Origin of the sequence: Streptomyces sp. NPDC006140 (assembly GCF_040628815.1) — a bacterium.
In the GTDB taxonomy this organism is placed as follows: domain Bacteria; phylum Actinomycetota; class Actinomycetes; order Streptomycetales; family Streptomycetaceae; genus Streptomyces.
The window spans coordinates 288,022-402,796 of sequence record NZ_JBEXTS010000002.1; the positions used below are offsets into that span (position 1 = coordinate 288,022).

Consider the following 114,775-nt stretch of genomic DNA (forward strand, 5'->3'; position numbering starts at 1 on the left):
GGTCTGCCGGCGTCCCGGTCCGGGGAGCCCGAAGCCGCCGACGTCGGCGCCGGCAGGCCGGTGGTCCGGGCCGGGGGCTGTCGTGTGGACGTCCGCGGTCTCACCTTCGCCTACGCCCAGTCCGCGGACCCGGTGATCCGCGACCTGAACCTTCTCCTGCGGCCCGGTGAGCACCTCGCCGTGGTCGGCCCGAGCGGCGCGGGGAAGTCCACCCTGGCGGCCCTGATCGCCGGGGTGCTCGAACCGCGGGCCGGGCAGGTACACCTCGATGACCTGCCCGTCCGTGCTCTGGTCGGCCGCGGCGAGGGTCTGGCCCGGCACCGCGTCCTGATCCCCCAGGAGGCGTACGTCTTCGCCGGCACACTGGCGGAGAACCTCACCTACCTGGCTCCCGGGGCGCCCCGGGCGGACGTGGAGTGGGCGGTGCGCGCCGTGGGCGCCGCGCCCCTCGTCGAGCGCCTCGGCGGCTATGACGCGCCCCTGGATCCCAGGCGCCTCTCGGCCGGTGAGCGGCAGCTCGTCGCCCTGGCCCGAGCCCTGCTCCCGGCGCCCCGGCTGACGCTGCTGGACGAGGCGACCTGCCACCTCGACCCGCTCGCCGAGGCCGTCGCCGAGGACGCCTTCGCCCGCGCCCCGGGCACCCTGATCGTCGTCGCCCACCGCATCAGCTCCGCGCTGCGGGCCGACCGCGTCCTGGTCATGGACGGCACGCGGGTCGCCCTCGGCACCCACGAGCAGCTGATGGCCGCGTCCCCGCTCTACCGCGACCTGGTCGGCCACTGGGGCGCGGCCGGCGCTTCCCCGGGCGGCGGTGCCCGGCCGGCGCGGCCGACCGCCGGGGCGATGGCACGGGCCGGGATGGCCGCGGTCCTGCGGACGACCGCGGAGCGCATCTCGGGGCGCACGCGAACGCCCAGGAAGCCCCGCCCGAAGCCAGGAAGGCCCGTACGAAGCCCGGACGGCCCGCTCGAGCCCTCACACCCAGCCCGACTCCCGGGCGATCCGGATCGCGTCGATCCGATTGCGTCCCCCCGTCTTCCGCGTGATGGCGGTCAGGTGATTACGCACCGTCGCCACGGACAGTGACAGCCGCTCGGCGATCTCCCGCGTCGGCGTGCCGTCGGCGGCCAGCCGCAGCACCTCCACCTCGCGCGGCGTCAGCGGGTTCTCTCCCGCGTCCAGCGCGACCAGCGCGAACTCCGGGTCGATGAACCGCTGCCCCCTGACCAGCTTGCGGACACCGTGGACCAGACGGTCCGCCGGGGCGTTGGTGCAGATGACGCCGGCGGCGTGCAGACCGAGCACGCGGCGCAACCGCTCGGGTGTCGTCGACGCCATCAGCAGCAGCATCCGGCAGTCCGGGAGCCGGGCCCTCAGCTCGCCCCGTGCGGCGAGTTCCTCGCCCTCCCTGGAGTCCACGTCGATCACGACCACGTCCGGGCGGCACGACAGGGCGCGGGCTAGGACCTCACCGTTGCCCTCGGCTTCGGCGACGACCTCGATGTCGTCCTCGCGTGACAGGAGAGCGGCGAACGCTCCCCGCACCAGGCGGGTGTTCTCGACGAGAAGAACGCGGATCAATGTCGCTCCCACTCGGCTGTGCGGCCCCCGTACCCGCTCCGGCGTGCTCCGGTCCTCTGCACCTCCTAGAACGGATTATCACCTCCCATGTCGGGAATTTCAGTTCGGTCCCGAGCGCGGTCCGGGCCTCGGCGAAGGGCTGCCGCGCAGGCCGACGTTGATCGAGTGGTGAGGTCGGGAACGCGGGCATACCGTCGAACGGTGGACACCGCAGGCAGCAGCCCGCAGCCGGCCGCACCACAGACGACCGCCACCAGGGAACCCGGTGGTGGCGGAAGCGCGATGGCACTCTTCGTCATCGCCTCGTGCCAGCTGATGGTGGTCCTCGACATCACCATCGTGAACATCGCGCTGCCGCACATCCAGAGCTCGCTGGACTTCTCCACCACGAGCCTGTCGTGGGTGGTGAACGCCTACACCCTGACCTTCGGCGGCCTGCTGCTGCTCGGCGGCCGGGCCGGCGACATCCTGGGCCGGCGGCGCGTCTTCATCTTCGGCGTGCTGCTGTTCGTGCTGGCCTCCCTGCTCGGCGGGTTCGCCCAGAACTCCGGCCAACTCCTCGGCGCCCGCGCCCTGCAGGGCGTCGGCGGCGCCATCGCGTCCCCCACCTCCCTCGCCCTGATCAGCACGACCTTCCGCGAGGGGCCGGAACGCAACCGCGCCTTCGGGGTGTTCGCCGCGGTCTCGGCCGGCGGCGGCGCGATCGGCCTGCTCGCGGGCGGGATGCTGGTGGAGTGGCTGAACTGGCGGTGGGTGCTGTTCGTCAACGTGCCCATCGGCCTGCTCATCGTGCTCGCCACGCCCAAGTGGATCAGGGAGTCCGAACGCCACCCCGGGCGCTTCGACATCACCGGCGCGCTCACCTCCACCGCGGGCATGGTGCTGCTCGTCTACGGGTTCATCAGGGCCGCGCAGGACGGCTGGCGGGACGCGCTCACCCTGGCCTCGTTCGCCGGGGCGGTCGTGGTGCTCGCGGCGTTCATCCTGATCGAGCGGCGCTCCAGACAGCCCATCACGCCCCTGCACATGTTCGCCGACCGCAACCGCGCGGGCACCTACGGCATCATGCTGTGCCTGGCCGCCGCGATCTTCGGCATGTTCTTCTTCCTGACGCTCTTCGTGCAGAACGTGCTGGAGTTCAGCCCCCTGCAGGCCGGCCTCGCCTTCCTGCCGGTCAGCGCGGTCATCGCCATCGGCGCCGGACTGGCCTCGCGGTTCCTGCCCGTCTACGGGCCCAAGCCGTTCATGGTGCTGGGCGCGATCCTGGCGGCGGCCGGACTGGCCTGGCTCACCCTGACCGACGTGCACTCGACCTACGCGGGCAGTGTCCTCGGCCCGATGCTCGTCTTCAGCCTGGGCATGGGCATGGAGTTCGTGTCGCTGACCCTGATGGCGCTGTCCAACGTGCCCACCCCCGAGACCGGCGCGGCCTCCGGGCTCCTCAACGCCACCCAGCAGGTCGGCGGCTCCCTCGGCCTGTCCATCCTGGTCACGATGTACGGCACGGCCAGCACCAACGAGGCGGACAAGCAGGTTCCGGACTTCCTCCGGCAGGCCACACCGGCCGAACGCCTGCGGTTCGAACGCACCGGGCAACTGCCCAAGCCCTGGTCCGACGAGATCCTCACCTCCGGCGTCTCGGCCGCGTTCATCATGGCGGCGATCTTCACCGCCGTCGCCGCCCTGATCGCCCTGATCGTCATCCAGGTCCGCCCCTCCGACCTGGAGCGCCTGAAGGGCGGGGCGGGCCCCGGCCCGATGTGAGGCCCGCCCCGGCGGCTGCCTAGCCCCCGATCCTCGCCGCGATGACCGGAGCCAGCCGGTCGGCGATGACCCGGTGCCCCCGGTCGTTGGGATGCACCGAGTCCGTCAGGTCGCCCGACCCCAGCCAGCCGGTCGTGTCGACGAAGGAGACCCGGGCGTCACCACCGGCGACGGCGGCCCGCACGGCGGCCTCGGTCTGCGGGACGAACCGCCCGCGGAACGTCTCCAGCGCGAAGATCCACGCCTGCGGGTAGGCGGCCCGGACCTTGCGCAGCAGACTGCTGTACGCCGACTGGAACTGTGTGGAACTCACCCCGTGCCCCACGTCATTGGTGCCGAGGTTGATGACGACCGCGTCGGCCCGGTAGCGGGAGAAGTTCCAGTCGGGCGTCGCCGCGTTCGGGTTGAGCTTGGTGAACTGCCGCTCCAGGCCCACACAGCCGTCCGCCGCGGCGACCAGGCAGGCGCCGCCCTGCGCGATCTGCGTGTGCTCGGCACCCAGCCGCTCCCCGATCAGCCAGCCGTACGCGGTACGGGCGTTCTGCGAGGTCGTGGTGCCCACGGTGATCGAGTCACCGACGAACTCGATCAGCTTGGCCGGGGCGGGCGGGGCGAAGGTCGTCGCGCCGCTGTCGAGGACCAGCCCCTGGAAGACGGCGTCGCCCTTGTACGACCCCGCCACCACCTGGTAGTTGACCTGGAGCGTGTGGTTGCCGGCGGCCAGCGGCGTCGGGGTCAGGTTCACCGTCCCCTTGACGTCGTCGTAGAACTTCACCGGCCCGTTGTCGATCCGCGCCCACAGGTCGATCGTGCCCCGCTGCTTCAGCTTGACCGTCCGTCCGGTGAAGCCGGCCCGGTAGTAGGCGCCGGCCCAGTACGGGGTGTACGCGGTGGCGGAGCTGGTGGTGTCCCAGCGGCCGACGAACTTGATGTTCGGGTCGCCGGGCTGCCCGGGAGCGGCGGCCTTCACCGCGGCGCCGCTGCCCAGCCGGGCGGCGACGACCGGGGCCAGGCGCTCGGCGAACCTGGTGTGGCCCGCCTCGTTGGGATGCCCGTTGCCGTCCTCGTAGTGGGTGCCGTCGGTGAGCCAGCCGGTGGTGTCGACGTAGTGCACCCGGGCGTCCCCCGCGGCGTTGCGGGCGCTGACGGCGGCCCTGGTCTCCGTGACGTAACGCTTCTTCAGCGTCTGCACCGCGAACAGGTGCGCGGTGGGGTACTTGGCGCGCACGTCCCGCAGGAACGCGGTGTACGCCGACTGGAAGGCCGCGCCGGACACGCCGTGCCCGATGTCGTTGGTGCCGAGGTTGATGACGACCGCGTCGGCGCGGTAGCGGGAGAAGTCCCAGGCGGTGTCGCCGGTGCTGCCCGTCCGGAAGAACTGCCCGCTCAGTCCGGTGCAACCCGACCGGGCGACCAGGCAGTACCCGGACCGGGCGATCTGCGTGTGCCGCATCCCCAGCCGTTCGCCGGTCTTCCAGGCGTACGAGTCCAGCGCCAGCCGGTCGGTGAGGGCGCCCGCGGTGATGGAGTCGCCGACGAACTCCACCAGCCCGGACGGTGCGCCGACGGCGACGGTCCGCGCCCCGGAGTCCAGGACGAGGCCCTGGAAGACGGTGTCGCCGGAGCGGTACGACAGGCGCAGGGTGTGCGTGCCGGGGGACAGCGGCCGCGGGGTGAGGTTCACCGTGCCGCGCACGCCCGCGTGGAAGACGTCGGGGCCGCCGTCGATGCTCGCGTAGAAGTTGACCGCGTTCCTGGCCTTGACCTTCACGGTGGTGCCGGTGAAGCCGGTCTGGAGGTAGGCGCCGGTCCAGTGGGGCACGGCCGCGGTGCCCGAGGAGACGTCCCAGCGTCCGACGTACGTGATGTTCGGGTCGGACACCGAGCCGTCCCCGGCCGCGGCGTGCGCGGGCGAGCCGCCCGTCCACGACAGCAGACAGGCCAGGAGCACGGCCGTGAGGAGAGCGGGCAGGACGCGTCTGGGGGAGGGGAGGGGGGAGGTCTGCACGGGCTTCCCTTCACGTGGGGGGTGGCTGGGAGCGCTCCCATGAGCAGCCTTTCGAGAGAAGCAGTGAAACGGTTCAACGTCAAGTGATCCGACAGAGACGGGAGTTGAGCCGGTGTGGTGACGGCCTGCGCTACGGCGTACCGCCGGGTGGCGGGTGCCCGACGAGCTTCCGTCGGGTGAATCCGGGCCGCGTCGGTGCCCGGAGGCCCGCCCGCGCGGAACCCTCACAGGGTGAACGGTGGTACGAGTGCTCCCCAGACCCCCGCCCCGCCGCGCGAAGGAGGACTGTCCCGGCTGCTCCGGCGAGCCGTGCTCGACGGGCTCGGCGTCCGCCGCGCGCTGCACCGCCGCCGCCTGATGCGGCAGGGCTACGACCGGACCAGGATCTGGCGGGTCCGCAAGAGCGGCGGGTACGTGGCGCTGCTGGTCCTGACGTTCCTCGGCGCGCTGCTGCTGCTGTTCCTGGTCGTCACGGCCGTGATCACCCTGCCGCAGGAGAAGAGCTTCCAATCACCCGTCAGATGGGTCGATCGACAGTGCCAGGGGGATGACGGGTTCAGCTGCACCGTCCTTCAGTCCCTCTTCATGCCGTTCCTCACCCTCGCGCTGGCCACCGTCGCCTATCTGTTCTTCCGGTTCAGCCATGTGCGCCGGGCCTACCTGAGGAAGGCCCGTCTGGACCCCCACGAACTCGTGGAGACGGCGGGCGGCATCTTCGGCCGGGTGGTCGGCCGCGACCAGCTCTGCTCCGTCCTCATGGAGGACCTGCGCGACCGCCGCTTCCGCCGGACGCACGTCGTCGTCGGCGGCATCGGCACCGGCAAGACGGCGCTGGTCGTGCTGCTGACCCAGCGGCTCGCCGAGCGCGGGGCGGTGCCCGTGCCGCTGCGGCTTCGCGCAGCCGAGCAGGACCTGGACTTCCGCGAGCTGGCCTTCAAACGCTTCTGCCGGGAGGTGCAGGGCCAGATCCGCTCCGCCGCCGAGGCGGAGAAGGTGTGGCGGCGGCTCTGCCAGCAGGGGCGGATCGTGGTGCTCGCCGACGGACTTGAGGAGGCGCTGACCGCCGAGGGCCTGACGGAGGAACGCGACACCATCATCCGGCTGGCCATCCGCCGCGCCAACGAGGAGGGCCTGCCGCTGATCATCACCTCCCGGCCGCACGACTCGCTGCGCGGCATGGAGGCCTCCCTCACCGAACTGGAACCGCTCAGCGAGGAGGCGGCCCTCACCTACATCTCGTCCGGGGGCGCCGGGGAGGACCGGCAACGACTGGACTGGATCGTCGAACGGGCCGGCATCGCGGAGGCCCCCACCTACCTGGAGATCGCCGCCGAACTGCACGAACAGGGACTGCTGGAGCGCGCCCTGGCCGGCTCGGCGGACGAGGAGGCCGTGGAGACGCGGGGCGGCGACCGGGCGTCCCTGCGGTTCCACCTGTTCGAGACCTGGCTCAGCGCCCTCATCAGCGGCCGCTTCCGGCCCGACCTGCCGCTCTCCGCGGAGGACCGCCGCTCCACCGTCCACTACCTGTCCGCGCTGGCCTGCGTGGGCCTCGCCCTCGACACCTCCGAGGTGCGGTTCGCGGACGTCGTCGACGAGCAGGACCCGGCCCGCTCCCGCTTCCCCGAGATCGTCCGGGAACTGGCCCGCAGGGTCGGCGACAGCGGCATCGACCTCAGGCTCGCCGCGCACTGGGGCGCCCGGATGGAGCTGGTCGAACTCGGCGGCGACCGCGTCCGCTTCCAGCACAGCGTCATCCAGGCCCAACTGGGCGCCCGCTTCCTGAACGCGGTGATCCACCCGGACGTCCCGGCCCAGCCGACGGAGGGCCGCTACTTCCCGGCGGCACTGCTCAGTCCCGGCCGGGAACTGCTGATCGCCATGGTGCTGCACTCCCGGCTCCCGGACGGCGCCTGCATCCACGAGGAGCCGGGCGCCACCGGCCCGGACGGCACGCGATGGTGCCCGGTCAGCGCCGCCAGGGACCTCCTGATGGAAGCCGCCTGCCAGGCGCAGACGGTCCGGAACACCTGCCCCGACAACAACGACAAGCAGGAGACGCGCCCCCTCTTCGGCCGCACCCTGCACAGCAAGGCCCTGGAGCTCTACGCCGCCGCCCTGGAGATCGACAGCGTCGACGCCCAGCCGGAGCAGCACCTCATCGCCATGCGGCTGTGCACGGCCTGGCCGGACCTGCGGGCCCGTGACCCGCACACCCTGCGCACCGCGAAGGCCCTGCTCGTGAGCCGCTTCGGCGAGGCCATGCGCTCGGTCGCCCAGCGGCAGACGCTGCGCCCCGCCTACCTGGAACTGTTCGAGATCGCCCGCCTGGAGCCCTCGTACCCGGTCCGGCTGGCCATCGCCCAGGAGATCGGCGCCGGCGGCGATCTGGCCTTCGCCGCGCTCCAGCCCCGGCTGCGCGGGCCGCAGGTCGTCGAGGGCCAGCGCGTCGAGCGGGAGCCCGACTGGCGGGAGAAACTGTGGGGCGGACAGCAGCCCGAACTGGTGGGGGAGCGGGAGACCAGGCAGCGCCGGCGCGGCGAAGGCCAGGTCGCCCGGCTCAAGCGGGAGCTGAAGGAGCGTGAGGAGCAGCGGCGCCAGGAGCGCCGGCGGGAGCGGGAGGACCGCGAGGCCGAGGAACGGCAGTGGCGGGACAACACCCTGTGCGCCTGGCTGATCCCCCTGCTCGTCGGCTCCGTCACCACCCACCGGCACCAGGACACGCCGTACGCCTTCCTGGAGAGCTGGGTGCGGCGCGTGGGCATTCCCGAGGACAGCCCCGACGCGCACGCGGGACTCGACCTCAACGTGGAGGTCGCGCTCGCCCAGGGCTTCAAGTACGCCGCGAACCGCCGGCACCGGCATCCGCACGCCCGGCCCGAGGCCCGCGAGTACCTGAGCGAGCAGGCCTGGGACATGCTCAAGCGCACCCGGTTCTGGTTCACCCGCCTCACCCTGCTGCACGCGCTGACCCTGTGGGACCTGCCCGACGGCGCCACGGCCGGGTTCCCCTCCCGGGGCCACGGCTCCGACCCCGCGCAGCAGGTCCGCCAGTGGCTCGCCCGGCCCGACGGCGAACCCGAGCACCCGTTCGTGACCGCGGCCGGGAAACTGTGCGCCTGGGCCCTGGAGACCCGGCAGCCCGAACGGTTCCTGTGGATCGACGAATCGGGCGTCGCCGCCCACGTCGGCTCCCAGACCTCCCGGGGCGAGGCACGCAAGCACAACCTGTGGATCCCGCCGTCCACCGGCTGGAGCGCCCTGCACCCGAGCGCGCAGCAACTCCTCGCCGACGTCCTGCTGCTGCTGAACCTGGCCGAACGGGGCGACTGGCCCACCGACCGCATCCGACGCCTCCAGCACACCGCCCGGCCCGACCTGCCGCCCTGCCTCACCCAGGACCGCACGCCCCTCGACCCCGGCCGCACCGCCGTCCGCACGGCCTCCTCCCAGGCGGGCTCCAACTGCCGCGACGACTGCGCCTTCGAACTGTGCCCCTACCCGCCCAGGGGCCTCGACGGCCAGCGCGCGGAACTGGGCGAGGCCTTCTGCCGCGCCCAGTCCACCCTCCTGTCCCGCTCCCGCTCCCCCCTACGCCCCAAGGCCTCCTGGCAACGCCGCACACACCTCGGCGAGCTGCGGAGATTCTGGGAGGCGATGGGGCATCGGGCTCAGCACAACTCCAGGACGCGGTGAGTCAGGGCCGCGGCCGGGGGAACGTCTTCAGCGCCTCGGCAAGGCCCCCCGCGTCCGTACCGATCTTGCGGTACACGGAGGAGAGCAAGTGCCGCACGCCCTGCTCGGTCAGGTGCAGTTCCTTCGCGACCACCGCCACGGGGTGGCCCTGCGCCGCCCTCTCGGCCGCCTTGCGCTCCTGGGCGGTGAGCGTGTCCGTCTGCGGGTAGCGCAGGGGCAGCGGCCGCAGGCCGGCGGCGGACAGTTCCCGCCGGGCCCGGGCCGCCAGCCCCTCCGCACCGCAGTGCACCGCGCCTTCCAGGCCCTGGTACAAGCGGTCGGCGGCGTCGTGCAGCCGGCCGTTGCGGGCCAGCGCGGCACCGTGGCCGACCAGGGCGCGGGCCAGTTCGTACGCCGCCGGTGACCGTTGCAGATGGTCGACGGCCTCCGTGTGCAGATCGAGAGCCGCCTCGCCGCCCGTCACCTCCGCCTGGGCGTGCAGCGCCTGGCCGATCACCGATGCCGCGCCGAAGTCCCGGGCCCGCTTCACGGCGTCCTGCGCGTGCCGCACGGCCCGGTCGGGAGCGCTGCGGGACAGCGCGGAGGCCAGGCCCAACTGCCAGCTGCACCAGGCCGGATTGCGCCACTCCCGGCTCTCCAGCCACTCACCGACCTCCGACAGCAGGTCGGCGGCCTCGTCGGACCGGCCCTCCGCCAGGAGCAGCTCGGCGTACACGGTGCGCGGGTCGGGATAGATCACGGCGTTCGGGATGACGTCCCCGTAGCCGTACCTGTCGGCGAGCCGGCGTGCCGCCAGGGGGCGACCGCGGGCCAGCAGGGTCTGGATCAGGATGCCCACGGCGAACCACTGCGCGGGTACCGCGCCCTCCACCCGGTCGGCGATGCTCAGGCCCTCCCGCACCAGGCTCTCCGCCTCGGCCAGGCAGCCACGGCGGTACCGGATGTACCCGGAGAGCGTCTGCCCCAGAGCCAGATGGGAACCGCGCCAGCCCTTCGACTCGCACTCCGCCATGCCCCGCGCGAACAGTTCCTCGGACCGCCGCGGCTGGTCGCAGTACATGAACACCAGGGCGACCGAGACGGGCACCTCGAAACCCTGGTTCTCGTGGGTCCAGCTCAGTCCGCCGCGCAGCGCCTCCTCGGCGTACGCGAGGACCTTCTCCCGGGGCTCGCCGCACATCATGGCGTCCCAGGCCCGGATCCCGAGGATGTAACGCTCCTCCAGACCACGGCCGGGCAGACGGTCGGCCAGCCGGGCGAGCGCCCGCGAACGGCCGGACGAGTCCGGCTCGTCGGTGCGGAACGCGCTCCAGCTGAAGTGGTCGGCCTGGAGCCGCAGCCGGATCCTGGGGTGGGCGGTCCGCTGCGCCTCCTCGGCCGCCACCGTCGCGGCCTCCGCCATCCGGTCGGTGTGGGCCAGCGCCTGGGCCAGCCGGTACACCATCGAGGCGCGCAGCTCGGGTTCGATGCCGGGCTCGGCCAGCGCCTCGCGCAGATGGGCGACGGTGGCGGTGGGCTTGATGAGGAAGGTCGCGGAGGCCAGTTCATGGAGCAGCACGGCGCGTTCCTCCGGCAGCGGCGGCTCCTGCAGGGCCCTGGTCAGCAGGCGCCGGGCCGCTTCCGGGGCACCGGAGTGCAGTGCCTCACGGGCGGCCTCCCGCAGACAGGCGACGGCCTCGGCGTTGCCCTCGCAGGGGACCTCCAGCAGATGCCGCGCCGCGGCGGCGGGGCCGAGCCCGGCGGCCCGCACGGCCTCCGCGGCCGAGTTGTGCATCCCTTCCCGCAGGCTGGGCGTGATGGACCGGTAGATCGTGGTGGCGATCAGCGGGTGGACGAACTCCAGACTGTCCCGGCCCCCGTCGCCGTCGGCCAGGATGCGGGCGGCCCGCAGCTTCTCCGTCGCCTCGGCCGCGGCCGTGCTGCCGATCGCCGCGATCGTGGACGCCAGTTCCGGCGAGATGGCCTGACCGAGGACGGCCGCCGCGTAGGCGAAGCGGACCGTGGTCGTGCCGAGTTTCTGCAGACGCTCGATCAGCCCGGGCCCCTTCACCGCGGCGGCCAGGTCACGCATGGCGGGCAGGTCCTCGCTGGTGCCCTTCAGCTTGCGCTCGCCGAGCCTGATGGCGAGTTCGACGGCCTCGAACGGGCTCCCTCCGGTGACCGCCCGGCATTCCTCGCAGAACGCGTCCTCGGCCTCCTCACCCACCTCGTCCCGGATGATCCGTGCGACGGCCTCGGTGCTGAGCGGCGCCAGGGTGAAGGGACGGCTCCCCAGATCGGCGGCGGGCGCCTGGAGGGAGGCCGCCTCGCGCGGCAGCTCGTCGGGCCGGTACGCCACGACGATCAGCATCGACAGGTCCACGGCCCGGGGAGCGAAGGAGGCGAGCCAGCTCAACGACTGGACGTCCGCCCAGTGCAGGTCGTCCAGGAGCAGGACCACCGGCGCCTTCTTCACCGCGAGGCGCGTCATCACCCAGTCGAGACCGTCACGAACCCCGGTCGGGTCCGGCACATGGCCGCTCGGCGTGGCGACCAGACCCAGCGCGGCGGCGACGATGTCGTACCAGCCGCCCAGGAACGTACGGAGTTCGGTCTCGTCCAGCGGTGCCAGAGCGGGCTGGACGAGCTGGCGCACCACGTGGAGCGCCAGCTCCTGTTCCTTCTCACCGCCCCGGCCCGACAGCACGGTGAACCCCTCGGCCGTGGCGCGGGCCCGGGCCTCGGTCAGCAGGGCGGTCTTGCCCATGCCGGCCGGACCGGTGAAGGCGAGCAGCCCGCCGCGCGGCGCCTGGGGCACGCCGTCGACGGTTTCACGCAAGCGGGCCAGGGCCGAGTCGAGCGCCCGGAGCTCCTTGCGACGCTCGAGCAACGGCCTGGACTCGGGCGTGGGTTGCCGCAGCTCATTCGCCATGTGCCGTACCGCTTCCTGTCGTCGGCCATCGGGAGGCAGCGCGAGCGTACGCCTCCCGAGAGGTGCCTTGACCGGATTCTGGGACGGGCACGACAAAGAAGGGTGAATGACCTGCTATTGCGGTGTGGAGCGCGGATCCGACGGGTACCGTGGCTCGAATGGGCGCCGTCAGCCCGGCCCCATGGGCGTCGTCGGCCCGGCCTGAGGCCGGGATCGCCGGGACCCCTCACCGCAGGGCCGGGGCCCTCCCCGCGTCCGCGTAGCGCGGCACGGTGCGGGACCAGTAGTAGCAGCCGCGGATCCAGCCGGCCATGCCTTCCACATAGCCGACGCCCGAAGGGCTCAACTCCGGTTTGATCTCGTCGAAGAGCCTCTCGAACTCGCGGATCGTGTGGTTGATCTGCCGGATGGCCAGGGTGACGGCGACCGGCAGGGGGCACTGGTGGGCCCGCTGGTAGGCGAGGGCCAGGTTGATCATTTCGCCGGACCGCTGCTCCTTGACCGCGGAGAAGAGGTCGGGGATCCACACCGCCGCGTCGGCCGACAGCCGGCTCAGGCGCCGCATGAGCGGATGATGGAGCTCCGCGGAGGTCAGCTCGTGGGGCTGCGCGGCCTCGCACAGCGGGTAGAAGGGCTCGACGCCCGCGGTGAGGGAGCGTATCGACGTGCAGAGCCCGGACCGTATGGGCGAGGGGTGGGTCTGCGCCACCGACTCGTACAGCAGCCCGTGCACGTACTCACGGCTCTTCCACGCCCAGCGCGCGGCCTGTGCGGGCGTACACCGTTCGCGGATCTGCCGGTAGAGGTCGGACAGGGCCGCTCCCAGCGGGGTGCTGGGGAGCGCGCCGTCCCGCAGGATCGCGATGCTCTCGCACAGCATGGGCAGCAACTGGCCCGGCCGGTGCCGGCCGACCTCCTCGGCGCGGTCGTCGAACACGAATTGGTAAGCGATCTGATGGGCGACGAGCTGGAGTATCTCCGCATCGGCGTCCGGGCTGTTGTAGGACGCGAGTTCGGCGGGGCGCGTGTGGGCGATCATCGCCGGCACCCCGGGTTCGTCGCTCAGGCCGGTCGTGCGCAGCCAGGTGTCGACGCCTGCGGCGGCCGCGGCCTCGTGGGGATTGCGCCGGAACGGGAAGGGCATGTGGAGATGAGCGTCGATCAGCTCCACCAGGTTGGATGCCGGAATTCCGCTCTGCGTGATGGTCGCGATTTCCTCATGCGTGGTGGACACCGTTGTCACCGTCCCTTCCGGCTTTCTCCGCTCCGGACGCGCCGGCCGCGGCTTCGGGTACCTGGGCGACGGCACGCGGCACCGCGCCGTCCGGTGCGTCCGCTCGTCGTGCGCAGATCATCGTCAGGGACCGGGGTCCCAAGGTCGCTCCGGGGCGCAGGGGTGCGATGCGCCCGGAGGGGTGACGCAGCCGCCAGCGGCCGGCGATGGTCGCGAGGGCCACCGTCATCTCGGCCAGGGAGAACAGGTCACCGATGCACTTGCGGCTGCCCGCCGCGAACGGGATCAGCGCCCCGTTCGGACCGGCGGCGGCCTCGTCCTCCAGCCAGCGCTCGGGCCGGAACCGGTCGGGCTCGGGGAACGACGCCGGGTCGTGGTGCAGGAGGTACGGGCTGTACAGGACGGTGGCTCCCCGCGGCAGCCGGCGTCCGGCGAACTCCGTCTCCCGGGTCGTGACCCGCGTGAAGAGCCAGCCGGGCGGGGAGTGGCGCAGCGTCTCGGTGATGACGGAGCGCGTGTAGACCAGGCGGGGCAGATCGTCGACGTTCGGCAACCGGCCCGCGAGGACGGTGTCGACCTCGGCGTGCAGCCGCCGCTCGACCTCCGGGTGCCGGGCCAGGAGGCTGAAGGTGGAGGCCAGACACATCGACGGGCTCTCGGAACCGGTGAGCAGGAGCGACACGAGCTGGTCGTGGACCTCTCGGTCGGTGACCGGGGGCTCGCCGCCCTCGGTGTCCGCGGCCGCCAGCAGGAGCCCCAGCAGATCGTCGCGGGGCGTGCCCCGCCGGCGCTCGGCGATCGCGGCGTCGATGAGCTCGCGAACCCGCTCCACCGCACGCCGGTAGCGGCGGTTCGCCGGGGTGGGAAGCCGGAACAGGGCGTCGACCGGCACGATCGTGCGCACGAACAGGCCGCGCACGATGGCGGCGAGGCAGTGCCGCACCTCGTCGGTCGCGGCGGGGCCGAGCGAGTCGGACAGCAGGACCCGGCTGATCAGCCGGGTCGTCAGCCCCAGCATGGCCGCACTGACGTCGACCTGCTGGCCGTCGCGCCACTCACGGCACAGGGACGCCGCCTCCTCGGTCATCAGATCTGTGTGCCCGGAGACGGCGGAGGGGCGGAAGGTGGGTTGCAGCAGCCTGCGCTGACGCCGGTGCTCCGCGTGCGGGCACGTGACGACACCGTCGCCCATCAGCGCCCGGAGCCTCTCGTACTGCGGTCCGCCCTTGTCGAACGTGCGGGAGTCCCTGAGCATGCGGTGGACCAGCTCGGGGTGACACACCATCCAGGCGCGCTGGGGGCCGAGGCGTATCTCGACCAGATCGCCCTGCGCGGGCAGGGATTTCAGAAACTCGAGCGGCCGACGGAACAAGGCGATACCGTGGCCGACGGATGGGAATATGCCTGGAGCAGTACCAACGGTCCATTGCTGTTCCGTTTCGTGAACGCGGCCGTTCATCGAATACCACCTGCCTCAGTCGACCAGGGAATACGGTGATGTTTCACCGACGTGGCACCTGCACCATGTCCTGCCCAGTCCAAGCTGGCCGCTGACGTGACGAACCCTTTCTCCAGGGGGGCGCACGGGTGCACGGGGAAGCGCTGGGTGAATCACCTCCGGTGCACGCAAGGCGACAGACGGCTTTCTTCCGCCACTCCGGCTTCTTCGATTCTCCTTACGTATTTTCCGTATACACGGATCCGGGCAGGGTGCCGCGAGGACCGGGTGGAGCCGGCCGTCGCCCACGGCCGACTCCACCCGGTCCGTGGTCAGGGGCGGTGGTAACTCTCCGGCGGCGCCAGATAAGAGGCCGCCAGGCCGCCCGTGTCGATCACGATCTGGTCGAGCACCATCGCCGCGTCCACCATGAACACCCGCAGCACATGCTCACCCGGCCTGGACACCGTCACCCGGGCCGTCAGCTTCTCGACGCCCTCCTCCACGTTGCGGGCCCAGGCGTCCCCGCGGTTGCCGGTGGCGATCGCCTGGCCCGACAGGACCGTCGGCGGCTGGTCGTCGAGGGCGACCGCCAGCCGCCGGGCGCCCCGCTCGTCGAGGGAGGGCAGCCGGAAGACCGTCACCGGGAAGGTGCCGGCCGTGGTGAAGCGCACCCGGTAGCGCAGTTCCGGTGACCGGGTGGCGACGTCGTCGGTGATCGCCGGCGCGGTCGTCGGGACCGCCTCGACGGCGGCCGTACGGCGGCCCAGCCCGCGGACGACCCGCCAGTGTGCTCCGCCGCGGGCCACCCGGCTCTCGAAGTGCGCCGCGTCGATCGAGACGTAGCCGTGGGCCTCGACGAAGCCGCGGACCCGCCGCCGGGCCCGCTCCCCGTCGTTGACCACCCGCAGCGGCACCTCGAGGGTCGTGCCGGCGCCGGTGAAGGCCAGCTTCGGGTGGTGCGTGCCTTCCGGGACCCGGGCCCAGTCGACCTCCACCCACACCCTCGTCTGGTCGGTGAGTTCACCGCCCGCGGTGCTCAGCCGCAGCCACGGGTGGCTCGGCTCGGCCCGCCACTCCAGGGGGAGGAAGCCGGTGTTGAAGACGTCCACGAAGCGGCGGTCGCGGGTGTAGGAGGAGAAGGAGAGCGGGCGGTCCGCTCCCGTCTCGTTGCCCTCGGCGGCCAGCCCCAGGCCCGAGGTCTCCTGCCGGGGCACCCGCGTGACGGAGGGGCGGCCCGGTGCCTTCGGGATCTGGGACGGGTAGGGGTTGACGATGCCGTCCCACTTGCCGCCCGCGATCTCGGTGTTGTACCGCCGGGTGATCGCCTGCTCCTCGGTGTGCGCGGCCTCGGCCAGGTCCGCGAAGCGGTTCGTCCCCGCGCCACGCCCCTGCCGGACGGCGAGCGCGTTGCGGTCCGCCCAGTAGTACTTCAGGTTCATCAAGTAGGCGCCGTGGACCGGGTACTCGACCAGCTCGTAGTAGGCGTCCCGGTAGGCCTCGGGGAGCTTCGCCCCCAGCCGGCGGACCCGTTCCAGCAACTCCTCGTAGGCGGTCATGCGGCGGCCCGCCTCGTCGCCGTGGTGGACCGTCGAGAAGATGGCCCGGTCGATGAACTCCGGGCGGCGTTCCGCCGCCAGGCGGTAGTACTCCGTGCGGATGGCGGCGATCTCCGCGCCGTACCGCCGGCCGAACTGGCGCCCGGCCCACTCCACGAGGAAGTCCTCGACGTTCCCCGGGCCCCAGCGGTCCACGTCCCACGCCATGTCCAGGCAGAAGGACAGGCCCGTCTCGATCGACTTGATGTCACCGACGTTGAAGATCCACATCCGGTCGGCCTGATGGTCGTGGACCCGGCGCAGCTCCTGCCACACCTTGGCCAACTGCGTGGTGTCCAGCCACAGATAGCTCCGGGGCCGGCCCCAGTAGGAGAGGTGGTAGTAGATGCCGTTGCCGCCGGCGCGGCGGCGCTCCGCGTCGTTCGGGAGCTGGCGCATGTTGCCGTGGTTGTCGTCCGGCCAGATCAGCGTGACGTCGTCGGGCACCTGGACGCCCGCGTTGTACAGCTCCAGGACCTCCTTGTACGGGATGAAGATCTGCGGCTCGGCCGCCTCGCCCACCTCCTCGGCCAGGATGCGGCGCTGGTCGGCGATGATGTCGTTCATCACCGCCACCTTCTCCGGGATCGTCGTGGCGTACTTCGTCTCCAGCGCGGAGTCGTGCAGGCCCCGCATGCCGATCGTCCAACTGCTCTCGTAGGAGGCGTTCTCGCGGGCCCGGGCCCGCCAGTAGTCGGAGATGACGGCCGGGTTCACCGTGTAGTCGTAGAGCGGCAGGGTGCCGTCGGGGTTGCGGTGCTCCTCGGCCCAGGGCTGCCACTCGTGCACGCCGTTGCGGAGCATGGCCTCGGGGTGGCTGGAGCCGACCACGATGCCGTAGCGCTCGGCCAGTTCGGGGTTCTCGCGGTGCTTGTTGAAGAAGTCGGAGTACGGGTGCATCGCCGGCCAGAGGTAGTTGGCCTTGAGGCGGAGCAGCAGCTCGAAGACCCGCTCGTAGGTCCGTGGGCCGATGTTCTTGTCCGGCTCCTGGGTGCGGTGGGACCAAGTGGTCAGGTTCTGCTCGTCGTTGATGAAGATGCCCCGGTAGCGGACGGCGGGTTCGAGGCGCTTGAGCGGGCCGGCCGGGACCGTCACGGTGTCGCGGCGGACGACGGGGACGTCGGCCCACCAGTACCAGGGGGAGACGCCGATGCGCTCCGAGGTGTCGTAGACGCCGTAGACCGTGCCGCGCCGGTCGCTGCCCGCGATGACCAGGGCGCGGTCCACGCCGGGCAGCGGACGGTCCACGACCTGGGTGACGGACGCCTCCCAGCGGCCCTCGACCCGGGAGACGTCCAGGCGTCCGCGGCGGACGAGCCGGTCGATCACCGGGCTCGCGCCGATCGTCCCCACCAGGACGAGGAGCGCGGCCCGTTCGGGCACGGAGTGCAGCAGGCGCGGCCGTACGCCGCCCACCCGCTCCACGTCCGCCTGGAGGTCGCCGGCCGCGCGGATGACGGCGGGGTCGTCGGCCGCGTCCACGAAGACGTCCACCGCGGTGCCGCCCCGGACCAGGGGGAAGTCGGGGCGGGTCGAGGGAGCGGCCTCGGCGGTGGCGACGGGGAGCAGGGGAGCGGCGCCCACGGCCGCCATGCCCCGTAAGAACGACTTGCGGCTCACCGAGGGGAGAGACGGTCTCTGCTGCACGGGCACTGCCTTTCCGCGCCGGACCCGCGGCGGTTCCTCGTCCGGGCCGTCGGCGGGGCTGCGCACAGGGGAGGTTGGCATGGGCAGGCTAGAAAGCGCTTGCCGTCGCACCCTAGGGGAGGGTGCGCGAGGGCGTCCAGATGTGGGGCATGGTGCCGTTGTGGGCGGGGCGGTTGTGGGGGAGCGGTGCCGTTGTGCGCGCGGCGGTTTGTGGGGGAGCGGTGCGTTGCGGGGTGGCGGGGTGAGGGGTCGTGGTGTGTTACGTGGCGGGTGGTCTGCCGGGGGGCCTCGGCGCGCCATGTGGTAGGCGGTGTCGGTAAGTTGGGACTTGCCCCCCCATGGAAGGACACCTCCTGTGCGCCCTGAACGACTGCGGTCGGCCCTCACCCTGCTCGCCGCCGCGACCACCCTGGCCGTCGGGAGTGCCGCCCCGGCGGCCGCCGCCGTCGAGCGGCCCGCTCCCGCGACGCACACGGCCGCCGCCGCGCACGGCCTGACCACCGTCACCGAACTGGTCGCGGAGCGGCTGCTGCTGGCCGACAAGGTCGCCGCCGCCAAGTACGGCACGGACACGCCGATCGACGACCCGGTGCGTGAGGCGCAGATCCTGGACGACGTCCGCGCCCGGGCCGTCGGCCTCGGCCTCGACCCGGATGCCGTGGCCGCCGTGTTCCGGGACCAGATCGAGGCGAACAAGCTGGTGCAGCGCGGTCTGTACGCCCGCTGGGACGCGCACCCCGACGAGCGCCCCACCGAACGGCCCGACCTGGCGAAGGAGGTCCGCCCGGCCCTGGACCGCATCACCACGCAGCTGCTGGCCGCGCTGGCGGAGACGGAGCAGGCCCGCGCCCTGCCGTCCTGCGGTCCGCGCCTGGTCATCGCGGCCGGCTGGTCCGCCTACGACCATCGGCTCGACGCCCTGCACTTGAAGGGGCTCGGGCGGGCGCTGCCGTCGGTGTGTGCCGCCGCTTAGCTTCGAGGAGCATGTCTATTCATCGACAGGCCGCGTCTTCATGACACGCGCATGGATCCTGCCGCTGCTGCTCGTGCTCTGCGGCTCCGTCGTTGCGACCGGGCTGGTCCTCGGCGGGAGCCCGGGCGCGGCCGCCGTATTCCTGCTGGTGTCTGTGCTGCTCGCGGGCGTGAACTCCCGCCTGGTTTTCCCGAAGTCGATCGCTGCGGCGGAGGCACGACGCCGCAGCGCGGTCGACGGCCGGCCCATCGTCTTCTGGCGGCCGGGCTGCAAGTACTGCCTGCGACTGCGCATCCGGTTGGGCCGTAGCGCCCGCCGGTTGCACTGGGTGGACATCTGGCGTGACCCGGCGGGAGCGGCAGCGGTGAGGGCGGCCAATGACGGCGATGAGACCGTGCCGACCGTCCTCGTGGCGGGCCGGCCGCACACCAACCCCGAGCCTGACTGGGTGCGCGAACAGCTCTCCTCTCCGTGAGGTGCCGGGCGCCATCTGGAGGGCCTACAACTGGTCCCCTATGACGGCTGGTTCCGGAGGATGCTGACCGCCGCCGTCCTTGACGTCCTGCTCGCAGGTTCGTCTGTCGTAGGACTGGTCATTGGGGATCAACAGCACTCCGGCCACCCGCTCGGGGTGCTCGACGTCGAGCCAGTCGTCGCCGGTGAGGTCACCGTCCGGCCCGAACGCTTCGGACGCATGGACCCTCTGGCACCCCAACGCCACGCGCTCCTTGTCGACCGCGCAGGCGTCCACCGCAGGGCCGGAACTCTCGTCGGCGCCGTCGAAGCGGTAGCGGAAGTGGACCCGGTCGCCCTCGGACGGCACCTGCGGGTGAGGCTCGAGGCGCCAGCCGACGACCTCGGCGGTGACGCCGAGAGGCCGCCCGGACGTGTCCACGACCTGCACCCTGACCCCGGCCGCACCACGCTCCGCGGTCGTGTCGGTGCAGCCCCAGGGGGAGGAGCAGCCGGACAGGGCGAGAACCACCAGAGCCGACGGGGCGCCGGCCAGTAGCCGTGGGCGTAACACTCAGGTGACCTCCGGTCAGGGTGGAGCGGAGGAGTGTATCCCGGGGCGGGGCAACTGCGGGGCGTGGCGCGTCGGCATGGCCGCCAGACCCGCGTCGTCAGGGACTTCGCTGCTGCTCACCGGTCTTCGACGGGATGCGCCCCGGTCGGCAGCGGTGGTTCTGTTTCGATGCGGCGCAGTTCCTCGTCGGTGAGGAGGCGGGAGCGGAGCAGGAAGCGGACGCCTTCCGGGGCCTCCAGGGAGAAGCCGCTGCCGCGCCCGGGGACCACGTCCACGGTGAGGTGGGTGTGCGACCAGTACGTGTACTGGTCCCCGCTCATCCAGAACGGCGTGTCCCCGGCCACGCGTCCCAGCAGGACGTCCGAGGCGCCGACCCGGAACTCGCCGCGCGGGTAGCACATGGGGGCGCTGCCGTCGCAGCAGCCGCCGGACTGGTGGAACATCACCGGCCCGTGCGTGCCGGTCAGCCGCCGCAGCAGTTCCTCGGCGGCGGGCGTCAGTTCGACCCGGGCTGTGCGCGTGGTCATGCGTTGCCTCCTGACTGAACCGGTGTCCCGCCCGGACGAACGTACCTCCTCGCGGAGCGGAACGGGCCGGTGCGGACGGGGCGGGGTGGATCGGACCGGAACGGACCGGATCGGACCGGTGCAGGCGCGGGTGGAGCTGGCCGGTGCGGGCGGGGCGGGGCGGACGTATCACGCGGCCGTCGTGCCGTCGGCCTCCACCGCCTCCCGCCTGGTCGCCCCGCCCGCCACGGCCTGCCGCCAGGTCCGCACGGCCTTGGGCGGCACGCCGACCGCCCGGGCGCCCGCCAGCCGTTCGCCCGGCGGGCCACCGCGGCGGCCTCGGCGCAGCTCCGTCGCCGACGAGGGTGAGTGTGCCGTCCCAGCCCTCCCGGCGCAGCGTTTCGGCCGCCGCGAGACCGGCGGCCGAGGCGCCGACGACCACGACGCGCCTCATCCCTCCACCGACCGGATCGCCGAGGCCGGGCACGGGGCCGCCCTCGGCAGCGGCCCGGCGGTGTCGGTGGCGGGGCAGGGCCGGACGCCGGACTTGGCATCACCTCGGTGATGTGACGTGACGTGAGGAAGCCGGGCCACCGGTACGGAACCGGAGCGGGCTGACAGCTTCCGGTGAGACGCCGTCGGACGGTCTAGAGCAGGTCGCGCGGGACCTGTTCGTTCCAGGTGCGTGAGAAGACCCGGCGGTCGGCCTCGTACGCGTCGAGGGTCGCGTCCACGAAGAAGTCCGTCTCGTCGCAGGTGAGCCGGGTGTGGGTCACCACCCGGACGTCCCAGTCGTCGCGCCGGAAGCTCATGGTCCAGGTGGTCTCGCCGCCGGCCGAGGTGAAGTCGTCGGCGACCGCCGTGTAGCGCTCGTGGGCGCGGCGGCCGGCCTCCAGGCCGATGTCCTCGAAGCGGACCGTGCCCCGGTCCTTCACGATGTCCAGCTCGGCGTGGTAGCCGACCAGGTCGCGCTTGACCTCCCAGCGCTCCTCGGGTGGCGCCAGCTGCGTCGTGGCGATCGGGGGAGTGCCCTCGGGCTCGCCGAACGGGGACGACGGCACCTCGTCGGGTTCGTCGACCGGTCGCACCGGCAGGGTGAGCGTGCTGGAGTGCTCGTGGACGCTGAGCAGGGCCGGCTTGGGCGGCGGCCAGGCCAGCGGCCAGTAGGACGTGGACAGGGAGAGCCGGATGCGGTGCCCCGGCGGGAACGCCTGCGCCACGCCGTTCAGCGGGATGGTGGCCCGGTAGCGGCGGCCCGGCTCCAGCGGCTCGGGGGACTCCGTGCTGTCCAGGCGCGTGAGGTTGAGGATGCCGTAGGAGACACGGGTCGCGGCGCCGTCGGGGCTCACGTCGGACAGCCGCGCGGCCACCAGGGCGACCGGCTCGCTGACCGACAGGTCGAGTTCCACGCTCGGCGAGCCGAGGATCTCCAGCGGCTCGGTCAGCGGCTCGCTGTCGAAGACGAGGGAGCCGCCGTCCTCCTCGCGCTGGTCGTACGGCAGGTCCGGCGGGGCGTTGTAGGAGGCCCACTTGCCCGCGAACTGGCCGACGGACAGGGGCGACTTCACGGTCATCGCCGCCCCGCCGTCCGGCACCTCCTGGCCCGCCGCATCCCGCGGGGGCTCGATCCGGTGGCGGGTGAGCGGGTGGGCGGTGGGCCGGATGTGCGGGGAGGGCCAGTCCGGCTCGCCGACCCAGCGTCCCGGCCGCTCCTCGTACGAGGTGGAGGGCGGCACGCTGTCCTGCATCCACGCCTGGAGCATCGGCCCGTCCATGACGCCGTTGTCGACGCCCTTGAGCCAGTGGTCCCACCACCGGACGAGTTCCTGGAGGTAGCCGATCGCGGGCCCCGGCTCCCCGAGGTGGGGGAACTTGTGCGACCAGGGGCCGATCAGCCCCTTGCGCGGCACGTCGAGGTGGCCGAGCAGCCGGGTCACGGCGTTGGAGTAGCCGTCCGCCCAGCCGCTGGACGCCAGCACCGGGCACTGCACGCTCTGGTAGTCCTCGCACACCGAGGCGTGCCGCCAGTAGTCGTCGCGGCGCTGGTGGCGCAGCCACTCCAGCACCCAGGGCTCGGTGTTCTCCAGCCGCTCGTGCCACATCTCGCGCCAGCGGTCGCCGACCACGGCCGGGTCGGGCGGGCAGGTGCCGTAGGCGAACATGGTGCCCGCCTCGGCCAGGTTGTCCGACAGCAGGGCGCCGCCCATGTAGTGCATGTCGTCGGCGTGCCGGTCGTCGGTGAAGGAGGCGATGGCGATGGCCTTCAGGCTCGGCGGCCGGCGGGCCGCGACCTGGAGCGCCGCGAACGCGCCCCAGGAGATGCCCATCATGCCCGTCGCGCCGTCGCACCAGGGCTGCTCGGCCAGCCAGGCCAGCACCTCCTGGGCGTCCGCCTGCTCCCGCTCCAGGTACTCGTCGCGCAGCACGCCCTCCGAGTCGCCGGTGCCGCGCAGGTCGACGCGGACACAGGCGTAGCCGTGCCCGGCGAGGTACGGGTGGTGGACCGAGTCGCGGACGGCCGTCAGATCGCGCTTGCGGTACGGGATGTACTCCAGCACCGCCGGCACCGGCTCGTCGTCCGAGGAGGTGGGGCGCCAGATGTGCGCGGAGAGCCGGACCCCGTCCGACATCGGGATCGTGACGTGCTCCTCTTCCTTCGTCGCGTACGGCAGGTTGGTCACGTAACGCATGGAACCCACGTGCTCCTCACTCTCGCGGGGTTTCGGCCTCGGGCGGGGCGTCGTCGAAGACGAGACCCAGGGCGGCCACGCAGTGGTCGAACTTCTCGCGCAGCTCCTTCTCGTCCGCCCCGCCGGTGTAGATGTGCGCCAGCTCGAAGCTGTAACTGTCCTGCCCGGGCAGCTCCGAGAGCCTGGTGCCCTCCTCGGGGATCACCTCGATGCGCACGCCCGGGGTCTCCCGCTCGATGCGGTCGATCTCCTCGCGGCTCGGCACCCGGCGCACCACGCCGTCGGTGAACCAGCGGTGGTACCACTTCGCGGCCATCGCGTACGGGCCCTCGCGGTGCGGCATGCGCGGGTTGTCGCCGAGGGCGAGGCTGATCATGCAGTGGTGGTTGGGCACGCCGTCGACGTACTGGAACAACTCGGCGTGCGACTGGGAGTGCCGGGGGTTGATCTCCAGCAGGTTGATCTCCTGCGTGTGCGGGTCGTAGAAGTACTCGATGCTGAAGGTGGCCGAGTCCATGCCGATCTGCCGCATCACGCGCTCGCTGACGTCGTGGAGCTGCGCGATGACCGGTGCCGGCAGCGTCGAGGGGTACTGGTGGCGCTGGAAGCAGGGGGAGTCCGGGTAGTTGATGGAGTCCAGGACGCCGTAGACCGTCACCTCGCCCTGATGGACGTAGCCCTCGACGGCGACCTGCACGCCGGACATCGACTCCTCGGCCAGGCAGACCCGGCCGCCCACGCCGTCCATCTCCGGCGGCAGGTCGACGCGTTCGAGGATGTGCTCGAAGGGGCGGCCGATGCGGGAGATGCCGTCGCGGATCTCGGCGACCGCCTTGTGGAACTCCTCCTCGTCAGCGACGCCGAAGGCGAGTTCGGAGGAGTACGACAGCGCGGGCTTGACCCACATCGGGAACCGCACGCCGTCGGGCGGGCGGGGTGGTTCGGCCGACAGGTCGACCCGGCCGAAGCGCGGGTGCCGGTCGGTGGCCTTCCGCTGTTCCAGCCGGCTCCAGTACTTGTGCTCGCACTTGACCACGGACGCCAGGCTCGTGCTGCGGGTGCCGTAGCGCTCGCTCAGGATCGGGACGAGGGTGCTGACCGGGAAGTCCCAGTAGCCGACGATCGCGTCGACGCTGCCGTCGAAGCCGTCCAGCACGCTCTGCGCCTTGTCCAGCAGCGTGGGCAGGTGCACCTCGCCGACCTGGAGTTCCTCGACGGTCAACAGCTGGTGAAAACGCAGCCGTTCGGCTCCGGGGACCTGCCGGAGCGTGGGCAGATTGGCCTCGTCGAGCCCGATCACGAAGACGTTCTTGACCGTCTCGTCAGACACGGCTCTCCTTCCGCTGTCCGGCTCGAACGGCCGGGGTTTGCAAGATCGTCGGAGTACCCCTCGTGCCCGACGGCAATCCGGTCCGGCCCCTCGCCCGTCCTTTGCGACCGCTCTCCGAGACGGTGAACATGGCCGCCGCTGTGGTGGGAACGCGGTGCGGGGAAGTACGGCGCGGACCGGGACGAGCCGGCCCGCGCCGTGGACGACACCGGAGAAAGGGAAGCCGTGCATCACGAGGAGGAACAGTCCGCACCGCAGGTCGTGTCCGAACCGGCGCCGCCCTACGACTCCGACAAGCAGCCGCGGCCCGGCATCGAGGCCGACATGCGCACCGCGCCGCGCTACCGGGCGAGCCGCTACCGGGCCAGCGGGAAGCTGGAGGGCAAGGCCGCGCTGATCACCGGCGGCGACTCGGGCATCGGACGGGCCGTGGCCCTGCTGTACGCGCGGGAGGGCGCCGACGTCGCCCTCGTGCACCTGCCCGAGGAGCAGGTGGACGCGGAGCGGGTACGGCGCGAGGTGGAGGAGCAGGGCCGACGCTGTCTGCTGCTGCCCGGCGACCTCACCGACCCGGAGTTCTGCGGCCGGGCCGTCGAGCGGACCGTCGCGGAGCTGGGCGGGCTGAACATCCTGGTGAGCAACGCGGCGTACCTCAACAGCAAGCTGGAACTGGAGCAGTTGACCGCGGAGGACTTCGACCGGACGTTCAAGACGAACGTCTACGCGTACTTCCATCTGCTCATGGCGGCACTGCCCCACCTGGAGCCCGGTGACGCCGTCATCGCCACCGCGACCGAAGAGGCCCTCAAGGGCAGCACGACGATGATCGACTACGCGGCGTCCAAGGCCGCGCTGATCACGCTGACCAAGTCCGTCGCCGTGCACCTGGCCAAGCGGGGCGTCCGCGCGAACGTCGTGGCGCCCGGCCCGACCTGGACGCCGCTGAACGAGGCCGACCCGCACATGCCGCCGGACGGGCTCGCGCAGATCGGCAGCGAGGCCCCGCTGGAGCGCGCCGCCCAGCCGGAGGAGATCGCACCCACGTACGTCTACCTCGCCTCCGACGCCGACTCCAGCTACACGGTCGGCGAGGTCATCGCGGTGACCGGCGGCATCGTGGACACGCGGTAGCCGGGGCCGGCGAGAGCCCGGCGACGAGGCCCGCAGAGGGTTCGCGGGAGGTTCCGCGGAGGGCCCGGCGGAGGGCCACGCGTAGGGCCCGGTGAAGGGCTGCGCGGAGGGCCCGGGGGAGTGGGCGGGGCGACGTCGGCGGTACGGACCGCCGGGGCGGCGAGGGCGGGTGGGCCGTCGGGCCGACCTGGTCGGGCGGACTACCGGGGCGACGTCGGCAGCGGGGACCGCCGGGGCGACGCGGACCGCCGGGCCGACGTGGGCGGGCGGACCGCCGGGTGCCCGAGCCCCGCGGGTGAACCCGGTGCACACGGGTACTCGCCGGGCATGATCAGGCGCGCGCTGTGGCAGGGTCTCCTCGCCGGCACCGCCGGCGGCGTCGTGATGACCCTCGGTGAGAAGGCCGAGCAGGCGGTCACCGGCCGGCCCGGCTCCCATGTGCCCGCGCGGGTGCTGCAGCGTCTGACCGGGATGCCCGAGCACCCCGGCACCCAGCCGCTGTCGCTCAACTGGGCCATGCACTACGGCCAGGCAGCCCTCCTCGGCGTGCTGCGCTCGGTGATGTCCCAGGCGGGGCTGCGCGGACCGGTCGCCTCCGCCCAGTTCACCGTCGTCCGCCTCACCAACGACCAGATCCTGGAGAACGCGACCGGAGTCGGCGCCCCGCCCCCCACCTGGCCCCGCGGGGAACTCGTCGTCGACGTCCTGCACAAGGCCGTCTACGCCTTCGTCACCGGAGCCGTCGCCGACGCCCTCGCGGCCCGCACCGGTCCCGGTCCCGGGCAGCGCCACGCCGCGCTCCGCCCGGGCCGCCACTCCGACGTCGGCCCCCTGCCCCGCCGGGACGCCTACGGGCGGTGACCCGCGCGAGCAGCGGCTGCTCGGCCCGGACGTTCGAGCCGTGGCGGCGCGGTCTCAGATGGCCGCGCGGACGGCCCGTTCGAAGCCCTCGACGTGACTCCGGGCGAGCCGCGCCGCCCGCTCCGGCTCGCCCGCGACGATCGCCTCGATCAGCGGCCCGTGCTCCTCCACATGCCCGGCCATGTCGGAGAGCCGGTCGAGGAACAGGCACCAGATGCGGGTGGCCAGGTTGTCGTGGCGGACGAGGGTGTCCTCCAGGTACGGGTTGTGCGCGGCGGCGTAGACCGCGCGGTGCACCCGGAGGTCCAGGTGCATGAGCGCGGTGGCGTCCTGCCGCCGGGAGTCCGCGCCCCGCAGCTGCTGCCGCAGAGCCGTCAGGGCGGCCCGGTCCGCTGCCGTGGCCCGCCGCGCGGCCTGGGCGGCGGCCAGCGGTTCCAGCTCCTGGCGCACCTCGGAGATGTGGGCCAGGTCCGTGATGTTGACCTCCGTGGCGAAGGTGCCGCGCCGGGGGTAGGTCGTGATCAGCCGCTCGTACTGGAGGCGCTTGAGCGCCTCGCGCACCGGCGTCCGTCCGACGCCGAGGGACTGGGCCAGTTGCTCCTCGTGGATCGGCGCGCCCGGGCGGATCTCGAGCATGACGAGGCGGTCGCGGATGGCGCGGTAGGCGCGCTCGGCGAGGGACAGCTCCTCGCCCGCCCGCTCACCCTGCCCGGGCTCGGTCGTCAGCTGCTGCATCAATGCCCCCTTGACCTGTCCGGCGAGCTCCCATACCGTACCGCACAGTCTGATATATCAGTTGCGCATTAGTCGGCTACCAGGATGGTGCACAGATGGCAACCAGCCCGTCGACCCGCACAGCCGCCTCCCCCCTCGCCCTCCCGCTCGGCGAACTCGACCCGGAGATCGCCGCCGCCCTCCACGCCGAGCTGGACCGCCAGCAGTCGACCCTCGAGATGATCGCCTCGGAGAACTTCGCCCCGGCCGCCGTCATGGAGGCCCAAGGCTCGGTGCTGACCAACAAGTACGCCGAGGGCTACCCGGGCCGCCGCTACTACGGCGGCTGCGAGCACGTCGACGTCGTCGAGCAGATCGCCATCGACCGGGTGAAGGAGCTGTTCGGCGCCGAGCACGCCAACGTGCAGCCGCACTCGGGCGCCCAGGCCAACGCCGCCGCGATGTCCGCGCTGCTCAAGCCCGGCGACACGATCCTCGGCCTCGACCTGGCGCACGGCGGTCATCTGACCCACGGCATGCGCCTCAACTACTCCGGCAAGCTGTACGACGTCGTGCCGTACCACGTGCGCGAGTCCGACCTGCGCGTCGACATGGACGAGGTCGAGCGGCTCGCCCGCGCGCACCGGCCGAAGATGATCGTCGCCGGCTGGTCGGCCTACCCCCGCCGGCTCGACTTCGCCGCGTTCCGGCGGATCGCCGACCAGGTGGGCGCGTATCTGCTGGTGGACATGGCGCACTTCGCCGGTCTGGTCGCCGCGGGTCTGCACCCGAACCCGGTCCCGTACGCCGACGTCGTCACGACCACCACCCACAAGACCCTCGGCGGCCCCCGCGGCGGTGTCGTCCTCAGCCGGGCCGACCTCGCCAAGAAGATCGACTCGGCGGTGTTCCCGGGGCAGCAGGGCGGTCCGCTGGAGCATGTCGTCGCGGCGAAGGCGGTCGCCTTCAAGGTCGCGGCGGGGGAGGAGTTCCGGGAGCGCCAGCAGCGCACCCTGCACGGCGCCCGCATCCTGGCCGGACGGCTGCTGGCGGACGACGTGGCCGAGGCCGGGATCACCGTGCTGACCGGCGGCACCGAAGTCCACCTGGTCCTCGTCGACCTGCGCGGTTCCGCACTCGACGGGCGCCAGGCCGAGGACCGGCTGCACCGCGTCGGCATCACCGTCAACCGCAACGCGGTGCCGTTCGACCCGCGCCCGCCGATGGTGTCGTCGGGGCTGCGGATCGGCACCCCGGCGCTGGCCACCCGGGGCTTCGGCGAGACGGAGTTCCGCGAGGTCGCCGACATCATCGCCGAGGCCCTGAAGGGGGACCGGGCCGAGGACGAACTGCGCGCCCGCGTCGGGAAGCTCGCCGCCGCCTTCCCCCTCTACGACCACCTGAAGGGAGCCGCGGCATGACCGCCGAACCGCTGCCGGAGCACCCGGACTTCCTCTGGCGCACCCCCGAGCCGCGCTCCTCGTACGACGTCGTCATCGTCGGCGCGGGCGGCCACGGCCTGGCCACCGCCTACTACCTCGCCAAGAACCACGGCATCACCCGCGTCGCCGTCCTGGAGAAGGGCTGGCTGGCCGGCGGCAACATGGCCCGCAACACCACGATCATCCGCTCCAACTACCTGTGGGACGAGAGCGCCGCCATCTACGAGCACGCCCTCAAGCTGTGGGAGCGGCTCCCGGAGGAGCTGGACTACGACTTCCTGTTCAGCCAGCGCGGCGTCCTCAACCTCGCCCACACCCTCCAGGACGTCCGCGAGGGCGTGCGCCGCGTGGGCGCCAACCGGCTCAACGGAGTCGACGCCGAGTGGCTCGAACCGGACGAGGTCGCCAAGGTCTGCCCCATCCTCAACGTCTCCCCGCGCACCCGCTACCCGGTCCTCGGCGCCACCTTCCAGCCCCGGGCCGGCATCGCCAAGCACGACCACGTCGCCTGGGCGCTGGCCCGCCGCGCCGACGAGCTGGGCGTCGACCTGATCCAGGGCTGCGAGGTCACCGGCTTCCTCAAGGACGGCGACCGGGTCGTGGGCGTCGAGACCAGCCTCGGCCGCATCCACGCGGGCCGGGTCGGTCTCGCGGCGGCCGGGCACAGCAGCGTGCTGGCCGAGCGGGCGGGCGTCCGGCTGCCGGTGCAGTCCCATCCGCTCCAGGCGCTGGTCTCCGAGCTGCACGAGCCGGTGCACCCGACGGTCGTCATGTCCAACCACGTGCACGTCTACGTCTCCCAGGCCCACAAGGGCGAGCTGGTGATGGGCGCGGGCGTCGACTCCTACAACGGCTACGGGCAGCGCGGCTCCTTCCATGTGATCGAGCAGCAGATGGCCGCCGCCGTCGAGCTGTTCCCCGTCTTCGCCCGCGCGCACGTGCTGCGCACCTGGGGCGGCATCGTCGACGTCACCCCGGACGCCTCCCCGATCATCGGCGCCACCCCCGTCGAGAACCTCTACGTCAACTGCGGCTGGGGCACCGGCGGGTTCAAGGCCACCCCGGCCGCCGGCTGGACCTTCGCGCACACCCTCGCGACCGGCGAGCCGCATCCGCTGAACGCCCCCTTCGCCCTCGAACGCTTCACGACGGGCGCCCTGATCGACGAACACGGCGCGGCGGCCGTGGCCCATTGAGGAGACCGATCGTGCTGCTGATCACCTGCCCGTGGTGCGGTCCACGGGACGAGACCGAGTACCACTACGGCGGACAGGCCCACGTCCCCTACCCGGAGGCCCCCGCGGACCTCACCGACGAGCAGTGGGCCGCGTACGTCTTCTACCGCGACAACCCCAAGGGCCCCTTCGCCGAACGGTGGATGCACGGCACCGGCTGCCGCCGCTGGTTCAACGTCCTGCGCGACACCGCCACCCACGAGGTGCTCGCCTCCTATCGGCTCGACGAGCCCCGCCCCGGAGGGAACCGATGACCGACCAGCACTTCCGGCTCCGGCAGGGTGGCCGTATCGACCGCGGCACCGTGCTGCGGTTCACCGTCGACGGACGCGAACTGACCGGCCACCCCGGCGACACCGTCGCCTCGGCCATGCTGGCGAACGGCCTCGTCGAGGTCGCCCCGTCCCTCTACCGGGGCCGCCCGCGCGGCATCGTCGCCGCGGGTGCCGAGGAGCCCAACGCGCTGCTGCGCGTCGACGGCCCCTGTTCGGAGAGCATGCTCCCGGCGACGACCGTGGAGCTCTACGACGGCCTGTCCGCCACCACGCTCTCCGGGACGGGCCGGCTCGACCCGGCCCCCGACCCGGCCGTCTACGACAAGAAGTACGTCCACACGGACGTCCTCGTCGTCGGCGCCGGACCGGCCGGGCTGTCGGCCGCCGCCGCTGCCGCCGCCTCCGGTGCCCGCGTGCTCCTCGTCGACGAACAGCCCGGAACGGGTGACTGGGACGGCGCCGCCGAGGCGCGCGCGGTCCTCGACGCCGCTCCCGAGACCGTCGTACTGCACCGCACCACGGCCTTCGGGTCGTACGACGACAACTATGTGCTCGCCCTCCAGCGGCGCACCGACCACCTCGGACCCGCCGCCCCCGAAGGCGTCTCGCGGCAGCGCCTGTGGCACATCCGCGCCCGCCAGGTGATCCTGGCGACGGGCGCGCACGAGCGTCCGCTGGTCTTCGCCGGCAACGACCGGCCCGGGGTGATGCTCGCCGGTGCCGTGCGCACGTACCTCGACCGGTACGCCGTGGCTCCCGGTTCGCGGGCCGTGGTGAGCACCACCAACGACAGCGCCTACGACACGGTCGCCGCCCTGCACGCCGCCGGGATCGCCGTCGCCGCCGTCGTGGACGCACGCCCCGGACTGTCCCGGCGGGCCGCCGAGATCGCGGCGGCGACCGGGGTGCGCGTGCTGACGGGCAGCGCGGTGGTCGACACGTCGGGGGACCGCCGGCTCACGGGTGTCACCGTCCGGCCCCTCGACGAGGACGGGCCCGAGGCCGGATTCGACTGCGATCTGCTCGCCGTCTCCGGCGGCTGGAGCCCCGTCGTGCACCTGCACAGCCAACGCCAGGGGCGGCTGCGCTGGGACGAGGAGCTGGTCGCGTTCGTCCCCGAGGGGAGCGTCCGGAACCAGCAGGTGGTGGGTGCGGCGCGCGGGACGTTCGACCACGACCGCTGCCGTGCGGAGGGGACGCGCGCGGGTGCGGTGGCCGCCACGCAGGCCGGGTTCCCGGTGCCCGTGCCGTCGCCCGCCGACCCGCGGCCGGCCGGTCCGACCCGCGCCCTGTGGCTGGTGCCGGGCCCCGACGACGGCTGGGACACCCACTTCGTCGACCTCCAGCGCGATGTCACCGTCGCCGACGTACGGCGCTCCACCGGCGCCGGTATGCGCGGCGTCGAGCACGTCAAGCGCTACACCTCCCTCGGCACGGCCAACGACCAGGGCAAGACGTCCGGCGTCAACGCGATCGGCGTGATCGCCGAACTCCTCGGCGGCGCACCGGGGGAGATCGGCACCACGGCCTACCGGGCGCCGTACACCCCGGTCGCCTTCGCCGCCCTGGCCGGGCGGGAACGCGGCGAGCTGTTCGACCCCGAGCGGACCACCTCCCTCCACAGCTGGCATGTCGCGCAGGGGGCGCTGTTCGAGGACGTCGGGCAGTGGAAGCGCCCCCGGTACTACCCCCGGCCCGGCGAGGACATGGACGCGGCCGTCGCGCGCGAGTGCCGGGCGGCCCGCGAGGGCGTGGCGTTCATGGACGCCTCCACCCTCGGCAAGATCGAGCTCCGGGGCGCGGACGCGGGCGAGTTCCTCGACCGGATCTACACCAACGCCTTCAAGAAGCTGAAGCCCGGCACGGCCCGCTACGGCGTGATGTGCAGGCCCGACGGCATGATCTTCGACGACGGCGTGACCCTGCGCCTCGACGACGACCGCTACTTCATGACCACCACGACCGGCAACGCCGCCGCCGTCCTGGACTGGCTGGAGGAGTGGCTGCAGACCGAGTGGCCCGAACTCGACGTGACCTGCACGTCGGTGACCGAGCAGTGGGCGACCGTCGCCGTCGTCGGCCCCCGCTCGCGCGACGTGGTCGCCCACCTCGCCCCCGACGTCGACTTCTCCAACGAGGCCTTCCCGTTCATGGCCTTCCGCGAGACCACCCTGGCCTCCGGCGTCCCCGCCCGCATCTGCCGGATCTCCTTCTCCGGCGAACTCGCCTACGAGATCAACGTCTCCGCCTGGTACGGCCTGGCGGTGTGGGAGGAGGTGTACGCGATCGGGCGGCCGTACGGCATCACCCCGTACGGCACCGAGACCATGCACGTCCTGCGCGCCGAGAAGGGCTACATCATCGTCGGCCAGGACACCGACGGCACGGTCACCCCGCAGGACGCGGGCATGTCCTGGGTGGTCTCCCCGCGGAAGGACTTCATCGGGAAACGGTCCTTCTCCCGCGCCGACACCGCCCGCACCGACCGCAAGCAACTGGTCGGTCTCCTGCCGAGCGACCGCACGACCCGGCTGCCCGAGGGCACCCAGCTCGTCGCGCCGGACGTCTCCTTCGAGACGGTGCCCGTGCCGATGCTCGGGCACGTCACCTCCAGCTACCGCAGCCCGGCCCTCGGCCGCCCCTTCGCCCTGGCGCTCGTCGCCGACGGGCGGGCCAGGATCGGCGAGACCCTGCTCGCCCCGGTGGGCGAGGACCTCGTGCCCGTCGAGGTGACGGACTGCGTCCTCTACGACCCGGAAGGGACCAAGCGCGATGGCTGAGCCGACGATCGAGGCGGGCCCGGTGGCCCTGCGCAGGAGCCCGCTGGAGCATCTGGAGGAGCGGATGCGTGCCGCCGCCGTCCCCGGCACCCGGGGCGTCACGCTGGCGGAGCGGCCCTTCGCGACCATGGTGAACCTGCGTGTCGGCCCCGGCTCCGAAGCGGCGGACCGGATCGAGCGGACGCTGGGGGCGCGGCTCCCTCGCCGGTGCGGCGACACCACCTCGTCCGGGCCCCACACGGTCGTCTGGCTGGGCCCCGACGAGTGGCTGGTCCTCTCCCGGGCCGAAGGGGCCGCCCTGACCGCCGAGTTGCGCACGGCGCTCGGGCCGGGCCGGGGCTCGGCCGTCGACGTCTCCGCCAACCGCACGACGCTGGAGCTGAGCGGCCCGTCGTCCCGTCAGGTATTGGAGAAGGGCTGCCCGCTCGACCTGCATCCCCGGGCCTTCGGCCCCGGGCGGGCGGTGTCGACCACCGTGGGCCCCGTGGCGGTGCTGCTCTGGCAGGTCGACGAGGCGCCGACGTACCGCCTCCTCCCGCGCTCCTCGTTCGCCGACTACCTGGCGCGGTGGCTCATCGACGCGATGGGGGAGTTCCGGGGGCCCGAGGTGCCGTGACCGGGGTGCCGGACGGTGGCCCTCCGCCGCAGGCCCGCCCTCGGGCCCGGTGCACGCGGATCGCAGGGCGCCGCGTTCGTCAGCCCGTCAGGCGTTCCGCCAGCAGGAACAGGCCGATGACGATCATCAGCGCGCCGGAGGCGCGGGTGACCGTCCGGGCCGCGGCGGGCCTGGTCCTCAGGACCGTGCGGGCCAGGACGCCGACGGCGAGGTAGACGACGGCGCAGACGGTCATGTGCAGCGAGCCGAGCAGGCCGGTCTGCGTGGCGACCGGCCAGCCGCCCGCCGGGTCGATGAACTGCGGGAACAGCGAGAAGTACAGCAGCAGCGCCTTCGGGTTCAACCCGCTGGTGCCGACACCCTTGAGCATGATCCGCCCCGGGGACGGGCCGGCGGGGCCGGCCCCCTCCGCCGATGCCGTCAGAGCGGCCGGCCGCCTCAGCACGCCCCAGCCGAGCCACACCAGATAGCCGGCCCCGGCCAGGGTCAGCGCGGTGAGCAGGGTGCCCGAACTCGCCACGACCACCACCAGGCCCCCGACCGCGAGCAGCGTGTACCCCGCGTATCCGGCGACCAGCCCGGCGACCGCCGGAACGACCGACCGGTCCCTGAGGCCCGCGGTGATCGCGTAGGCCCAGTCCGCTCCCGGGGTGAACACCAGCAGGAGATCCACCGCGAGGAATGCCGCCAGCGTCGTCGTGTCCATGGACCGGTCCCTCTCACGTGCCTTGTCGCGAGAGGAAGGCTAGGCCGGATCTGCCCGAAGGTGCTTTCTTCTTTCCCCCTTGATCGCGGGTTCTGGGGCAGAATCTTCTCCATGGACGCCCTGGACCGGAAAATTCTTACCGAGCTGCAGCTGGACGGCCGGCTCACCGTGACCGAGCTGGCCGCGCGCGTGAAGCTGAGCGTCTCGCCCTGCCACCGCCGGCTGCGCGACCTCGAACGCGAGGGAGCGATCCGCGGCTACCGGGCGGTCGTGGACCCGGCCGCCGTGGGCCTCGACTTCGAAGCCCTCGTCTTCGTCACCCTGCGCTGGGAGGACGCCGACACCGTCACCGCGTTCGAGGAGGCGGTGGCCGCCGTCCCCCATGTGCTCCAGGCCCAGCGCCTGTTCGGCGAGCCCGACTACCTCCTGCGCGTCGCCACCGCCGACCTGGCCGCCTTCCAGCAGCTCTACGACCAGCGCCTCGCCCGGCTGCCCGGCGTGCAGCGCCTGACCTCCACCCTCGTGATGAAACACGTCGTGGACGACCGGCCGCTGCCCGAATAGGCGCCCCCTGAGCGGTACTCAGCCGCCGAGGCCGCCCGCGAACGGCATCGTCCGCCACTGCTCCACGGCCGGCTTCAACGCGTCCACGAGCAGGGGCAACTGCGGCGCCAGCGCGAGACACGCCACCGCCCGGGACATGCCCACGGCGTTGACGACCCGCAGCACGCCCTCGTCCAGCCGCCGCAGACCCCGGCGCTCGGCGGCGGCGTCGTACGCGGCCTCGCACTCCGGGCCGAGAGCCGCCAGGTCCCACTCGACCGGGCCGAGCGTGGTCAGCTCGAAGTCGGAGTACAGGTCGCCGTGCGGGGCGGAGACGATGTTGGCCGCGGGGGAGTCGCCGTGGATCGGCTGGAACTCGATCCCGGGGAACGCCGCCTCGAAACCGGCGCGCGAGCTGACGACGGGCTCCAGGACCTCCCACTCACGCCGCGCGCGGTCCAGGTCGGCCGGGTCCAGGAGGTCCGGACGCCCTTCGAGCGCGGCGAGCCCGTCCGTGACGAACCGCGGCTCGGCCGCCGACAGGAACGGCAGCTCGCCCGGGTACCCGCGCAGCGCGGCGTGCAGATCGGCGACCAGGCCGGCCTGGCGCACGTAGTCCGGTTCGACGCTCTGGTCCAGCTCGACGAACTGCCAGAACGTCATGGAGAAACCGTCGCGCCGCACCGGCTCGCGCGGCACCAGCGGACTCGGCGGAATCACCGGGTGGCCCTGTTCCGCCAGCCACGCCACCACATCGAGCTCCAGCCGCTGCCGCGCCGACTGGTAGGCGGCATCGGCGTACGGCGGCAGGACGGTGGGCACCCGCACCACCACGGGCGACGGAGCGAGGTGCACCACGACCGAGAAGACGTCGTAGAGCACCCGCGCCTCGGTCACCGCGAGCCCCAGATCACGCCCGGCGGCGACGGCCGCGGAGAAAGCGCGGGACGAGCGGGCGGCCAACTGATCCGGCGTCATGAACCCCTGCATGGCGGCGATGGTGTCACGCCGGATCCGGCGGCGCGACGGGTTAAAACCGGCGCCGCCCGGCTCCGGCCGCGGTGCACCCCCGGCGCAGACCCTCGAACTGCGGGACGCCGTCCTTCGGTCCGCTACCTGCACAAGCTGTTCGAGCCGGAGGGCGGCACGGCCTGGGCGGCGAAGCACACGAGGAGACGGCAGGGCGGGAACGTACCGGCAGGCCGGCGCGTTGCCCATGAGTTCGCCCACGCCGTCGACCCGAGGGAGCATCGTGCCCGACACCTCGCCCGCCACCTCCACCGCACTCCCCGCACTCCCGGCCCTGAGCGCGCAGGCCGAGCGGCTGATCGAACTGGGAGTGCACGAGATCGCCGGGCTGTCCGCCGAGGAGATCCGTACGTTCGCCGCCGAGACCGACGGCGGCGACGCCCTGCTGGTCGTGCACCCGGACCGGGCCCCGGCCTCCGCCCTCGCACCGCTGCTCCACCGCGACGGCAAACCCGGCTTCGTCGTCGTCGACATGCCCGACGTCGACGAGTTCACCCCGTACGGGCTCGACCTGCCCGACGCCCCGCTCTACCTCGTCACCGGCGTCGACCGCGGCGACTACATGGGCAACTGGTCGCCGGACGAGGCACTGCCCGCCCTCACCGAGGAGGAGCGCACCCCGCTGGTGCTCACCGAAGGCATCCACTGGGTGCTCCAGCAGCCCGAGGCCCTGGAGCGCAACCGCTGCTTCATGACCATCGGCTCCCGGCTGCGCAAGGCCGACGGCACGCTGGACGCCCGCACCCCGGCGATCTGGATCAGCAACGGCACCGGGCGGGACGGCGTCGAGCGCCGCAACGCCCCGAAGGTCGGCTGGTGCTGGTGGAACAACCGGCACACCTGGCTGGGCTTCGCCTCCGCCACGGGACGCGGGAAGTAACACCGGGGCGCCGACGCGGGCCGCGTCACCGCTCGAACCGGAGGGCCGGCACCGGCCGGCCCTCGGTCACGGCGGCGCGGCCCGCCCGGGCGTCGCCGTGCACATCCGCCGGGACGTCGCCTTCCAGCGCGAGCGCGGTGTGGTGCCGGAGGGGTTCCGGGGAGGAGGAGGGCTCAGAACCTGGGGCGTGGGGACTGGGACTGGACGAGTTCCGCCGCCTCCGCCTCCGTCTCGACGGACGGCGGGGAGCCTGCCAGGGGCTTGTTGGCGGTCTCCCGCATGCACAGCACGGCGATCACACCGACGGCCGCGGCGGCCGTGGCGTAGTAGGCCGGCATGAGGGTCGAGTCGAAGGCGCTGATCAGGGCGGTGATCACCAGCGGTGTCGTGCCGCCGAAGACCGAGGTGGCCAGGTTGTAGGCGACCGACAGGGACCCGTAGCGGACATGCGTCGGAAAGATCGCCGGGAGCGCCGCCGACATCGTGCCGAGCATCGTCACCAGCGACAGCCCCATCAGCAGCAGCCCCAGGGCGATGAGGACGACACTGCCCTGCCGGATGAGCAGGAAGGACGGCAGGGAGAGGAACAAAAAGCCCAGCATCCCCGTCATCAGCAGCGGCCGGCGCCCGAAGCGGTCCGAGAGCCGCCCGACCTGGTTGATCAGGCACATCTGCAGGACCATCACGATGAGCAGGATCAGCAGCCCGTGGTTGGTCCCGTAGCCCAGTTCGTCGGACAGGTACGTCGGCATGTACGAGAGCAGCATGTAGTCGGTGATGTTGTACGCCGCGACGAGCGCGAGGCACAGCAGCAGCGGCCGCCAGTAGCGCGTGAAGATCTTGCCGAGGTCGGCGGCGGCCGAGGTCTCCACGGCCTCCGCGGCCTCGCTCGCCTTCACCTGGCCGCCCTCCAGCTTCTGGAAGGCGGGCGTCTCGTCCAGCTTCAGCCGCAGGTAGAGGCCGATGAAGCCGAGCGGCGCCGCGATCAGGAAGGGGACGCGCCAGCCCCACGCCAGCATCTGCTCGTCACTGAGGAGGCTCTGCAGGACGACGACGAGGCCGGACGCCCCGACGTACCCGGCGAGGGTGCCCAGCTCCAGGAAGGAGCCGAAGAAACCGCGCCGCTTGTCGGGCGCGTACTCCGCGATGAAGGTCGAGGCGCCGCCGTACTCCCCGCCGGTCGAGAAGCCCTGCACCAGCCGGAAGAAGATCAGCAGGGCCGGGGCCCAGAGGCCGATGACGGCGTGCGAGGGGATGAGCCCGATGGCGAACGTCCCCACGGCCATCATGATCATGGTGAGGGAGAGGATGCGCTTGCGGCCGACCTTGTCGCCGAGCGGCCCGAAGACCATGCCGCCGAGGGGGCGGACCAGGAAGGCCACCGCGAACGTCGCGAAGGAACTCAGCAACTGGGCGGTGTCGTTCCCCGAGGGGAAGAAGACCTTCCCGATGGTCGAGGCCAGATAGCTGTAGATGCCGAAGTCGTACCACTCCATCGCGTTGCCGAGGGCGGCGGCCTTGGTGGCGCGCTTGACCGCCGCCTCGTCGGTCACGGTGATGTCGCTGCGGCGCAGCTTCGGGTGGCGTCGCTTCTCGATCGCCCGGAACAGCACGCGGTGCCGTCTCACAGCCGCCGGGTCCACCGACTCGTCGTTGTCGGGCGCCGCCATTACGTCGTTCCTTTCGCCGGTCGTCTTTCCAAGCACAACGCCTGCACAGATCTCGCGCGCTCAAACGAACCCCTTCGCGCGGCGTCCGCTCGACTACCGTGCGTAGTGCACGGGTGCTCAGGGTGAGAGCCGGGTCCCGTCCGGCCCGGCCGGTGTGTGCCGGTGCCCCGGCCGGGGAACCTGGTTCGCCCGAGTGCGGCTGATGAGAGCTGATGAGAGGAGCCCATGTGACCGCATCAGCGCCGGGCGGGCGGGACCAGGGCGCGTGGACGGGCGGCGAGGAGCCGGACCCGCGCCGCTGGCGGGCCCTGTGGGTCACCCTGGTGGCCGGCTTCATGAGCCTGCTGGACGTGTCGATCGTGGCGGTGGCCCTGCCCACCGTCCAGCGGGAACTGCACGCCTCCGCCGCGCAGGTGCAGTGGGTGGTGTCCGGATACGCCCTGACTTTCGGCCTGGCCCTCGTCACCGCCGGCCGCCTCGGCGACGCGCTGGACCGGCGCCGCATCTTCCTGCTCGCCCTCAGCGGCTTCGTGCTGTTCAGCGCGGCCTGCGGAGCGGCACCCACCATCACCTCGCTGGTGGCGGCCCGTCTCGCCCAGGGCCTGGCGGCCGGCTTCATGGCCCCGCAGAACTCCGCGCTCATCCAGCAGATGTTCCGCGGCGCCGAACGCGGCCGCGCCTTCGGTTTCTTCGGCGCCACCGTCGGCGTCTCCTCCGCGGTGGGCCCCCTCGCCGGCGGTCTGATCCTCGCGCTGGCCGACGGCCCCCAGGGCTGGCGCTGGATCTTCTACATCAACGTCCCCATCGGCATCCTCGCCGTGCTGCTGGGCCGCCGCCTGCTGCCCCGCACCCGGCGCTCCGGCCGGGGGCACGTGGACCTGCCGGGCGTGCTGCTCCTCGGCCTCGGCGTCCTCGCGCTCATGTACCCGCTGGTGCAGGCCGAGGCCGGCGGCCTCACCCGCCTGTGGTGGCTGTTCCCCGTCGGCGCCGTCCTGCTCGTCGTCTTCATCCGGTGGCAGCGCCGCCTCGTCGCCCGGGACACCCAGCCGCTGCTCGACCCGCGCCTGTTCACCACCGTGCGCGGCTACGCCGTCGGCGCCGGCGTCGGCACGCTCTACTTCATCGGCTTCAGCGGTGTCTGGCTGGTCTTCGCCCTCTTCTACCAGCAGGGGCTCGGCTACTCTCCGCTCCGGTCCGCCCTCGCCGTGACCCCCTTCGCGGTCGGCTCGGCCTGCGCGGCCGCGGTCTCCGGCCGGCTGGTGGACCGGCTCGGCCGGCTGCTGACCGTGGGCGGGCTCACGGGAGTGATCCTCGGACTCGGCGGCACCGCGCTGCTGCTGCGCCTCGCGCCCCTCGGCATCGCGCCCTGGCTGGCCGCCCCGGCCCTGTTCCTCGGTGGCCTCGGCGGCGGCTGCGTGATCTCCCCCAACATCACCATGACCCTGCGGGACGTCCCCGTGCGCATGGCCGGCGCGGCGGGCGGGGCCCTGCAGACCGGCCAGCGGCTCGGCGCCGCCGTGGGCACCGCCGCGCTGCCCGGGCTCTTCTACCTGGTGCTGAGCGGGACCGACGACTACCGGGGCGCCCTCGTCGCCGCGATGGGCGCCGGCCTCGTCGGCATGGCGGCGTCCCTGGCCCTCGCGACGTACGACTGGAGGCGCGACCGACGGACGGACCGACCGCACCCGAAGTGCCCGGACGACGTCGCCCACAGCCCCGTGCACGCCCGGCAGACATAGGGGGTGTGCGAATCCCGCCTGCCGCACGGCGCCGGGCACGGCCCGACCTCCGGTCGCACGACGGACGGCAGGCCCTGGCCCTCAGCCGGCCTGTGGCCGAGGTGTCCGCGGGACGGGCGGCGCGTCGCCCGTCAGGCTTTGACCCTCAGCCCGCCTGCGGCTGAGGCGTCTGCGGGACGGCGGGCGCGTCGTCCGTCAGCTCGCCGCGGAGGGCGGCCAGGGTGAAGGCCGTCACGGACGCCAGGCCGAGCAGGGCGAGCGGCCCCCAGATCGCCGGTATCGACCAGAGCGGCCAGTCGTTGGCCGACTGCGCCCACAGCGTCAGGATCGCCGTGATGCCCAGGACGACGCCGTGCCACCGCACCACGGTCGCGGCTGCCGCATGGCGCCGACGGCCCCGGGCGAGGAGCGCCCACGCCCCTCCCACCAGGGCCGGCAGCCCGAACGAGACACAGGAGAGCGCGCCGCCCAGCCGGTCCTCGGGCCAGCCGACGGGGCCGGAGGAGGTCGGCTGCCGCCGCCCCTCGGCGTCCCGGACCTCGACGACCTCCCCGTGCCAGACCAGACCGACGACCTTCTCGCCCGGCTCCATCTCGGACAGGACGGGCTCGGTGTCCCGGAACGTCACCCGCCACGGCTCACCGGACGGCGGCACCAACTCCGCCTCCGGCGACTCGCGCCGCTCGTTGCGGTGCAGGTCGGCGGTCCGCACGGTGAAGCCCTGCTCCCACACGCAGCCCGACGCCCGCACCGGAACCGAGGCGCAGGCCGGCGCGGCCCGGAACTCCCGCTCCCGCTCCAGCGCGCCACGCACCTGGAAGGCCGACACCACTCCGACGACGACAGCCAGCACACCGAACAGCAGCCACGCGACGGACCGCGGCCAGGCGACGGACCGCTGCGACACGCGCGTCGACGACCCCACCGCGTCACACCCCCCTCGGCCGAACCCCGCGGACAGAGCCCGCCGCACCACGTCAGGGCCGGCGGCCCTCCGACCGGGAGAGTGTGCCAGCGGCCCGCGTGTCCGTCGAGCCGGGGGCCCGCCCACTCCCCGGCCCCGCCAGGTCCAGCCGGAGCAGCAGCCGGTCCTCGCCCGGCCCGTAGTAGTCCCTGCGCACGTCTCCCTCGGCGACGAAACCCAGCGACTTGTACAGCCCCAGGGCCGCTTCGTTGGCGGGGTGGACCGCCAGGCGGGCCTCGACGGCACCGTCGGTCCCCAAGCGGTGCAGCGCCTCGGTCATCAGCCGCCGGCCGAGCCCGCGTCCGCGCCGGGCCCGCGCGACCCCGAGGCTCAGGATCCAGCCGAAGCCGTCCACCGCTCTGCTCACCAGGACGTATCCGTCGAGGCCCGCACGCCCTTCGAGGACGAGCAGACCCTCGCGGTACGCGTCGATGAACTGCCGGAGCACCAGATGCCGGTACGGGTTCGCCGGGAAGGCCTCCTTGTCGAGGCGTACGAGCTGGGCCAGGTCCTCGGCCCGGACCGTCCGGATCCGCGCGTCACCGTGCGACACCGGGGAGTGGGGCGACTCGGCGGACGGCGAAGGACGATCTCCCGGCAGAGCTGGCATCCGCCCAGCATCGCGTGGCGCGACCGGGCCGTTCAAGAGGACGGACGGTGCTTTTCCCCCGGCTGCTGCAATGCGCCCCGCTTGCCACCGCCGCCGCGGTGGATGGCGCGAAGAGGGGCCCCAGGGCGCGACCCCGTTGATACCTTGGGGCATGGAATCGAGATCACCAGGAGAACTCCCGCGACGGAACGCGGACGCGCCCTGGGACCATTTCGACACCCGGGCCTACATCGAGCACAACTACCGGAGCGTTTCCGATGTGGACGCGGAGATCATATCGATAGTCCGTGACCATTTCGCCGATCACTTCTCCCGGAATGCCGATCATTTCTCCCGGAATCCTGAACGCCCGGCCCGCGGTATCGACGTGGGAGCCGGCGCGAACCTGTATCCGGCTCTCGCGATGCTGCCCTGGTGCGAGCAGATCACCCTGCTCGACCGCTCCCGGAACAACTACCGTTATCTCAGGGAACAGCGAGACGGCTACGACCCGGCCTGGGACCAGTTCTGGGACATCCTGAGCCGGGACCGGGCCTACGCCGCGCTCACCCATGAACGGAGGGAGAAATTCCGGCAGGTGGTGCGCGTCGAGCAGAACGATCTCTTCAATCTGACCGACCGGCAGGGGAGCTGGTCCCTCGGGACCATGTTCTTCGTCGCCGAATCCCTCTCCACCTCCTACGAGGAGTTCCAGCACGGAGTGGAGTGCTTCCTGCGCGCACTCGCCCCCGGCGCGCCCTTCGCGGCCGCGTTCATGGAACATTCGAAGGGCTATGAGGTGGGCGGACAGTGGTTTCCCGCCTGTGACGTGAGCGAATCACAGGTCTACGACTGCATGGCGGGATGGTCGGGAAAGCTGGAGACCCGTCATGTCGGCCGGCCGAACGAAGTGCGCGCGGGATACACCGGAATGATCGTTGCTTGCGGATTCCGCGATCCGGGTATCTCCTGAATCCCCCGCCCGGGAGGTGTGACCCGTGCTCGTCATCGCCGCCTCCGACAAGGGAGGCACCGGCCGCTCCGTCACCAGCGCGAACCTCGCCTACCAGCGGGCGCTGCGCGGTGACGACGTGTGCTACGTGGACTTCGACTTCGGCTCGGCGACCTCGGCCGCCGTCTTCGACGTGCCGGAAGCCGCTCACGGCGTGGCGGAAGGCGGCCTGCACACCTACCTGGAGGGCGGCAGCGGCGAGCCGCTCCGGCTCGACGTCTGGCAGCGGACCGAGCATCCGGTGCTGCTCGGCAGGCCCCACGGCTCCGGCCGGCTCGTCCTGTTACCGGGGGACGTGCACGGCGGCGAGTTCGCCACGGACGAGGAGAACCTCAACCTGTGCGTCGACCTCCTGCTCAGGCTGAACAGCGAGTTCGACCTCGTGATCGTCGACCTGAGCGCGGGACGCAGCTACGCGATGGACATGGTGCTGGAGGCCACCGCCCGGTACACCATGCGCGCCATCGAGACCCGCTGGCTGGTCTTCCACCGCTGGACCCGCCAGCACGTGAACGCCGTGCACGGCCTGGTCTTCGACCGGCACGGCATCCTGCACGCCGGGGCGGACCGGGGACACGACCGGGACAGACTCGGCGCGTCCGTCCGCTTCGTCCGCACCGCCGTCCCCGACCTGGAGGCGGTGCTGTGGTCCCAGGTGCCGCCCGCCCAGGCCGCGTGGATGCGCTGGTGCGACAACCAACTGACCAGACTCGCCACGCAACTGGGGGTGGGGGACAGCAGGGTCCTCGGCACCGTCCCCCTGGAACCCGTCCTCCAGTGGCGCGAGCAACTGATCACCGAGGAGGACGTGCTCTCCCTCCAGATCGCCGGCAAGGACACCCTCGAGGCACTGGAGGAACTCGCCCGGCGGCTGACCGACGACACGTACTGGGAGCTGCCGTGACGGAAGCCGTATTCCAGGAGACCACCGCGGAGCCCCGGACCCAGTCCGTGCCGCTGTCCCATCTGTCGCTGGAGCTCGGGCACCTGTACATGGAGGACTTCGAGGGCGGCCCCGAGCGGCTGCGCCGGCACTTCGAACGGGTCCGGCCGTGGGTGGACGCGGTCCACGCGGACGCCGCCGCCCAGGCGGGCGGCAGACGCCCGCGGATCAGCACCTGCTTCCTCGTCGACGACTACTTCACCCGCTTCTCCACGCCCGCCGACGTCGTACCGGCCCTCGTCGCGGAGGCCGGGCGGGCCGGACTCGTCATCGACTACCTGGCCAGGGAGTCCGGGTGCGCCGTCGCGGACAGGGTCCCGCTCGCCGAGTCCGTGGTCGCCCGACTCGTCGAGTCACCCCCGCCGGGCAGCCACGGCCTGCGCCCGCCGGTGAGCGAGACGGGCTGGCTCGCCAACGGCGAGCGGACCCCCGCACCCCGCACGGCACAGGCGATGCGCAGAGCCGGCACCTGGCGCCCGCCCCGGGAGACCTCGGCCCGCCGGCACTCCGTCTTCCTGGACGTCGAGCTGTGGAGCGACGGCGAGGACGGACGGCGGCTCTGGTCCTGCCCCCTCCTCGCGGCGGTCTGGCAGCTGGCCCGCCTCGGCCTGCTGCGGAACGCGGGCGAGGCCGTCCTCACCCCGCGCCCCGGGGACACCGGGCGGCTGCCGGACGACTGGGACGAACTCCCGCCGCTGCTCCGGCTCAACGCCTCCGCCGCCCCCTTCAGCGCCTACCGCACCTGCTCCGTGCTGCCGCACCGCTTCCTGCCGGTCGAGCACGCCGTACGGGTCGTCCTCGACCAGACCGAGGTGGACGCCGGCGCGCTCAGGCAGGTCGCCGAGCGGTCCGCCCGCGAAGGCGCCCCGGTGCCCGAGGCCGTCGCCGACCGCGTCTCCTACGTCTTCCACGCGGGGCCCTGACCATGAGGGCCCCGGCCGATACGACGGACGCGGTGCTGGCCTGCGGTGAAGTGCGCACCTGCCTGCTGCCCTGCCTCCAGCCCCTGGACATCCGGGCCGCGACGCACCTGCTGCGGCTGCGCCCCGACGAACGGGTCCGCACATCCGAACGCCCGAACCTCCACGCCCTCTCGCCCGACCTCCTCACCGGCGTCGACTGCCGGCTGCCCACCTCCAGCGGCGCGAAGACCCGCGTGGTCGGCACGGTCGCCGCCCGCGCGGCGCTCACCGAGGGCCGGGTCCTGCAGACCACCGCCTCCTTCCGCGCCCCGGCCGCCGGACCGGACCAGCGGCAGCCGTGGGGGCACTACCTCGTGCGGCCCGGGGTCGTGGAGCCGCTCGGGAGGCTGCCTGCCAGGGCCGTCGCCCAAGGGACCCTGGCCGGCGCCCGGCACGGCGAGCTGGACCCCGGCCTGATCGCCGACGGCCTGCTCACCCGGATCCTCCGCCACCCCCTGCTCGACCAGAAGGTCCCCTTCACCTCACGCCACACCCGGCTGCGCTGGGCGGCGCTGCGGGCACCCGAGGGCGAGGCCCCCTCGCTGGTGCGCTTCGTGCTCGCCGAGGAGGACCTGCGGACCGTCGAACTGCGCGTCCCGGGCACCGTACGGCCGTCCGCCGTCGTCGGCCTCTGCGAGGATCTGGCGCTCCACGACTGGCTCCTGACCACGGTCGTCCGGATGCTCGACGGCAGCCGGCTCGGATCGCTGGAAGGCCCGGCCGCCGTGCTCGCCCTGCGCCCGGCCGTCGACCACCTGTTGCACCTGTGGATGCCCGGGGCACGGGTGGACCCGGCCCTCGCCTCCCTGTGGGAGGTGCTCGAACAGCACCCCGGATTCAGCCTGCAGTGGCAGACGCTGGTCCAGCGCATCCGGGACCAGCTCGCCGTGCAGGCGATCCCACTGCTGCGTGAGGCGCTGACCCCGCGTTGAGCGGATCAGCCGAGGAACGATCCCGACGGGGAGGGGCACGACATGGACGGAGCGCCAGGAGCACCGACACCCAGTACCACGGGGGGCCTGCGAGTCCCCCCGCTCCTGTTGAAGACACTGGTCACGGTCGTGGTGGCCACCATCGCCTACGTCATCACCAATCTGATCGACCAGGACCAGGACGAGTTGTGGAAGCTCGCCGTCTCCATCGTCATCGGCGGCGCGGCCCTGATCGTCCAGTACCTCATCGACTTCGAGCGTCGCCTGGGGCTGGTGCAGTCCGGCCAGGACGGCCAACGCCGCGAGGTCCAGGAGGCCCTGACCACCCATCACCAGGACATGAGCCACCTGGTGGAGCTGAGCTTCTCGCGGATCAGCGACGCGACCGAGCTCTTCGGCGAGGTGGAGCGGTCACGGCTGCGCTCCGACGGCGTGGCACGGCTGGCCCGCTTCGCCACGCGGGTGGGCGCGGTCGGCCCGGACATCCTGCGGGACTTCGCGCTGGAGGAGATCAGCCGTCTCGCGTCGCTGCTGGAGAGCCTCACCACGATGACCCACGAGTGCCCGGGCGAGAACCACGACTGGCTCATGGACCTCACCAAGTGCGCCCAGCGGAGCATCTACGCCACCAGCAGTTACGTGGACCAGGCCTTCTGGCGCAGCGACCCCGCCGACCGCTATCTCCAGGCCCAGGAGGACGCGATCAAGGAACGCGGGGTGGAGGTCAGGCGTCTGTTCATCGTGGAGAGGGCGGATGACATCGACGAGCTGACCGGGATCTGCGAACGCCAGCGGGAGCTGGGCATCGACGCGCGGGTCGTCGCCCTCTCGGACCTGCCCCCCAACGCCCGCGGGGAGATACGCGACGTCGTCCTCTTCGACGAGGCGCTGTGCTACGAAGTCCACACGGACATCCGGCAGGAGAACCCCTGGACCTCGCTGAACGCGCGCACGTCCCACATCCGGGACCAGCAGAAGCGCTTCAACAAGCTGTGGGGTTACACCGAGTAGCGCCGATGGCGGATGCTGTCGGTATGCGTTTCTCCGTGAACATCCCCAACTTCGGTGACTTCGCCGACCCCCGCAACGTCGCGACCGTGGCGGCCGCCGCCGAACAGGCCGGGTGGGACGGGCTGTTCGTCTGGGACCACGTCCTGCACCGGCAGCACCAGGGGCGTCCCTTCGCGGACCCCTGGATGCTGCTGACCGCTGCCGCGCTGGCGACCTCACGGATCCGGCTGGGCACCCTGCTGACGCCGGTTCCCCGCTACCGCCCGCAGCAACTCGCCCGCCAGGTGGCCACCCTGGACCGGCTCAGCGGCGGCCGGGTGATCTTCGCGGCCGGCCTCGGCGGTCCCGTCGAGGACGAGTACCGCAGCTTCGGCGACACCGCCGGGCCCCGCGTCCTGGCCGAGCGACTGGACGAGGGGCTGGAACTGCTGAGGCGCTTCTGGTCCGGCGAACCCGTGCACCACCACGGCCGTCACTACGAGGTCCGGGACGTGACGCTGCTGCCCGCGACGGTGCAGCGGCCGGGTCCGCCGGTGTGGATCGGCGGGTTCTGGCCGCGGCGTCCGCCCATGCGGCGGGCGGCGCGCTGGGACGGCGCGGTGCCCCTGTTCGAGACGGCCCGGCACGGGCACGTCCCCGACCCGGCCGAGGTACGGGACCTGGTCGCCTATGTGCGCGAGCACCGCACGGCCGGGGCCGAGCGGCCCTTCGAGTTCGTGCTCGGCGGTGCCACGCCCACGGACGCGGCCAGGGCGAAGGACGTGATCGGTCCGCTGCGCGACGCCGGCGGCACCTGGTGGGACGAGCGGCAGGTGCAGACCGGCCCCGACCTGGACCGCCTGGCGCCGGTGCTGCGCCGCGTCGAGGCGGGACCGCCGCTCCTCTAGCCGCCCGGCGTCCGGCATCCTCCCGCGGACATGAGGGAACCCCAGGCCCGGGGGCCTGGGGTTGATCCGGAGGGCAGCCGGTGGATCACACGAAGGCGCTCTGGCCGGTGATCGACTTGCCGACGATCAGGGTGTTCATCTCACGCGTGCCCTCGAAGGAGTAGATGGCCTCGGCGTCGGCGAAGAACCGGGCGATGTCGTGGTCCAGGAGGATGCCGTTGCCGCCGAAGATCTCCCGGCTCCAGGCCACGACCTCCCGCATCCGGGAGGTGACGAACGCCTTGGCCAGGGCGGAGTGCTCGTCGCGGAAGACGCCGGCGTCCTGGAGCCGGGCGAGCTGCACCAGCATCCCCCAGGACGCGGTGATGTTGCCCAGGCTCTTCACGAGCAGGTCCTGCACCAGCTGGAAGCCGCCGATCGGGCGGCCGAACTGGCGGCGCTCCCGGGCGTAGTCCAGGGCCAGTTCGTAGGCGCCGACCATCACGCCCAGCGCCTGCCAGGCCACGCCGCTGCGCGTGGCGCGCAGGATCTCGGCGACGTCCCGGAAGGAGTTGATGTTCTGCAGGCGGTTCGCCTCCGGCACCCGGACGTCGGTGAGGGTGATCTCGGCGTTCTCCACGATCCGGAAGGCGATCTTGCCCTCGATCTTCGCCGGTTCGAAGCCGGGCGTGCCCTTCTCGACGACGAAGCCCTTGACGTGGTTGTCGTCGACGTCCCGCGCCCACACCACGACGTAGTCGGCGAAGGTCGCGTTGCCGATCCACTTCTTGGCGCCGTTCAGCACCCAGGTGTCGCCCTCGCGCCGGGCGGTGGTGCGCATGCCGCCGGCGACGTCGGAGCCGCCGAGGGGCTCGGTCATGGCGAACGCGCCGATCCGGTCCATCGCGGCCATCGCCGGGAGCCAGCGGTCGCGCTGCTCCTGGTCGCCGCCGGAGTGGATGGAGTACATCGCCAGGCCGTTGTGGACGCCGAAGAAGGTCGACACGGAGGCGTCGGTGCGGGTCATCTCCAGGGCGAGCAGGCCGCTCAGCAGGTTGCTGACGGCGGGGCGGTGCTCGCCGTAGCCCTCGTAGGGGAGACCGGCGAGGCCGCTGTCGCGGAAGAGGGCGATGAGTTCCTTCGGGAACTCGCCCTTGGCCCAGTGGTCGTTGACCAGCGGCTTGACCTGGTCGCGCATGAGGGCACGGGCCTTGAGGAGGATCTTGCGCTCCTCGTCCGGCAGCAGCGACTCGTAGTGGTAGAAGTCCGCGGTGAGTTCATCGGTGAGCGGGGCGACGGTGGGGGTGGTCATCTCAGTTCTCCTCCTTCGGGGTGGTCGTGCCGGCGGTGCCGGACAGGGCGTCCAGGACCGCCAGTTGCCTGCGGTCGCGCGTCTCGGCGAGGTCCGCGTACGGGACGGAGCCGTAGGCCTTCTCCACGGCTGCGATGAGCCGTTCCTGTGCGTCGGCGTCCCGCGCCGGGCCGTCCGTGAGGTGCTGCATCGAGGCGCCGATGTGCTCGACGAGGTGCCGGTAGCCGCCGGGTCCGCCGCCGAGGTGCGCGCCGAGGAACGGCCCGACCGTGGCCCAGCGCAGCCCCAGCGAGTTCGTCATGACCTTGTCGAGGTCCTCGGGGGTGACCACGCCCTGCTCGACGAGGTGGACCGCCTCGCGGCTGAGGGCGTTCTGCAGGCGGTTGCCGACGAAGCCGGGGATCTCCTTGCGCTCGACGACCGGGGTGCGGCCGACGGAGGTGTAGAAGTCGAGGGCGGCCTGCACGGCGTCCTCGCCGGTGCGCTCGCCGGGGACGACCTCGACCAGCGGGACCACGTGCGGCGGGTTGAAGGGGTGGCCGATGAGGACGCGGGCGGCGTCCTCGTCCGCCAGGTCCCCGGCGAACGCGGTCGACGGGATCGCCGACGAGGAGCTGAGCAGCAGCGCGTGCCCGGGTGCCTCGCGGGCGAGGGTGGCGAACAGGTCCCGCTTGAACGCGACGCGTTCGGGGCCGTTCTCCTGGACGACGTCCGCGTCCCGGACCGCTTCGGCGACACCGGGCGCGAGGTGCACCCGGTCGGCGAGGCCGGTCACGTCCAGGCCGCGGGCGGCCAGGTGCGGGGCGTACCGGTCCAGGGCGTCCGCGACGGACTCGGCGAGGTCCTCGCGCGGGTCGCTCACCCGGACGGTCAGCCCGTGCGCGGCGAACAGCGCCGTCCAGGACAGTCCGATGGTCCCGGCGCCGATCACGGCCGCCGTACGGAAGGTGCGGGGCATCAGGCGGCTCCCTTCAGGTAGTCGTGGACCGGCTCGACGCCGGACAGCGTCAGGTCGGTGAGGATGTGGCTCGCGGAGACGACCTGAAGCACCGGCAGGTCGGCCAGCGGCGCCAGCACGTGCTGGAACAACTGGAGCCGGGCGGGTCCGGTCCAGGCCCCCTTGACGGTGACGTCGGTGATGCGGGTGCGCACCAGCTCCTGCACGCGCGGCAGCCCGTCATAGCCGGGGACGGTCTTGAGCATGAAGGTCGGCACGGTGATCTGTGCCTCGGCCTCGCGCCGGTCCAGCTCGTGGTGCTTGTAGCCCATGGTCGCGGTGGCGACGCGCAGGGTGCCGTGGTCGAGGGCGCCGACGAGCGCGCCGGAGTCGACGTACAGCGACGGCGAGCCGATGACCTTCGGGTAGGCGGAGACCTCGCGGCCGGAGGCGGTCGCCGGGAAGTTGTCGAGGTACATCGCGTGCAGGTACTCGCCCCGCTCGCCCTCGAAGCGGACGGGGACCGCCTGGCCGGCCTCGGTGTAGGGGCCGTAGCCGCTGACGTCGCCCATCTTCATGACCTCGAACCGGACCAGCGGCTCGTCGATCCGCAGGGGCTCGGGGACGACGGCCCGCAGCGCGTCGGGGTCGGTGCGGTAGACGACGTTGAGGTACTCGCGGTCGGTGAACCGCGGGACCATCGGCGCGTACGCCGGGCTGGTGAGCGGGGTGGTGAGGTGCTGTCGTACGTCCTCTGCCCTCATGTCGGCCTCACCGCCCCGTCCACCGCGCCGGGCGGCGCTCGGCGAAGGCGGTCATGCCCTCGCGGACGTCGTCCGAGGCCATCAGGGTCTTCATCTCGCCGCGCTGGAAGGCGAAGGCCTCGGCGTCGGGGGCGCCGTCGGCGGCGCGGGCGACGCGCTTGACGGCCGCCAGCGCGAGCGGGGCGTTCTCCGCGAGCCGTTCGGCCAGCCGGAGCGCCTCGGCGACGGCCTGGCCCTTGCTCGTGACCCGGTTGGCCAGGCCCAGTTCGCCGGCGCGGCGGCCGTCGACGGGGTCGCCGGTCAGCAGGAGTTCCATGGCCAGGTGGTGCGGGATCCGCTTGGGCAGCCGGATCACACCGCCGCCCGCGGCGATCAGGCCGCGCTTGACCTCGGGCAGGCCGAACCGGGCGTCCTCGGCCGCGACGATCAGGTCGCAGGCCAGGGCCAGTTCGAAGCCGCCGCCCATGGCGTAGCCCTCCACGGCGGCGATGAGAGGCTTGTCCGGTCGGGCCTCGGTCAGGCCGCCGAAGCCGCGGCCCTCGACCTCGGGCGACTCGCCGCGCAGCGCGGCCTTGAGGTCCATGCCGGCGCTGAACGTCCCGCCCTCGCCGGTCAGGACGCCGGCCCGCAGCGTGGGGTCGGCCTCCAGTTCGTCGAGTGCGGCGGCCAGGGCGGTGGCGGTCGCCGCGTTCACGGCGTTGCGGGCCTCGGGACGGTCCAGGGTGATCAGCAGGGTGGAGCCGATGCGTTCGGTGCGCACGGGAGGCGTGGGGGTGCTCATGACTGTCGTCCTCCTGGGGATCAGCGGGCGGTGGCGTCGAGTTCGGCGAGGACGTCCTCGGTGTCCTGGCCGGCGACCGGGGCCAGGCGGCGGATCGAGCCGGGCGTGGCGGAGAAGCGCAGCGGGATGCCGATGGTGCGGACGGCGCCCTCGGTCGGGTGCTCGACGGTGTCGAGCAGGTGCCCGTCGCGGACGTAGGGGTCCTCGTGGGCGCGGTCGAGTTCCAGCACCGGGGCCATCGGGATGCTGTGCTTGGCGCACACCTCCGCCCACTCCTCGGTGGTCAGCGCGGGGGCGCAGGCCTCGACCAGCGCGGCCAGGTCCTCGTGGTCGGCGCTGTCGACGGCGTCCGCGTTGACCCGCGGGTCCTCGGCGAGGTCCGGGCGTCCGGCGGCCGTGAAGAAGTCCCGGTAGTTGCCCGGGTTGTAGGGGATGACGCAGGCCAGGCCGTCCTTGGTGCGCACCGCCTTGTGGCCCTTCAGCATCGACAGGGGGAAGCCGGTGGGACCCGTCTCGGGCACGTGCGTGTGCCCCGCGAGGTGCTCGACCAGGTTGAACGCGATCAGCGTGTCCGTCATCGGGATCTCGACGAGCTGGCCCTGGCCGGTCCGGTCCCGGTGCAGCAGGGCGGCGAGCACGCTGTAGGCGATGGTCAGCGAGGAGACCTTGTCGCCGATGATGGTCGGCAGGTAGACGGGCTCGCCCAGCGCCCGGTCGGCGATGTCCACCAGCCCGGACGCGGCCTGCACGGTCTCGTCGTACGCGGCGTTGCCGGCCCGGTCCGAGTCGCCGCGGAAGCCCTGGGCGTGCGCGTAGACGAGCCCGGGGTTGCGCTCGGCGATGTCGTCGTAGGACAGGCCCAGGCGGTGCAGCGCGCCGGGCCGCATGTTGGTGATGAGCACGTCCGCGGTGTCGATCAGCTTCAGCGCCCGCTCGCGGTCGGTGTCGTCCTTGAGGTTGAGGGCGACGCTGCGCTTGTTGCGGTTGACGTTGAGGTTCAGCGGGGTCATGCCCGGCGTGGTGCGGTAGTGGCCCACCCGGACGGTGTCGGAGGGCGACTCGATCTTGATCACGTCGGCGCCCAGATCACCGAGGATCTGCGCCGCGTAGGGGCCCATCACGACGGTCGAGAGGTCGATCACCCGCACACCGTCCAGGGGGCCGGCGATGGTGTTCGTCATATCCGTCATCTTTCTTTCTCACTCCCGCTTCGCCAGGTGTGTGTATCTGGCAACTAAGTTAGCAAGAGGGGACCGGAGACGGAATGACCATATTGCGAAAAGCGGTATGACCGCAGAGGTCATACCGCTTTGTCGCGTGCTGCCGGGGTCAGACCTGGAGCGGCTCGGCGAAGACCTCACGGGCCACGGCGACGACTTCTTCCAGGTCACCGCCGTCGGCACGGTCCTTGCGCCAGAGCAGCCCGGTTTCGAGGCAGGGCTGGAAATCGGAGAACGGAAGGACGGTCACATTCTCGAGGCGGTAATTCTGCATGGGGCTTCTCGGGTCCAGCATGGAAACAGAGAAGGCCAGTCCACCGGCGACTATCTCGGAAACTCCGTCGAAAGTGACGCTGCTCAGATTGATGCGTTTTTTGATACCGAGATCGGACAGCTGCTGGTCGAGTCCCCGGAAATACGCGGTGGTCGCGGCGGCGGGCGAACCCGCGTAGGCGAGATCGGTCAGCTCGGCCAGCGCGACCGACTCCCGCTCGGCGAACCGGTCCCGGGGGACGACCGCGCCGAGCCGCTCCGACATCACCGGCAGCTGTTCCAGCGCCGGGTCGCCGCCGACCGGGAGCCGGGCCAGGGTCAGCGCCAGTCTGCCGTCGCACACCGCTTCCACCAGACGCTCGCTGGCGCCCGGCCAGCGCTTGATCTCGAACCGGTCGCGCACCCGCTCGGTGAGGGCCTCGATCCGCTCGCGCAGATCCGGATGGATGCCGCCGGGAATGCCGAGCAGCACCGTGGTCCGCCGCGGCCGGGCCGTCTCGTCCAGCCGCCACTGGATGGAGTCCACCTGCTCCAGGACGCCGCGCGCGATCGGCAGCAGCGCACCGCCGGCCGGGGTGAGCCGCACGTGGTGGGTGTCGCGGTCGAACAGCCGGTGTCCGAGTTCGTTCTCGAGGTCCTTGATCCGCCGGCTCAGCGGGGAGGCCGCCATGTGCAATTTGCGGGCCGCGGTGGAGAAGTTGAGTTCCTGGGCGACGGCGACGAAATAACGCAGGTGTAGGAGCTCCACGGCGCCCACCCTAAGGGGTGCGGCGGAAGGCATCGGGCGCGCCCCGAGGGTGGCGCCCGGGCCCCGGACCGGCTGGGCGGTGGGCGCCCCGGGCCCTGTGGCAGTATCGGCGCAGGGGCGGGGCCGCGTGCCGGGGTCGAGGCAGAGGAACGAGTGGGATGAACCGGCCACCAGGAATGATGGACGTGGCACGGGAGGCCGGCGTCTCGCACATCACCGTCTCCCGGGTCGTCAACGGCCACCCCTCGGTACGGCCGGAGACCCGCGCCCGCGTCGAGGCCGCGATCAGCAAGCTGGGTTACCGCCGCAACAGCGTGGCCAGGGCCCTCAAGAGCCGCCGCTCCTCGACGATCGGCGTGATGGTCGTCGGGTCGGACCTGTTCGAACTGCCCCGCATCCTGCTGGGCGTGGAGACGGCCGCCAAGCAGGCCGGTTACTGGGTGAGCCTGGCGAGCCGGCAGGGCGAGAGCACCACCGGTGACCTCGTGGAGACCCTGCGGCGGCTCACCGACCAGTCGGTGGAGGCGATCGCGGTCGTCACCGACCGGCCCGACGCCGTGGAGGCGCTGTCCGGCCTCGCCTTCGGGGTGCCGGTGGCGGTGGTGATGTCCGGCAGCGCGCCCCACCCCGACCTGAGTTCCGTCCAGGTCGACCAGGAACTCGGCGCCCGGCTGGCGGTGCGTCACCTGCTCGGTCTCGGGCACCGGCGCATCGCCCATCTGACGGGCGCCCTGCGGACCTTCGACGCCCGGGCCCGCGTCGAGGGCTGGCGCGCCGAACTCGCCACCGCGGGAGCGGAAGGAGCCGTGCTGGAAGGCGACTTCAGCGCGGAGAGCGGATACCGCCTCGCCCACCGGCTCTGCGCGGACGACGCCGGCCTGCCCACCGCGGTCTTCGCGGGGAACGACCAGATGGCGATGGGAGTGCTGGCGGCCTTCGCCGAACGGGGCGTGCGGGTGCCGCAGGACGTGTCACTCGTCGGGTTCGACGACATGAAGGGCGCCGGATACCTCGTGCCCGCCCTGACCACGGTCCGGCAGGACTTCGTCCACCTCGGCAGCAGCGCCATCGAGTTGCTGGTGCGGATGCTGGGCGGGGAGCGGGCGCTCCGGCAGCAGCTCGCGCCGGAACTCGTCGTACGGCGCAGCACCGCCGCACCCCGGGCGGATGCCTGAGCCCTGCGGACGGGATCTCGGAGACGGCCGGTCCGGTGCGTCCGAGTTCGGCGGGACACGGCCTTGACAGCTTGTTAACGTTAACATCACCGTGGTTCCGGGCAAGCCCGAAGCGGCCCCTCACGACTCACAGAGAGAAGCGGTGCATGCCGAAAGCCCGGAAGGAACCCGTCGAGCCCATGACCTTCCCCGCGCACTTCGTCCTCGGTTCCGCGACCGCCGCCTACCAGATCGAAGGCGCCGCCGACGAGGACGGCCGCGGCCCCTCCATCTGGGACACGTTCTCCCACACCCCCGGCCGGACCTGGAACGGGGACACCGGCGACGTCGCCGCCGACCACTACCACCGCCTCGACGAAGACCTCGACCTCATGGCCTCGCTGGGCCTGCGGGCGTACCGGTTCTCGATCGCCTGGCCGCGCGTCCAGCCCACCGGCCGGGGCCCGGCCAACCCCAAGGGCCTGGACTTCTACGGCCGCTTGGTCGACGGCCTGCTCGACCGGGGCATCACCCCCGTGGCCACCCTCTACCACTGGGACCTGCCCCAGGCCCTCGAGGACGAGGGCGGCTGGACCAACCGCGCCACCGCCTTCGCCTTCGCCGACTACGCCCAGGTCGTCGGCGAGGCCCTCGGCGACCGCGTCGCCGTCTGGACCACCCTCAACGAGCCGTGGTGCTCCGCCTACCTCGGCTACGGATCCGGCGCGCACGCCCCCGGCCGCACCGACGGCGCCGCGGCGCTGACGGCGGTGCACCACCTCAACCTCGCCCACGGACTGGCGGTCGAGCGGCTCAGGGCGGTCACCACCAACGACCCGCAGTACTCCATCACCCTCAACTTCCATGTCCTCAGGGGCAGGGGCGACGGCGCGGAGGAGGCCGTGCGGCGCATCGACGCGCTGGCCAACCGCTCCTTCACCGACCCGCTGCTGCGCGGCCGCTACCCCGAGGACCTCATCGAGGACACCGCCGCCGTCACCGACTGGGCGTTCGTCCAGGACGGCGACCTGGCCCGGATCCACCAGCCCCTGGACCTGCTCGGCGTCAACTACTACGCCACCACCGCCGTCGGGCTGTGGGACGGCACGACCGCGCGTCAGCAGCACGACGGCCACAAGGACGTGGGCGGCTCCCCCTGGCCCGGCTCGCCCCAGGTCGAGTTCCTCGAACAGCCGGGCCCGCACACGGCCATGGGCTGGAACATCGACCCCGACGGCCTGGAAGAACTCCTCCTCGACCTCCACCGGCGGTTCCCGGACCAGCCGTTGGTCATCACCGAGAACGGCGCGGCCTTCGACGACCGGGTCTCCGTCCGCCCCGACGGCACCCTCGCCGTCCACGACCCCGAGCGCGTCGACTACCTCCGCCGCCACCTCCTCGCCGCCCACCGGGCCCTCACCGCCGGCGTCGACCTGCGCGGGTACTTCGTGTGGTCGCTGATGGACAACTTCGAATGGGGCTACGGGTACGCCAAGCGCTTCGGCATCGTCCACGTCGACTACGAGACCCAGCGCCGCACACCGAAGGACAGCGCCCTGTGGTTCCGGGACCTGGCCCGGACGGGCACCATCCCGCCGCCGACACATGGATGACGTATCAACTGCGCTTGGGCTGACGGACGCCCCGGAAAACGATGTTTCCGTGAGCGTTGGCCGGAATTCGTAGGCGCTTTGGCGGAATATTCCGCGGCGCATGCTCGGAATGTGGCCTGAATTGTGCCGTGCGGCAAATCAGTTCGCATTTTAGCGAGATCCGGATACCTGGGCCTGGCACGCTTGGGTCGGCTCGGACGGCCGGTGGGGGCAGTCCGCGCCAAAGCTGTCACCGTCGACCGAAAGAGGAAGCGATGCGATCTTCACTGACCAGGGCATTGGTTGCCGCGACTGCCGTCGTCGGCATTGCCGCCGGTGGTCTCGTGGGCGCGAGCGCGAGCGTGGCGGCCCCTCAGCAGGCCGCCCGGACCGCGGCCGGCAGCGGGCAGTTCGCCCCCCTCGCGGTGAACAACCTCGGCCTGGACACGGCCCGCGCCAAGAACTGGCAGAGCTGCCTCAACGCCTGGGGCTTCAACGCCGGCGCCGAGGACGGACAGCTGGGCACCAACAGCTGGAAGGCGGCCCAGCGGATGCTCAACGCCTGGGGCCACAACGCCGGCACCGAGGACGGGATCGTCGGGCCCAACACGATCAGGGCGCTGCAGAAGTTCTTGAACAGCGTCGGCGAAAACGCGGGAACCCCCGACGGCATCGCCGGACCGCAGACCAGGGCCGCATTCTGGAGTTACAACGCCACGGGCTGCTGACTTCCGAACCATGAGTGTCGCTGCCGGGTAATTTCTTGTTGCTGGTACTGACCCGGCAGCCCGCCCCCCGGAACTCATCGGCCGATCAGCGAGCAAGGTACTGAGAGGTCGCGTACCGGGCGGCCATCGCGGTGGCGCGGTCGCGCAGGGACGTGCGTAACGACTCCGGGGACAGGGCCTCCGCGTCCGCGCCGAGCTGCCACAGGGCCCACTCGGCGTGGCGCAGGTCCTGGAACGTGGCCTCCAGCCGCAGCCGGCCGTCCGCGTCGGGTTCCGCGGTGCGGACGGCCACGGCGGTGCTCAGCAGCTCCTCCCGCCGCTCCGGGGCCACCCGCACCAGCACGGCGACATGGCCGCTGGACAGGAACCGCGCGCAGCGTTCCCGCCAGATCCGGTCCAGGTCGACCTGGTCCGGTCGCTGTGCCGGTTCGGGGAGTTCTTCCGCCGCCGATATCCGCGACAGCCGGTACGTGCGGTCCGCCCCGGACCGCGTGGCCAGCAAGTAGCCCCGGTCGCGCACGGTGACCAGGCCGATCGGGTCCACCGTGCGCCACCGCGGTTCCTGGTCCGCGGCCGCGTAGTGAATGCGCAGTCGGTGCCCGGCGAGCACCGCGCGCCGGATCTCGGTCATCGTCGCGGCGGGCACTTCCTCGGTGGCCACCCGGCGGGAGAGCAGGTCGGTCTCCGGCTCGACGAGGAATCGCCGGGCCGCGTCGCTCGCGGTGGTCCGATGGCTTTCGGGCAGTGCGTCGACCACCTTGCGCATGGCCGAGGCGAGCGCCGAGCCCAGGCCGAACGCCTGCTCGCCGCGCCCCGATCCGGCGGTCAGCAGGGCGAGCGCCTCTTCGTGGTTCAGCCCGGTGAGTTCCGTCCGGAAACCGGGCAGCAGGGAGAACCCGCCGTGCCGGCCGCGTTCGGCGTAGACCGGGACGCCGGCCGCGGACAGCGCCTCGATGTCGCGCAGCACGGTCCGGGTGGACACCTCCAGCTCGCGGGCGAGCGTGTCCGCGGTCATCCGGCCGCGCTGACGCAGCAGCAGCACCAGCGAGACCAGCCGATCGGCGCGCATGCGGGGACCTTATCGAATACGTGACCGAGGGTGTCGTGATTCGTTGGAAGGCTGCTCGCGAGCGTCGACGTCGACGACGGCGGCTGCCGTGCCGATGGACGTACGCGATCCCGACGCAACCCGTGGAGTTGTAGTGGCAGTGGAACGAACGGCGGTCAACCCGGTGCCGTGGTCGGTGGAGCTGGGGTTCAACCAGGGCGAGCTCGTCTCCGGGCACACCCGGACCCTGTACTGCTCCGGCCAGACCGCGATGAGCGCCGACGGCAAGCCGCAGCACGACGGCGACATGGCCGCACAGCTGGCGCTGAGCCTGGACAACCTGGAGGCCGTGCTCGGCGAGGCGGGCATGTCCCTCGCGAACCTCGTCCGGCTCAACGTCTACACCACCGACGTCGATCTGCTGTTCCCGCACTACGGCGTGCTGGCGTCGCGGCTGGGTGCCGCCGGGGTGGCACCGGCCACCACGATGCTCGGGGTGACCCGGCTCGCGATCCCCGGCCAGCTGGTCGAGCTCGAGGGGACCGCCGTCGCGTGAGGTGATCCGGGCACCGGCCGGGACCGCACCTGCCGGACCCGGGGACGACCGGCTCCGCCGGTCACGTCCTCGGGCCGGCATGGCTGCCCCGAAGCGCCTGTTGCGGCTACGCCGGCGGGGATCACCTGCTGGGTCTTTTCCCGAGACCTGCCCCTATCCTGGGCCGTATGAGGCGTACGTCCTTCGCGAACTGGCCGTGCTCGATCGCCCGCACCATGGACCTGCTGGGCGACTGGTGGACGCCGCTGGTGCTCCGGGAGGCCGGCTACGGAATCAAGCGCTTCGACGGGTTCCAGGAGTCGCTCGGGATCGCGCGCAACACCCTGGCCGACCGGTTGCGGCGGCTCGTCGACGAAGGGCTGATGGAGAAGCGGCCCTACCAGACCGAGCCGGTGCGGTACGACTACGTCCTCACGGAGAAGGGGCGTGACTTCCACCAGGTGCTGCTGGCGATGAACCGCTGGGGGGACCGCTGGCTGGCCGGTGAGGAGGGCCCGCCGGTGGTGATGTACCACGAAACCTGCGGGCAGGAGAGCCACGCCGAGGTGGTGTGCGCCGCCTGCGGTGAGCCGATGACCGCCGGCAACACCCACGCCCGGCTGGGTCCGGGCTATCCGCCGCGCCTGGCCGAACGGCCGGATGTGCGGGAGCGGTTCGCCCGCTGAGCCGACCGCCCCAGGGGGTGCCGCCTCTTCTTGACAAGTGAGTCCAAATGAACAACTTTGATGGTCAGGGCTGCATTTCCCTGGAGGTCTGCCGTACTGTCGAGGAGGGCCGGGTCTTGGAGTGGACGGGCGCGCGCTATGCGGACAAGCCGACGGTCGAGGTGCCGATCTGGATCGCCGCCCCGCCGGAACGAGTGTGGGAGCTGGTCTCCGACATCGGACTCATGCCGAGCCTGAGCGCCGAACTCCAGTCGGTGGACTGGCTGGACGGTGCCTCGTGTCCCGCGGTCGGCGCCCGCTTCGTCGGCAAGAGCAGGCACGAGGCGCTGGGGGAGTGGGCCACCACGTCCCACGTCATCGAGTACGAGCCCCTGCGGGTCTTCGCCTGGGCGGTCGAGGACCCCGGCCATCCCACGGCCGTCTGGCGTTTCACGCTCGAACCGCAGGACGGCGGCACGCTGCTGCGGGAGTGGATGCAGATGGGTCCGGCCCGCTCGGGCCTCTCCTTCGCCATCGACCGGATGCCGGAGAAGGAACAGAAGATCGTCTTCGTGCGCATGCGTGAGTTCGAGAGGAACATCAGCGCCACTCTCGAGGCGATCAGGGAGCTGGCCGAGGGCCGCGGAAGGGCACGGGTGTGATGCGCACGTCGACCACGATCGAGGCGTCCACGGCCTGGCCGGAGACGGTGGAGTTCGTCACCGAGGCGGAGAAGCTCGGCATGGACATCTGCTGGGTGGCCGAGGCCTGGGGCGCCGAGGCGCCGTCGCCGCTCGGGTACCTGGCCGCGCGCACGGAGCGCATGCTCCTCGGCTCCGCGATCATCCAGCTCGCCACCCGCACCCCGATGGCCATCGCCAGGACGGCGATCACCCTGTCCAACATCTCCGAGGGGCGCTTCCTGCTGGGCCTCGGCCCGTCCGGGCCGCAGGTGATCGAAGGCCTGCACGGGGTGCCGTTCGCCCGGCCCCTGTCGCGCATGCGGGAGACGGTGGAGGTCGTGCGGCAGGCCGCCACGGGCGAGAAGGTCTCCTACTCCGGGCGGGAGTTCCAGATCCCGCTGCCGGGCGGTGAGGGCAGGCCGATGCGGCTGTCGACGCGCGCCGAACACGACATACCGATCCACCTGGCGACCCTCTCGCCGAAGATGCTGCGCCTGACCGGAGAGATCGCCGACGGCTGGCTCGGCACCAGCTTCGTGCCCGAAGGCGCCAAGGAGGCGTACTTCGACCACCTGGACGCCGGGCTCGCCGCATCAGGGCGTTCGCGCGCCGACCTCGACATCTGCCAGGGCGCCGAGGTGGCCTTCGCCGAGGACGAGGACGCGCTGCGCGCGATGGTGGCCGGCCGCAAGAAGGAACTGGCCTTCAGCCTCGGCGGCATGGGCTCCGGCACCACGAACTTCTACAACGACGCCTACAGCCGCCAGGGCTGGGCCGGGACGGCGGCGGAGGTCCGGGAGCGCTGGCAGGCCGGAGACCGCGACGGCGCGGCCGGTCTCGTCACCGACGACATGGTGCTCGCCACCACGCTGATCGGCACCGAGGACATGGTGCGGGCCCGGCTGCGGGTGTGGCGCGACGCCGGGGTCGACACCGTCCGCCTCTACCCCGCCGGCGACACCCTGGACGCGCGCCTCACCACCCTCGGCCGGGCCATCGACCTGGTCCGTGACCTGGAGCGCGACACGGGGCGTTAGCCGACCGCGGACGCCCGTGGGCACGAGGCTCAGGGATGCGCGGCGGCTCGGTCGGACTCGCTGCGGAGGACGCAGAATTCGTTGCCCTCGGGGTCGGCGAGGACCGCCCAGCCGGAGCCGTCGGGATTCCGGCGATCGGCGACGAGGGTGGCGCCGATCCCCAGCAGCCGTTCCACCTCCTGCTCACGCGAGGTCTCGGGGCGCAGGCACAGATGGATCCGGTTCTTGACGGTCTTGGGCTCGGGCACCTGGTTGAAGTAGAGCGCGGGGCCCTCGGCCATCAGCACCTGAGTCTCCCGGTCACCCGGTCCGGCCTCCGGATCCAGCGGCCGGCCGGTCACCCTGCTCCAGAACCGGGCCAGTTCATAGGCATCCGCACAGTCGATCGCAACGTTCTGCACCACCGAAACCATGTGGACCAGCCTTCCCGACTTCCACGCCGGCCGCCACCGGGTTGCGCCGGGCCGCCGGTCCGGCCGGCCCGCCCCGCGCACCCGACCCGATCGGGCACAGGATGTCGGGTCCGGCATGGTGGGTGCCGCATAGCGTGGTGACCGCCGAAGGAAGGAGACCGGGCGTGCTGGAGCGGCTGAACCAGGCCATGGAGCACATCGAGCACCATCTCGACCAGGACCTCGACATTGCCGAGCTGGCACGCGTCGCGGCCACCTCCGAGTACCACCTGCGGCGGATGTTCTCCGCGCTCGCGGGCATGCCGCTGTCGGAGTACGTCCGGCGCCGCCGGCTCACCCTGGCGGGCGCCGAGGTACTCGCCGGGCGCGAGACCCTGCTGGAGATCGCCGTGCGCTACGGCTACGGCTCCGGCGAGGCGTTCGCGCGGGCGTTCCGCGCCATGCACGGCATCGGACCGGGCGAGGCCCGCCGGACCGGCGCCGCGCTCAGCTCCCAGTCCCGGATGGCCTTCCGCCTCACCATCGAAGGGAGCAGCGACATGCGGTACCGCGTCGTGGACAAGGCGGACTTCACCGTCGTCGGACCCAAGGCCCGGGTACCGCTGGTGCACTCGGGCCCGAACCAGGCGATCGTCGACTTCGTCCGGGGGATCGACCCGCGGACCCGGGAGCGCCTGGAGAAGCTGTCGGACCAGGAGCCGCACGGCATCGTCGCGGTCTGCGACGACCTGGACCCCAGCCGCGCCGAGGGCACCGAACTCGACTACTACCACGGCGTGATCACCTCCGCGGCCCCTCCCGAGGGCATGACCGCGCTGGCCGTCCCGGCCGGTACCTGGGCGGTGTTCACGACCTCCGGGCCGGCGCCGCAGGCCATCCAGGAGCTGTGGCGGGACGTCTTCACCGAGTGGTTCCCGTCGAACCCGTACCGCAGCCGCACCGGCCCCGAGATCCTGCGCACCCGCCTCTCGCCGGACACGGCCGAGGCCGACGCCGAACTGTGGCTCCCCGTGGAGCCCGAGCACGGCTGAACGCGACGGCACGGTGTGGGGGAAGTCTCGCTCCCCGGAAGACCACCAGGTCAACGCCGGTCTGCCGGCCCCGTGTCACGGCCGGACGGCTCATCCGGAGCGGCGTACCGAAGCGCCCAAATCCCCCGCGTACTAAGATTTCCGGTTTGTTGAGGAGCTGGAGCCGGACAACCCCAGGCACACCTGCGGACCCGCCAGCGCCCCGGAGGCATCCGGGATCGAGACGCGAGGACCGGATGGCAGCCATAGACGAGAGCAGTGCTCTCGGCCTGCTCGACGAAGAGATCCGCGCCAAGTTCGGCGACACGGCACGCTTCTCCGGAGGCCCGGCGGCCTCCCCGCGCACGCTCGTCGACGTCTTCGAGGCGTCCGTACGCGCCCACCCGGACGAGCCCGCCCTGGACGACGGCACCGCCGGCCTCACCTACCGTCAGCTCGCCGTCGAGGTGGAGCGGCTGCGGCGCCGACTCGGCGCGGCCGGGGTCGGGCTCGGGGACCGGGTGGGCGTACGCGTCCCGTCCGGCACCAACGAGCTGTACATCGCGATCCTCGCCGTCCTCGCGGCCGGAGCCGCCTACGTCCCCGTCGACGCCGAGGACCCGGACGAGCGCGCCGAGTTGGTGTTCGGGGAGGCGGACGTACGGGCCGTCATCGGGGCCGGGCACGAGATCGTCGCCCACGGCACCTCCGACGTAGCCGCCGCGCGTCCCGGCGTCGAGCACGACGCGTGGATCATCTTCACGTCCGGCTCCACCGGCAAACCCAAGGGCGTCGCCGTCTCGCACCGCAGCGCCGCCGCGTTCGTGGACGCCGAGGCCGCCCTGTTCCTCACCGAGGAGCCGATCGGGCCCGGCGACCGGGTCATGGCGGGGCTGTCCGTGGCGTTCGACGCCTCCTGCGAGGAGATGTGGCTGGCCTGGCGGTACGGGGCCTGTCTGGTGCCCGTGCCGCGTGCGCAGGTCAGGAGCGGCGCCGATCTCGGGCCCTGGCTGGTCGAGCAGGAGATCACGGTCGTGTCCACCGTGCCGACCCTGGCCGCGCTGTGGGAGCCCGAGACCCTCAACGACGTACGGCTGCTGATCTTCGGCGGCGAGGCCTGCCCGCCCGAGCTGGCCCAGCGGCTGGTGACCGAGGGCCGCGAGGTCTGGAACACCTACGGGCCGACCGAGGCGACCGTGGTGGCCTGCGCCTCGCTGATGACCGGCGAGGAGCCGATCCGGATCGGCCTGCCCCTGGACGGCTGGGAACTGGCCGTCGTCGACGAGGCCGGGGAGCCCGTACCGATGGGCGGCAGCGGCCAGTTGGTGATCGGCGGAGTCGGGCTCGCCCGGTACCTCGACGCCGAGAAGGACGCGGAGAAGTACGCGCCCCTGGAGTCCCTCGGGTGGAAGCGGGCGTACCGCAGCGGCGACCTCGTCAAGGCGGAGCCCGAGGGACTGGTCTTCCTCGGCCGGGCCGACGAGCAGATCAAGCTCGGCGGGCGGCGCATCGAACTCGGCGAGGTGGACGCGGCCCTGCAGGCGCTGCCCAAAGTCGCCGGAGCCGCGGCCGCCGTACGGACCGCCCGCAGCGGCAACCAGCTGCTCGTCGGGTACGTCGTCACCCAGGACGGCTGGGACCACACGGCGGCCGTAGAGAAGCTGCGGGCCGAACTGCCCGCCGCGCTCGTGCCGTTGCTCGCGCCGGTCGGCGAACTGCCGACCCGCACCAGCGGCAAGGTGGACCGCGCCGCCCTGCCCTGGCCGCTGGAGGGACTGGAGAGCGCCGGCCCGGCCGAGGAGCTGTACGGCACCGAGGCCTGGCTCGCCGAGCAGTGGAGCGAAGTGCTCGGCATTCCCGTGACCAGCGCGCGGGACGACTTCTTCGCGATCGGCGGTGGCAGCCTCGCCGCCGCCCAGCTCACCACCCGGCTGCGCACCCGCTACCCGAGCGCCGCCGTCCTGGACATCTACCAGCAGCCCGTGCTGCGCAAACTGGCCCGGCGGCTGGAGGAGTCGGCACAGGACGACGGGGCCGCACGGGCCGTCGCCCCGGTTCCGGTCCGCGCCCAGGCGATCCAGCTCCTCGCCCTGATCCCCCTGTTCACCCTGCTCGGACTGCGCTGGACCGTGGCGCTCGCCGCCCTCGGGAACCTGCTGCCCGCGTACTCCTGGCTGCCGACCGCCCCTTGGTGGCTCGTCGCGGCCGGGGCCGTGCTGCTCTTCAGCCCGCCGGGACGGCTCGCCCTCGCGGCGGGCGGGGCGCGGCTGCTGCTCCGCAACGTGCGGCCGGGACGGTACCCGCGCGGCGGCAGCGTGCACCTGCGGCTGTGGGCCGCCGAACGGCTCGCCGAGTTCAGCGGGGCGACCTCGCTGACCGGGTCCTGGCTGGAGCGGTACGCGCGGGCGCTGGGCGCCAAGGTCGCCCCGGACGTGGACCTGCACTCGCTGCCCCCGGTCACCGGCATGCTCAAACTGGGCCGGGGCGCGGCCGTCGAGTCCGAGGTGGACCTGTCCGGGTACTGGCTGGACGGCGACCGGCTGGAGATCGGCCCGGTCAAGGTCGGCGCGCACGCCGTCGTCGGCACCCGCAGCACGCTCTTCCCCGGCGCCCGGGTCGGCAAGCGGGCCGAGGTGGCGCCCGGTTCGGCGGTCACCGGCCAGATCCCCACCGGGCAGCGGTGGGCGGGCGCGCCCGCGGTGAAGCTCGGCCGGGCCAAGCGCGACCGGCCGAAGGAACGGCCGGGGCGGGGCACGTCCTGGCGTGCGATGTACGGCGTGACGGGCTTCGCGCTGAGCGCCCTGCCGGTGCTCGCGGGCGGCGCGGCGCTCCTCGTGGCCCACGCGTTCATCGCGCCGGACGTGACCGTGCGCGGCGTCGCGCTCGCCCTCGTGCCGGCGACGCTCGCCTACGGGCTGGCGTACGCCCTGCTGATCCTGACCGCCGTACGGCTGCTGAGCCTGGGGCTGCGCGAGGGCACGCACCCCACGCACAGCCGGATCGCCTGGCAGGCCTGGACGGTCACCCAGCTCATGGACCGCTCGCGGGAGACGCTGTTCCCGCTGTACGCCGGGCTGGCCACGCCGGTGTGGCTCAGGCTGCTCGGGATGCGGATCGGGCGGGGCGCCGAGGTGTCCACCGTGCTCGCCCTGCCCAGCCTGACCACGGTCGGCGAGGGCGCGTTCCTCGCCGACGACACGCTGACCGCGCCCTACGAACTCGGCGGTGGCTGGATGCGGATCGGGCGGGCCGAGATCGGGCGGCGGGCCTTCCTCGGGAACTCGGGGATGACCGCGCCGGGCCGGTCCGTGCCGGACGGCGGACTGGTCGGGGTGCTGTCGGCGACGCCGAAGAAGGCCAAGAAGGGCAGCTCCTACCTGGGGCTGCCGCCGGTGAAGCTGCCGCGCGCCGCGGCCGACGGCGACCGGAGCCGCACCTACGAACCGCCGGCCCGGCTGCTGTGGGCGCGCGCCCTCGTGGAACTGTGCCGGATCGTGCCGGTGTTCTGCTCGGCGGGGCTGGCGGTGCTGACCGTGGCGGCGCTGTGCGCGCTGGGAACCTGGGCGCCCCTGCTGTCCGGGCTCGTGCTCCTCGCGGCGGGAGCGGTCGCGGCCCTCGTGTCGATCGTCGCCAAGTGGGCGCTCGTGGGCCGGCACCGCAGCGGCGAGCATCCCCTGTGGTCCTCCTTCGTGTGGCGCAACGAGCTGGCGGACACCTTCGTCGAGGTGCTCGCCGTGCCGTGGCTGGCCGGTGCGGTGCCGGGCACGCCGGTGATGACGGCGTGGCTGCGCGGGCTCGGGGCGCGGATCGGCAGGGGCGTGTGGGTGGAGAGTTACTGGCTGCCGGAGACGGACCTGGTGACGCTCGGGGACGCGGCGACCGTGAACCGGGGCTGCGTGCTCCAGACGCACCTCTTCCACGACCGGATCTTGCGGACGGATACTGTGGTCCTCCGTGAGGGCGCGACGCTGGGTCCTGGCGGGATCGTCCTGCCCGGCAGCACGATCGGGGCCCGTACGACCCTGGGTCCCGCGTCGCTCGTCATGGCCGCGGAGTCCGTCCCCGACGACACCCGCTGGCTCGGCAACCCGATCGAGGCATGGCGCCCCTGAGCGCCGGCCACTCGGAGCCGGAGGACGACGGACCGGCGGACAGTGGCAGCGGCACAGCGCAGGGAGCACAGACGGCAGTGGCAGTCCAGCAGGCGGCGGGCGCGGACCCGTACTTCCCGGAGCACGGCGACCCCCGGTACCGCGTGCACCGGTACGAGCTCGCGCTGGACTACCGCCCGGCCCCCAACCGGCTGTCCGGGACGGCCCGCATCAACGCCATAGCGGGCCGGGCACCGCTCAGCGAGTTCGTGCTGAACCTGGCCGACTACCGGATCGGGCGGGTGCGGGTCGACGGACGGCAGCCGCACTACACGCACCGCGGCGGCCGGCTGCGCGTCCGCCCCGCCAAGCCGGTCCGCGCCGGGGCGGCCTTCACGGTCGAGGTGCACTGGTCGGGCAACCCCGAGCCGGTGAGCAGCCCCTGGGGCGGGCTCGGCTGGGAGGAGCTGGAGGACGGGGCGCTGGTGGCCAGCCAGCCGATCGGGGCGCCGTCGTGGTACCCGTGCAACGACCGGCCCGCCGACAAGGCGTCGTACCAGATCTCGATCACCACGCCGTCGGCGTACGCGGTGGTGGCGGGCGGGCGGCTGCTGACCCGGACGACGAAGGCGAGCACGACCACCTGGGTGTACGAGCAGTCGGCGCCGACGTCCAGTTACCTCGTCGGGCTGGCGATCGGCAAGTACCAGACGGTGCTGCTGGGCGACCCGGGGCCGGGCGGGGTCCCGCAGCACGGGCACATCCCGGCCCGGCTGCTGGGCGACTTCTCACGCGACTTCGCGCGCCAGCCGCAGATGATGGACGTGTTCCAGGAGCTGTTCGGGCCGTACCCGTTCGACGAGTACGCGGTCGTGGTGACCGAGGAGGAACTCGACGTGCCCGTCGAGGCGCAGGGCCTGTCGCTGTTCGGCGCCAACCACGTGGACGGGGCGCGGGGTTCGGAGCGGCTCGTGGCGCACGAGCTGGCGCACCAGTGGTTCGGCAACAGCGTGACCATCGCGGACTGGCAGCACATCTGGCTGAACGAGGGGTTCGCGAAGTACGCGGAGTGGCTCTGGTCGGAGCGCTCGGGCGGGCGCACGGCGCAGCAACACGCGGCTGCCGCGCACCGGTTGCTGTCGTCGCTGCCGCAGGACCTGCGGCTGGCGGACCCGGGGCGCAAGTCCATGTTCGACGACCGGCTCTACGAACGCGGCGGGCTGGTGCTGCACGCGGTGCGCTGCGCGCTGGGCGACATCGCCTTCTTCCGCATGCTGCGCGACTGGGGGCGGCTGCACCGGGGCGGCACGGTGACGACCGCGGCCTTCACCTCCCACGTGGCCCGCTTCGCGCCCGAGCCGGTGGACGAACTGCTGCGCGCGTGGGTGCAGGAGGCGGCCCTGCCGCCACTGCCGTGACTGAATCTCTGCCGAGAACTGAAATCCGCCGGCACTCCTCCGATAACATGATCGAACAAATGATCAAACTAAAAAACTAACAAAACGGCTGAAAACTTGATATCTAAATCATCGCGGATATCTTCGCGCACAAGGGGCAGACTCACGCTTGCCGTCCGGAACCCGCCCCGGGCGGTGCTGTGGAGTGCCGCGGGGCTGGTGACGCTCGGATTCCTCGTCGCACTGGAGATCACGGCCCGCCACCTCGGCCTGCCGGGGCCGATGGTGCAGCAGGCGCGAGAAGTGATCGCCGCGCCCAAGTCGGGCTTCCTGCTGTACGCCAGCATGGCGTTGATGATGGTGGTGCTCAACTGGCGGCAGCGCTGCATCGCGGCCGGTGCCGCCATCGCCATCGACGTGGTGTTCCTGCTGGTGCGCTGGGCGGTCGGTGCCGACCTGAACGGCGGACACCCCTTCGGCAACGGCGCGCTGTGGGTCATCCTGGGTGTCGCGGTCCTCGCCGTCACGCGCCGCACCGGCCCGGAACGCCTCCTGCTGCTGAAGGGCGTCGGCCTGGGCCTGCTGCTGGTGACCGGCCGCAAGACCGGCGACACCTGGCTGCTCATCACCTCGGAGACCCGGGCGACGGTGCTCGACCAGTACCTGGCCAACGCCGACCACGCGCTGGGCAACCCGTCCTGGCTGGTGGGCCGGATGGTCGAGGCCACCGGCCCGGTCGGCGCGACTCTCCTCGACTACGTCTACGCCCAGCTCGCGGTGGCCGCGGTCGTCGTCGCGCTGTACCAGCTGCGGCACGTGACGGTCGAGCGCCGCTTCCCGGGGCATCACATCGTGCGCACCTTCCTGGTGATCGGCCTCCTCGGGCCGGGCATCTACATGATCTTCCCGGTGGTCGGGCCGATCTTCGCCTTCGGCGCCGACGGCGGGCACTGGGCGCTGGCCGACCTGTGGCCGGACACGCCCCCGCCGATCGCCACCCCGCACGCGATGCCGTTCGACGGGATCACCCCCCGCAACTGCATGCCCAGCCTGCACACGGCATGGGCCACCGCCATCTTCATCCACTCCCGCAAGGGCCCGCGGGCGCTGCGCTTCGCCGGCACGTTCTGGCTGATCGCCACGCTCACCGCGACGCTGGGATTCGGCTACCACTACGGCGTGGACCTCGTCGCCGGCGTGGTGTTCGCGTACACCATCGAGGCGGCCGTGCGCATGCTCGACCGCGGCTGGGACCGGCCCGGAATCCAACTGGTCGTCTACGGCACGACGGTCTTCGCGGCGCTCCTGCTCTGCTACCGCTTCGCGTCGCTGGAGATGGCCACGTACCCGTGGCTGTTCGGACCGCTCCTCATCCTGGTGATGGCCTCGGTCGTCTACGGCTACACGCGGACCACCCGGCAGTGGGAGCCGGAGGCCGCGGCGCCGCGGCGCCCCGAGTCGCAGCCCGAACTGACAGCCGTCTCGTAGCCGATCCGGGCGGGCCACCCGGCCGCACCTCCCCGAAAGGGGCGCCCGACCCGCATCCCGCAGGTCAGGCGCCCCTTGTGCAGTGGTGCGCGCCCGATTACCGGTCCTTGGCCAGCGCGACGAGTTCGGCGAACAGACCGCCGGCGTCGACCAACTCCTCGTACGTCCCGTGCTCGATGACCCGGCCCCGGTCCATGACGAGGACGCGGTCGGCGAGCCGGGTGTTCTCCAGCTGGTGGGTGACGACGATCGTCATGCGCTCGGCGGCGATCCTCCTGATCTCCAGGAAGATCGCGTGCTCACCGCGTGCGTCCATCTGCGAGGTCGGCTCGTCCAGGATCAGCAGCGGCGTCCGGCGGTACAGGGCCCGTCCGCACACGAGGCGCTGCCACTGCCCGCCGGAGAGTTCCGCGCCGCCCCACAACTCCTTGGCGAGGAGGGTGTCGAGCTGCTGGGGCAGCTTCTCGATCGCCTCCCGCATGCCGACGGCGTCGACGACGTCCCACACCGGCCCGTCGTCGAAGGACTTCGGCTGCCCCAGCGTGATGTTCTCCCGGGTGCGCAGGGGCCAGCAGGCGAAGTTCTGCGGGACGAGCGCCGTCCGCTTCCACACGGCGTCCGGGTCGGCGTGGGCGAGGTCGACGCCGTCCCACAGCACACGCCCCTTGTCGGCGAGGAGGATGCCGGTGATGAGCTTGGCGAGGGTGGACTTGCCCGAGCCGTTCTCGCCGACGATCGCCAGGATCTCGCCCCGGCGCAGGGTCAGCGACACCCCCGCGACGGCCGGCTCCTCCTTGCCCGGGTACTGGTACACGACCTCGTCCAGACGGATCTCGTCCACGCGTTCCGGAATGGTCAGCTCCCCACGCCTGGGAGCGCGTTCGGCGGCCATGTCGAGGAACGCCCGCATGTCCGCCAGGTAGAGCGAGGTGTGGAACATCGCCGCGCCATGGATGACGAACTGGCCGAGCGCGCCGAGCGTGGTCTGCACGGCGACGACGGCGGTGGCGGCGACCGGCAGGGCGACCCGGCCGCCGGCCGCCAGCCAGGCGAGGGTGGCCCAGGTGCCCAGCAGGAAGACCCCGCCCAGGGCACTGGTCGTCAGCACGATACGCAGCCGGCGCGGCGCGGCGGTGAGCGTGCGCCGGTCGATGCGGTCGGACAGCGCGCGGTACCAGTAGACGAGGTAACCGGTCATGCCGTTGGCGCGGACCTCGTCGCCGAAGCGGGAGTAGGTGGCCCACCAGCGCATCATCGAACGCACGTTGCGGTCACCGACGTTGAGGTAGTGCGTCTCGTAGTCGACCCGCGCGGACAGCACGGCCCCGGCACCGGCCGGCAGGACGGCCAGGAGGAGCAGGGGCAGCATCAGCGGGTGCAGGGCGGTGATGACCCCGCTCGCGGCGATCATGCGGATCAGGGCGGACATGAACCGCTGGGCGTCCTGGACCATCAGCCGGGTGCGCGTGACACCCACCTCGGCGGCTTCCTGCCGGTCGGCGAAGCCGTCCTCGCCGTAGGCGGAGGTCTCCACCCGGCAGACGGCGGCGACCAGGGCGATGTCCGCCTCGGTCGTCAGCAGCGGGGTGATCCGCCCGTCGGCATAGGAGGACAGGGCACCGCTGACCCGGCCGACGGCCGCGGCCGCCGTCACCACGATCAGGGCGGGCAGCGCGCCGCGCAGGCGTTCGGAGACGGAGCCGCTGCCGAGGACGTGCGTCATGGCCTCGGCGGTGAACGCGAGGACGACGGCGGCCGCGATGCCGGTGAGCAGCTGGCACGCCAGAAGCAGCAGCACCCCGCGCCGGTCGACGGCCCACGCCATCCGCGCGGTGTGCCCGAGCACCGAGGGCAGACGCCGGCACATGGCGCCGAAACTGGCGCCCGCCAGCGGGTTCTCGCCGTGCTTCCCCCCGAAGGCGAGGGTCGCGGGCGGGGGAGGGGGTGGCGTCTTCTCGTCAGCGGTCGAGGCGTCGGTCACAGTCACCTGCGTCCCTCCTGGAGGTCGTGCCGCGCCTGGACGGCGCGGCGGTGCACGGCCTAACGACACGGCGCCGGAATCGAACGCGGTCGATTCCGGACGCGCTCAGCCCCTTGCCGCGCAAGGGACCGGCGGACGCGGCGCGCCGCTGAGGCCGGTCCCCGGGCGCGCCGGGTTGGCCGAATCGCGGACGCTCGAAACCGGTGTGGCGGATGAGGTTTCCGGTGATCGACAGGGTTCTCCCGGGGCGCGGCTCTCGGGCGCCGACGTGGCCCGCCGCCCCGCCCCGTGCCGTTTGCCGTCTGCCCTGGTGGGGACCCGGGCGGGCATGAACGTGATGTCACGCCGCCGCCCGCTGCGGCAGAACCGGGTCCTGTGGCTGCTGGACCGCCTGGAGCGCGAGCCCGCGGCCGACGCGGTGATCGACACGCTCCGCAGGGGCGTGCGCGCCCTGCCGCTCGGGCGCGGCCGGGACCTGCTGCACGGCCGGTGGCTGGGGCACCCCGTGCACCCGCTGATGGTGCAGGTGCCGATCGGCAGCTGGCTGTCCGCGGCGGTCCTCGACCTGCGGCCCGGCCGCTCCCGCGAGTCACGGCTGCTGGTCGGCGTCGGGCTGGCCGCCGTCGCTCCCACGGCCCTGGCGGGCTGGGTCGACTGGGCCGAGCTGCACCGCCAGCAGCAGCGCGTGGGGCTGGTGCACGCCCTGTCCAACACGGCGGCCGTCGGCCTGTACGCCGCCTCGCTCGCCTGCCGCGTCAGGGGCCGCGAGGCCGCCGGCCGGACCTACGGCTTCCTGGGGCTCACGGCGGTGGGTATCGGCGGCATGCTCGGCGGCCACCTGGCCTACCGGCAGGCCTCCGGCGCCAACCACGCCGAGGAGGTCCCGCACGTCGTCTCGGAGGGCTGGCACCGGATCGGAACCGTGGACGAGTTCCCGGCCGGACAGCCGGTGCGGCGCAGCGTGGACGACGTGCCGGTGCTGGTCGTGCGCGAGACCGGCGGGGAGATCCACGCCCTGGCCGAGCGGTGCAGCCACCTCGCGGGACCGCTCGCCGAGGGCACCGTCGCCGACGGATGCGTCCAGTGCCCCTGGCACGGCAGCGTCTTCCGCCTCTCCGACGGCTGGAACGTACGCGGCCCCGCCACCGCCCCGCAGCCCTCCTTCGAGACCCGGATCACCGGCGGCGAGGTCGAGGTGCGCCTGCGCCACCAGGACGGGGGACAGCCCGCGGAGAAGGACAGGGACCTGGCCGGGCTCGGGAGCGGAACGGGATCGGGGGCTGCTCATGGACATGACGCCCGTGGCTGACAGCCCCGCGGCACGGCGGCTGCGCGGACTTCTCCGGCACACCGAGCGGCGCTACTCGGCCGGCCACGACCGGCCGCTGGGCGGCTATGTCGCGGCCCTGGCGGGCTTCGCGACGTTCACGGCGGCCTGGAGCACGGCGGTACGGCTGCGCGGGCGCCCGCTGCCGGAGCGGCCCGAGCCGTGGGACGTCGTGCTGACCTCGGTGGCCACCTTCCGGCTCAGCCGGCTGCTGAGCAAGGCCTCGGTGACCAGCCCGCTGCGCGCCCCCTTCACGCGGTACGTCGGGCCCCAGGGCCCCGCCGAACTCCACGAGGAGGCCCGGCCCGAGCCGGGCAGGCACACCGCCGGCGAACTCGCGACCTGCCCGTTCTGCATGAGCGTCTGGGTGGCCTCGGCCCTGACCGCAGGCCAGCTGCTGTGGCCCCGCGCGACCCGCACCGCGATGGGCACGCTCACCGCCCTCGCCGGTGCGGACGCACTGCAACTGGCGTACGGCACGCTGCTGAACAGGACGACGGGCGACACGACGGGCGACTGACCGCAGACCCGCCCGCTTCGGCGCAGGTCAGGGGCCGGTCACGCTCGCCCGGGCGCGCGGCGCAGCCACGCCGCGATCCAGCCCGTCTGCATCGCGGCGTCGAGGAGGTACGTCGGCCGGATCCGCCCCTTGGGCACATAGACCAGATCGACGGCCAGCAGGGTGACGGCGGTACCCAGGCCGATACGGCGGGCATGGGCCGCGCCCCGCGGGTCGGCGGCCGCGGTGAGCTGGGCGAGGCCGGCGGAGGCCAGCAGCCCGCCCGTCGTCATCTGGAGCCAGACATCGGTCTTCGGCCCGAAGACCCACTCGAAACTGCGCAGGTGCAGCAGCGGCCACAACCCGCCCACGACGTTGAAGGCGCCGTGCGCGAGGGCGATCGCGTCGGCCGGCTGCGGATCTCTGTTCCTGCCCAAGGCGGCCTCCCCTCATGGGACCGCCCGGGTACCCCTCGCCGACCGCGCCCAAGCAGCTCACAGGACGTCGGCGGTCCCGTCCGGCGTTTCCGTCACCGCCCGTCGGGGACCCGCCACCTGTGGTGGCGTACCGAGCGGAGCAACGCGTGCGGCTCCCCGCCGTACGGGCGGGCTGGCTGACGCAGACGTTCGTGCACTGGGCGTATCCGCCGGAAACGGTGCGGGCGCTGCTGCCCCAGGGACTGACCGTGGACGAGTACGACGGGGCGGCCTGGGTGGGGCTGACGCCCTTCGTCATGGCGGACCTGCGCCCGCACGGCCTGCCCGCCGCGCTGCCGGGGCTCCCCACGTTCGCCGAGACCAACCTGCGGACCTACGTCCGGCACCCGGACGGGCAGGACGGACTGTGGTTCCTGTCCATCGAGGTCGCCTTCCCGCCGATGCTGGCGGCCCGCGCGATCGGCGCGCCCTACCACCAGGGCACCCTGAGCATCTCCCGGGAGGGCGGCACGGTCGCGTACGCCGGTTCGAGAGGGACCGGAGGGCCCTCCTACCGCCTCGTCGTCCGGCCCGGCGATCCGATCGAGCCGACGGAGCGGGACGTGTGGCTGACCTCGCGCTGGCGGGCCTACACCCGCAGCCTCGGCCTGCTCTGGGAGACGCCCGTCGAGCACGAGCCATGGCCGCTGGCCCGGGCCGCGGCCGGCGTACTGGAGGAGACGCTGACCACCGCCGCGGGCCTGCCCGCGCCCGAGGGGAAGCCGGTGGTGCACTTCTCACCCGGCGTCACGGACGTGCGGCTCGGCCCCACCAGGCCGTGCGCCCCGCGCGGCCGCGCCGGGAACGGGAGCGCCGGTGGGAACGGGAGCACGTCTTCCGCCCCGTAGCAGCCGGGAGGGGGCAGTCCTCCTCAGCCCCGGGTGGGCCTGCCGTCGGCCGACGTGACCGTGACGGCGGTGGTGCGGCCGTCCGGAGCGATGCGGAGGATTGGGATCGCCTTGTCCCTGGGGGCGCCGTCGTCGCCGAGGGCGATCCAGCCGCTCGCGCCCGGCAGCGGCCCCTTCTCCCGCAGCCGGGCGAGGGTCCGGTGGACGTCGGTGACCGACGGACGCGGCACCGCTGGAGTCTCCCGGACCGCCCGGGTCGCGGTCAGCAGGGCGTCGTACATCATGACGGCCCGGCCGTCCTCCAGGTCGCTGTGCCCGAACGTGTCGGTGAACGTGCCGTCGCGGAAGGGCGCGGCGAGCTTCAGGTCGAAGGCCTCCGGTGTCACCTCCCACGCCCGGGGGTGGGCCAGGCCGGTGTGGAGCAGGTCGATGCGCCCCTTGCCGAGCACGTCGGCCAGATCCCGCGCGCCGAAGCCGTTCGTGTGCCGGATCATCATGGTGTCGTCGCCCGACATCACGGTGATCCGGTGGTCCTTGCACGGGCGGGCGGCGAGGACGGTCAGGAGCCGCGGCAGCGTCGTGCCGCGGCCCGCGAAGTAGACGACGTCCGGCCGCACCGCGCACACGTCCGCGAGCCGGGCGCGGAAGTCGCCCGCGCCGGACCGTGAGGAGTCGAACAGGGTGGGTTCCGCCCGGACGAGCCGCTCCGCCGGGATCCGGGCCCGGAACTGCTGGGCGAGGGTGCTCGTGTACTGGTCGCCGGGGGCCACGTCCTGCACGAACAGGATCCGCGCCCGGGCGAGCGCGCCGGCCGACAGATGCTGTACGGCGGCCGCCGCCTGGTCGGCGTTGGTGGGCGCGACGCGGGCCAGGCCGGGAACGGCGGCCCAGGAGTCGGCCGTGAGGACCGAACCGAACGCGGGGAGGCCGCCGGCCGTCAGCTCCTCCACCATGTCCTGACTGGCGGCGGTGCTGCCGCCCAGGCCGAGCGCCGCCACGATCCGCTGGGCGCGCCGGGCCGCGAGCACCTGCCCGACCGCGTGGTTGCGCTGCTCGGCGGTGCCTCCGGTGTGGCCGAACAGCAGCCGGACCGCGGGGCCGTCCTGCCGGGCACCGAGTCTGCCGTTGGTCCTGAGCTGGGCGAGGTGCGCGCCCTCCAGATCGCGCCGGACCGCCTCCATCGCGCCGCTGCCGTCGAACTCCTGGGTGATGGGCGTCAGATACACCATCGACACGAACGGCCGCCCGCCCGGCTCGGCGGCGGCCGCGACGACCCGCCGGTTCTCCGCGGCGATCCGCTCCAGCACCGGTGCGACGGCCCGGCTCGACGAGGAGCGCAGCCGCGCGGGCGACGCGTCCGCGTCCAGCAGACCGACGCATCTGCGCATCCGGCCCTCACCCAGGGCGGTCAGACCCTCGGCGCACGGCAGGACCGCCGACGGCGTCGTCGGTGGCACGTCACCCGCGAGGAACAGGGCGGTCAGGGCGGCCAGCGCGGCGATCGCCGCCCTCCCGGGCCGCCGGCGCGGCCGTACCCGCACGCCGTCGACCTCGCCGAGGCCCTGCTCGGGCCCGGTCGCCAGGCGGAGCACCTCCTCCAGGCCGGGCCGCCGGGCGGGGTCCTTGGCCAGACAGCGCGACACCAGTGCGCGCAGCGGGGCGGGGACGCCGGTCAGGTCCGGTTCCTGGTGCACCACCGCGAAGGCGACCGCGATCGGCTCCAGGCCCGCCGCCTCGGGGTCCTCGAAGGGGCTCCGGCCCGACGCGGCGAACGCCAGCACGCCACCGAGCGCGAACACGTCCGTCGCCGGGGAGACCGCCCGCGCCGCGACCAGCTGCTCGGGGGCCATGAAGGCCGGGGTGCCCACCATCGCGCCGCTGCGGGTCAGCGCACGGCTCTGGACGACGGACCGGGCGATGCCGAAGTCGATGACCCGGACGCCGTCGTCGGCGAGCAGGACGTTGCCCGGTTTCAGGTCCCGGTGCACGATCCCCTGCCGGTGGATGTCGCGCAGCGCCTCCGCCAGCTGTCCCGCCAGCCGGGCGACCTCGGCCACCGGCAGCGGCCCGCCGGACCGTACGCGGGCCTCCAGGGAGTCCCCGGCGACGTACTGGGTGGCCAGCCAGGGCGGATCGCCGTCCGGGTCGGCGTCCACCACGGGCGCCGTGAAGGCCCCGCTCACCTTGCGGGCCGCCGCCACCTCGCGCCGGAACCGGGCACGGAAGTGCGGCTCGTCTGCGTACTCGGGCCGGATCACCTTCAGCGCCACCTGCCGCCCGGCGGCGGTGCGCGCGAGGTACACCACCCCCATTCCGCCGGCGCCGAGGCGCCGTTCCACGGTGAACTCCCCGATCCGCCGCACCCCGCCAACGTAGCGGCGCCGACGGCCCCCGGTTTCCGGCTTCCCGGCGTCCGGTCCCGAGCAGCACACCTTCAGGTGAAGCGGCCCCGGTCGACCGGTGCGGGCCGCGCGGCGCGTGTACACCGCCCCGCCGCACCGCGTACGGCCGAGGAGACAACCGCTGCCGCGCCGTCCAGACTCGAAGGAGGAGCAAGCGTCTTCCGGTCGACCGGGTCTGTGAGGGCCGGACTGTGCATGATGTGCCGCTGTGGCTGTGGCTGGTGTTCGTCGCCACCGTGCTGGTGTCGCTGGCGGTCGATCTGCTGGCGCACCGGCAGGCCCACGTCATCGGCTTCCGGGAGGCCGCCGCCTGGAGCGGGGTGTGGGTGGGGCTGGCGATCCTCTTCGGCGCCGTCGTCTTCCTCGTGGTGGGCACCACCGCCGGTGTCGAGTACACCACCGCGTGGCTGCTGGAGAAGAGCCTGTCGGTGGACAACCTCTTCGTCTTCGCGCTGATCTTCGGCTACTTCCGGGTGCCACGCGCCTACCAGCACCGCGTGCTCTTCCTCGGGGTCCTCGGCGCCCTCGTCTTCCGGGGGCTCTTCCTCGCCGCCGGGGTGGCGGTGGTCAGCCGCTTCACCGCCGTCCTGTTCGTCTTCGCCGCGATCCTCTTCTGGAGCACGTACAAGATCCTCAAGGAGGAGGACGACAGCTTCGACCCCGGCAAGAGCGTCGCCGTACGCCTGCTGCGCAAGGTCATCCCCGTACGGGACGAGTACGCCGGCACCCACTTCTTCGTACGGGAGGCCGGCCGGCGCGTCGCCACCCCGCTGCTCGCCGTGGTCGCCGCGATCGAGGCCGCCGACCTCGTCTTCGCCGTCGACAGCGTGCCCGCGGTGCTGGCCGTCAGCAGTGACGCCTTCATCGTCTACACCAGCAACGCCTTCGCCATCCTGGGCCTGCGCGCCCTGTACTTCATGCTCGCCGGCCTGCTGGACCGCTTCCACTACCTCAGCAAGGGACTCGCGCTGATCCTCGCCTTCATCGGCGTCAAGCTCATCCTCCAGGCGTCCCACAAGATCATCAGCCCCGACGTGCCCGAGATCCCCTCCCTGATCAGCCTCGCCGTCATCGCCACGGTCCTGGCCGTCTCCGTCGCGCTCAGCATGATGCGCCCCCCTCCAAAGGACTCCAAAATCCCCCTAAAGCAGGATTAAAATAGTGGCCATGAGCAGCGACCATGAGCGAAGAGCGGCCTCCCGTTCCCGGTACGTGTGCCGCTCGTGCAAGCAGCCGGTGGACGCCGTGATGGAACGGCACAAGACCATGGGTGTCTTCGTCCCCGTCTGGGTCGCGGGCCCCTGCCACAACCAGCGGTGCGAGCACTACGTACCGGAACTGGTACCGGTCACGTCGGTGCGCGGTGCGACCTGGCAGCACCTCACCGGCTGGAAGCACGACTGAACCTGGCCGGTGGTGGCACCGGCCAGGGGCCTTGACCTGATCAGCCGCGCGTCAGCCGTCGGACTCCGACGACGGGATGTAGGCGCCCGGCACGTTCTGCGGGGCGTAGAGCCTGGACTCGCCCGGGTACGGCTTCGCCCAGTTGTGCGTCTGGTACCAGGTGTAGTGGTTCATCTGCGCGGGGTTGGCGAAGTCGGGCACGGCGTTCGGGCCGGTCAGCCGCTGCTTGGACTTCCAGGTCTCCCACTGCGCCGCCAGCGACCGCTCGCCGGCCGGCACCTTCGCCGCCGGTACGGGCGCCGCCCCGGGATCCTGCGGAGCCGGGGTGTCCACACCGCAGGACGGCGGGGTCTTCAGGCCGTCCGTGAGCGGCGTCCGGTTGGGCAGCGCCTTGAACGGCGTGTAGTCCGCGTGCCGGGTGAACGCCCCGCGCATCGGGGTGGCCGCGCTGTCCTTCTGGTTCATCGGCTGGATCCCGAGGATCTGCTCGATGGTGCGGATCATCGTGATCTGCGAGTAGTAGTGGCTGTCGACGGTGCCGTGCCGGGCCCAGGGGCTGATGATCTGGATCGGGGCCCGGTGACCGTCGACGTGGTCGAGGCCGGCCTGGGAGTCGTCCTCGACGACGAAGATCGCCGAGTCCTTCCAGAACTTGCTGTGCGAGACCTCGTCGACGATCCTGCCGGTCGCGAGGTCGTTGTCCGCGACCTGGGCGGCGGCGCTCGCCGGGCCACCGGTGTGGTCGCTGGAGAGCCAGAACATGTTCAGGTCCGCCGGGCCGTGCTTCTCGAAGTCCTGCTTCCAGATCTCGTACCGGTAGAGGTCCGGGACGCTGGTGTCGAACTTCGGGAAGCCGTGCACCGACACACTGTTGAGCGACGGGATCGGCGAGGACGAGTCCAGGGTGTAGGCGGTGCCCCGCCCGGTCGCGTCCATGGTTTTGGCGTCGCAGTACAGGTTCTGCCAGCTCGCGTCCGCCGGCTTGGTCAGGAACTGCTGGAACTCGCCGAAGTCCCGCACGGACTTCCCGGCCGCCTGCGCACCGGTCCACAGGAACCCGCTGCGCTGGTGGCCGAGCGCGTCGTCCTCGGTGTCGTAACTGCGGGCGTACTCACCGGCCGAGGACTCGGTGTACTCCGGGTCGTCGGCCTGCATCAGCCAGTTGTGGCCCTCGGCGGAGTTCGTGCCGATGTCGTAGGTGTTGTCGTACAGCCCGAACTGCCGGGCCAGCGCGTGCTGGTTCGGCGTCACGTTCTCGCCGAACTCCGTCAGCGCCGGGTCGCCGTTGCCCTGCGGCATGTCGCCGAGGACCTGGTCGTAGGTCCGGTTCTCCTTGACGAGCAGGAACACGTGCTTGATCGTCGAGGGGTCGCCGAGCCGCAGCGGGACCGGCACCGGCTTCGCGGTGCTCCTGCCCCGGCTCCGCGCGACCGAGCCCGCGGTCCAGCCGTTCTGCCGGAAGACCTTGGCGGTCTCGGAGCGGATGACACTGTCCTCCGGCAGCGTGAAGTGCTGCACGCTCGACGTCGTGTCATGCGTGCCGTGCCCGGCGCTGTCGGTGGGGCGGCGGGCGTCGACGCCACGGGTGTTGGAGACGACGACCTGCTTGCCGACGGTGGTGATCTCCGCGGGAAAGTAGTCCGTCGGGAGCAGCCCGACATAACTGACGGGCTCCTGGGGGGTGGTGTACCGGTAGACGGCGACGGCATTCGCGCGGCCCAGCGTCACCAGCAGGTGGCCGTCGTCGGTGAGGGTCACCGCGTCGGGCTCGTAGCCGACCGACGCCTGAGGCCACGGCTGGGTGGCGATGGTCTGCACGACCTTGTCGCGTGCCGTGTCGATGACCGACACGTCGTTGCCGGCCGTGTCGGTGACGAACAGCGCGCCCTTCCTGGCGTACAGCGCGGTCGGGTGCAGACCGACGGTGATGATGCCGACGGGGGCATCCGGCTTCGCCAGGTCGATGACGCTGACCGTGCCGGTGGTGGTGGCGGCGGTCACCGGGCTGGCCGGCACCTGCGTGCCGTACGAGTTGGCGGTCGTGTCGCCGGGCCTCGCCGGGCGGCCGCCCTCGTTGCTGACGTACAACCGGTCGCCGACCTCGACCATGTCGCGCGGCGCGTTGCCCACGGCCCAGCTCCGCTCGATCGCCCCGGTCGCCGCGTCGAGGGCGACGACCCGGTTCTGGCCGTTGACCGCCGAGTAGACGGTGGAGCCGTCGGGGGAGAACACCGCCGCGCCGACCAGCGCGTGCTTGGCCCCGTCCGCCGGGATCCCGATGAACGTCGGACTGGTGACGCTGCCGTCCGGGTGCACGGTGAACCTGGTGTAGCCGTCGGTCTGGCCCAGCCACAGCTGCTTGCCGTCGGGGGAGTAGGTCGGGCCTTCCTGGCCCACGTCGTCACCGCTGATGCGCGGGCTCGACGACGCGGAGCTGCCGACGAGTTGCTGCACCTTCCAGTTCTTCAGGTCCACGATCGCCAGGGCGCTCCCGCCGTCGGTGACCGAGGCCGCGAGGTGGGTGCCGTCCGGGCTGGGCGAGGACGACATGATCTTGCCGTCGTTCACGACGAGACGGTCGCCGTACGGGGCGATGTACTGGTCGCTGGGGAGGACCTGGCCCTGACCGGTGATCTGGCCGACGTGCTGGGTGCCGAACTGGTGCGTCTGCGCGAAGGCGGTCCCGGCGGCGGCCACGGCGACGGCGGTGATGCCCGCCGTGACCATGGTCCGGCGCCCGATCCGTCTGCCGGGAACGCCGGAACTGCCATTCCCGGCACGCCGACGGCGGCGTGTTACCTGCATTGCGTTATCCCTTCGAGGGGGCGAGAAGCTCGACGTCGCCGTCGAACTGCCACAGGGGGTTCGGTGCGTCCCCGGCCGGGGTGCGGACCAGGAAGTAGCCGTTGACTTCCTTCGGTCCGTCGCCGTCGGCCACGAAACGACCGTCTGGGGTGACATCGAGCTGGTAGACCGCCGACCCGGCGGCCTCGACGCCAGGGAGATGCCAGGAGACGACGCACCGCCAGTCGTTGCCCGGCCCTTCGGCGGCGACCCGGTCGCTGCCCTTGTCGCACGCCGCCGTGGCCTGCAGCCGCGCCTCGGTGACGGCGGGGCGGTTCAGCTGCGCGGTCTGCATCCGGTAGAGGTGGGCGAACGCGGTGGCCAGCGAGCGCTGCACCTTGTCCTGGGTGATCCCCGAGCCCGTGGCCGAGGTCGTCGCCGTGACGACCACGGTGGTCACGGCGATCAGCCCCGCGAGCGGCAGCACACCGGCCACGACCGCGCGGCGCGCCGAGCCGTCGTCGGCCGGGTTGGTGAAGTCGCGCCGCAGGAACAGCAGATACGCCAGCGCCTTCGCGGTCACCGCCCACACCAGGCTGACGGCGATGCCGGTGAGCAGCGGCGCGAGCTGGACCGGGCTGGTGAACAGACCGTTCCAGGACAGGAAGGCGGAGCCGGGCAGGGAGAGGCGGACGGCGACGGGCAGCGGCATCATCTGGGCGAGCTGCATCGCGAGCGCGACGACCGCGGGCAGCAGCAGCCCCACGGGGGACCGCCCGAGCGCGACCGACCCGAGCAGTCCGATGCCGGCGAGGGCCAGGGTCGGGGCGAGGACGCAGACCCAGGCGAGCAGGACCCTCGCCGCGGCGTCGGCCGGGGGCAGCAGGTGCCCGTCGAGGCCGACCAGCGGCTGGTTGCCGACTGCCAGGACTCCGCCCACCGTGCTGGAACACGCCAGCCCGGCGACCAGGAGCAGGATGACCGTGAGACTGGCCAGGGCCTTCGCCGCGAAGATCCGGCGCGGCGAGCGGACCGCCACGAGCAGGTGGCGCCAGGTGCCGAGCCGGTCCTCGGACGCGAACACGTCACCGGCGACCACCGACGTCAGCAGCGGCAGCGCCCAGGTGCCCGCGAAACCCAGCGTCACCAGCGGCCCGGCCCACCCCGTGGCGTGCATCCAGCGGCCGAAGAGGGTGTCGGACGGAAGCGTGCTCTGCTCACTCACTCCGGCGACGAAGAGCCCCGGCGCGACCCAGCAGGCGAGGAGCAGCAGCCGGATCCGCCAGTGCGCGACCAACTTGACCAGCTCGAACCGGTAGCAGCGGGTCACCGGGACGCGGGGGTTCTCCTGGACGGGGGGTGGGGGGAGAGTCGCGGTCATCCGGACGGTCGTGGTCATGCAGCGGTCTCCTGCCGTGCGGTGAGGGCGAGGAACGCGGCCTCCAAGGGCGATACCACGGGCGCGAGTTCGCGTACCGCGATGCCCGCGTGCACGAGCCGTGCCACCAGCGCGTCGAGGGCCGGCACCGGCGCGCGGACGACGAGCACCTCGGCGGCCTGCCGCACCTCGGCCTCGTCGAGGATCCGGACCCCGTCCGTACCGGCGGCCACCCGGCGAGCGGCCTGCGGGTCGGAGGTGAGCAGCCGGTAGTCGAGTTCACGGTTCTCGGCGGCCAGCTCGCCCAGCGGCCCGGAGAAGACGACGCGCCCGGTGGCGAGGATGGTGACCTCGGAGCACAGGGCCTCCAGGTCGTCCATGCGGTGGCTCGACAGCACGACACTGGTTCCGTCCGCCGCGAGCCGGCCGAGGACACCGTGCACGTGCTTCTTCCCGGCCGGATCGAGTCCGTTGGCCGGTTCGTCCAGCACCAGCAGCCGGGGTCTGGTGAGCAGGGCGGCGGCGAGACCGAGCCGTTGGCGCATGCCGAGGGAGAAGCCGCGGGTCCGGTCGTCGGCGACGTCGGTGAGCCCGACTTCATCGAGCACGTCGTCGACCCCCGCCGTCGGCACGCCGTGACCGCGCAGGGCGGCCAGCGCGGCGAGGTTCTGCCGCGCGGTGAGCGACGGGTAGAGACCGGGCCCGTCCACGAACCCGGCGACACCGCCGGGAGCGGCGAGCGCACGCCCGACCGGAGTGCCCAGGATCTCGAGGCTGCCCCGGTCGGCGACGGCCAGGCCCAGCAGCAGCCCGAGCAGCGTCGTCTTGCCGGCGCCGTTCGGTCCGACCAACCCGTGGATCTGCCCCTGCGTCACGTCCAGATCGACGCCGTCGAGTGCGACGACATCACCGAAACACTTGCTGATCCCACGGGCTCGGACTGCGAGGAATGCGTCCATGGTCCCCTTCTTCCAAAGCCCGGAAGGAACTTAGGGACCGCACACAGCGCGGGCAGGGACAGCGGGTTGAACGTACTCGGAACGACTCGTCAAGGCATCGGCAAGTCCGTGTGCACGGAGTAAAGCCGGCCGCGGGCCCTTCCGGCGGGGCCATCCAGGTGTACAGGGGCATTCAGACAGCGGCGCGCCGTCCGGCGGCTGACGCAGGCCCGTGCCGCGACCTCATGGGCGCCGCCCGGACGGTGGCGACGTCCCGGACGAGGCCGATTCCCGCCTCGGCGGCCCGGACTCACCCGCCCCGCTGCTGTCCGGGAAACCGGGCGGGTGGGTCCAGGCGATGCACCCATGGTCCCGCCGTACCGCGGCGACCGAGCTTTGCGCTCATTCAGCACGCAAAGCTCTTTGCGCTCAGGAGGTGATCGGAAGGTCCTTGCGCGCCTGTTCCAGGTCGTCCTCCCAGATCCACAGCCGGTGGTGGGGCGGCACGCGGTGGTAGCCGTACAGGCCGGCTTCGGTCAGGTCCCGCAGGTCCACGCACACCCGCTGGTAGGCCTGCCCGATCGCCTTGGCCGGATCGGGCACCTCCCGGGCACCGAGCTTGATGCAGGCCCGGTACTCGTATCCCAGCAGCAGGTCCTGTCCGAACTGCGCCCAGGCGCCGAGCTGTTGGGTCCATGCCGCCTCCGCCTCGTCCACCAGCAGGTTGAGGTCGGAGGAGGGCGGGATGGAGGGGTAGATGAGGAAGGTGGCCGCCCAGCCGAGTGCCACCATGTCCAGGTTGAACGTGCGCCGGCGCGGGTCGTCGCGCGGCGGCAGCGGATCGGACGCACTGCCGCCGAACCAGGGCGCGGTGTAGGCCAGCAGACGTCCGTTGCTCTCGACGAGTTCGCCCGTGGCGATCACGGCGAGTTTGCGCTGTGAGCCGTCGGGGCGGGTCAGGCGAGTGGCCACCATGTCCTTGTGCGCCTCGGCCGCGGCCTTGCCCGCGGCCTGGTGCCGCTGCGCGGCGTCCGGAGTGATCCGGGAGACGAGATAGTCGCGCAGATCCTGCGGCAGCGCGTCGTAGGTGCCGTCCAGCAGTCGCGCCTTGGTGCGCTCCAGAGCGGCCTGGGCGGTGGCGGGCGAGCCGCCGAACTGGCTTTCCGGGGTGTCGATGGACACCATACGGATGGCCATTTCTATTTTTGGGGTGTCGCCGTCGGTCACACTCACGAACGCGTAATCGTTGGCGGGACGGCTGGGACCCACGAAGCCGAGATCTATCATGGTCTTTTCCGGTTTCAATTGACTGTTGAACGTCAATTCGTACGAGGCACCGGCGCCGTTGAGTGAGAGTGCTGTCTTCAGTATCTTTCGCCGAGGGAATGAACGCCAATGCTGCGTCACCGTTGGCAACGGGCTCGCTCAGCCGCCGGCCGGGTAGAGCGCGGCGAGCGCGGCAATCATGCGGGAGATCGCCTCGCCCGCCTCCGGCGGATCCAGCACCTCGACGTCGGTCCCGAACAGGAGCAACCGGCAGACGGCGGCCGGCACCGGGTAGTCCAGCTCGACGATGAGCCATTCGTCGTCCGCCTCCCCGACGACTCCGCGGAAGTTCGCGCGGGTGAGCCTCTGCAGCATGTCCAGGCGGCGGCGCCTGACCCGGGCCCGGGCCACGATCCCCGGCTCGCGGTTCTCCACATCGTGACCCGGCTGGAAATGGACCTCGTGCCGGTGGACCGGGTGTACGGCGGCGGGTTCTTCTTCGACGCCGAGGCGGCGCCCGACGTCCTGAGCGTATACGCACGGTGGACCTCCGACTTGCCCCGGGAGATGAACTCCTCGGTGGCCCTCGTTCCGATGCCGGACGACCCGGAGGTGCCCGAGCCGATGCGGGGCCGGCACGTCTGCCACGTGCGGATCGCCTACACCGGCAGCGCGGAGGAGGGCGCGCGGCTGGTGGCCCCGCTTCGGGACGCCGGCCTGGTCCTGATGGAGGACCTGCGGGACATGCCGTACACGGAGAGTGGCTCCATCCACGACGAACCTCCCGCCCCGATCCCCTTCCAGCGCGAGACCGTGATGTTGCGGGAAGCAGGCGACGGCGTGCTGCGCCTGCTCTTGGAACACGCGGGCCCGCAGGCGCCGCTGCCGGTCGTCGTGGAGCTGCGGCACCTCGGTGGCGCCCTGGCGACGCCGCCCGAGCGGCCCAACTCCGTGGCCCACCGGGATGCCGGATACCTGCTGTCGGTCGTCACCCTGCTGTTCGGCATCACCGAGGAGGACACCCGGCCGATGTACAAACAGCTCCGCGAGGCACTGCGGCCGGTCTCGTGCGGCGTCGGCCTGAACTTCCTGGGACACGGCGCGAACGCTGACGAGGAGACCGTCCGCACCGCGTACGCGCCCGCAGACCTCGACCGGTTGGCCAGGCTCAAGGCCGTCTACGACCCGGGCAACCTCTTCCGCCTGAACTACAACATCCCGCCGGAGGGCGACGGCCCGACCGTGACGGCCTGAACCGGAGGCGGCGACGACCAGTTCACCGACGGGGATGGCTGTCGTCGGCATCGGCTGTCTCGCCGCCGCCCAGCCGCTCAGCCGGGTGTCCCGGCCGCCTTAGGCGGGCCGGTCAGGCCTCCGCATCTCGGAAACCACCAACGAGCTCGGCGGGGCGCTGGGGATTGCGCTGGTGGGAAGCCTCAGCACCGCCGTGTGCCGCGACAGCATGTCCGAGAGGCCGGCGAGCACCTGGCGGACGCGGCCCGCGCGGCCTTCGCCCACGGCTTGCAGGTCAACGCCTTCGTGGCCGCACCCCTGATGCTCGCCATGGCCCTGGGCGCGATCTACCTCCTGCGCCAGGTGAAACCGAACTCGCACGAGGAGGAGCCGGAACACTCGGACCTGGCGACGGAGTCTCGCTGATCCTGCCAGCGGCAACCCTCGCGGCGACGGGACGGCCGGTCAGCCGTACATCGTCACGCGGTGGAGAGCCATAAGCACGTCGTCGATGGGATGGTGCTGCGGCTTGCCGGAGGAATCGAGTCTGTTCCACCTCTGCAGGTTCACCGCGACGGCCATCTGCCGTTTGCCGTCGGCACCGGTCATGGCGTCGCCGCGGCCCTTGGGACCGATTCCTCCAGCCTCTACCCGCCCTGAGGGTAAGTGCTGCAGGCCCCTGCGCGCATCGGGGCTGCTCGACGAGGAGGTCCCGGCGCGGGCTACCACCGGAATGCGCTGGCCAACCAGCCATGCGTGAATCCGTTTCGTTGCAGGCGGCGGATTGGCCGCCAGTCCCTGCTCGAATGAGGGCCGTTCAACGGCCCTCGGTGCGCCTCGCAGGCATGCGGTAGCGTCCGCGCACGCGCGCGGCCCGTCCAGTCGGGCCGGAGGGGGCAGGGGGGGGCACGGTGGCACCGCGGCTGGGTGGCGAGACGGACAAGTTTGGCAACCGCTACGAGGGAGCCTGGACGATCAGACATGCCCTGTACGTACTGCTGGGCTCGGGCACGTCGCTGTGCGTCGAACCGAGTGGGGCGCTGGGCGACGGGGTCGAGTTCGTCTACCGGCACGACCATGGAACGGAGGTGCACCAGGTCAAGCGGCAGAACCGCAACGCGAACAACTGGAATGTGGCCTCCCTCCGCGACAAGGGAGTGTGGGAGAGTCTGCGTTCGCATGTCGAGGCGGGCCGGGATTTCCACTTCGTCTCCGTGCTACCGGCCCGTGCGCTCGACGAACTCGCCGACCGCGCCCGCCGCTCCGACGATCTCGCCTCCTTCCAGGCCGAGTGGCTGACGGACGAACTCCGAGGTCCCTTCGATGCCCTCGCCTCGCCTGGCATCTACGGCTCGACCGCGACGGCTTGGCGGATGTTGAGAGGGTTCCGCGTGGAGTGGCACGACGAACGGGACCTCGTACACACCAACGCTGCCCTGGCCGAACAGACCTTGACCGGGGCACCGGGCCCCCTGGCGGCGCTCGCCCTCGGCCAACTCCTGCTGGACAACTTGGGAAGCACGCTCGACGCCGCGGCCCTCACCACGCGGCTGGCGCCGTACGGGCTGCGCCGTGTCGTGCGGGCCGACGCTGTCGCGGTGTCCGACACGGTGAGAACGGTGACGCGCCGGTGGGCGGCGAGCGTCGAACGTACGCTGCTCCGACCCACGATCCCCCGGGAGGAGGCCGCCTGCCTCCTGGCGGAGGTCAGGGAGGGCACCCGGCGGCTCGTCCTGCTTACCGGAACCGCGGGCGGTGGGAAGAGCGCCGTGCTGCACCAGACCCTCATCGCCCTCGACGAGGCGTCCACTCCGGTTCTCGCTTTCCGTCTCGACCGCCTACAACCCTTCGACTCGACGCATGAACTCGGGCAGCGCGTCGGCCTGACCATGTCCCCGGTCGGCGCTCTCGGCGCCGTGGCGCAAGGTCGGCGCTGTGTCCTCGTCGTGGACCAGCTCGACGCCGTCAGCATGGCATCGGGACGCATCCCGGAAACTTTCGACGCAGTGGCCGACCTTGCCGACGAGGCTGCGGCACATCCCGGTATGCGGGTGGTCCTGGCCTGCCGCGCGTTCGACGCCGAGGCCGACGCGCGCATCCGTAGGCTCACCGCCCCGGACCACTGCACACGTGTCACGGTCGGGTCGCTCTCCGACGCCCAGGTCGACACCGCCGCGAGCGGCATGGGACTGAACATCTCACGCCTCGCTCCGCCGCAACGGGCGTTGCTGCGCTCGCCGCTGCATCTCGTCCTCCTCGCCCAGGTCGCGGATCAGGAGCAGGCCCTCCTCTTTCACAGCACCCGCCAGCTTTTCGACGCCTTCTGGGACACCAAACAGGAGGACTGCGCCCGGCGTCCGTCCGTGCGCTTCCACGACGCGGTCTCTGCTGTCGTCGCATGCTCGACACGGACGACCTCGCCGCCAGCCGGAAGGTACTGGAGTCGGAACACGTATGTGTGCGCGACGGCCGTCAGCTTGCTTTCTTCCATGAAAGCTTCTTCGACTACGCCTTCGCCCGCGACTGGCTCCGGCGCGAAGAGAGCCTGGTCGCCTTCCTCACCAGCGGGGAGCAGGAGTTGTTCCGCCGCGGACAGCTTCGGCAGGTGCTCGATCACCTGCGGGACCTCGACCCGGAACGCTTCGCCGCGGAGGTCGAGGAGCTGCTGATCAGTCCGGACATTCGCTACCACCTCAAACACCTGACCCTGGCCGTGCTGCGGGGTCTGGACGCTCCCACCGCCCTCGAGTGGGGTGCCGTCGCCCGTGTGCTGGACACGCGCCCGCCCTTCCGCGACCGCCTCGTCGACGTGCTCGGCACGCCCGCGTGGTTCCGTCGTGGGGACGACGAGGGGGTCTTCGAAGACTGGCTCGGCAGTGTCGACACGAGAGAACAGGGCTGGGCGCTGAGGCAATTGGTGGCGGTCGCCGATGCCCTGCCCGGCCGGGTGGCTCGCCTTCTGGAGCCGTACGCCGCTGACCCGGCGTACGGTACGTGGCTGATCCGGATCGTTCTCCGCGCCCGACTCGCCGGCAGCCGACCGCTTTTCGACCTCCTGCTCGACGGCGTTCGAGCGGGCCTCTTCACCGGCGGCGAACATGCCCTCTGGGTGTCGGTGGGCGAGCTGGCAGCCGAAGAACCCGCGTGGGCGGTCGAGTTGCTGGGCGTACTGCTGGCGGAACGTCCGGACGCCCTCCGGCTCGACGACCAAGGCAGGGTGGCGATACTGCTGGACCGGGACGGCGCGGCACTCCAGACGGTGACCGCCGCCGCTGCCGGCGCACCGGAGGAGTTCTGCGCCGGGGTGCTACCCGTCCTCCTGGCCGCTATGAGCCTGACCGCCCATCCGGTCCTGACGGGATGGCCCGTCCAGGACCGCCACTTCTCGCACCGTCATCCCGGCGACGACCCCTTTGACCTCGGCGACGCCTTGCTGCAAGGCACGGCCGAAGCTCTGCGGAGTATCGCGGGCCGGGATGTCTCGCGCGCGCGTCAGCTCGTGGAACATCTGGTGAGCGAGCCGTACGAGGCGGCGCAGTGGCTGCTTTACCAGGTGCTGGCCGCGGGGGGACCCGACCTCGCCCCGTGGTCCGCCGAAGTCCTCCTCCAGGGCGGACACCGTCTGCTGTCCGGCTACGCGGCCAACGCCGTGTGGAGCGCCCGTGAGGTCCTCCGCGCCATCGGCGGCGCCCTGTCCGACAACACGTTCCGGCGGCTGGAGCAGTTCCTGCTCCACCTGCGCCTTCCCCCGGACGGCAAACTCTCGCCCTGGCACGAGTTCACCCTGTTGACGGCGCTTCCCGAAGGGCGGCTCTCCGAGCCGGCAACACGCCGGATCGGAGAACTCCGCCGGCTCCACGGCGATCGACGGGAGCCGGACGAACCGGAAGGGGTGACGGGTGGGTTCGTCGGACCGCCCATCCCGGCCGAAGCGGCCCGGCACATGAGCGACGACCAGTGGCTGCAGGCCATGCGGAAGCACAGCCGGGACCGAACAGACTGGGCCACCCATACCGGAGGCGCGCGCGAGCTGTCCCACGTGCTGAAGAGCATGACGGTGGCGGATCCCGGTCGATTCGCGCGGCTCGCCGTGCGGATCGACGCCGCGACACACCCGGCTTACGGTGCCTCGCTGCTCCTCGGCTTCGCGGAGGCCGAGCCGTACGACGAACCGGAGACCGTCTTCGCAGCGGTCCGCCACCTCGCGGGCAGGGGTCGGCCGGAGCAGGACCGGTGGCTGGGGCACGCCCTGCGGAAGTACCTCGACCAGGTGCCGCTCGACCTGGTCGCGACACTCCTGAGCCGCGCTCTCGACTCGGGAGAGCCGGGCGACGCGGCCGACTTGTCCGGCACGGACGGGGGTGATGTGACGCGTGACCTGCTCACCGCTGGGATCAACACCGTACGGGGCAGTGCGGCCGAGAGTCTGGGCGATTTACTCGTCAAGGACGCCGACGGGTCTCGTGCCGCCCTGATTGTCCCCCACCTGAGCCGACTGGCGGCCGACCCGTCCCTCGAAATCCGGGCGTGCGTGGCCCACTTGCTGCACGCCGCGATCCGTCACGACCGCCCGGCGGCGGCCGATGCCTTCGCGGTGCTCGTCCAGGCCCCCGACCACTTGCTGGCGTCACCGTACGTTCCCCGCCTCGCCGTTGCCCTGATGCACGGAGACCCGGCGTCGACCGGGCCGCTGACGGAACGCATGCTGCACTCCCCGGTGGCATCAGTGCGCCGGGTCGGCGGCCAGATCGCCGCGCTGGCCGCGATGGAGTGGGAGACGTCCGACCTGCTGGCCAAGGTGCTCGCCGGGAACGACACGGCACAACGTCAGGGAGCCGCCGACGTGTGCGCCCAGCGCCTGCTGAACACGGGGGACGCGGCGCTAGCCCATCACGCACTCGTCAGGTTCTTCCACGATCCCGAGGAAGACGTGCGGGAAGCCGCCGCCACCGTGGCCGCGGCGCTGCGCGGCCAACGTCTGCGGCCCTATCGGCGGACACTGACCGCGCTGATCGACTCCCGCGCCTTCGGGGCCGCCCTGTCTCAGCTGCTGATCACGCTCGAGGACGCCCCGGACCGGGTCGATGAACTGGTTCTGGCATGTGCTCGGCGCTTTGTCGCGGTGTTCGGAGCAGCTTCGGCCGACTTGGCCCGTGGCGTGGCGGCCGACGCCCGCGACATCGGTCGCCTGTTGGTCCGTGCGTACGTCCAGGCAACTGCACCCGCGCTGAGGTCCGCGATCCTCGATCTGCTGGATCAACTGCTGCTCCTCGGGTCCTACGGCGTGGCCGAGGCGATCAGCGACTCCGACCGGAGCTGAACGTGACCGGTCCGCAGGATGCTCCCGGCGTGCGCCGCCGCGCGCCCCGGCGTGCGTCCGGCGCACCGGTGGGCCGGGCCGAAACGTCCGCCACCCCGAATGAGCGAGTGCTGTCCTGTGAGGATGAAGCACGGTTCAAATCGCAACGGCCGCGTGGCCTTCCTCGACACATTGCCGCCCGAAGCGCGCGCGGCCTTCGAACAGCTCGGCAACCGACATCACTACGTCGGGGGAGACGTCCTCATCCATGAGGGCGATCACACCCAGGATCTGGTGGTCCTCCACGAAGGCTTCGTGAAGGTGACTGCTCGACTGGGCCGTGACGGGATGTCGCTCGTGGACATCTGGAACGGTGGGAATGTCGTGGGCGAAGGTGCGGCGATGGGTGTCGGACCGCGATCAGCCACGGTCACCGCGTGCACCGATGTGGTCGCCGCCGTCGTCCCGAAACATGAGCTGGATGCCTTCCTCCTTGCCCGTCCTGCGATGTCGGTCTCGCTCTTCCAGATGGCCTGCGCTCGGCTGCGCCGGTCCGACCGCTTGCGTCTCGAACTCGGCCGTTACCCGCTCCCGGTCCGGCTGGCGCGAGTCCTCGTTGAACTCGCGGAGTCGTTCGGGCGGCCCGCAGAGACGTTCAGGGGACCCAACTGGAACAAGGTGCGCATCGAGGTGGAGCTGTCCCAGCCGGAGTTCGCCGCCCTCACCGCGTCCACCACGGACACCGTTCACAAGGCTCTCGCTCACCTACGGAGGCGCAAGATCATCACCACCGGCGAGCGGAAGACTTCCGTTGAGGACATGGCCCGGCTGCGCAAGGCAGCTCGGCTGAGTGTGCCGTGACCTTGGAGCACGGCAAGTAAGCCGCATTAATGCGGCTTGTGCAGCCGTTCCCGCCCCTTCCGCCCACAGTTGGCGTGCACCGCACCCAACCCCCATTGGAAGGTGGCGAGTTGCCATGAAAAAGATCTCTCCTCCCCGGCCGTCGGCCGGTCTGCCGCACCGTCGGCTGTGCCTGGCCGCGGACGTGGAGCAGTACAGCCGTCTCGACACCCGGACGCAGTCGGCCGTCCAGTCCGAGCTGGTACGGCTGCTGGACGAGGCGGCCGCGCTGACCGGACTGGACCGGGCGGCCTGGACGCGTCAGCCGCAGGGCGACCTGGAGTTCGCCGTCCTCCCCGAGGCCACGCCGGAGGATGCCGTACTGGGTCTCTTCGTCCACCATCTTGCGGTCCGCCTAGGCGACCGCAACGCCCGCCCGGCCTCCCAGCGGATGAGGCTGCGGATGGCCGTGGATGCGGGCATGGTCGCGGAGGCCGCCCTCGGCCACGCCGGCCCGGCCCCGGTCGCCGTGGCGCGCTACGTCAACGCGCCTCAGCTCAAATCAGTGCTCGCCAACCTCACCGCCGCGGATCTCGCCGTCATCGTGTCGGACCGGCTGTACCAGGACGTCGTGCGGTCCGGGCGGCGGGACCTCGACCCCGCGCAGTACGTGCGGGCCCATGTGCGGGTGAAGGAGTTCGGAGGCTACGGCTGGATCCGCGTGCCGGGCCACGTGCCGGACGATGTGCGCTCTGCCATGGCGGAGGCGCCCGAGCCGAACCCCTCGCCGGACGCCGGCGCTCCGAGCCGGACGACCCTGTCCCAGTACGTTCACCAGGGCGCCGCCGTCGGCCGGGACGTCTTCGGCGGTCTCACCGTCGGCCTGCCCGTTCCCCCTCCGCCGACCGGTTCCGGGCCCGCCCGGTGACGGCCCCCTACAAGGCCCGGCCCTGGCGCGAGCGGGGCGACAGCCAGTGGGCGGACTACGGGGTGAACGTCGGCCACGCCGTGTACGGCGGCATCCACTTCCACCCGCCCGCCTCGCCCGACACACGGTCCCGGCGCCGGAACGGTACGGCGCACCCGGCCCGCATGACGCGACACGCGGCCGTGCGGTCGGCCCTGGCCGACCTCGCACGCGCCTGCGGCCGAGCCGCTGCTGCCCTGGCGTACCTCCGGCCCGACGAGGCCGGAAAGGAGGAGGAATGACATCGACCGGATCCCAGAGTGTCTTCACCCGGATCGACCGGGGCGTCCTCGGACCGCCCGGCGCCGCGTGCCCGTCGCTCACGGTGCACGTCGGCTCCCGTGCGCTCCTGCTCTCCCCGGAGGAGAGCAGGAGGGCGCTCTACGGACCGCGACGGGACGCGGCGCTGGGAGCGGCGGTCTGGCGACATGCCGTCACCCAGGCCCGCCGGGAGCCGCTGGACGGCGACGGCACCGGACGGCTGTTCGTCGTATGGCTGGCCCTCCCTGGGCTGTACCGGAACCTGCACCGGATCCTGCGCCGCTGGCGGCGGGTCGACCGGGCTGACCTGGAGGCCGAGGCCGTCCTTGCGGTGCTTGCCGCACTCGACACGGCGGACCCGGACGGCTCGGACACGGGTGGCTGCCTGATCAAGGAGGCGGTGAACCGGATGTGGGCCTACGCGAAGCGCGTCACGCGGGAGATCCCCGTCGTCGATATCGGTGGCTTCGCCGAGGCCCGCAACGCCACGGTCCCGCCGGAGGAACGGCCCCGTCCGCCGGAAGGATGGGAAGTGCACATCACGCCCCCGCCCCGCCGCGAGGGCCTGTACGCCACGCTCCGCTTCGCCGAGCCACGCCCCCGGCAAGACGGCCGGTGGACCGGCGACCGATTGCACGACCTGGCGTTCCGGGCACGCCGCCACGAGGAGGCTGATCTCATCGGCACGCTGGTCCTGCGCCCCGCGGGAGGCAGGCGGTGAGCGGGCGGTCCGGCCCGCCGCTCGGCTTCGCAGAGGCTCTCGACCTGCCCCTGAGCGTCGACCTGCGCACAGCTGCCCGCGCCTTCGGTATCTGCCCCGCGACGGCGTACAAGCTGATCCGCCTCGGCACCTTCCCGTGCCCTGTGTTGCGAGTCGGCGCACGCTACCGCATCCCCACCGCCTACCTGCTGCGCACCCTCGGCATCGAGGAGCGGCCGGTGTACGCCGTCCCTCTGGACGACGACGCGGCACCCACAGCCCGGCCCCACGACATCCACGCTCACGCATCGGAGGTTCCCGCATGATCACGTCACAGACGCTCCGACCGGAGTCGGACCAACCCCGGAAGTGCTTCGTCGTCGGTCCCATCGGCGACCCGCACGCGGCGCACGGCAGCCCCGAGCGCGAGGCATACGAGCACCACCTTGGCATCTTCGAGCAGGTGATCGCCCCTGCGTGCGAGAAGTACGGCATCAGCGCCGTGCGCGCGGACGGCATCGCGCACGCCGGTGACATCAACGAGCAGATCTGCCGGCACGTCGTCGAATCCGACCTGGTCGTCGCTGATGTCAGCGGCGGCAACCCCAACGTCATGTACGAGCTGGGGCTGCGCCACATCACCGGCAAGCCGACGATCCACATCGGGGAGGCCGGGCAGCTTCCCTTCGACATCGCGTCGATCAGGACGATCCGCTACCAGCGGACACGCAGCCATCTGGCCGGAGCGCGCAAGGAGATCGAGAGCGCACTGGAGGCCGGGCTCCGGGATGGCTTCCAACTCCTCACGCCGGCACGGGTGCTGCGAGGACTCCAGGCCGGTGAGGGGCCGGCATCTGCCTCGGAGACCGGCGACGGCGGGGTGGCGGAGGACGAGGATTCACCCGGCCTGCTCGACGACTTCGCCGTGATCGAAGACGGGCTGGACGAGATGGCCGCCGACATGGAGGCGATCACCAAGACGGTCGAGACGATCGGAGCACTGACCGAGCAGGCCGGCACCGAGATGCTCGATCTGACCCAGGCGAACGCGCCCGTGAGCGCACGGCTCGCCGCCGTCGCCCGCTACGCGGAGACGATCAGCGCACCGGCGGGCGAACTGAACACCGTCTCCGCCGCGTTCGCGGAGCGGATGGCGACCCTGGACAGCGGCGTTCGGGCCGCACTGGGTCTCATCGAGATGACGCCGCCCGACGGGCGCGGCGAGGAAGCGGATGAGTTTCTGGAGCAGCTGATGTCGCTGGACGAGGCTGCGCAGGACGGTCTGGCGCAGATCGGCTCCTTCGGAACCTCGGTGGGCGCGATGGTCCGGCTGAGTCGCTACCTCCGCAAGCCCGCGAAGGAGATCTCCGCCGCGGTGAAGCAACTGACCTCCGCCATCACGAGGATGGGGGAGTGGGCGGACAAGGCCCGTGCCCTGGCTTCCAGTTCCACCGAATGACACTGCCCTCGCAGGGTCCCGGACCTCCTCACTGCGGAGCCGAGTGGGCCTCGCGATACCACGAGGGCTGACGTAGTCGCCCGACGTGGCGGGCCCGGTCTTGGACCGAGCCCGCCACGTCGGCTCCCTGCCGGAGCCGGACACGTCTCGTACCGTCAGCGCCGCAGTGTCAGCAGGCCCGGACGGTAGGGCAGGAGGCCGTAGTCGACGCCGTCGGAGTTGGGGCTGCGCCCCTGGTAGAGCAACTGCAGATTGCAGGGATCGACGGTCATGGTCTGATCTGCGCTGGTGCGGATCAGTTCGCCGTGGCTGATGTCGTTGGTCCAGGTGGCGCCACTGTTGGCCTTCCCGGCGAAGGGATTGCTCTCGGTCGCGGCCTGGGGTGTCCACGAGCCGTTCAGACTGGTGGCCGTGAACGAGCGGAAGTAGCGGTGGCCCTGCGCGCCGATCGCCTCGACGATCATGAGGTAGCGGTTCTGGCCCTGGAGCTTGTAGACCTGCGGGGCTTCGAACAGGTTGTTCCGCGTATCGCTCATGACCACGGTCGAGGTCGAGCCGAAGCTGCCCGGGAAGTTCCCGATCGGCATACTGGCCCGGTAGATCTTGCCGTTGTCACCGGCGAAGAACAGGTACATGTTCGACCCGTCGGCGATGAGCGTCTGGTCGATGGGGCCGGTTCCGGAGTCGGAGATGCTTCCGGAGAAGAGCGGCTGCTCGGACGACCAGCCGTTCGGGTTGGTGGGGTCGCTCGATGTCCGGTAGGAGAAGGCGGTCCGGCCCCACTGGTAGGCGAGCACCCAGACGTTCTTCGGCGCGAAGTAGAAGAGCGTGGGCGCGACGGTGCCGGCCGACATCGTGTTCTGGCTTGCTGAGGCCATCTCCGGCCAATTGGTGAACAGGCCGAAGTTCATCGAACCCCAACGCGTCCCCGTGTCGTGCGTCGTCGCATAGACGAGCTGCTTGCCGTTGTAGGGGGCGACGGTGAAGTCCTTGAGCGAGACCCACCCCGGCTTGGGCTGCGCCAGCGCGCCCGTCGAGGACCAGCGGTATGACGACGGAAGCTCGCATGTGCCGGGGGTGCCGGCGCCGACCTTGACGAGCTGCCACTGCTGGTTGCTGCCGCCCCAGTCGTCGTACTGGACGATGTTCGCGTTGTCGGCGGTGGAGGCGCCTTGCACTTCGAGGGCCTTGTTGCTGTGGCGCGAGATGAGCCTCACGTAGCCGTCGGAGCTGTCGGCCAGGCGCCACTGCTGGTTGGTGGCGTTCAGGTCGGTCCACTGGACGATCGAGCCGCCGTTCGCGGTGGACCAGTTGTGGACGTCCAGCACCTTGCCCGAGTGGCGGGACTTGATGCGGTAGTAGCCGCCCCCGGAATCGACGAACTGCCACTGCTGCTGGCTCTGGTCGTTCCTGGTCCACTGGGTGATGCGGGCGCCGTCGTTGGTCGCCATGTTGTAGACATCCAGGGCCTTGCCGCTGTTGCGGTTGACCAGCACGTACGAGGCGTTGGGGTCTACGGTCGCCGCGCTGGCGGGCTGGGCACCGAGGAAGGTGGCCACGAGCAGCAAGGGCGAAAGGACGGCGAGCAGGCGTCTCAGGCGAACCGGGGGCGGGTGGCGAAACCACATCAGGGGGCCTCCTTGGGGACGGGGTGAGGTGACGCCGATGAACCGAGGAGCGGCCGAGCCGAGGGTAGGGACAGTTTCGAAACATTCGAAGCGCTCGCCGAACCTTTGACGGCACAAGCTAGGAATGTGGGGCCCTCTGGTCAAGGTCTGTCGCCGATCTGTCCACAAACAGCTCCTCCCTCCCTCGGGGCTCGGCGAGCTGGTGTGCTGGCCAATCCCTGCTCAGGCCCTATGGGACCTGCCGAAGGTGGCGCCGGAGGGGTGGGCCGTCCGGCTCGAAGCGTTCGAAAGTTGCGAATACAGAACGGAAACTTTCTTCGGTGAGGAGTATTGACGAGCCACTGTCAATCGCTCAATCATCCCTCTCTGAGTGACCGGCCGTAGTCCGTGTGTCCGGTGCTTCCGTGCCCGGGTTCCGCCCCCGCCCCGTCCGTCTGCCGAGTGCGCACGGACGCCCCTTTCCCTGCACTCCAGTCATCCGTGATGTCTACCTTGGAGGCACAGCCATGGGCTTGTATGCCCTTCCCAGACCCGTTGTCCGCCGGAAGATCCGCCACCTGCTGTTGGCGCTGGTCGTCGGCGTCCTCGGTACGGTCGCCGCACTGGTCGCGCCGCCGTCCCCCGCACATTCCGCCGAGAACACGCTCGGCGCCGCGGCGGCGCAGAGCGGCCGCTACTTCGGCACCGCCATCGCCTCGGGCCGGCTGGGCGACTCGGCGTACACGACGATCGCGAACCGCGAGTTCAACTCGGTGACGGCCGAGAACGAGATGAAGATCGACGCCACCGAACCGCAGCGGGGCCAGTTCAACTTCGCCGCCGGTGACCGCGTCTACAACTGGGCGGTGCAGAACGGCAAGCAGGTGCGCGGTCACACCCTGGCCTGGCACTCCCAGCAGCCCGGCTGGATGCAGGCCCTCAGCGGCAGCGCGCTGCGCCAGGCGATGATCGACCACATCAAGGGCGTGATGGCCCACTACAAGGGCAAGATCGTCCAGTGGGACGTCGTGAACGAGGCGTTCGCCGACGGCAGTTCGGGAGCCCGCCGCGACTCCAACCTGCAGCGCACCGGCAACGACTGGATCGAGGTCGCCTTCCGCACCGCGCGCGCCGCCGACCCGGCCGCCAAGCTCTGCTACAACGACTACAACGTCGAGAACTGGACGTGGGCCAAGACCCAGGCCATGTACGCCATGGTCCGCGACTTCAAGCAGCGCGGCGTACCGATCGACTGCGTCGGCTTCCAGGCGCACTTCAACAACGACAGCCCCTACAACAGCAACTTCCGCACCACCCTGCAGAACTTCGCCGCCCTCGGCGTCGACGTGGCCATCACCGAACTCGACATCCAGGGCGCCCCGGCCTCGACCTACGCCGCCGTGACCAACGACTGCCTGGCCGTCCCGCGCTGCCTCGGCATCACCGTCTGGGGTGTGCGCGACACCGACTCCTGGCGACCGCAGCACACGCCGCTGCTGTTCAACGGTGACGGCAGCAAGAAGCCCGCCTACACCGCCGTCCTCAACGCCCTCAACGGCGGCACCTCCACGCCCCCGCCCGGTTCCGGACAGATCAAGGGCGTCGCGTCGGGCCGCTGCCTGGACGTGCCCGGCACCAGCACCACCGACGGCACCCAGCTCCACCTGTGGGACTGCCACAACGGCACCAACCAGCAGTGGACGTACACCGCCGCCGGTGAGTTCAGGGTCTACGGCAACAAGTGCCTGGACGCCGCCGGCACCGGCAACGGCGCCAAGGTCCAGATCTACAGCTGCTGGGGCGGCGACAACCAGAAATGGCGCCTCAACTCCGACGGATCCATCGTCGGCGTCCAGTCGGGCCTCTGCCTCGACGCCGTGGCAAGCGGCACCGCCAACGGCACCCTGATCCAGCTCTACTCCTGCTCGAACGGCGGCAACCAGCGCTGGACCCGCACCTGATGGCACCTGCCACAGACGAAAGGGTGAATCGATGAAGAGCCACGGTGTGGTTTCTCCCGCCCCACCACGACGACATCGCTGGTGGTCCAGGCTCGCCGGAGTGGTGGCGGCGACCCTCGCGATCGGCATGCTCACCGCGGTGAATCCGGCGCCCGCCGAGGCGGCGACGGTGGACACCAATGCCTGGTACGTCCTCGTCAATCGCAACAGTGGCAAGGCGCTGGACGTCTCCGGCACGTCCACCGCCGACGGCGCGCGGGTCGGCCAGTGGACGCGCACCGACGGAGCCAACCAGCAGTGGCAGTTCGTGGACTCCGGCGGTGGCTTCTACCGCCTCAAGGCCCGGCATTCGGGCAAGGTTCTCGACGTGGCCGGCTCCTCGACCGCGGACGGTGCCGCGATCCAGCAGTGGGCCGACCACAACGGGGCCAACCAGCAGTTCCGCCTGGCCGACTCCGAGGCGGGCCACGTCCGGCTGATCAACCGCACCAGCGGCAAGGCCGTGGAGGTGCAGGGCGCCTCCACCGCCGACGGCGGCAACGTCGTCCAGTACACCGACTGGGGCGGCGCCAACCAGCAGTGGCAGATGGTCAAGCTGTCGTCCGGTGGCGGCGGCGGATGCGGCAGCGCCCCGACTCTGACGAGCGGCACGCACACGATTCAGAGCGGCGGCAAGACCCGCAGCTTCATCCTCAGGGTTCCCGCCAACTACGACAGCAGCCACCGCTACCGGCTGATCTTCGCGTTCCACTGGCGGGGCGGAACCGCCGGCGACGTCGCCTCGGGCGGTACGAGCGGGAGCGCCTGGTCCTACTACGGCCAACAGGAACAGTCCAACAACAGCGCGATCCTCGTTGCCCCCCAGGGCCTCGGCAACGGCTGGGCCAATTCGGGCGGTGAGGACGTCACCTTCGTCGACGACATGATCCGGCGCATCGAGGCCGGCCTCTGCGTCAACCCGGCACAGCGTTTCGCCACGGGATTCAGCTGGGGCGGCGGGATGAGCTACGCACTCGCTTGCAGCCGCGCGAACGTCTTCAGGGCCGTCGCGGTCATCTCCGGCGCCCAGATCAGCGGGTGCAGCGGCGGTACCCAGCCCATCGCCTACTTCGGAATCCACGGCATCAGCGACAACGTCCTCAACATCGGGCAAGGACGGTCCCTGCGCGACACGTTCGTCCGCAACAACGGCTGCGCCGCCCAGAGCCCGCGCGAGCCCGCGCCGGGCAGCCGCACGCACATCACCACCACCTACTCCGGCTGCCGTGCCGGATACCCGGTCCAATGGGCCGCGTTCGACGGAGGCCACATACCCGGCCCGGTCGACGGCTCCGGCGGCGAAAGCGGCGTCACCACCTGGACCAAAGCGGAGATCTGGAGGTTCTTCGCACAGTTCCAGTGACATGCCCGCAGGGGTGGAGCCAGGCTGATCCTGGCTCCACCCTCGCGACGTCTGCCCCGGTCGGGTCCCGACTTCACGCTCTAGAAGAAGCCGAGTTTCCGAGGGCTGTAAGAACAAAGGATGTTCTTCGTCTGCTGATAGTGGTCGAGCATCATCTTGTGCGTCTCGCGGCCGATGCCCGACTTCTTGTAGCCGCCGAAGGCCGCGTGGGCCGGGTAGGCGTGGTAGCAGTTGGTCCAGACGCGGCCCGCCTTGATCTCGCGGCCCAGGCGGTAGGCCGTGTTGCCGTCGCGGGTCCAGACGCCCGCGCCGAGGCCGTACAGCGTGTCGTTGGCGATCTTCAGGGCCTCGTCGACCGAGTCGTACGTGGTGACCGAGACGACCGGGCCGAAGATCTCCTCCTGGAAGATCCGCATGTCGTTGGTGCCGCGGAAGATCGTCGGCTCGATGTAGTAGCCGCCCTCCAGGCCGGGAACCGTCCGGGAGTTGCCGCCCGTGAGGACCTCTGCGCCCTCCTTCCTGCCGATGTCGAGGTAGGAGAGGATCTTCTCGTACTGGTCGTTGCTCGCCTGCGCGCCGATCATCGTGGCCGGGTCCAGCGGGTCGCCGCCGACGATGGCCCTGGTGCGTTCGACGCAGCGGGCCATGAAGTCGTCGTAGATGGACGACGGGATCAGGGCCCGGGACGGGCAGGTGCAGACCTCGCCCTGGTTCAGCGCGAACATCACGAAGCCCTCGACCGCCTTGTCCAGGAAGTCGTCGTCGGCGGCCATGACGTCGGGCAGGAAGATGTTCGGGCTCTTGCCGCCCAGTTCCAGCGTGACGGGGACGATGTTCTCGCTCGCGTACTGCATGATCAGGCGGCCGGTCGTCGTCTCGCCGGTGAACGCCACCTTCGCCACGCGAGGGCTCGACGCCAGCGGCTTGCCCGCCTCGACGCCGAAGCCGTTGACGACGTTGAGCACGCCGGGCGGGAGCAGGTCGGCGATCAGGTCGATGACGTAGAGCAGGCTGGCCGGGGTCTGCTCGGCCGGTTTGATGACGACGCAGTTGCCGGCCGCCAGCGCGGGCGCCAGTTTCCAGGTGGCCATCAGGATCGGGAAGTTCCACGGGATGATCTGGCCGACCACGCCCAGCGGCTCGTGGAAGTGGTACGCGACCGTGTCGGCGTCGATCTCCGCGATGCTGCCTTCCTGCGCGCGGACCACGCCGGCGAAGTACCGGAAGTGGTCCACGGCCAGCGGGATGTCGGCGGCGAGCGTCTCGCGGACCGGCTTGCCGTTCTCCCAGGTCTCGGCGACCGCGATCTTCTCCAGGTGCTGCTCGATGCGGTCCGCGATCCGGTTGAGGATGTTCGCTCGTTCCGTGGTGGACGTGCGGCCCCACCTGTCCGCCGCGCGGTGCGCCGCGTCCAGGGCGAGGTCGACGTCGGCCGCGGAGGAGCGGGCCACCTCGCAGAAGACCTCGCCGGTCACGGGGGTCGGGTTCTCGAAGTAGCGGCCCTCCACCGGGGCCACCCAGTCGCCGTCGATGAAGTTGTCGTAGCGCCGGGCGAAGCTGACGATGCTGCCGTCGGTTCCTGGCTGCGCGTACACCATGGCGGCTCTCCTCGGGGCAGGGCGGGTGACGGCCACGCCGTCGTGACGCCCCTCACTGTGCGACCGCGAGGTTGGCACAAGGTTGGCGCCCGTGACGGGGCTCAGTCGCGCAGCGCCGTCGTCAGCCGGCCCGTCGCGATCGCCCTTCGCGTGTCCTCCGGCCCCAGCAGACGCAGCGCGTGCTCGTGGATCTCCGCGTCGTACGGGGCGCGTTCGCCGTAGCGCAGGGCGTATTCGGGACGCGTGCTCGCCAGCACGGCCTCGCGTACGGCCACTTCCAGGCGGGTGCGCCACTCCTCGATGCCCGGTGCCTCGGAGCGGGGGAGCAGCGGGCCGCCGTACAGGCGCAGGGCGGTGTCCGTGTCGCCCTGTTCCAGCGCGCGCAGCACGTCCGCGGCGTCGCAGGACACGGGGGTGGTGAGGGCGTAGCGGCGGGGCGAGACGCCGCCGCCGAGGGCGCGGCGCAGGTGCGAGATCTCCGCCTTGAAGGTGGACGCCGTGACCGGTCGGTCGCCGTACAGGGCGGCGCGCAGCCGCTCCGGGGAGAAGCCCCCGGGTTCGAGCGCGAGCAGGGTGAGGATCTCCAGCTGGCGGGGGCGCAGGGCGAGCCGCCGCCCCTCCCGTACGGCCCGCTCGGCGCCCAGGCAGGTGAGCCGCACCTCGCCGGGGCCGGACACCGCCTCGGGGCCGAGGCGGGCCTCGATCGTGGACACCAGGGTGCGTACGGTCGACATGGCCAGGGGATGCGAGCGGTCCCAGGTCGTGGACAGGTCCAGCACGCCGAGGACGCGACCGTCGGGGCCGTGCACGGGGGCGCAGTAGCAGACCCAGCCGTGCAGCGCCGACACCAGGTGCTCGGCCGAGAAGACGGAGCTGGGGCGGCCGGTGCGCAGGGCGAGGGACAGGGCGTTGGTGCCCATCGCCGGCTCGTCCCACCGGCCGCCCGGCGCGAAGTTGACCCGTTCGGCCCGGCGGCGCATGGTCGGGCCGCCGCAGGTCCACAGGATGGTGCCGGACTCGTCGGTGACCGCCGTGACGAACCCGGCGTCCTCGGCGATGCTGCGCAGTTCCCCGGCGAGGGCGGAGACCGGCCCGTACAGCGGTGAGGACGTCCAGCGCTGGTGGACCCGGCCGCCGTCGGTGACCGGTGCGCTGTCCCGGGAGGGGTCGACGCTGTTCAGCGAACGCGCCCAGGACTCGGTCACCTCGTGGCGCAGCGCGGCGCTGCCGCCCGGCCGGGTGCCGGGAATGCTCAGCCGCGGCACCCAGCGGGACCACTCGTGCTCCAGCACGGCCCTGCGCTGCCGGAGGTCAGGGCGCTGTGACATGGCCTCTCCCCGCCGTCGTCCCGGGACGGCCGGCGCCGGGCTCGGGGCCCGGGCCGGTCGTCGGCGTGACGACAGTGTTACCGGATTCCCGCCGCCGGGGCGAGAACCCTGTTCGAGCGGAGGACGCCCGCGCGAGGGGGCCCGGGCGTGTGCTGAACGGGCGACCGGCTGACTGGATGTTTGTCCGGTGCCCGCATGCCGCCGTCCGGGTGACGGGTTCACTCGACCCGACGGAGGGGGTCCCGGCCGCGTACCACCGGCGCGCGGTGCCGCGTTGCCCTGGCATGGACAGTACTGAGACGGCGCGGCGCCTTCTCGCGGCCGATGCCGCGCCCCGGCCGTACGCCGAACTCACCAACGGTTACGCGGGCCATCCGCCGATCTACGCGGCCCTGGTGGCCGAGTGGGAGGCCCGCGGCCACGCGGTCCCGGAGCACCGCGACGGCCAGTGGGTCTCCTTCGCCGCGCCGGCCGAGAGCGAGACCTGGACCGCCGTCACCTCGTGGACCGCCGGCCGGCACATGGGCCCGGTCGTCCCGTCCGGGCCCCGCCTCACCAGCCGTCCGGCACCACAGGGTCCGCGCTGACCGGTGCGAGCACGGCGAGGGTGCCGGTGGCCTCGCGCAGCGCCGACTCGAGGGCACCCGGGCGGTGCAGCGTGCCCGTGCCGTCCGGCGGGACGAGCCACTCCAGGCGTCCGGCGGGCCGGTACGGCGGCGGCACGGCGACCCAGGAACCCCGGCCGACGTGCCGGACCCCGAAGCCGATCCACTCGCTGACCGGATCGGGTGGCAGGAAGAACCCCACTCTGCGCGCGGCGGAGTCCACCAGGGTGGGGCCGGGCACCTTCAACGGGTCGCGCCACAGGATGTCCAGGGCGAGGAGGCCGAGCCGGTCGGGGACGGAGAGCACGTCCCAGTAGCGTCCGGCCTCCACGACCGCCGTCCCCGTGCCGTGGTCCCACTCGCGCTTGCACTCCTGCGGATCCGTGGCCGCCGCGGCGAGCCACTCGACGGCTTGCTTCCACATGACGCTCTGCATGGCCACCCCAGGCGCAGTCGGCGGCGCCGCGAGGGCGCGCGCGGGACACGGGCCGGTGGCCCGCGGGGTTCCGCGTGCCGCCCGGCCCTGGCCATGCTCGTAGATATTTCTACGCGCTGGAAGGGGTGGCGCGGTCTGGCGTTTACGTCGCGCATGTCCCGGTCGAAAGGGTGCACGCGAAGGTGCGACCCGTAAGGCATCGGTCAACTCCGCACGCGTGCATGGTGCTCGTGCGCTGGCTTGACCCGTGCGACCGGCCGCACGGGTGTCACCAGCGGGGCAGCCGCAGCTCGTAGTCCGGGCGGAACCGCCGCATGTAGCCGGTGTCGTCCCGGCTGCGCATCCCGGAGTCCACGTACCGCCGGTGCAGCCGCTCCAGCCGGTCGTGGTCGAGCTCGACGCCCAGACCCGGCCCGGTGGGCACCTTGACCTCCCCGTCGCGCAGCTCCAGCACGCCCGGCACGATCACGTCGTCGGCCGAGTTCCACGGGTAGTGCGTGTCGCAGGAGTGGTCGAGGTTGGGGATCGCCGCGGCGACATGGGTCATCGCGGCGAGGCTGATGCCCAGGTGCGAGTTGGAGTGCATCGACAGGGCGAGCCCGAACGCCTCGCACACAGCGGCCAGTTCACGGGTCCGACGCAGTCCGCCCCAGTAGTGGTGGTCGGTGAGCAGGACCTGGATCGCGTCCTGCTCGACGGCCGGCTTCAGGTGCTCCCAGGCGATCACGCACATGTTCGTCGCCAGCGGCATGGGCGAGACCTTCGCCACCTCGGCCATGCCGGGAATGCCCTTGGTCGGGTCCTCCAGGTACTCCAGGACACCGTCCAGTTCACGGGCCACGTACGCCGACGTCTCCACCGTCCACGCCACGTTCGGGTCCAGCCGCAGCGGCTGCCCCGGGAAGGCCTCCGCCAGCGCCCGCATCGCGGCGATCTCCTCGTCGGGCGGGAAGACACCGCCCTTGAGCTTGAACGACCGGAAGCCGTACCGCTCCTGCATCAGCCGGGCCTGCTCGACGATGCCGGCCGGGTCGAGCGCCTCGCCCCAGTCGTCGGCGATGGCGGGACGGCCGTCGAGCGCGGGGTGCTCGGCCCACTTGTAGAAGAGGTACGCGGCGAACGGCACCGAGTCGCGGACCCTGCCGCCCAGCAGGTCGCTCACCGGACGGCCGAGCAGCTTGCCCTGCGCGTCCAGGCACGCGACCTCCACGGCCGACGTGGTCCAGCCGCGCTCGTGGGAGCTGGGCACGGTCGGCCGCAGCGCCGCGTCGATCGCGGCGGAGACGGCGGTGGCGTCGAAGACGTCCATGCCGACGACCACCTTCGCCGCGGCGTGCAGCCGCTCCAGCCGGGCCGCGCCGCCCGGGGACTCGCCGAGCCCCACCGTGCCGTCCTCCAGGACGAGCTGGAGGACGATCCGCAGCGCGAGCGGCTCGTGCACGCCGTTGGAGTTGAGCAGCGGCGGGTCCCCGAAGGCGATCGGCGTGACGATCAGCTCACGGATACGCGTCGGGCTCATGCGCCGACCACCTCCAGACCGCGGTCGATGAGTTTCGCGAGCCGGGCGAGGTGCTCCGGCGCCGGATCGAGCAGCGGCGCCCGGACGCCGCCCACGTCCAGGCCGCGCAGCGTCACCCCGGCCTTCACCAGCGACACGGCGTAGCCGGGCACCTCGTCGCGCAGGGCGACCAGCGGTCCGTAGAACTCGTCGAGCAGCAGGGACACCAGGGCGTCGTCGCCCTCCGCGAGCGCCCGGTGGAAGGCCAGGGCGATCTCCGGGGCGAAGGCGAACACCGCCGAGGAGTACAGCTCGACGCCGACCCCCTGGTACGCGGGCGCGGTCATCTCGGCGGTGGGCAGGCCGTTGAAGAACTGGAAGTCCTTCCCGCCCGGCACGGCACGCACCGCGCGGACGATGCGGTGCATCCGCTCGATGTCCCCGATGCCGTCCTTGAGGCCGACGACCCCCGGCAGGGCGGCGATCTCGGCGGCCGTCCGAGCGGTGAGCCGGGCGGTGCCCCGCTGGTAGAAGACCACGGGCAGCCCGGTGGCGGCGGTGACCTCCTCGACGTACCGCACCAGGCCCTGCTGCGGGGCGCTGACCAGGTAGGGCGGCAGCAGCAGGATGCCGTCGGCACCGGCGCGTTCGACGCGGACGGCATGGTCCCGGGCGACCGGTGTGGGGCCGCCGGCCGCCGCGAGGACCGGCACCCGGCCGGCCGTGGTCGCGACGGCGACCCGCGTGGCCCGCTCGATCTCCTCCGGCGACAGCGCGTGGAACTCGCCGGTGCCGCAGGCGACGAACACACCTCCCGCGCCCGCGGCGACACCCGACTCGATGTGCTGGGCCAGCCGTTCCTCGTCCAGTGAGCCGTCCGCCGCGAACGGCGTGACCGGGAAGAACAGCACTCCTTCGAACTTCATGTCTCCCTCAGGGGTGGGGGGTTGTCAGCCCTTGGTGGCACCGGCGGTGATGCCGGTGACCAGCGAGCGCTGGAGGAGCAGATAGACGATCAGACTGGGGACCAGGGCGATCACCGCACCGGCCAGCACCACTCCGGAGCCGACCTCGGGGTCGGTGCGCAGGATGGACAGGGCGACGGTGACCGTGTAGTCGGTGGGGTCCTTGGCGGCGATCAGGGGCAGCAGGTACTGGTCCCAGATCATGATGAAGCCGAGCACCCCGGCCACGCCGAGCGCGGGCCTGCACAGCGGCAGGATGACCTGCCACAGCATCCGCAGCTCGCCCACGCCGTCGATGCGGGCGGCCTCCTCGATCTCGGCGGGGATGTCCTTCATGAACTCGGTGAGCACCATCACCGAGAACCCCCACGCGCCGAGCGGCAGGATCACGCCCCAGACGGTGCCCTTCAGGTCGAGGCCGACCACGGGCACATGGCCGAGGACCAGGGACAGCGGGATGGCGATGACCTCCTCCGGGAGCATCATCGTCAGCATGAACAGGGTCAGGACCAGCGCCTGACCGCGGAACTTGTGCCGGGCCAGGGCGTACGCGGCGAGCGTGCAGACGACGAGCTGGAGCAGCAGTGCGCCGCCCGCGATGACCAGGGAGTTGCCGAAGTAGTCCCAGATGCCGCGCTGACCGGCCACCTCGAAGTTGAGCAGGGTCGGGTGGTGGGGGAGGAACGACAGGGTCGAACCGCTGGCCTTCTCGCTGAACGAGCCGGAGAAGATCGTCAGGAACGGCGCCGCGAAGACGCCCAGGGCCAGCAGGCAGAGCAGGACGCGCAGCGCCCAGGCGGGGCCGGGCCGGTCGCTCCAGCCGAGGGCGGTGTCGAAACGGGCGGGGGTGGTGTGCTGCTTCCCGGCGGACTGCCGCGCGGGGGAGGCGGTCACCGGTGTCCGGACGGGCTCGATGGCGGGAGCGCTCATCGCGCGTCTCCCCTCTTGCGGAGGTAGTTGACCGTGACGGTGAGCAGCAGCGTCACGCAGAGCAGGACCACGGAGGCGGCCGAGGCGCCGCCGATGTCGTTACGGGTGAAGCCGAGGGTGTAGGCGCGGGTCATCCACACGTCGGTCGAGCCGGCCGGGCCGCCGCCGGTGAGGACGTACACCTCGGTGAAGACGCGCAGTCCGCGGATCGCGGCCAGAGTGAGGACGATGCCGAGGGCGGGGCGGATCGCCGGCAGCGTGATGTGCCGCAGCCGCTGCCACAGCGAGACGCCGTCCATCGCCGCGGCCTCGTACAACGACCGGTCCACGCCCGCGAGGCCGGCGAGGATGATCACCATGTTGTACGGGGCGAGCATCCAGATGCCCATGGCCATCGTCGCCCACAGCGCCGTGTCGGGGTTGTCGAGGTAGGGCACGGGCCCCAGGCCGAGCAGTCCGAGACCGCTGTTGATCAGGCCGTCGGAGGTCGGGTAGTACATCAGCCGCCACATCTCGCCGACCACCGCGGTGGCGGTGACGACGGGCAGGAACACGGCCGTCCGGATGATCTTCAGCGACCAGGCCTGGCCCTCCAGCAGCAGCGCCAGCGCGAAGCCGACGACGATGCCGCCGAGGGACATCCCGAGGCCGAGGAGCAGGGTGTGCCCGATGGCGTCCTGGAAGCGGTGGTCGCTCAGCACCCGCGTGTAGTTGTCGAGGCCGACCCACTTGTCACCGAGGAAGGGCCGCACGTCGAAGAAGCTGAGCCAGACGCCCTTGCCCATGGGCAGGAACTTGAAGACGAGGGCGAGCAGCAGGGCCGGGGCGAGGAACAGCCAGGGCAGTACGGCCCTCTTGCCCGGGAACCGGACTCTGCGGGGCCCGGGCGTCGTCACGGTCGCGGTCATTTCAGCAGCTCCTGGTCCTTGAGGTCACCGGCGAGGGTGTCGTTGAGCTCCTTCAGGCCGGAGCGGACGTCGCTGCCGCAGTACGTGAAGATCGCGTTCAGCGCGTCGGCGGTGTCCTGCTTGATCGGGGCGAAGTCGGGGGCGTTGGGGAACTGCACGGAGGCCGTCTCGTACGCTTTCTGCACGACACTCCAGCGGGGGTCGTCGCGCACCTCGGCCGCGTCGAGGGTGGAGTTCACGGGGATGCGGACCACCGGCTGGTGGTCGCCGGTCATGGCGAGCGTCTGGCCCTCGGGGGAGATCAGGAACGCGGCGAGCGTCTGCTCCAGCTTCGCCTTCCCGGTCTTCGCGCCGAAGTAGATGTTCTCGCCGTCGGCCAGCACGTCGTTGTTGCCGGCCGGGCCCGACGGCGCGGGCAGCACCTCGTACTTGTCCTTGCCGAGCGCCTTGTCGAAGGTGGAGATGTTGTACGGGCCGGTGAGGTACATCCCGGCGTTGCCGTCCTGGAAGTTGGTGGTGTTCGCGGTGACGGAGGTCAGGGCGCTGGGCTGGATGACACCGTTGTCACCGCAGAAGAGGTTGTCCTTCATCCAGGTGACGGTGCGCAGGGCGGCCGGGGAGTCCATGGCGGGCCGGTAGCCCGAGCCCTCCTTCTCGAGGATCCGCACCCCGCCCTGCCACAGCCAGCTGGCGCCCCACCAGGCGACATAGCCGTTCTGCGCGCTGCCGGGCACGACCATCCCGTACGTGTCCTTCTTGCCGTCCCCGTCCGGGTCGCGGGTGGCGAAGGCCTTGGCGAGGGCGAGCGTGTCCTGCCAGGTCTTCGGCTGCGGCAGGCCGAGCTTCTCGCGCCAGTCCTTGCGGACGAACAGCGTCATGGCCTGCCGGGAGTACGGGATGCCGTAGTGCCTGCCGTCGCGGCCCACGGTGGACGCCCAGGACTTGGCGGTGATCTCGTCATGGCCCGCGATCGAGGCCGGGGTGATGGGCTTGAGCAGGCCCTGCGCCTGGTAACTGCCCATCAGGGCCGTGTCGTTGATCATGACGTCCGGCAGGTCCTTGGTGGACGCGCGGCTCTGCAGCTGTTGGTCGAAGTTCATGACCGGCTGGTAGTCGATCTTGATGCCGGTCTTCTTGGTGAAGGCGGCGAACACCCGGTCGTAGGTCTGGGCGGACTCCGGGTCGCTCCGGGTCCACACCTCCAGCGTGTTCGGATCGCCGGCCCGGGCGCTGCCGGAACCGGAGCCGCAGGCGGCCGTTCCGAACAGGAGCCCCGAGACGGCGAGCGCGGCAGCCAGGCGGCGCGCGCGGCGGAGCCGCATGTCTATGCAGCGTCGGCGATCCCGCATGGATGGTTCTCCGTTCATATTCGTGAACTGCCTTCACGAATCTAAATGATCGGCCAAGCTACGGATTGTTTCCTCGCCATGTCAAGACATGGCCGAAAGATTTCACCTATGCCACACGCGGCCCGGATAGGGCCCGGAAACGACAGCGGCCCCCACCGGATGGACCGGTGGGGGCCGTCTGCGAGGAGACCGGGAGGTCAGCCGTTGCGCTGGGCGTTCTTCTCCTTGATGCGGGCCGCTTCCTTGCGGACCTCCGCCTGGGTGGCACGCTCCCGCACCAGCCACTCGGGGCTCTCCTGCTTCAGCGTCTCGATCTGATCGGAGGTGAGGGGCTCGGTGACGCCCCCGCGGGCGAGCCCCGCGATGGAGACGCCGAGCTTCGCCGCGACCACCGGGCGGGGGTGCGGGCCGTTGCGCCGCAGGTCCTGAAGCCACTGCGGCGGGTTCGCCTGGAGCTCGTTCAGCTCGGCGCGCGAGACGACACCCTCCCGGAACTCGGCGGGGGTGGCCTCGAGGTACACACCCAGCTTCTTGGCCGCGGTAGCGGGCTTCATCGTCTGGGCGCTCTGGTGCGACGTCATGCCGTCCAGCCTATCGAGCGTGTGCACGAGCCCCGACCACGGCCGGTAACCTGGCCAGGTGACAGGCTCGGATGAAACTCGCCCGTTCCGGCTCGTATACGTCCCCGGGGTGATGCCCGACAAGTGGGTGCGCGTCTGGAGCGAGCGGTATCCCGACGTCCCGTTGACCCTCACGCAGGTGCCCGCCGCGGCGGCGGCCGAGCGGTTGCTGGGCGGGGACGCCGACGCGGGCCTCGTGCGGGTGCCCGTGGACCGTACGGTCTTCAGCGCGATCCCCCTCTACACCGAGCAGACCGTCGTCGTGGTGCCCAAGGACCACCTCGTCACGGCGGTCGACGAGGTGTCGCCCGAGGACCTCGCCGACGACATCGTGCTGCACCCCCTCGACGACGTCCTCGACTGGGAGACGCTTCCCGGACGGCCCGCCTTCGAACGCCCCGCCACCACCGCCGACGCCGTCGAACTGGTCGCGGCCGGCATCGGCGTCCTGATCGTCCCCCTGTCGCTGGCCCGCCTCCACCACCGCAAGGACCTCACCCACCGCCCGCTCAAGGACGCTCCCGAGTCGCGCGTGGCCCTGGCCTGGCCCGAGGAGGCGACGACGGACCAGGTCGAGGACTTCATCGGCATCGTCCGCGGCCGCACGGCCAACAGCACCCGGGGCCGCGCGCGGCCCGCGGCACAGGACCAGCCCGGGCGTACGGAGAAGCAGGGAGCCCGGCGGAAGCCGACAGCGGCCGGGCGGCCGGGCGCCAACCGCCGCGGAAGCGGCAACGGCGGTACCGCGAAGGGCGGCAGCAAGCGGGGCAGGCCTCGCCGACGGTCCTAGCTTCCGCGTGAGCCGGTGTTCGCCGCTGTCCACGCCTGCCGGCAGGGGCGCTCAAGCCTTCATTCCGGTGCCCGGGCCCCTGCGGCCCGGGCGCGGTGTCCGGCCCCGCTCACCCCGCCGACGGCGACGGCTGCGGCGCCCCGAAGGACGGGTTGGGGGCGACCGTCTGGAAGTCCTTCAGATCCTCGGGGACCGGCAGCACGCGGACCGGCGCACCCTGCTGCGGAGGCGGCGGTGTCGTCTGCTCCTGGGGCAGCTTGGGCGGGGCGGTGATCTGGAAGCTCACCTGCTCCTGGTTGATCAGGCCGGTCTTCTCCAGGACCGTGATGTGGTCGAGAACGGTGTCGTTCGTCATGTCGGCCAGTTCCCGCACGAGGCTGTTGCGGGTGGTCGCCCGGATCTTGGCGATCGTCGGGAAGATGCCCCCGTGCGCGACACGCATGATGGTCACGGCCGTGGACTCGAACTCCTTGCCGGAGCTGCCCTCCGCCGTCGCCACGAACTGCTGCTGCTGCGGCGACGGCTCGTTCGGCAGCGTGATTCCCAGGTCCGTGGACACCTTGCGGCACCCCGCGTCCAGCCGGCCGTGACCCACGAGCAGATGCTTGGCGACTTCCTGCATCTCCGGCGACGAACTCCGCTGCTGGATCAGCTGCCCCAGCGGGTACTCCCACAGCCCGGCCGCGCGCACGCGGACCACGAAGTCGCGGTCCGCCTCGGTCAGCGGACCCCACTGGGTGTTGGCGATGATGCGGTCCTGACCGGAGGCCGCGTTCTCCACGCCCAGCATGCTGGGGTAGGCGAGTGCGGTGAGCGTGAGGATCATCGCACCGCCCACGAACGCGGTTCCTGCCGTGCTGCGCGAGATGCGCATCGTGCCTCCTGGGATATGAACGGCCCAACGCCAGGAAGTACGGATGCCGGGAGCGAAACAATCACCGCTGCCGCAAAAAACTTCGTACGACGCGCGGGCCGTTCAAGCATCTGAACGGCCCGCCGCGCACGGGCGGTTCAGGGCCGGTACGAGGCCGCGCCCGCCGTGCTCACCACCCGGTCGCCGTCCGTCCTGCTCAGCAGACCGGCCGCCACCCACGCGTCCACCGTCGACCGGACCCGGGCCACCAGCGCCCCCTTGTTCCGGAACGGTGCCCCGGCCCACACCTCGTCCAGGAGTGTGGTGCCGTCGGCCTTCGCCGGGTTGGCGACGCCGGAGTCCCGGCCGCCGAACACGAGCTTCGGCTCCGAGCGCCGGAAGTAGGCGTGCGTCGGGTCCTCCGTCCCCTCGGAGAAGGGGGCCCACTCCCGGCCGTCCAGCGTGAAGTGCAGCGGCTTGCCCGGCACCGGCGTGAGGGAGTGCGCCAGGTCGCCGGAGAGACCGGCGTCGCCGTACAGCCCGACCTTCAGCCACTCCGTGGCGGCATCGCGGGCCACCAGGTTGACCGGGCCGTGGAACAGGGTCTGCAGCGACGGGTCGTCGAGGGCCTTCTCCACCCGCGTCCGGAACGGCATGGCGATGCGGAGCGTGTCGCCGGCCCGCCAGGTCCGGGACACGTCGAAGTAGCTCCCCGGCTTCGGAGTCCCGGACACCGCACGCCCGTTGACGGTCACCCGGAACCCGCCCGTCGCCCACGACGGCACGCGCAGCCGCAGCGTGAACGAGGCCCGCCCGCCCCCGAAGGTCAGGGTGCTGCCCTGCTCCTCGGGGAAGCGGGTGGTCTGCGTGACCGTGACGCCCTTCTCCGCCCAGGTCAGCGTGGACGGGCTGTACAGATTGACGTACAGGGCGCTGCCGTCGGACTTCGCGAAGTACACCGAGTCCTGGTACTTCGTGGCGCTCTCCATGCCGGTGCCCTCGCAGCAGGTCGTGCCCTGCTTGGGCGTGTAGTCACGGACATGACCGGGCGTCAGCCCGATGAAGTACGTGACGAGCGGCTTCTCCGCGTCTGGCCTGTCCTGCTTCGAGCCGAGGACCTGGTTGTACAGGGCCCGCTCGTAGTAGTCCATGTACTTCGGGTCCTGCTCGTGGAAGAACAGGGTCCGGCTCAGCTTGAGCATGTTGTACGCGCAGCAGGTCTCGGCCGTGGTCGCGCTGATCGTGCCCGCGATGACGTCCCGGGCCTTCCAGAACTCCTGCGTGCTGGTGCCGCCGATGCCGTACATGCGGTGCGGGACGACCATGTCCCAGAAGTTCTTCGCCGACGTGAGGTAGCGCTCCTCGCCCGTCTCGTCGTACAGCCGCACATAGCCGGTGAAGATCGGGATGTGCTGGTTGGCGTGCAGCCCGTCGAGGATGTCGGTGTCCGCGGCGCACGCGTCGATCAGCCGGTCCAGGTCGAACAGCTTGGCCAGCGCGAGATGTTCGGCCTTGCCGGTGATCGTGTGCAGGTCGCAGATCGCCTCGACGATGCCGCCGAACTCGCCGCTGGAGAAGATCCCCCACATCCGCTGGAGCGTGGACTCCGGCAGCCTGGACAGCCGGGAGTACATCCAGTCGCACATGCCGGACGCGAGGTCCAGGGCCCGGTCGTCGTCCGTGGCGGTGTAGGCGTCGAGCAGACCGCGCAGGATCTTGTGCGCGGTGTAGTACGGAGCCCACACCTTGGTGTAGTCGGAGGTGGTCCGTGACTCCAGGTCGATGAACTGCGTCTCCGGGTACGCCGCGAGGAACCCGGGGTGGCTCGGCCCGCCCCAGGTGCGGCGCAGGGTGGCGGTCAGGCCCCGTCCGGAGGCGTCCGCGAAGGTCCCGCCCGACGTCTCGCCGAAGGCGTACGACGCCAGGTCGCCCCGGCCCGTCGAGGCGTCGACGGCCGGGCGGCTCTGCAGCTCGGTGATCTCGGCGGCGGTCAGTGCCCGCGAGAAGACGTTGAACTCCTCGTAGGCGCCCGCGAAGACCGGGTCGGCGGAGTAGTTGGAGCGGCCGAGCCAGTTGTTCTTCGGCGTGCCGAGCGCCGAGGGGGTGAGTGTCATCGCGGTGTTGCGTCCGACGGCGGTGCCGTTGACGTAGAGGGTGCCGGTGCCGTCCGCGAGGGTGACCGCCAGGTGGCTCCACCGGTTCAGCGGCAGCGGGGCCGTGCCGTCGATGGCCTGCTCGCCGCCGGCGCCCGACGTGGTGATGGCGAAGCGCGGCACTCCGGCCTGGTTGCGGGCGGCCAGGTACAGGTACCGGTTCGTGTCGTCGCCGAAGTCGAGGACCCGGGCCCAGTTCGCGTCGTGCGTGGGCCGCACCCAGACGGAGAGGGTGATCGCCGGGGCCCCGCCGAGCACGGCCGCCGGAAGGTCCACGTATTGGTAGGAACCACGCACCTGGTCCGCGGCGGTCCCGAACTTCCCGGGGATGCTCAGCACCGCCGGATCACGCCGCAGCGCCGCGCGCACCTCGGTCAGCGCGCCCACCATGGTGCCGATCCGGTCGGCGAACATTCCCTCCCCGGTGCTGCGGTACGCCTGCGCCAGCATGGTCAGGAAGTGGCCGGTGTAGTGGCCGCGCAGATTGCCGTTGGCCTCGCCGTCCAGCCCCTCCCAGCCGCCGGGCGCGAC

General features: G+C 71.8%; 94 protein-coding genes and 2 pseudogenes (1 of these 96 cut by a window edge). 50 read left to right on the forward strand and 46 right to left on the reverse strand.

Annotation, left to right across the window (positions count from 1 at the left end; genetic code table 11):
- A partial coding sequence (locus ABZ386_RS06565) for an ABC transporter ATP-binding protein (protein ID WP_358963915.1) occupies nt 1-1,086 on the forward strand: 1,086 nt, incomplete at its 5' end.
- On the opposite strand, the gene ABZ386_RS06570 is transcribed toward ABZ386_RS06565, so the two are convergent.
- Nucleotides 976-1,581: a response regulator transcription factor gene (locus ABZ386_RS06570; protein ID WP_114250608.1), complete on the reverse strand. Its 606-nt coding sequence runs from the start codon at nt 1,579-1,581 to the stop codon at nt 976-978. The genes ABZ386_RS06565 and ABZ386_RS06570 overlap by 111 nt on opposite strands.
- A gap of 282 nt (nt 1,582-1,863) precedes the next feature.
- Between ABZ386_RS06570 and ABZ386_RS06575 the strand changes: the two genes are divergently transcribed.
- A complete protein-coding gene (locus ABZ386_RS06575; RefSeq protein ID WP_351337175.1) occupies nt 1,864-3,345 on the forward strand; it encodes an MFS transporter in 1,482 nt (493 codons plus the stop codon).
- Between the two features lie 19 nt (nt 3,346-3,364).
- Here the strand turns inward: ABZ386_RS06575 and ABZ386_RS06580 are convergent, their stop codons facing one another.
- Complete coding sequence (locus tag ABZ386_RS06580; RefSeq protein ID WP_356500752.1) at nt 3,365-5,353, reverse strand: GDSL-type esterase/lipase family protein; 1,989 nt, start codon at nt 5,351-5,353, stop codon at nt 3,365-3,367.
- A gap of 231 nt (nt 5,354-5,584) precedes the next feature.
- Between ABZ386_RS06580 and ABZ386_RS06585 the strand changes: the two genes are divergently transcribed.
- Nucleotides 5,585-9,049 carry an NACHT domain-containing protein gene (locus ABZ386_RS06585; RefSeq protein WP_356500754.1) on the forward strand — a complete coding sequence of 1,155 codons (3,465 nt, stop codon included), beginning with the start codon at nt 5,585-5,587 and terminating at the stop codon, nt 9,047-9,049.
- Between the two features lies 1 nt (nt 9,050).
- Here ABZ386_RS06585 and ABZ386_RS06590 read toward each other — a convergent pair whose 3' ends face one another.
- The 4 genes from ABZ386_RS06590 to ABZ386_RS06605 all read right to left on the reverse strand — a co-directional run bounded on the left by ABZ386_RS06590 (nt 9,051) and on the right by ABZ386_RS06605 (nt 17,823).
- Nucleotides 9,051-11,960 (reverse strand): AAA family ATPase, encoded by a 2,910-nt coding sequence (locus ABZ386_RS06590; protein ID WP_351336995.1) that lies wholly within the window; start codon nt 11,958-11,960, stop codon nt 9,051-9,053.
- 226 nt (nt 11,961-12,186) lie between these two features.
- Entirely contained in the window at nt 12,187-13,194 is a 1,008-nt protein-coding gene (locus ABZ386_RS06595) for a (-)-alpha-amorphene synthase (protein ID WP_355718446.1), read from the reverse strand.
- Nucleotides 13,178-14,566 carry a cytochrome P450 gene (locus tag ABZ386_RS06600; protein WP_356673588.1) on the reverse strand — a complete coding sequence of 463 codons (1,389 nt, stop codon included), beginning with the start codon at nt 14,564-14,566 and terminating at the stop codon, nt 13,178-13,180. The genes ABZ386_RS06595 and ABZ386_RS06600 overlap by 17 nt, the downstream gene beginning before the upstream one ends.
- Nucleotides 14,567-14,964: 398 nt before the next feature.
- Nucleotides 14,965-17,823, reverse strand: a complete 2,859-nt coding sequence (locus ABZ386_RS06605; RefSeq protein WP_355718455.1) for a glycosyl hydrolase 115 family protein — start codon at nt 17,821-17,823, stop codon at nt 14,965-14,967.
- A 409-nt stretch (nt 17,824-18,232) separates the two neighbouring features.
- Between ABZ386_RS06605 and ABZ386_RS06610 the strand changes: the two genes are divergently transcribed.
- Both ABZ386_RS06610 and ABZ386_RS06615 read left to right on the forward strand, forming a co-directional pair.
- Nucleotides 18,233-18,850 (forward strand): chorismate mutase, encoded by a 618-nt coding sequence (locus ABZ386_RS06610; RefSeq protein ID WP_351336986.1) that lies wholly within the window; start codon nt 18,233-18,235, stop codon nt 18,848-18,850.
- A 40-nt stretch (nt 18,851-18,890) separates the two neighbouring features.
- Nucleotides 18,891-19,325, forward strand: a complete 435-nt coding sequence (locus ABZ386_RS06615) for a glutaredoxin domain-containing protein (RefSeq protein ID WP_358963921.1) — start codon at nt 18,891-18,893, stop codon at nt 19,323-19,325.
- A 24-nt stretch (nt 19,326-19,349) separates the two neighbouring features.
- On the opposite strand, the gene ABZ386_RS06620 is transcribed toward ABZ386_RS06615, so the two are convergent.
- The 5 genes and pseudogenes from ABZ386_RS06620 to ABZ386_RS06640 all read right to left on the reverse strand — a co-directional run bounded on the left by ABZ386_RS06620 (nt 19,350) and on the right by ABZ386_RS06640 (nt 24,403).
- Complete coding sequence (locus ABZ386_RS06620) at nt 19,350-19,877, reverse strand: hypothetical protein (RefSeq protein ID WP_356670158.1); 528 nt, start codon at nt 19,875-19,877, stop codon at nt 19,350-19,352.
- A gap of 116 nt (nt 19,878-19,993) precedes the next feature.
- Nucleotides 19,994-20,404, reverse strand: coding sequence for a DUF779 domain-containing protein (locus ABZ386_RS06625; RefSeq protein ID WP_351336980.1), 411 nt, complete (start codon nt 20,402-20,404; stop codon nt 19,994-19,996).
- A 310-nt stretch (nt 20,405-20,714) separates the two neighbouring features.
- Nucleotides 20,715-20,837 (reverse strand): annotated as a pseudogene (locus ABZ386_RS06630) (NAD(P)/FAD-dependent oxidoreductase); the annotation flags it as partial.
- Nucleotides 20,838-21,030: 193 nt separating this feature from the next.
- Nucleotides 21,031-23,073, reverse strand: a complete 2,043-nt coding sequence (locus ABZ386_RS06635; protein ID WP_358963924.1) for a CocE/NonD family hydrolase — start codon at nt 23,071-23,073, stop codon at nt 21,031-21,033.
- Between the two features lie 16 nt (nt 23,074-23,089).
- Nucleotides 23,090-24,403, reverse strand: a complete 1,314-nt coding sequence (locus tag ABZ386_RS06640) for an ATP-grasp domain-containing protein (protein WP_358963927.1) — start codon at nt 24,401-24,403, stop codon at nt 23,090-23,092.
- A 225-nt stretch (nt 24,404-24,628) separates the two neighbouring features.
- Between ABZ386_RS06640 and ABZ386_RS06645 the strand changes: the two genes are divergently transcribed.
- Both ABZ386_RS06645 and ABZ386_RS06650 read left to right on the forward strand, forming a co-directional pair.
- On the forward strand, nt 24,629-25,534 hold the full coding sequence (locus tag ABZ386_RS06645; protein WP_356617938.1) for an SDR family oxidoreductase: 906 nt from the start codon (nt 24,629-24,631) through the stop codon (nt 25,532-25,534).
- 327 nt (nt 25,535-25,861) lie between these two features.
- Nucleotides 25,862-26,395: a hypothetical protein gene (locus ABZ386_RS06650; RefSeq protein WP_356617937.1), complete on the forward strand. Its 534-nt coding sequence runs from the start codon at nt 25,862-25,864 to the stop codon at nt 26,393-26,395.
- Between the two features lie 54 nt (nt 26,396-26,449).
- On the opposite strand, the gene ABZ386_RS06655 is transcribed toward ABZ386_RS06650, so the two are convergent.
- Nucleotides 26,450-27,130: a GntR family transcriptional regulator gene (locus ABZ386_RS06655; protein WP_351336966.1), complete on the reverse strand. Its 681-nt coding sequence runs from the start codon at nt 27,128-27,130 to the stop codon at nt 26,450-26,452.
- Between the two features lie 95 nt (nt 27,131-27,225).
- Between ABZ386_RS06655 and glyA the strand changes: the two genes are divergently transcribed.
- Genes glyA through ABZ386_RS06680 form a run of 5 tightly spaced genes read left to right on the forward strand, consistent with a single transcriptional unit; the run spans nt 27,226 to nt 33,457 of the window.
- Nucleotides 27,226-28,530 carry a serine hydroxymethyltransferase gene (gene glyA / locus ABZ386_RS06660; RefSeq protein WP_358963932.1) on the forward strand — a complete coding sequence of 435 codons (1,305 nt, stop codon included), beginning with the start codon at nt 27,226-27,228 and terminating at the stop codon, nt 28,528-28,530.
- On the forward strand, nt 28,527-29,747 hold the full coding sequence (locus ABZ386_RS06665) for a sarcosine oxidase subunit beta family protein (protein ID WP_355720182.1): 1,221 nt from the start codon (nt 28,527-28,529) through the stop codon (nt 29,745-29,747). Before glyA ends, ABZ386_RS06665 begins: the two co-directional genes overlap by 4 nt.
- An 11-nt stretch (nt 29,748-29,758) precedes the next feature.
- Nucleotides 29,759-30,040 (forward strand): sarcosine oxidase subunit delta, encoded by a 282-nt coding sequence (locus ABZ386_RS06670; protein ID WP_358963934.1) that lies wholly within the window; start codon nt 29,759-29,761, stop codon nt 30,038-30,040.
- A complete protein-coding gene (locus ABZ386_RS06675; RefSeq protein ID WP_358963936.1) occupies nt 30,037-32,841 on the forward strand; it encodes a 2Fe-2S iron-sulfur cluster-binding protein in 2,805 nt (934 codons plus the stop codon). Before ABZ386_RS06670 ends, ABZ386_RS06675 begins: the two co-directional genes overlap by 4 nt.
- Nucleotides 32,834-33,457: a sarcosine oxidase subunit gamma family protein gene (locus ABZ386_RS06680; protein WP_356500770.1), complete on the forward strand. Its 624-nt coding sequence runs from the start codon at nt 32,834-32,836 to the stop codon at nt 33,455-33,457. Before ABZ386_RS06675 ends, ABZ386_RS06680 begins: the two co-directional genes overlap by 8 nt.
- A 79-nt stretch (nt 33,458-33,536) precedes the next feature.
- On the opposite strand, the gene ABZ386_RS06685 is transcribed toward ABZ386_RS06680, so the two are convergent.
- Nucleotides 33,537-34,163, reverse strand: coding sequence for a LysE family translocator (locus ABZ386_RS06685; RefSeq protein WP_355720172.1), 627 nt, complete (start codon nt 34,161-34,163; stop codon nt 33,537-33,539).
- A 111-nt stretch (nt 34,164-34,274) separates the two neighbouring features.
- On the opposite strand from ABZ386_RS06685, the gene ABZ386_RS06690 reads away from it, so the two are divergent.
- Complete coding sequence (locus tag ABZ386_RS06690) at nt 34,275-34,727, forward strand: Lrp/AsnC family transcriptional regulator (protein WP_114250585.1); 453 nt, start codon at nt 34,275-34,277, stop codon at nt 34,725-34,727.
- Between the two features lie 18 nt (nt 34,728-34,745).
- Here ABZ386_RS06690 and ABZ386_RS06695 read toward each other — a convergent pair whose 3' ends face one another.
- Nucleotides 34,746-35,696 carry an aminoglycoside phosphotransferase family protein gene (locus tag ABZ386_RS06695; protein ID WP_351336947.1) on the reverse strand — a complete coding sequence of 317 codons (951 nt, stop codon included), beginning with the start codon at nt 35,694-35,696 and terminating at the stop codon, nt 34,746-34,748.
- A gap of 262 nt (nt 35,697-35,958) precedes the next feature.
- Between ABZ386_RS06695 and ABZ386_RS06700 the strand changes: the two genes are divergently transcribed.
- Nucleotides 35,959-36,615, forward strand: coding sequence for a DUF5701 family protein (locus ABZ386_RS06700; protein WP_358963940.1), 657 nt, complete (start codon nt 35,959-35,961; stop codon nt 36,613-36,615).
- A gap of 173 nt (nt 36,616-36,788) precedes the next feature.
- On the opposite strand, the gene proP is transcribed toward ABZ386_RS06700, so the two are convergent.
- Nucleotides 36,789-38,285, reverse strand: coding sequence for a glycine betaine/L-proline transporter ProP (proP, locus tag ABZ386_RS06705; RefSeq protein WP_351336943.1), 1,497 nt, complete (start codon nt 38,283-38,285; stop codon nt 36,789-36,791).
- Nucleotides 38,286-38,512: 227 nt separating this feature from the next.
- On the opposite strand from proP, the gene ABZ386_RS06710 reads away from it, so the two are divergent.
- Nucleotides 38,513-40,024 (forward strand): MFS transporter, encoded by a 1,512-nt coding sequence (locus ABZ386_RS06710; protein WP_358963943.1) that lies wholly within the window; start codon nt 38,513-38,515, stop codon nt 40,022-40,024.
- Between the two features lie 145 nt (nt 40,025-40,169).
- Here ABZ386_RS06710 and ABZ386_RS06715 read toward each other — a convergent pair whose 3' ends face one another.
- Both ABZ386_RS06715 and ABZ386_RS06720 read right to left on the reverse strand, forming a co-directional pair.
- Complete coding sequence (locus ABZ386_RS06715) at nt 40,170-40,931, reverse strand: hypothetical protein (RefSeq protein WP_358963946.1); 762 nt, start codon at nt 40,929-40,931, stop codon at nt 40,170-40,172.
- 70 nt (nt 40,932-41,001) lie between these two features.
- On the reverse strand, nt 41,002-41,598 hold the full coding sequence (locus ABZ386_RS06720; protein WP_358963948.1) for a GNAT family N-acetyltransferase: 597 nt from the start codon (nt 41,596-41,598) through the stop codon (nt 41,002-41,004).
- A 151-nt stretch (nt 41,599-41,749) separates the two neighbouring features.
- Between ABZ386_RS06720 and ABZ386_RS06725 the strand changes: the two genes are divergently transcribed.
- From ABZ386_RS06725 to ABZ386_RS06750, 6 genes are all read left to right on the forward strand, one after another.
- Nucleotides 41,750-42,550 carry an SCO2525 family SAM-dependent methyltransferase gene (locus ABZ386_RS06725; protein WP_355725773.1) on the forward strand — a complete coding sequence of 267 codons (801 nt, stop codon included), beginning with the start codon at nt 41,750-41,752 and terminating at the stop codon, nt 42,548-42,550.
- A 25-nt stretch (nt 42,551-42,575) separates the two neighbouring features.
- Entirely contained in the window at nt 42,576-43,493 is a 918-nt protein-coding gene (locus ABZ386_RS06730; RefSeq protein ID WP_358963950.1) for an SCO2523 family variant P-loop protein, read from the forward strand.
- Nucleotides 43,490-44,455 (forward strand): SCO2522 family protein, encoded by a 966-nt coding sequence (locus tag ABZ386_RS06735; RefSeq protein ID WP_351336927.1) that lies wholly within the window; start codon nt 43,490-43,492, stop codon nt 44,453-44,455. The genes ABZ386_RS06730 and ABZ386_RS06735 overlap by 4 nt, the downstream gene beginning before the upstream one ends.
- Before the next feature lie 2 nt (nt 44,456-44,457).
- Nucleotides 44,458-45,426, forward strand: a complete 969-nt coding sequence (locus ABZ386_RS06740; protein WP_351336924.1) for an SCO2521 family protein — start codon at nt 44,458-44,460, stop codon at nt 45,424-45,426.
- 108 nt (nt 45,427-45,534) lie between these two features.
- On the forward strand, nt 45,535-46,437 hold the full coding sequence (locus ABZ386_RS06745) for a hypothetical protein (RefSeq protein WP_358963952.1): 903 nt from the start codon (nt 45,535-45,537) through the stop codon (nt 46,435-46,437).
- A gap of 23 nt (nt 46,438-46,460) precedes the next feature.
- Nucleotides 46,461-47,324, forward strand: coding sequence for an LLM class flavin-dependent oxidoreductase (locus ABZ386_RS06750; RefSeq protein WP_351336918.1), 864 nt, complete (start codon nt 46,461-46,463; stop codon nt 47,322-47,324).
- 85 nt (nt 47,325-47,409) lie between these two features.
- Here ABZ386_RS06750 and ABZ386_RS06755 read toward each other — a convergent pair whose 3' ends face one another.
- The 6 genes from ABZ386_RS06755 to ABZ386_RS06780 form a co-directional block, all read right to left on the reverse strand.
- Nucleotides 47,410-48,615 carry an acyl-CoA dehydrogenase family protein gene (locus ABZ386_RS06755; RefSeq protein WP_356617932.1) on the reverse strand — a complete coding sequence of 402 codons (1,206 nt, stop codon included), beginning with the start codon at nt 48,613-48,615 and terminating at the stop codon, nt 47,410-47,412.
- Nucleotide 48,616: 1 nt separating this feature from the next.
- Complete coding sequence (locus ABZ386_RS06760) at nt 48,617-49,573, reverse strand: 3-hydroxyacyl-CoA dehydrogenase NAD-binding domain-containing protein (RefSeq protein ID WP_358963955.1); 957 nt, start codon at nt 49,571-49,573, stop codon at nt 48,617-48,619.
- The gene (locus tag ABZ386_RS06765; RefSeq protein WP_355724597.1) at nt 49,573-50,316 is read right to left on the reverse strand and encodes an acetoacetate decarboxylase; all 744 of its coding nucleotides are present in this window, start codon (nt 50,314-50,316) and stop codon (nt 49,573-49,575) included. Before ABZ386_RS06765 ends, ABZ386_RS06760 begins: the two co-directional genes overlap by 1 nt.
- Before the next feature lie 7 nt (nt 50,317-50,323).
- Nucleotides 50,324-51,097, reverse strand: coding sequence for a crotonase/enoyl-CoA hydratase family protein (locus ABZ386_RS06770; protein ID WP_351336908.1), 774 nt, complete (start codon nt 51,095-51,097; stop codon nt 50,324-50,326).
- 20 nt (nt 51,098-51,117) lie between these two features.
- A complete protein-coding gene (locus ABZ386_RS06775; RefSeq protein WP_351336905.1) occupies nt 51,118-52,287 on the reverse strand; it encodes a CoA transferase in 1,170 nt (389 codons plus the stop codon).
- Nucleotides 52,288-52,426: 139 nt separating this feature from the next.
- Nucleotides 52,427-53,338: a LysR family transcriptional regulator gene (locus ABZ386_RS06780; RefSeq protein WP_351337166.1), complete on the reverse strand. Its 912-nt coding sequence runs from the start codon at nt 53,336-53,338 to the stop codon at nt 52,427-52,429.
- A gap of 158 nt (nt 53,339-53,496) precedes the next feature.
- Between ABZ386_RS06780 and ABZ386_RS06785 the strand changes: the two genes are divergently transcribed.
- From ABZ386_RS06785 to ABZ386_RS06795, 3 genes are all read left to right on the forward strand, one after another.
- Nucleotides 53,497-54,513: a LacI family DNA-binding transcriptional regulator gene (locus ABZ386_RS06785; RefSeq protein WP_358963959.1), complete on the forward strand. Its 1,017-nt coding sequence runs from the start codon at nt 53,497-53,499 to the stop codon at nt 54,511-54,513.
- A 146-nt stretch (nt 54,514-54,659) separates the two neighbouring features.
- On the forward strand, nt 54,660-56,105 hold the full coding sequence (locus ABZ386_RS06790) for a GH1 family beta-glucosidase (RefSeq protein ID WP_356500788.1): 1,446 nt from the start codon (nt 54,660-54,662) through the stop codon (nt 56,103-56,105).
- Between the two features lie 254 nt (nt 56,106-56,359).
- Entirely contained in the window at nt 56,360-56,812 is a 453-nt protein-coding gene (locus tag ABZ386_RS06795) for a peptidoglycan-binding protein (protein WP_114250569.1), read from the forward strand.
- Between the two features lie 85 nt (nt 56,813-56,897).
- On the opposite strand, the gene ABZ386_RS06800 is transcribed toward ABZ386_RS06795, so the two are convergent.
- Complete coding sequence (locus tag ABZ386_RS06800; RefSeq protein ID WP_358963963.1) at nt 56,898-57,881, reverse strand: WYL domain-containing protein; 984 nt, start codon at nt 57,879-57,881, stop codon at nt 56,898-56,900.
- 139 nt (nt 57,882-58,020) lie between these two features.
- Between ABZ386_RS06800 and ABZ386_RS06805 the strand changes: the two genes are divergently transcribed.
- From ABZ386_RS06805 to ABZ386_RS06820, 4 genes are all read left to right on the forward strand, one after another.
- The gene (locus tag ABZ386_RS06805) at nt 58,021-58,416 is read left to right on the forward strand and encodes a RidA family protein (protein ID WP_351337161.1); all 396 of its coding nucleotides are present in this window, start codon (nt 58,021-58,023) and stop codon (nt 58,414-58,416) included.
- A 167-nt stretch (nt 58,417-58,583) separates the two neighbouring features.
- Nucleotides 58,584-59,081 (forward strand): helix-turn-helix domain-containing protein, encoded by a 498-nt coding sequence (locus ABZ386_RS06810; RefSeq protein WP_356675511.1) that lies wholly within the window; start codon nt 58,584-58,586, stop codon nt 59,079-59,081.
- A gap of 116 nt (nt 59,082-59,197) precedes the next feature.
- Nucleotides 59,198-59,722 carry an SRPBCC family protein gene (locus tag ABZ386_RS06815; protein ID WP_358964446.1) on the forward strand — a complete coding sequence of 175 codons (525 nt, stop codon included), beginning with the start codon at nt 59,198-59,200 and terminating at the stop codon, nt 59,720-59,722.
- Nucleotides 59,722-60,780 carry an LLM class flavin-dependent oxidoreductase gene (locus ABZ386_RS06820; RefSeq protein ID WP_356673104.1) on the forward strand — a complete coding sequence of 353 codons (1,059 nt, stop codon included), beginning with the start codon at nt 59,722-59,724 and terminating at the stop codon, nt 60,778-60,780. Before ABZ386_RS06815 ends, ABZ386_RS06820 begins: the two co-directional genes overlap by 1 nt.
- A 29-nt stretch (nt 60,781-60,809) precedes the next feature.
- Here ABZ386_RS06820 and ABZ386_RS06825 read toward each other — a convergent pair whose 3' ends face one another.
- Nucleotides 60,810-61,193: a VOC family protein gene (locus ABZ386_RS06825; RefSeq protein ID WP_356521918.1), complete on the reverse strand. Its 384-nt coding sequence runs from the start codon at nt 61,191-61,193 to the stop codon at nt 60,810-60,812.
- A gap of 164 nt (nt 61,194-61,357) precedes the next feature.
- Between ABZ386_RS06825 and ABZ386_RS06830 the strand changes: the two genes are divergently transcribed.
- From ABZ386_RS06830 to ABZ386_RS06845, 4 genes are all read left to right on the forward strand, one after another.
- Nucleotides 61,358-62,224 carry an AraC family transcriptional regulator gene (locus ABZ386_RS06830; protein WP_351336889.1) on the forward strand — a complete coding sequence of 289 codons (867 nt, stop codon included), beginning with the start codon at nt 61,358-61,360 and terminating at the stop codon, nt 62,222-62,224.
- Nucleotides 62,225-62,460: 236 nt separating this feature from the next.
- Complete coding sequence (locus ABZ386_RS06835) at nt 62,461-66,315, forward strand: Pls/PosA family non-ribosomal peptide synthetase (RefSeq protein WP_356500794.1); 3,855 nt, start codon at nt 62,461-62,463, stop codon at nt 66,313-66,315.
- Between the two features lie 77 nt (nt 66,316-66,392).
- On the forward strand, nt 66,393-67,712 hold the full coding sequence (locus ABZ386_RS06840; RefSeq protein WP_358963967.1) for a M1 family metallopeptidase: 1,320 nt from the start codon (nt 66,393-66,395) through the stop codon (nt 67,710-67,712).
- 174 nt (nt 67,713-67,886) lie between these two features.
- Nucleotides 67,887-69,179 carry a phosphatase PAP2 family protein gene (locus ABZ386_RS06845; protein WP_358963970.1) on the forward strand — a complete coding sequence of 431 codons (1,293 nt, stop codon included), beginning with the start codon at nt 67,887-67,889 and terminating at the stop codon, nt 69,177-69,179.
- 97 nt (nt 69,180-69,276) lie between these two features.
- On the opposite strand, the gene ABZ386_RS06850 is transcribed toward ABZ386_RS06845, so the two are convergent.
- A complete protein-coding gene (locus ABZ386_RS06850) occupies nt 69,277-71,160 on the reverse strand; it encodes an ATP-binding cassette domain-containing protein (RefSeq protein WP_351337156.1) in 1,884 nt (627 codons plus the stop codon).
- Nucleotides 71,161-71,488: 328 nt separating this feature from the next.
- On the opposite strand from ABZ386_RS06850, the gene ABZ386_RS06855 reads away from it, so the two are divergent.
- Together ABZ386_RS06855 and ABZ386_RS06860 are read left to right on the forward strand one after the other, a co-directional pair.
- On the forward strand, nt 71,489-72,469 hold the full coding sequence (locus ABZ386_RS06855; RefSeq protein WP_351336878.1) for a Rieske 2Fe-2S domain-containing protein: 981 nt from the start codon (nt 71,489-71,491) through the stop codon (nt 72,467-72,469).
- Complete coding sequence (locus ABZ386_RS06860) at nt 72,462-73,007, forward strand: DUF1360 domain-containing protein (protein ID WP_355718351.1); 546 nt, start codon at nt 72,462-72,464, stop codon at nt 73,005-73,007. Before ABZ386_RS06855 ends, ABZ386_RS06860 begins: the two co-directional genes overlap by 8 nt.
- Nucleotides 73,008-73,045: 38 nt before the next feature.
- Here the strand turns inward: ABZ386_RS06860 and ABZ386_RS06865 are convergent, their stop codons facing one another.
- Nucleotides 73,046-73,423, reverse strand: coding sequence for a hypothetical protein (locus ABZ386_RS06865; RefSeq protein ID WP_351336873.1), 378 nt, complete (start codon nt 73,421-73,423; stop codon nt 73,046-73,048).
- 146 nt (nt 73,424-73,569) lie between these two features.
- Between ABZ386_RS06865 and ABZ386_RS06870 the strand changes: the two genes are divergently transcribed.
- A complete protein-coding gene (locus tag ABZ386_RS06870; RefSeq protein ID WP_356617924.1) occupies nt 73,570-74,310 on the forward strand; it encodes a DUF2071 domain-containing protein in 741 nt (246 codons plus the stop codon).
- A gap of 23 nt (nt 74,311-74,333) precedes the next feature.
- On the opposite strand, the gene ABZ386_RS06875 is transcribed toward ABZ386_RS06870, so the two are convergent.
- Entirely contained in the window at nt 74,334-76,649 is a 2,316-nt protein-coding gene (locus tag ABZ386_RS06875; protein ID WP_358963974.1) for a bifunctional serine/threonine-protein kinase/ABC transporter substrate-binding protein, read from the reverse strand.
- A 254-nt stretch (nt 76,650-76,903) separates the two neighbouring features.
- Between ABZ386_RS06875 and ABZ386_RS06880 the strand changes: the two genes are divergently transcribed.
- Together ABZ386_RS06880 and ABZ386_RS06885 are read left to right on the forward strand one after the other, a co-directional pair.
- A complete protein-coding gene (locus tag ABZ386_RS06880) occupies nt 76,904-77,869 on the forward strand; it encodes a TerC family protein (protein WP_351336866.1) in 966 nt (321 codons plus the stop codon).
- 10 nt (nt 77,870-77,879) lie between these two features.
- Nucleotides 77,880-78,116, forward strand: coding sequence for a hypothetical protein (locus ABZ386_RS06885; protein WP_355720893.1), 237 nt, complete (start codon nt 77,880-77,882; stop codon nt 78,114-78,116).
- Between the two features lie 51 nt (nt 78,117-78,167).
- Here ABZ386_RS06885 and ABZ386_RS06890 read toward each other — a convergent pair whose 3' ends face one another.
- The 5 genes from ABZ386_RS06890 to ABZ386_RS06910 form a co-directional block, all read right to left on the reverse strand.
- Nucleotides 78,168-80,921 carry an alkaline phosphatase family protein gene (locus ABZ386_RS06890; protein WP_358963977.1) on the reverse strand — a complete coding sequence of 918 codons (2,754 nt, stop codon included), beginning with the start codon at nt 80,919-80,921 and terminating at the stop codon, nt 78,168-78,170.
- 4 nt (nt 80,922-80,925) lie between these two features.
- Nucleotides 80,926-82,299: an ABC transporter permease gene (locus ABZ386_RS06895; RefSeq protein WP_358963980.1), complete on the reverse strand. Its 1,374-nt coding sequence runs from the start codon at nt 82,297-82,299 to the stop codon at nt 80,926-80,928.
- The gene (locus tag ABZ386_RS06900; RefSeq protein WP_351336854.1) at nt 82,296-83,237 is read right to left on the reverse strand and encodes an ABC transporter ATP-binding protein; all 942 of its coding nucleotides are present in this window, start codon (nt 83,235-83,237) and stop codon (nt 82,296-82,298) included. Before ABZ386_RS06900 ends, ABZ386_RS06895 begins: the two co-directional genes overlap by 4 nt.
- A gap of 408 nt (nt 83,238-83,645) precedes the next feature.
- Nucleotides 83,646-84,413: a hypothetical protein gene (locus ABZ386_RS06905; RefSeq protein WP_358963982.1), complete on the reverse strand. Its 768-nt coding sequence runs from the start codon at nt 84,411-84,413 to the stop codon at nt 83,646-83,648.
- 228 nt (nt 84,414-84,641) lie between these two features.
- Nucleotides 84,642-84,917: a WYL domain-containing protein gene (locus ABZ386_RS06910; RefSeq protein ID WP_358963984.1), complete on the reverse strand. Its 276-nt coding sequence runs from the start codon at nt 84,915-84,917 to the stop codon at nt 84,642-84,644.
- 3 nt (nt 84,918-84,920) lie between these two features.
- On the opposite strand from ABZ386_RS06910, the gene ABZ386_RS06915 reads away from it, so the two are divergent.
- Nucleotides 84,921-85,736, forward strand: a complete 816-nt coding sequence (locus ABZ386_RS06915; protein WP_358963986.1) for a BBE domain-containing protein — start codon at nt 84,921-84,923, stop codon at nt 85,734-85,736.
- A gap of 195 nt (nt 85,737-85,931) precedes the next feature.
- Nucleotides 85,932-86,141, forward strand: coding sequence for a hypothetical protein (locus ABZ386_RS06920; RefSeq protein WP_358963988.1), 210 nt, complete (start codon nt 85,932-85,934; stop codon nt 86,139-86,141).
- 39 nt (nt 86,142-86,180) lie between these two features.
- Here the strand turns inward: ABZ386_RS06920 and ABZ386_RS06925 are convergent.
- Nucleotides 86,181-86,327: pseudogene (locus ABZ386_RS06925) on the reverse strand (hydrolase); the annotation flags it as partial.
- 1,786 nt (nt 86,328-88,113) lie between these two features.
- Here ABZ386_RS06925 and ABZ386_RS06930 point away from each other — a divergent pair.
- The 7 genes from ABZ386_RS06930 to ABZ386_RS06960 all read left to right on the forward strand — a co-directional run bounded on the left by ABZ386_RS06930 (nt 88,114) and on the right by ABZ386_RS06960 (nt 95,241).
- Complete coding sequence (locus ABZ386_RS06930; RefSeq protein ID WP_358963990.1) at nt 88,114-91,035, forward strand: hypothetical protein; 2,922 nt, start codon at nt 88,114-88,116, stop codon at nt 91,033-91,035.
- A gap of 123 nt (nt 91,036-91,158) precedes the next feature.
- Entirely contained in the window at nt 91,159-91,875 is a 717-nt protein-coding gene (locus tag ABZ386_RS06935) for a Crp/Fnr family transcriptional regulator (RefSeq protein WP_358963992.1), read from the forward strand.
- Between the two features lie 115 nt (nt 91,876-91,990).
- Entirely contained in the window at nt 91,991-92,782 is a 792-nt protein-coding gene (locus ABZ386_RS06940; protein ID WP_358963994.1) for a hypothetical protein, read from the forward strand.
- Nucleotides 92,779-93,063, forward strand: coding sequence for a hypothetical protein (locus ABZ386_RS06945; protein WP_358963996.1), 285 nt, complete (start codon nt 92,779-92,781; stop codon nt 93,061-93,063). Before ABZ386_RS06940 ends, ABZ386_RS06945 begins: the two co-directional genes overlap by 4 nt.
- Complete coding sequence (locus ABZ386_RS06950; RefSeq protein WP_358963999.1) at nt 93,060-93,803, forward strand: hypothetical protein; 744 nt, start codon at nt 93,060-93,062, stop codon at nt 93,801-93,803. The genes ABZ386_RS06945 and ABZ386_RS06950 overlap by 4 nt, the downstream gene beginning before the upstream one ends.
- Nucleotides 93,800-94,108, forward strand: coding sequence for a helix-turn-helix domain-containing protein (locus ABZ386_RS06955; protein WP_358964002.1), 309 nt, complete (start codon nt 93,800-93,802; stop codon nt 94,106-94,108). Before ABZ386_RS06950 ends, ABZ386_RS06955 begins: the two co-directional genes overlap by 4 nt.
- Nucleotides 94,105-95,241, forward strand: coding sequence for a hypothetical protein (locus ABZ386_RS06960; RefSeq protein ID WP_358964005.1), 1,137 nt, complete (start codon nt 94,105-94,107; stop codon nt 95,239-95,241). Before ABZ386_RS06955 ends, ABZ386_RS06960 begins: the two co-directional genes overlap by 4 nt.
- Before the next feature lie 155 nt (nt 95,242-95,396).
- On the opposite strand, the gene ABZ386_RS06965 is transcribed toward ABZ386_RS06960, so the two are convergent.
- Nucleotides 95,397-96,869, reverse strand: coding sequence for a non-reducing end alpha-L-arabinofuranosidase family hydrolase (locus ABZ386_RS06965; protein WP_358964007.1), 1,473 nt, complete (start codon nt 96,867-96,869; stop codon nt 95,397-95,399).
- A 506-nt stretch (nt 96,870-97,375) separates the two neighbouring features.
- Between ABZ386_RS06965 and ABZ386_RS06970 the strand changes: the two genes are divergently transcribed.
- Together ABZ386_RS06970 and ABZ386_RS06975 are read left to right on the forward strand one after the other, a co-directional pair.
- Nucleotides 97,376-98,809 (forward strand): endo-1,4-beta-xylanase, encoded by a 1,434-nt coding sequence (locus ABZ386_RS06970; RefSeq protein WP_358964009.1) that lies wholly within the window; start codon nt 97,376-97,378, stop codon nt 98,807-98,809.
- A 100-nt stretch (nt 98,810-98,909) separates the two neighbouring features.
- Complete coding sequence (locus tag ABZ386_RS06975) at nt 98,910-100,211, forward strand: RICIN domain-containing protein (RefSeq protein WP_356672496.1); 1,302 nt, start codon at nt 98,910-98,912, stop codon at nt 100,209-100,211.
- Between the two features lie 80 nt (nt 100,212-100,291).
- Here ABZ386_RS06975 and adh read toward each other — a convergent pair whose 3' ends face one another.
- A complete protein-coding gene (adh, locus tag ABZ386_RS06980) occupies nt 100,292-101,809 on the reverse strand; it encodes an aldehyde dehydrogenase (RefSeq protein ID WP_358964012.1) in 1,518 nt (505 codons plus the stop codon).
- Nucleotides 101,810-101,910: 101 nt separating this feature from the next.
- A complete protein-coding gene (locus ABZ386_RS06985) occupies nt 101,911-103,137 on the reverse strand; it encodes a GAF domain-containing protein (protein WP_358964014.1) in 1,227 nt (408 codons plus the stop codon).
- Between the two features lie 284 nt (nt 103,138-103,421).
- On the opposite strand from ABZ386_RS06985, the gene ABZ386_RS06990 reads away from it, so the two are divergent.
- Entirely contained in the window at nt 103,422-103,724 is a 303-nt protein-coding gene (locus ABZ386_RS06990) for a hypothetical protein (RefSeq protein ID WP_356500820.1), read from the forward strand.
- On the opposite strand, the gene ABZ386_RS06995 is transcribed toward ABZ386_RS06990, so the two are convergent.
- From ABZ386_RS06995 to ABZ386_RS07025, 7 genes are all read right to left on the reverse strand, one after another.
- Nucleotides 103,690-104,178: a hypothetical protein gene (locus ABZ386_RS06995; protein WP_351336832.1), complete on the reverse strand. Its 489-nt coding sequence runs from the start codon at nt 104,176-104,178 to the stop codon at nt 103,690-103,692. The two genes, ABZ386_RS06990 and ABZ386_RS06995, sit on opposite strands and share 35 nt — an antisense overlap.
- Before the next feature lie 268 nt (nt 104,179-104,446).
- Nucleotides 104,447-105,697 carry a glucarate dehydratase family protein gene (locus tag ABZ386_RS07000; RefSeq protein ID WP_351336829.1) on the reverse strand — a complete coding sequence of 417 codons (1,251 nt, stop codon included), beginning with the start codon at nt 105,695-105,697 and terminating at the stop codon, nt 104,447-104,449.
- Entirely contained in the window at nt 105,694-106,602 is a 909-nt protein-coding gene (locus ABZ386_RS07005) for a 5-dehydro-4-deoxyglucarate dehydratase (protein WP_351336826.1), read from the reverse strand. Before ABZ386_RS07005 ends, ABZ386_RS07000 begins: the two co-directional genes overlap by 4 nt.
- A 24-nt stretch (nt 106,603-106,626) precedes the next feature.
- Nucleotides 106,627-107,571, reverse strand: a complete 945-nt coding sequence (locus ABZ386_RS07010; protein WP_351336824.1) for a carbohydrate ABC transporter permease — start codon at nt 107,569-107,571, stop codon at nt 106,627-106,629.
- A complete protein-coding gene (locus ABZ386_RS07015) occupies nt 107,568-108,479 on the reverse strand; it encodes a sugar ABC transporter permease (RefSeq protein ID WP_358964017.1) in 912 nt (303 codons plus the stop codon). Before ABZ386_RS07015 ends, ABZ386_RS07010 begins: the two co-directional genes overlap by 4 nt.
- The gene (locus ABZ386_RS07020) at nt 108,476-109,801 is read right to left on the reverse strand and encodes a sugar ABC transporter substrate-binding protein (RefSeq protein ID WP_351336822.1); all 1,326 of its coding nucleotides are present in this window, start codon (nt 109,799-109,801) and stop codon (nt 108,476-108,478) included. Before ABZ386_RS07020 ends, ABZ386_RS07015 begins: the two co-directional genes overlap by 4 nt.
- Before the next feature lie 224 nt (nt 109,802-110,025).
- Nucleotides 110,026-110,409 (reverse strand): DUF5997 family protein, encoded by a 384-nt coding sequence (locus ABZ386_RS07025; protein ID WP_358964019.1) that lies wholly within the window; start codon nt 110,407-110,409, stop codon nt 110,026-110,028.
- A gap of 58 nt (nt 110,410-110,467) precedes the next feature.
- Here ABZ386_RS07025 and ABZ386_RS07030 point away from each other — a divergent pair, with 58 nt between their 5' ends.
- The gene (locus tag ABZ386_RS07030) at nt 110,468-111,238 is read left to right on the forward strand and encodes a LysR family transcriptional regulator substrate-binding protein (RefSeq protein WP_358964021.1); all 771 of its coding nucleotides are present in this window, start codon (nt 110,468-110,470) and stop codon (nt 111,236-111,238) included.
- Nucleotides 111,239-111,347: 109 nt separating this feature from the next.
- Here ABZ386_RS07030 and ABZ386_RS07035 read toward each other — a convergent pair whose 3' ends face one another.
- Entirely contained in the window at nt 111,348-112,112 is a 765-nt protein-coding gene (locus ABZ386_RS07035; protein WP_114250541.1) for a DUF4142 domain-containing protein, read from the reverse strand.
- A gap of 137 nt (nt 112,113-112,249) precedes the next feature.
- On the reverse strand, nt 112,250-114,775 hold the 3' portion of the coding sequence (locus ABZ386_RS07040; protein ID WP_358964024.1) for a beta-L-arabinofuranosidase domain-containing protein. 300 nt of this gene lie beyond the right edge of the window; 2,526 of the gene's 2,826 nt are visible here — the last part of the coding sequence; its start codon lies beyond the right edge, outside the window; the stop codon is at nt 112,250-112,252.

What these genes read in the sequence shown, in the direction of transcription:
- ABZ386_RS06575 (WP_351337175.1), top strand. Translation starts at nt 1,864, where the DNA reads ATGGCACTCTTCGTCATCGCCTCGTGCCAGCTGATGGTGGTCCTCGAC.
- ABZ386_RS06590 (WP_351336995.1), bottom strand. Translation starts at nt 11,960, where the DNA reads ATGGCGAATGAGCTGCGGCAACCCACGCCCGAGTCCAGGCCGTTGCTC.
- ABZ386_RS06605 (WP_355718455.1), bottom strand. Translation starts at nt 17,823, where the DNA reads ATGGCGGCCGTGGGCGCCGCTCCCCTGCTCCCCGTCGCCACCGCCGAG.
- ABZ386_RS06615 (WP_358963921.1), top strand. Translation starts at nt 18,891, where the DNA reads ATGACACGCGCATGGATCCTGCCGCTGCTGCTCGTGCTCTGCGGCTCC.
- ABZ386_RS06625 (WP_351336980.1), bottom strand. Translation starts at nt 20,404, where the DNA reads ATGACCACGCGCACAGCCCGGGTCGAACTGACGCCCGCCGCCGAGGAA.
- ABZ386_RS06635 (WP_358963924.1), bottom strand. Translation starts at nt 23,073, where the DNA reads ATGCGTTACGTGACCAACCTGCCGTACGCGACGAAGGAAGAGGAGCAC.
- ABZ386_RS06650 (WP_356617937.1), top strand. Translation starts at nt 25,862, where the DNA reads ATGATCAGGCGCGCGCTGTGGCAGGGTCTCCTCGCCGGCACCGCCGGC.
- ABZ386_RS06655 (WP_351336966.1), bottom strand. Translation starts at nt 27,130, where the DNA reads ATGCAGCAGCTGACGACCGAGCCCGGGCAGGGTGAGCGGGCGGGCGAG.
- glyA (WP_358963932.1), top strand. Translation starts at nt 27,226, where the DNA reads ATGGCAACCAGCCCGTCGACCCGCACAGCCGCCTCCCCCCTCGCCCTC.
- ABZ386_RS06665 (WP_355720182.1), top strand. Translation starts at nt 28,527, where the DNA reads ATGACCGCCGAACCGCTGCCGGAGCACCCGGACTTCCTCTGGCGCACC.
- ABZ386_RS06675 (WP_358963936.1), top strand. Translation starts at nt 30,037, where the DNA reads ATGACCGACCAGCACTTCCGGCTCCGGCAGGGTGGCCGTATCGACCGC.
- ABZ386_RS06680 (WP_356500770.1), top strand. Translation starts at nt 32,834, where the DNA reads ATGGCTGAGCCGACGATCGAGGCGGGCCCGGTGGCCCTGCGCAGGAGC.
- ABZ386_RS06685 (WP_355720172.1), bottom strand. Translation starts at nt 34,163, where the DNA reads ATGGACACGACGACGCTGGCGGCATTCCTCGCGGTGGATCTCCTGCTG.
- ABZ386_RS06690 (WP_114250585.1), top strand. Translation starts at nt 34,275, where the DNA reads ATGGACGCCCTGGACCGGAAAATTCTTACCGAGCTGCAGCTGGACGGC.
- ABZ386_RS06695 (WP_351336947.1), bottom strand. Translation starts at nt 35,696, where the DNA reads ATGCAGGGGTTCATGACGCCGGATCAGTTGGCCGCCCGCTCGTCCCGC.
- proP (WP_351336943.1), bottom strand. Translation starts at nt 38,285, where the DNA reads ATGGCGGCGCCCGACAACGACGAGTCGGTGGACCCGGCGGCTGTGAGA.
- ABZ386_RS06720 (WP_358963948.1), bottom strand. Translation starts at nt 41,598, where the DNA reads ATGCCAGCTCTGCCGGGAGATCGTCCTTCGCCGTCCGCCGAGTCGCCC.
- ABZ386_RS06725 (WP_355725773.1), top strand. Translation starts at nt 41,750, where the DNA reads ATGGAATCGAGATCACCAGGAGAACTCCCGCGACGGAACGCGGACGCG.
- ABZ386_RS06740 (WP_351336924.1), top strand. Translation starts at nt 44,458, where the DNA reads ATGAGGGCCCCGGCCGATACGACGGACGCGGTGCTGGCCTGCGGTGAA.
- ABZ386_RS06750 (WP_351336918.1), top strand. Translation starts at nt 46,461, where the DNA reads ATGCGTTTCTCCGTGAACATCCCCAACTTCGGTGACTTCGCCGACCCC.
- ABZ386_RS06755 (WP_356617932.1), bottom strand. Translation starts at nt 48,615, where the DNA reads ATGACCACCCCCACCGTCGCCCCGCTCACCGATGAACTCACCGCGGAC.
- ABZ386_RS06760 (WP_358963955.1), bottom strand. Translation starts at nt 49,573, where the DNA reads ATGCCCCGCACCTTCCGTACGGCGGCCGTGATCGGCGCCGGGACCATC.
- ABZ386_RS06765 (WP_355724597.1), bottom strand. Translation starts at nt 50,316, where the DNA reads ATGAGGGCAGAGGACGTACGACAGCACCTCACCACCCCGCTCACCAGC.
- ABZ386_RS06770 (WP_351336908.1), bottom strand. Translation starts at nt 51,097, where the DNA reads ATGAGCACCCCCACGCCTCCCGTGCGCACCGAACGCATCGGCTCCACC.
- ABZ386_RS06775 (WP_351336905.1), bottom strand. Translation starts at nt 52,287, where the DNA reads ATGACGGATATGACGAACACCATCGCCGGCCCCCTGGACGGTGTGCGG.
- ABZ386_RS06785 (WP_358963959.1), top strand. Translation starts at nt 53,497, where the DNA reads ATGAACCGGCCACCAGGAATGATGGACGTGGCACGGGAGGCCGGCGTC.
- ABZ386_RS06790 (WP_356500788.1), top strand. Translation starts at nt 54,660, where the DNA reads ATGCCGAAAGCCCGGAAGGAACCCGTCGAGCCCATGACCTTCCCCGCG.
- ABZ386_RS06795 (WP_114250569.1), top strand. Translation starts at nt 56,360, where the DNA reads ATGCGATCTTCACTGACCAGGGCATTGGTTGCCGCGACTGCCGTCGTC.
- ABZ386_RS06800 (WP_358963963.1), bottom strand. Translation starts at nt 57,881, where the DNA reads ATGCGCGCCGATCGGCTGGTCTCGCTGGTGCTGCTGCTGCGTCAGCGC.
- ABZ386_RS06810 (WP_356675511.1), top strand. Translation starts at nt 58,584, where the DNA reads ATGAGGCGTACGTCCTTCGCGAACTGGCCGTGCTCGATCGCCCGCACC.
- ABZ386_RS06820 (WP_356673104.1), top strand. Translation starts at nt 59,722, where the DNA reads ATGCGCACGTCGACCACGATCGAGGCGTCCACGGCCTGGCCGGAGACG.
- ABZ386_RS06825 (WP_356521918.1), bottom strand. Translation starts at nt 61,193, where the DNA reads ATGGTTTCGGTGGTGCAGAACGTTGCGATCGACTGTGCGGATGCCTAT.
- ABZ386_RS06835 (WP_356500794.1), top strand. Translation starts at nt 62,461, where the DNA reads ATGGCAGCCATAGACGAGAGCAGTGCTCTCGGCCTGCTCGACGAAGAG.
- ABZ386_RS06855 (WP_351336878.1), top strand. Translation starts at nt 71,489, where the DNA reads ATGAACGTGATGTCACGCCGCCGCCCGCTGCGGCAGAACCGGGTCCTG.
- ABZ386_RS06885 (WP_355720893.1), top strand. Translation starts at nt 77,880, where the DNA reads ATGAGCAGCGACCATGAGCGAAGAGCGGCCTCCCGTTCCCGGTACGTG.
- ABZ386_RS06890 (WP_358963977.1), bottom strand. Translation starts at nt 80,921, where the DNA reads ATGCAGGTAACACGCCGCCGTCGGCGTGCCGGGAATGGCAGTTCCGGC.
- ABZ386_RS06895 (WP_358963980.1), bottom strand. Translation starts at nt 82,299, where the DNA reads ATGACCACGACCGTCCGGATGACCGCGACTCTCCCCCCACCCCCCGTC.
- ABZ386_RS06900 (WP_351336854.1), bottom strand. Translation starts at nt 83,237, where the DNA reads ATGGACGCATTCCTCGCAGTCCGAGCCCGTGGGATCAGCAAGTGTTTC.
- ABZ386_RS06905 (WP_358963982.1), bottom strand. Translation starts at nt 84,413, where the DNA reads ATGGCCATCCGTATGGTGTCCATCGACACCCCGGAAAGCCAGTTCGGC.
- ABZ386_RS06930 (WP_358963990.1), top strand. Translation starts at nt 88,114, where the DNA reads ATGCTCGACACGGACGACCTCGCCGCCAGCCGGAAGGTACTGGAGTCG.
- ABZ386_RS06935 (WP_358963992.1), top strand. Translation starts at nt 91,159, where the DNA reads ATGAAGCACGGTTCAAATCGCAACGGCCGCGTGGCCTTCCTCGACACA.
- ABZ386_RS06940 (WP_358963994.1), top strand. Translation starts at nt 91,991, where the DNA reads ATGAAAAAGATCTCTCCTCCCCGGCCGTCGGCCGGTCTGCCGCACCGT.
- ABZ386_RS06950 (WP_358963999.1), top strand. Translation starts at nt 93,060, where the DNA reads ATGACATCGACCGGATCCCAGAGTGTCTTCACCCGGATCGACCGGGGC.
- ABZ386_RS06960 (WP_358964005.1), top strand. Translation starts at nt 94,105, where the DNA reads ATGATCACGTCACAGACGCTCCGACCGGAGTCGGACCAACCCCGGAAG.
- ABZ386_RS06965 (WP_358964007.1), bottom strand. Translation starts at nt 96,869, where the DNA reads ATGTGGTTTCGCCACCCGCCCCCGGTTCGCCTGAGACGCCTGCTCGCC.
- ABZ386_RS06970 (WP_358964009.1), top strand. Translation starts at nt 97,376, where the DNA reads ATGGGCTTGTATGCCCTTCCCAGACCCGTTGTCCGCCGGAAGATCCGC.
- adh (WP_358964012.1), bottom strand. Translation starts at nt 101,809, where the DNA reads ATGGTGTACGCGCAGCCAGGAACCGACGGCAGCATCGTCAGCTTCGCC.
- ABZ386_RS06985 (WP_358964014.1), bottom strand. Translation starts at nt 103,137, where the DNA reads ATGTCACAGCGCCCTGACCTCCGGCAGCGCAGGGCCGTGCTGGAGCAC.
- ABZ386_RS06990 (WP_356500820.1), top strand. Translation starts at nt 103,422, where the DNA reads ATGGACAGTACTGAGACGGCGCGGCGCCTTCTCGCGGCCGATGCCGCG.
- ABZ386_RS06995 (WP_351336832.1), bottom strand. Translation starts at nt 104,178, where the DNA reads ATGCAGAGCGTCATGTGGAAGCAAGCCGTCGAGTGGCTCGCCGCGGCG.
- ABZ386_RS07000 (WP_351336829.1), bottom strand. Translation starts at nt 105,697, where the DNA reads ATGAGCCCGACGCGTATCCGTGAGCTGATCGTCACGCCGATCGCCTTC.
- ABZ386_RS07005 (WP_351336826.1), bottom strand. Translation starts at nt 106,602, where the DNA reads ATGAAGTTCGAAGGAGTGCTGTTCTTCCCGGTCACGCCGTTCGCGGCG.
- ABZ386_RS07010 (WP_351336824.1), bottom strand. Translation starts at nt 107,571, where the DNA reads ATGAGCGCTCCCGCCATCGAGCCCGTCCGGACACCGGTGACCGCCTCC.
- ABZ386_RS07015 (WP_358964017.1), bottom strand. Translation starts at nt 108,479, where the DNA reads ATGACCGCGACCGTGACGACGCCCGGGCCCCGCAGAGTCCGGTTCCCG.
- ABZ386_RS07020 (WP_351336822.1), bottom strand. Translation starts at nt 109,801, where the DNA reads ATGCGGCTCCGCCGCGCGCGCCGCCTGGCTGCCGCGCTCGCCGTCTCG.
- ABZ386_RS07025 (WP_358964019.1), bottom strand. Translation starts at nt 110,409, where the DNA reads ATGACGTCGCACCAGAGCGCCCAGACGATGAAGCCCGCTACCGCGGCC.
- ABZ386_RS07035 (WP_114250541.1), bottom strand. Translation starts at nt 112,112, where the DNA reads ATGCGCATCTCGCGCAGCACGGCAGGAACCGCGTTCGTGGGCGGTGCG.